This is a genomic window from Phytobacter sp. (genome assembly GCF_059074235.1).
Genome location: NZ_JCACPZ010000004.1, coordinates 336,554 through 451,469 on the forward strand (window position 1 = coordinate 336,554; position 114,916 = coordinate 451,469).

The window sequence follows — 114,916 nt, forward strand, 5'->3', positions numbered from 1 at the left end:
GTCCTCGGCGGCGCAAAAGAAGACAAAGATCGTATAACTGAAATTCTGCAGGAAACCTGGGAAAGCGCTGACGACTGGTTTATCCGGGATTAATTCATTCTCATTGTGTTGTGTTTGCCGGGTCGCCCCGGCTTTTTTGTCTTTTTTTGCGCTAAAATCTTATTGTCTTGCTAACCTGCATAAAAACAACGGCTAAGTACCCACACTTTTGTTCAAAAAAATCCATGCTGATGAAAATAATGTTGCAGAGTGTTATTTATTAGATCCGTTACGTTAAATATTGGTATACTGAAAAGGCTTCACAAAACATGCATTGAACCTCAGAAGTCGTTGTCCTTAAACACGCCATACGGGGGTTATGATGGAAAAAAATAATGAAGTCATCCAGACCCATCCGCTCGTAGGATGGGATATCAGCACAGTGGATAGCTATGACGCCCTGATGCTGCGCTTGCATTACCAGACCCCAAACAGACCCGCTTCCGGGGATACAGAAGTCGGTCAGACGTTGTGGTTAACGACAGATGTTGCCCGTCAGTTTATATCTATATTAGAAGCGGGCATTGCCAAAATAGAATCAGGCGAATACCAGGAAAATGAGTATCGTAGGCATTAGCAATAATGCACAATATTCACTCAACAGGCACCCATCGGGGTGCCTTATTTATTTCCAGCCTTGTATAACGCCTTTCTGTTATTTACCCTCCTGATTACGCATTCGCTGGAGAACAACATGAAATACGATCTGATCATCGTCGGTAGCGGTTCTGTCGGGGCTGCTGCTGGCTATTACGCATCACGCGCCGGACTCAAGGTGTTGATGACTGATGCGCATTTACCTCCTCATCAGGAAGGCAGTCACCATGGTGACACACGTTTAATTCGCCATGCTTACGGTGAAGGTGAGCGCTATGTTCCGATGGTGCTTCGCGCACAGCAACTCTGGGATCAACTTGCCACTGAGAGCGGCGAACCTGTTTTCGAACGTTCCGGCGTGATTAACCTCGGTCCTGCCCAGTCAGAATTCCTCGCCAATGTGGCCCAAAGTGCACAGAAGTGGAATCTGGCGGTCGAGAAACTGGACGCCGCCACGCTGAAGATACGCTGGCCAGAGATTAGCGTCCCGGATGATTACATCGGTCTGTTCGAGGCCGAATCCGGTTTTGTTCGTAGCGAACTGGCCATTAAAACCTGGATTCGCCTGGCGCAAGACGCCGGATGTGCACAGTTGTTTAACTGCCCTGTTACCGCCATTCATTCTGCAGACGATGGCGTGACCATTGAAACGCATGAAGGAACGTTCAGCGGTAAAAAGTTGTTGATCAGTGCGGGGACGTGGGTGTCAAAACTGGTGCCGAATTTACCTGTTCAGCCCGTTCGTAAAGTCTTTGCCTGGTTCCAGGCCGATGGTCGTTACAGCAAGAAGAATAACTTCCCGGCCTTTACCGGTGAAATGCCCGATGGTTCCCAGTATTACGGATTCCCGGCTGAAGAGAATGAGCTGAAGATAGGAAAACATAACGGTGGTCGGTTGATCAGCGATGCCAGTGAACGCGTTCCCTTTGGTAACGTAGCTTCTGATGGCTCTGAGTGCTTTGCTTTTTTACGCCAGTTTTTACCAGGTATTGGCGGCTGCCTTTATGGTGCGTCCTGTACCTACGATAACTCTCCGGATGAAGATTTTATTATCGACAGCGTTCCGGGCCAATCCAACATGTTAGTAGTGACGGGCCTGAGTGGTCACGGTTTCAAATTTGCTCCTGTATTAGGTGAAATTGCGACGCAATTTGCCCTGGGCGAACGCAGTAATTTTGATTTAACACCATTCTCTCTGGCACGGTTTGCAGGATAATCCTGAGGCGACCATTGGGTCGCCTTTCTTTTTCCATTAATCCGGAGAACCCATGCGTCGCTTATTGCATTTTGTGATCAATAATGTTCGTGAACACCTGATGTTATATATCGTTCTTTGGTCTGTTATTGCGTTAATTGACTTAGTTTATATCATTTGGGCAGAATGAAAATATTGACAATTACTGACATTAACTTAAGAAAAAACAATTTAAATACAAGTTTTTTGAATAACAAACCCAGCAAAAAACCGAGATAAACAAAGAGTTAAGCATCAATTAGCACGCTAAACTCTCGAATGAACTGAACATCCCTCGCAGAAGTAATTCAAAAAAAATGACAAATGATAAATATTATCATTGAATGTTATTTTTAAGTTGATTTATTGATTTCATCACGCCATTTTGAATTAACAACATCTCTTTTCATGGTTAACAAAATGCAATTGCGTAATTCGCCCTCTCGCTATGGCGCTATTTCTGTTGCCCTGCACTGGCTCGTTGCGCTGGTGGTATATGGCATGTTTGCCCTGGGATTATGGATGGTGACACTCAGTTATTATGATGGCTGGTATCATCAGGCGCCGGAAATACACAAAGGTATTGGTGTTCTGTTAATGCTGGGTCTGATTGTACGACTGATATGGCGCCGAATATCACCGCCTCCAGGTGCACTAAAAAACTATTCCCGTTTTACACGTATTAGCGCCGTGGTCGCCCATATCGCGCTCTACCTGCTGCTGTTTGGCATTCTGTTCAGCGGTTATCTGATTTCCACCGCCGACGGTAAACCCATTAGCGTCTTTGGTCTGTTTGAGGTTCCGGCCACTCTGGCGGATGCCGGGTCACAAGCGGATCTCGCCGGCGACATTCATCTTTGGTTAGCCTGGAGCGTCGTCATTCTGTCGGTGCTGCACGGGCTTGCCGCCTTTAAACACCATTTCATCGATAAAGACGACACCCTCAAGCGCATGCTGGGAAAATCGTCGCCTGACTCTGGAGCGTAAAAATGAAGAAAAGCCTGCTGGGATTAACCCTCTCTGCCCTACTGTTCACCACCGGTTCCGCGGTCGCTGCGGACTACAAAATCGATAAAGAGGGCCAGCATGCCTTCGTAAACTTCCGCATTCAGCATCTCGGCTACAGCTGGCTGTACGGCACCTTTAAAGATTTCGATGGCACCTTTAGTTTCGACGAAGCTAACCCGGCGTCAGATAAGGTCAGCGTCACCATTAACACCAACAGCCTGGACACGAACCATGCCGAGCGTGATAAACACTTGCGCAGCGGTGATTTCCTGAACGTGGCAAAATTCCCGCAGGCGACCTTTACCTCAACTGAGGTCAAAAAGGATGGTGACGGGCTTGATATTATCGGCAACCTGACCCTGAATGGCGTCACTAAGCCTGTGACCCTGGATGCGAAACTGATTGGACAGGGAGACGATCCCTGGGGTGGCAAACGCGCGGGCTTTGAAGCCAACGGCAAGATCAAGCTGAAAGATTTTGGCATCACCACCGATCTGGGGCCCGCATCTCAGGATGTTGAGCTGATTATCTCGGTTGAGGGTGTGCAGCAGAAATAAGTTTCAAGCTGGCCCGGGACCGGGCCAGCTTTCACCGTTATTCCGGGTCGGGGATACCCAGTTTGGTGTTCAGACTTCCACGCGATTTGTTAAAGATTTTATTGCCGTTCTCACGGCCCGCACGCAGGCGGCGCTGCTCTTCTTCCGGTAACGCGCTCTCTTCACTGCACTGCTCGCTACAGCAGCCATTGTATTTCTCAGCACAGGCCGGGCACTGAATAAACAGCAAATGGCAACCATCGTTACGGCAATTTGTGTGGCTGTCGCATGACGTACCGCACTGGTGGCAATGGGCAATCACATCATCAGAGATGCGCTCTCCCATACGTTCGTCGAACACAAAGTTCTTACCCACAAAACGCACCGGCAACCCCTGCTCACGGGCACGGCGGGCATACTCAATAATGCCGCCTTCAATGTGCGACACCTTGTTAAAACCGTTGTGTTTCATCCAGGCACTGGCTTTTTCACAGCGAATGCCACCGGTGCAGTACATAACGATATTTTTGTCTTTATGCTCCTGCATCATCTCAACGGCTTTAGGCAACTGCTCGCGGAAGGTGTCCGCTGGGATCTCAAGCGCCCCTTCGAAATGCCCCACTTCGTATTCATAGTGGTTACGCATATCAATAAACACCGCATCGGGATCGTCCAGCATCGCATTGACGTCTGCCGCCTGCAGGTAATCCCCCACATTGCTGGCATCGAAGGTTTCATCATCAATGCCGTCGGCAACAATACGGTCACGCACTTTCATGCGCAGCACCCAGAAGGATTTCCCGTCATCATCAATGGCAATGTTCAGACGCAAACCATTCAGCGCAGGGTCGAAGGCGTAAAGGCATTCGCGCAGTGCGGGCAGCTGGCTTTCAGGCACTGAAACCTGCGCGTTGATACCTTCGTGTGCAAGGTAGACACGGCCAAAAACATTCAGCTTAGTGAATGCCTGATAAAGCGCATCGCGGGTGCTTTGCGGATTCACAATGGTGAAATATTTGTAGAAAGAGACCGTCGTGCGCGGTTCTGTCTCCGCAAGCATGCGGGCTTTGAGCTCTTCGTTCGAAATTCGGTTATGTAACACTGGCATGGTGTACGTTTTTCCTGCAAAACAGTAGAGATTAAAAAACCGGCGCATCATAAAGCAATTACTGACAATTTACATCCACACAATTTGCGCTACATTTTCTTCATCTCAGACATTCGGGATATTAATAGTTCAAATAACATGCAACCCGTCGTTTATTTTGGTTAAGTCAAAATTAATGCGACACTATAGGGAATAGTTACGGAATACAGGACAGACATGACGCAATTACCCAAATTCTCCACTTCTCTGCTGCATCCACGCTATTGGCACCTTTGGTCAGGTATTGGTCTGTTGTGGCTCGTCGTTCAACTCCCCTATCCAGTGATTTATCGCCTGGGCTGCGCGCTTGGCCATCTGGCACGTAAGCTGATGCGCCGCCGCGAACACATCACCCGGCGCAATCTGGAACTCTGCTTTCCGCAGATGAGCGCGGCTGAGCGCGACCAGCATGTCAGTAAAAATTTTGAATCTGTGGGCATGGGGGTGATGGAAACCGGAATGGCATGGTTCTGGTCGGATAAACGAATCAAACGCTGGGTCGACGTCATTGGCATGGATAACACGCGCATGCATCACCAGCAGGGCCAGGGAATTCTGCTTATTGGCATCCACTTTTTGACGCTTGAGCTGGGTGCTCGCGTCTTCGGAATGAACATTCCGGGTATTGGCGTCTATCGCCCTAACGACAATCCGGTGCTCGACTGGCTACAAACCCGGGGACGTCTGCGTTCCAATAAGACCATGATTGACCGTAAGGATCTCAAAGGCATGGTGCGTGCGTTAAAAAACGGTGATGTCGTCTGGTATGCGCCAGATCATGATTACGGCCCGCGAGCCAGCGCATTTGTCCCCTTCTTTGCCGTTGAACAGGCCGCCACCACGACCGGGACCTGGATGCTGGCGCGCATGTCCAAAGCCTGCCTTGTCCCCTTTGTCCCACGCCGTAAACCTGATGGCAAAGGCTATGAACTCATCATGCTCGAAGGTGAAACCTCGCCGCCACTCGACAGTGCAGAAGAGACAGCAGCCTGGATGAACAAAGTCATTGAACGCTGCATTCTGATGGCACCGGATCAATACATGTGGATGCACCGCAGATTCAAAACTCGTCCGGAAGGCGTCCCTTCACGCTATTGATCAATGCGCGATCCCGGAGTGGATCGCTCTTTTGGTTCATTTTCAAACCGTATACACGTTGCAGCAACCATCACGCAGGCGCATAATTAGCAGGCTTATCAATTCCGATTGCCAATAATTCGCGCCTGATGCGCGTAACGTGAAGCGTAATGTCATCTTCTGCTCCCATAAACTGGAAACGTAATCTCACCGTTGCCTGGATAGGCTGTTTTCTGACGGGCGCGGCCTTCAGCCTGGTCATGCCTTTCCTGCCGCTTTACGTCGAACAGCTCGGCGTGACCGGCCACAGCGCACTCAACATGTGGTCCGGTCTGGTCTTCAGTATTACGTTTCTGTTCTCTGCTATCGCTTCCCCTTTCTGGGGTGGGCTTGCTGACCGTAAAGGGCGAAAAATCATGCTCCTGCGCTCGGCACTGGGCATGGCGTGCGTGATGGCGTTAATGGGGATTGCGCAAAACATCTGGCAATTACTGGTGCTCCGTGCCCTGCTGGGTCTGCTGGGCGGTTTTATTCCCAACGCCAATGCCTTGATTGCCACACAAATGCCACGCAATCGCAGCGGATGGGCGATGGGTACGCTTTCGACGGGGGGCGTAGCAGGCGCACTGCTTGGCCCGCTTGCGGGTGGGCTCCTGGCTGACACCTACGGGTTGCGAATGGTGTTCTTTATTACCGCCATTGTGTTGTTCCTCTGCTTTTTGCTCACGCTAATCTGCATCAGAGAAAATTTTGTGCCAGTGCCGAAAAAAGAGATGCTGCACGCCAGAGAGGTATTGGCTTCACTGAAAAACCCACGTCTGGTGCTGGGTTTATTCATCACCACGATGATCATTCAGGTTGCTACCGGTTCCATCGCCCCCATCTTAACGCTCTATGTTCGGGAGCTGGCGGGTAACGTTGGCAATATTGCGTTTATCAGCGGCATGATTGCCTCAGTTCCTGGCGTCGCGGCTTTGCTGAGCGCACCGCGACTGGGCCGGTTAGGCGATCGTATTGGGCCGGAGAAGATCCTTGTCGTTGCGCTGGTTATTTCCGTCTTGCTACTTATACCAATGGCATGGGTGCAAACGCCATGGCAGCTTGGCTTACTGCGCTTCCTGCTGGGCGCTGCTGACGGTGCACTGCTTCCGGCGGTGCAAACGCTGCTGGTCTACAACTCAACAAACCAGGTCGCCGGCCGCATTTTTAGTTACAACCAGTCCTTCCGTGACATCGGCAACGTAACCGGCCCGTTACTGGGCGCTGCGGTCTCCGCCAGCTATGGTTTCCGTACCGTATTTTTGGTCACCGCTGGCGTGGTCATGTTCAATGCTATTTACTCCTGGGCAAGCTGGCAGAGGCCCTCACGCACCAGAGCGCCAGACCCTGCGCTTAATCGGCAACCACCGCTTAACACTGACGACTGATTTTTCAGCTGGCTGACTTGCAAAATCCCATAATCAACTATTATTTCCCTGAACACCTCGTCAAACCACAGGGAAAAATCTATGACTATGTACGCTACGCTCGAAGAAGCCATTGATGCCGCTCGTGAAGAGTTTCTGGCTAATAACCCAGGCCTGAATGAAGAAGATGCCGATGTTCAGCAATTCAATATCCAGAAGTACGTTCTACAGGACGGGGATATCATGTGGCAGGCGGAATTCTTCGCCGATGAAGGGGATGATGGCGAGTGTCTGCCGATGCTGAGTGGCGAAGCGGCACAGAGCGTGTTTGACGACGATTTTGATGAAATCGAGCTACGTCAGGAGTGGATGGAAGAGAACACCCTGCACGAATGGGACGAAGGTGAATTCCAGCTTGAGCCCCCTCTCGACACCGAGGAAGGGCGCGCCGCCGCTGATGAGTGGGATGAGCGCTAATTACTCGTAGGGTCCGTGATTCGCATCAAGCGGCAGTAACAGCGTGTCGAACACCAGAGAAAACGGTAAATCGAGCACGGTGACGTAGCGCCACGCGGAGTCACGGACATCCCATTTCACGCCTGGGTAGTACTGGTTACCGTGGCCCTGACCTGGAATAGTCCGGCTGATAATACTGCCACACCCGCTCAACAGACACGCCATCACCACCACAACAATCATTCTCACAAAAAACCTCACCTGAATTCAGATAAAAAAATACCGGCACACTGGCCGGTATTTTCCATAATGTCGGCTTACTTCGCCTTCAGCGCCAGCGGATTCAGTTTCAAATCCTGGTAATAATTTACCCAGGAAAGATACCGTTCCGGCGATGCCCAGACGCGATAATGCAGACGTGCCATGGTCACGGGGTCGCTTAACAGCACAAGACGACGATCGCGATTAAGTTTATCAGGCGTTTCATTCAGCGCCTGCTCAACGTGGCGGTCACGGGCGATTTCCAGGATTGGACCTTTGCGGTGACGCGCAGTAGCCATCGCTGTGGCTAAGGCGTTGAACGACGGGTTGAACACCGCGTGCATAAAGCCCTGGTCCAGCGAACGGCTGCGGTTCAGCTCCAGATACTTCTCGGTATCCACCAGCACCTGCGGCGGTGAATACTCTTCCGGGATCAGGAACAGTTTCCAGCGTTTGGTGCGCATCCCCACTGTGGAGCGGCTGGAAATCACCGACACGAATGGCGACAGAATCAGCGAGAAGACAATCGGCGCAAGCCAGAACAGGAAACGCAAGTCCAGCCAGGCCATACCCACCGCCCACACCAGCCCCAACAGCAGTTGAGAACCATGGCGCATAAAGGCTTCACCCCACGGGGTGGAGTCATCATCACGCTGCGGCGAGTTCCAGACCACTTCCCAGCCCAGGAACGCGCTGACCACAAACACCGTGTGGAAGAGCATACGAACCGGTGCCAGCAGGACGGAGAACAGCACTTCCAGCAGCAGGGAGGCCGTCACGCGGAAGAATCCGCCGTACTCTTTTGGCCCTTTGCACCAGACCAGAATAATACTCAGCAGCTTCGGCAGGAACAGCAGCACCATGGTCGACGCAAACAGCGCAATCGCCAGTTCAGGACGCCACTGCGGCCAGACCGGGAAGAGCTGACGCGGTTGCAGGAAGTATTGCGGCTCAGTGAGCGCATGCACCACCTGCAATGCCGTGGAGAGAACCAGGAACATAAACCACAGCGGCGCGGACAGATAAGACATGACACCTGTCAGGAAGACCGCACGGTGAACCGGGTGCATCCCTTTGACCAGGAACAGACGGAAGTTCATCAGGTTACCGTGACACCAGCGACGGTCACGTTTCAGTTCATCCAGCAGGTTCGGCGGCAATTCTTCGTATGACCCCGGAAGGTCATAGGCAATCCACACGCCCCACCCAGCACGACGCATCAGAGCAGCTTCAACAAAGTCATGCGAGAGGATGGAACCGGCGAATGAACCTTCACCCGGCAGCGGTGCCAGCGCACAGTGCTCAATAAAAGGTTTCACACGAATTATCGCGTTATGACCCCAGTAGTGCGACTCACCCAACTGCCAGAAGTGCAGACCTGCGGTAAACAACGGACCGTACACGCGCGTCGCAAACTGCTGGCAGCGCGCATAGAGCGTATCCATACCGGATGCTTTTGGTGAGGACTGGATGATACCGGCATTCGGGTTGGCTTCCATCAGACGCACCAGCCCGGAGAGACAGTCACCGGTCATTACGGAGTCAGCATCAAGCACCACCATGTAGCTGTACTGGTTGCCCCAGCGGCGGCAGAAGTCATCGATGTTACCGCTTTTGCGCTTAACGCGACGACGGCGGCGACGATAGAAGATCTGCCCTTCGCCCTGCACTTCCGCAATCAGTTCCATCCAGGCTTTCTGCTCAGCAACGCAGATGTCCGGGTTGTAGCTGTCACTCAGGATGTAGACGTCAAAATGCTCACCGTTACCGGTGGCTTTGACGGACTCCCAGGTGGCACGCAGGCCCGCAAATACGCGATCAACGTCTTCGTTACAGATAGGCATGATAAGTGCGGTACGGTGCTCTGGATTGAGCGGCTCGTCCCCTACTGTTGATGCCGAAATACTGTATTTATCTCGCCCAATCAGTAGTTGCAGGAAGCCCATCAATGCTGTCCAGAAACCTGCCGAAACCCAACAGAACAGAATCGCGAACAGGATTAGGATCCCCGTTTGCAGCACGTACGGCAGAAGCTGCATAAAGGAAACCCAAATATTCTGCCCCAGCATATCCGCCGGATTAATCAGCGCCCAGCCCTGATAAGGGAGGATGGTTTTCATGTACCAGGTTGCGACCACGGTTTGCGCCAGTGTCAGCAGTAGCAAAATGTAACGGCGGATCGAACCCACCATACGCCATTTTTGCTCACTGGCCTGCTGATCTTTGGTTAACCGGGACATATAGCGCGGTTGAACATCGCGCCCACGCAGACGATCCCAGAAACGCCCAATGGGGTTTGTGCGCCAGGGATCAGGAAACATGGATGAACGCGTAGCTTTCGGCATAGCCTGCAGTTGATCGCGTCCTTCGTCATCTTTAATTAACTGACCTTCCGCAAGCGAATCCGGCCAACTGTGTTCAAGACGCTTTTTCACCGAACCCAGAGGCGTATCGTCTTCGCGCGTCCACTCTGAACGACCGCCGTCCAGGGCGTTGTGCACGGCAGCAATACTCTCGGTCGGCAACGCTGCCTTTTCCGTCTCCGGAAGCGGCAGCGCATCGATATACTCAGTTATCTTATTCATTGGCAGGTAGCTGATAGCTCCAGGTTTCACTCAGGGTCTGATCGGCATTAACGAGTGCAGCGCGCATATCCGTGGTTTTCTTCGGATCTTTCACTTTCACACGCAGCATCAGGCGCCAGCCTTGCGTCACAGGGTTATAGCGAACACTGTTTTCAACAATCTCACCGTTGTCACCAATGCTGGCCTGCGCGCTGATAGGGGTGTCCTGCGGCAGTTGTTTCATATCCTGGCCAGTAAAATCAACCACAAAGGCGATGGTGCCATCAGGCTGACGGATCAGGTTAGACTGCTTCACATCCCCCATTGAACGACGCGTCTGCGTAACCCATGCGTTATCAGGCGCGTGCAGTTTATCTTCGTCACGGCTGAAGGTGATGGTGTATTTGAAGTTCATTTCTTTACCGGCATCCGGCAGTTGATCCGGAGTCCAGTAGGCCACGATGTTATCGTTGGTTTCATCGTTGGTCGGAATTTCAACCAACTCAATTTTCCCTTTACCCCAATCGCCTTTCGGTGTGACCCAAGCGCTCGGACGCAGATCGTAGCGATCGTCGATGTCTTCAAAGCGTGCAAACTGACGGCCGCGCTGGAGAAGACCGAAGCCCTGTGGATTTTCCATCGCATAGCTGCTGACGGCCAGGTGTTTCGGGTTATTCAGCGGACGCCAAATCCATTCACCGTTACCTGCATGCATCGACAGCCCGTTGGAATCATGCAATTCAGGACGATAGTTGGTCGCCGGTGACGGCTGGGAAGGCCCGAACAGGAACATACTGGTCAGTGGTGCAACACCCAGTTTGCCGACTTTGTCACGCAGGTAAACTTTAGACTGCACATCAATAACCGTGTCACGTCCCGGAATGATCACAAAGCGGTAAGCTCCCGCCGCGCGAGGCGAATCCAGCAATGCGTAGATGGTCAGACGCTTATCGGTCGGTTTTGGACGCTCGATCCAAAATTCTTTGAAGTGTGGAAACTCTTCACCGGACGGTAATGCTGTATCAATAGCCAGGCCACGGGCAGAAAGACCGTAAACCTGACCTGCACCAATCACACGGAAGTAGCTGGCACCCAGCATGCTGACGATTTCATCGTTTTTATCTTTATTATTAATAGGGTAGAGAACTTTGAAACCGGCATAACCGAGGTCTTTAACCGTGTCTTTATCGTGCTGTACATTGCCGAAATTGAAATAATCCGGATTGTACTTAATCTTACGAACAGCAGTGGCGGTCACTTCGTTGAGGGTCACTGGCGTGTCGAAGTACATGCCCTGATGATAAAATTCAAGCTTAAACGGGGTGTTAGTGTTGTTCCACCAGGCCTTATCGTGGTTGAACTGAATCTGCTGGTAATCCGCGTATTTCATCTCACGGAATGCAGAAGGCAGGTTGCTCTTGGGTGCTTCATACCCTTTGCCTGCTAAGGATTGAGCCTGTTTTGCGACATCGTCAATAGAAAAAGCCCAGCCTGATGACGTATAAAGAGACAACAGAACTGCGGCACCCAACCAACGCATTTTCATCATTCGTAATTTAGGTTTCATAATAACTAAGCACTTCCCCCTTTGTGTGCTTAAATCGATCCGATCCATTTTAATGGAAATACAAGCAATCCGACAACTGAATCCCCTCTTTGTTCTCTATGCCGGCTCAGTGAATAAGCAATTGAAACTAACCCGTTATGGTTTTAGGTGCTTATCCTGGAGACTGTCTGTGGGACATAGTGTAGGGTTACTTTCGAATGTAATCATTATTTGTCTTATGGATAAGACGAAAAGTCTGAGATTCAATGGAGTTATATGAGCAACGTACCCGTACAGCGTGAATATTTTCTTGATTCCATCCGCGCATGGCTAATGCTGCTGGGGATCCCGTTTCACATATCCCTCATCTACTCCAGTCACATGTGGCACGTGAACAGTGCCTATCCGTCCTGGTGGCTGACGCTGTTCAATGACGCCATTCATGCGTTTCGTATGCAGGTGTTCTTTGTTATCTCGGGTTACTTTTCTTATATGCTATATCTGCGTTATCCGGTTAAACGCTGGTGGACGGTGCGTGTCGAACGTGTCGGCATACCCATGCTGACTGCAATACCCCTGCTGACGCTGCCACAATTTATTATGCTGCAGTATGTTAATGCACGTACTGAAACCTGGCACACCTTGTCAACGTATGACAAATTCAACACCCTGGTGTGGGAGCTGGTTTCTCACCTGTGGTTTTTGCTGGTACTGGTCGTACTCACCACCCTTAGCATGTGGCTGTTTCGCAAGATCAAAAATAATGCCGAGCAGCTTTTAAGTGACATTAGCTGGGCAAAGCTGTCGGTGGCGTTTTTACTCTTTGGCGTGGTGTATGCGGCGATTCGTCGACTGATTTTCATCATGTATCCGGATATTTTGCGCGACGCCTTGTTTAATTTCGCGGTCATGCAATCACTATTCTACATCCCCTTCTTTATGCTTGGCGCGCTGGCCTTTATTAACCCCCAACTTAAAGCCCTGTTCCTGAAACCCTCGCCAGCCTGCATGGTGGGTTCGCTGATTGCGTTTATCGCCTATCAGCTTAACCAATACTATGGCAGTGGTGATGCATGGATGTATGAAACAGAGTCGGTGATTACAATGCTGCTGGGCGTTTGGATGGTCAATGTAGTCTTCTCGCTGGGATATCGGTTACTCAATTTCCAGTCTTCACGCGTCAGTTATTTTGTTAATGCGTCACTGTTTATCTATCTGGTTCACCATCCGCTAACGCTGTTCTTCGGTGCCTGGATAACGCCACAAATTCATTCCAACCTGCTTGGCTTTTTGACAGGGTTGCTCTTTGTGAACGGCTGCGCATTGATTCTTTACGAAGCACATTTGCGTATACCCGTACTGAAGTTCCTCTTTTCCGGCAAACCGCAGAATAAAGGAAACAGTTCTCAGGTCACCGCCCGATAACCCGTAGAGTGGCAGCTGTAGATACTCAGAGCAGCCACTCTACGGGCAGCCAGTACGCCAGCTTGACCAAAAAACGCTGCCAGAACCGGGTTTGCGGCTCTTTGGTTAACACCACCTCTTTCCCTTCACGCGTCTCTACCCAGTTAATTCTGCCCCACTGATCAAGCCTCAACCGCCAGGCTGTAGCGCGCTGACTACGTATAAAGCGGTGATGAATCTGCCGGGCAAGCGTTTCACTGTCGATGACAAATCCCATTTCGGTATTCAGCATCGCTGAGCGTGGGTCAAAGTTAAACGAGCCAATAAACACTTTCTCGCCATCTATGCTGAAAGTTTTAGCATGCAAACTTGACCCCGAATTCCCGGTTAAGCCGCGGTCATGAAGCGGATGAATTCCCTCTCGAGTGGGTTTCAGTTCATAGAGTTCGATGCCATGACGCAGCAGCTTTTTGCGCCAGCGAGCATAGCCAGCATGCACCACACTCACATCATTCGCCGCCAGCGAGTTGGTCAGTACAGCAACCCGAACACATTTTCTGGCCAATTGCAACAACAGAGCTACACCTGCACGCCCGGGTACGAAATAGGCGGAAATAATGTCAATTTGTCGTTCGGGTTTGCCCATCACGTTGAGCAGTCGCTGAGGCAGTAAGGTGCGTTGGTGCGCTTTCCCTTGCCCTTTTTTGGGATCGTCACTGACCAGACGGGTCTTCGCCCAAATCAGGGGCAAATCCCCTCGTTCGAGCTGACTGGCAAACTGCGTTTTCTCAAGCGTACTGAGATAGCGTGCCGCCCTGGGATCCTGATACCACGAGTCTGGCATCTGGATCCGTCCCGGCGATATCTTCTTTCTCAATATCAAGTACGCGGTGCAACGGTGAGACGCAGGCCGATCGCCAGTAGCGCTCAAAATCCTGGCTTACATCGGCAACTACCGGGCCTATTGCCATCACGTCTAAATCCGTAAAGAGCGGCTCTTCGCCCGCCCCAAAATAGGCATCACCAATGTTGCGTCCACCCACAATGGTGACCACGCCGTCTGCCGTAAAACTCTTGTTGTGCATCCGTCGGTTGAGTCGGGCAAAGTCAGTTAGGTAACCGAGCGCCCTCAGTGTGCGAAATGAGAAAGGATTAAAGAGACGAACCTCAATGCGGGGATGCGCTTCAAGCTGGCGTAACGCATCATCCATACCCGAGGTGTTGTTGTCATCGAGCAGGATACGCACCTGTACGCCTCTGTCTGCCGCCGCCAGCAAGGCCAGAAACAGCAGACGCCCGGACATATCGTCATCCCAGATGTAATACTGCACATCCAGCGTGCATTGGGCCATTTCCGCCAGCCGATGACGGGCAACAAAGGCATCCATACTGTCATCAAGCGCCACCAGCCCACAAAGATTTTCATGGGAGGCGCAAAGTGGCACAACGGCGCGCCCCAGTCGGGTATCAGGCTGGACAGACGGCCTCTCATCAGGAAGGGGATTTTGAAGGTGTGCGGTTTTTTGTCTCATAAAAGCACAGTATATCCGCCCTTACGCCGTTAGGTTGGTAACAGAATCTGAAACATCAATCTGCTGCAGAACATCGCACATTAGCGTTCACGATAAATCAGGGTGCGGGCAGAAAACCATGTTGCGTCAGCAGACGTTGATAGAGTGCCGTATTTTCTTCATCAAAACAGACGAAAATAGCATGTTTGATATGCGAGTGCGTTGCCAGGTAACCCCAAACACTGTTCACCGCAATTTCCGCCGCGGCAGGTTTCGGATAACCGTAAACCCCGGTGCTGATAGCCGGAAACGCAATGGTTTCATAGCCGTTGGCCTCTGCCAGTTTAAGGCTATTACGATAAGCATCTTCCAGCACCCGCGCTTCGTTTTCGTCTCCGCCACGCCATACCGGACCGACGGTGTGGATCACGGCTTTTATCGGCAAATTTCCCGCGGTGGTGATCACTGCCTGGCCCGGTGAACACTCCCCTTCCTGTTGACGGACTTTTTTACAGGCTTCAAGCAATGCCGGTCCCGCCGCACGGTGGATGGCACCGTCAACGCCTCCGCCACCGAGTAACGATGCATTGGCTGCATTTACAATGACATCAACCTTCAGGGTGGTGATATCACCCTGCATAACCTGCAATCGTGGTTGCATAGCGGTACCTCTGAGCAAACATATCTTTTTACAGTGTATCGCAGGCAGTGGGCAGAAGTATGAAAAAAGAGACGGTGTGCCCGGATGAGCACACCGGGAAACATGTCTCTAATTGTAAACGATATCGATAATGGCGAGCGTCCGTGCGGGATTCATATAATTTATTTTCATGGTCGCAACGTTCTGCACGCCTTGCGGTTCCTGCGACAATTTGCTCAACGCAATCGTTCGTGTTTTGACTTGTCCTTCTCTGTCACACGCCATCATTACATTGTGTGAGTCGACGTTCACATCACAAGGTGACTCAACAATCATTCCTTCGAAATGGATAATGCCCCCTGTTGCCGCCCCGGCAACACTGCTGGCTGAACCTGCCAGGAGCAATAAACAGGAGATAAAAAGCTTTCGCGAAGCTGACATATTGACCCCAGGAATATGTTGTTATGCAGGCAGTGCAAATAGCACCGTCCCGACCTCTGAGAAGTGCAGAGCGTCAGCTTTATGTATACATCATTTAAACAATTTTAACACAAAATTAACCACGCTATTTTGGTCTTTATTCATTCATTAAATGAATGACTTAGGTTCTGTTTTGCGGTGACCACTGCTGAGACAAATGTAATGAGTGTCCATCAGTAACAGTGACCGTGATATTGACGTTATCCTGAGGAGAAATGTTCATGCTCAAGCGCATCAAGGAAGTGGGTTGATTTGCCGTGAATTCGATGGTTTTACGTTGCTGCGTCCTGCTTTGTCCCCCCTCCCCTTCACGTGTCGCCAAAATTTGTACCTGGCAGACGCAATTTTCACTAAGCACGACCCGTGGTGTGATCGTGTACATCTCTCCCTGTTGGGCAGTATCGAACGTTATCTGGCTGGAAAGTGCAGCAAGCAATATTAAGGTGTGCATAGAACCTCCCAAAAAGAAACAGGGCCTGGGCCCTGTTTCTCCGAACATGCTGTTGGCTAGTACTGATTAGCCGTCGCGTTGTTGCCAAAACCAACCTGATGAACGAGGACGCTGGAATCAGACGCTGTCTGATTAACCAGAGCACCGTTATGGCTACCAAACTGGCTAACAGTGATCTCAGAGTTACGACTGTTCCACTGATCGATGGTTGCGCTGTTACGGGAGCCATTTTGTGACAGAGAGATTTCGCTGTTATCAGAACCCTGACCAACATCAGCACCGTTGCTGGAACCATGCTGGCGAATAGTGGTTTCTGAATTGCGTGCATCAGATTGCAGCGCCAGTGCAGAGTTGCCGCTACCGGTCTGGTAAATACTCAATTCTGAGTTCGGACCGCTGCCACCATGGCCATGACCATATTGAGGAACAACGCCTGCGAAAGCACTGGCTGAAACTACGAGAGCTGCTACAACTGCCACTTTGAAAAGTTTCATGGTAAAACCCCCATCGGATTGAATTTAACGTCACTCAGCGTCAGCGTTGAATAACGCGAATCGACATTTGCGACTGTCTCTGCACTACAACTGCTGTTTTTTGCGTACCATACTGCTCAATACTCGCTCTGTTACCCGAGCCTTTTTGGATAATCATCGCGGTATTGCCATAAGCCCCTTGCGTAATACTCGCATCGTTGGAGTTACCCGTCTGATCGATATAGGCAAGGTTATAAGAACCTGACTGGTCTATTCTTGCGGAATTTCTTCCCCCATCCTGGGAAATTGCCGACAATAACTTTGAACCTTCCTGGTTAATTAGAGCGTTATTATTAGTTCCGGTTTGACCGATAATGGCGGCCTTATTGTATGAGGCTGCGCTTAACTCATTTACCGCCAGGTTATATTCAGAACTGGCTAAATCATAACTTGCTGCGGCTGTAAATCCAGGCGCACCCAGCATTGCTAACACCATAAATAACAGCTTGTTTTTCATGTTGTCACCCTGGACCTGGTTTTTGATTTGTCGAGAGAACTTATTTACTTAATTTGTTTCGTTGCATTAACATCTGAAAAATTTGTTAACGCTGCGTTACGAAAATCAGTATGGTCAGGCAAGCAATTTAAATATCTAATCCGCCAGTTGTATTTTAAAAAATAATATTCACACCAAAGTATTACTCGAAAAGAGTTTAAAAAAACAATATAAAGAAGCATTTTTCATCTTCACAAAATGACACACCCCCTCAAGAACACAGCTGCACCCAGGGTTATCTGCGAGCAAGATATGAGAGCAAGTTTGCAATTTCTCGTTGACAGTTGGTCACATCCTCCCATTTTCTAAACGAAATTTGGACGACAGTTCGCTACAGGATATTTTCTATAACGCATAAAAAATACATCTTTAGAGAAAAAACAAAAACCATACATGACAACAAGTTATGTATTTTTGTATGATTTTTAAAATGTATGCACTCTCTTCTCTATGTACAACTTACGTATGAATAAAAAACCTTTTCAAAATACAGATGTCATAAATTAATATTGATTTTTACATTCGCTTACATGTTTAACACTTGATTTAAGATTGCCTGAGACTAGATTGAAATTAGCAGCACTCATGTATTTTTATTATTTCCCCCTTAGTGGGCTGAGCTTTTATTACTACACACAGCAAAACAACATCTGTCAGTACTTCTGGTTTCCCTTTATTTTCAGAGGGAAAGCGATAGATGTAATTAAAGCGGGGTTTCATCATGTTTAGTGAAGTCCAGAGTATGAATAATCAGGCATTATTGTTAATAACTAAACCTTCTTTGCAGGCAACAGCTCTGTTGCAGCATCTCAAGCACTCTTTGTCATTGACAGGAAAACTACATAACATTCAACGTTCTCTGGAAGATATCTCCAGTGGCAGCGTCGTTTTGTTTGACATGATGGAAGCAGACAAAAAGATGATTCACTACTGGCAGGATATTTTATCCCGTAGAAACAATGATCTAAAACTATTGTTAATGAACACGCCAGATGAATATCCCTTCCGTGAGATTGAAAACTGGCCTCATATCAATGGTGTATTTTATGTCTCGGAAGATGAAACCTGCATGGTAGAAGGATTGCAGGGGATCCAACGTGGTGAATGTTACTTTTCGCAAAAACTGGCCAGCTATTTAATTACCCACTCGGGTAATTATCGTTACAACAGCTCTGAATCAGCGTTGCTGACGCATCGGGAAAAAGAGATTTTAAATAAGTTGCGGATTGGCGCATCGAATATTGAAATCGCCCGTTCACTATTCATCAGCGAAAATACGGTAAAAACGCATCTTTATAATCTTTTCAAAAAGATAGCTGTTAAAAACCGTACTCAGGCCGTCTCCTGGGCTAACGATAACCTCAGGCGATAACGCCATGAAACGCTATCTGAATTATCTTGCGGCTGCGAGTTTCTACTTTGCCGCCGGGAATCTGCATGCCGTCGAAGTGGAGATCCCCGGATTATTAACCGATCATACCGTCTCTTCAATCGGTCACGATTTTTATCGTGCATTTAGTGATAAATGGGAAAGTACCTGGACAGGGAATTTGACCATTAATGAACGACCTAGTGCTCGCTGGGGAAGTTGGATAACGATTGCAGTTAATCAGAATGTCGTTTACCAAACTTTTCTATTCCCCACTAAACGCGATTTCGATAAAAACGTTGATCTCGCGTTAGCACAGACACAGGAAGCACTCGACAATCTTCAAATAAACCAGGCTCTGCTCAGTACGGGTGATTTGGCGAAAGACGAGTTCTAAAGCACGATAACTATTCCCGGAGGCAAACATGCGTATCGCATCTGCCGTAACTTTGTTAATGCTAATCGCACCACTAAGCTGGGCCGGTAATATGACCTTCCAGTTCCGTAATCCTAACTTTGGTGGCAACCCTAATAACGGTGCATTTTTATTAAACAGCGCCCAGGCACAAAACTCATATAAAGACCCAAGTTATAAAAACGACCTGGGAATACAATCTACATCCGCGTTAGATAATTTCACTCAGTCAATACAGTCACAAATTTTGGGTGGGTTATTAACTAATATTAATACGGGTAAACCGGGCCGAATGGTCACCAACGATTATATCGTTGATATTGCCAACCAGGATGGGCAACTGCAATTAAATGTGACCGACAGAAAAACAGGCAAAACCTCAACCATTCAGGTTTCGGGTTTGCAATCCGGTTCAACCAATTTTTAAGGCATCGCCATTACAGGACAATAATCATGCAGCGCTTATTACTTATTTTGGCCGTATGTTTATTAAGCGGATGCTTAACTGCGCCGCCGAAACAGGCCGCTAAACCTACTTTATTACCTCGGGCTCAGAGTTATCAGGATTTAACCCATCTGCCGTTACCTACTGGCAAGATTTTTGTGTCGGTATATAACATTCAGGATGAAACCGGGCAGTTTAAACCGTATCCGGCCAGTAACTTCTCGACCGCCGTACCGCAAAGTGCGACAGCCATGCTGGTTACAGCGCTCAAAGATTCACGCTGGTTCGTCCCTCTGGAACGTCAGGGACTGCAAAACCTGCTTAATGAGCGCAAGATCATTCGTGCTGCGCAAGAAAACGGTACCGTCGCCGTCAACAACCGCTTCCCGCTACAGTCTCTGACGGCGGCAAACGTGATGGTGGAAGGTTCAATCATTGGCTATGAAAGCAATGTGAAATCAGGCGGAGCCGGGGCACGTTACTTTGGTATCGGGGCCGATACGCAGTATCAACTCGACCAGATCGCCGTCAACCTGCGTGTGGTCAATGTGAGTACCGGGGAAATTCTCTCTTCGGTCAACACCAGCAAAACGATCCTGTCGTATGAAGTGCAGGCCGGGGTATTCCGCTTTGTCGACTTCCAGCGTCTGCTTGAAGGTGAAGTGGGTTATACGGCCAATGAACCGGTTATGCTCTGTCTGATGTCAGCTATCGAAACCGGCGTCATTCTGCTTATCAACGACGGTATCGATCGCGGATTGTGGGATCTGCAGAATAAAGCAGAAACCAAAAATGAAGTGTTAGTGAAATACCGCGAAATGACCGTGCCGCCGGAATCCTGATGGCACTGGATAGAAAAAAGCGTGTCGGCTTACGCCGTCACGCTTTTTTTTGTTGTTCTGCCAGCAATGCCGTCCGACGTGAAGCCAGCCACAGGCCACTATTTTTCATGGCAAAGCCAAACAGCAATCCGACCACCAGTGACGGAACCACCAGGCGCCAGTCACCTTGTCCGGCAAATGTCGCACATGCCCCAATAAAAGTACCCGGCACAAACGACAGCAGCAGACTTTTTGCCTGCACGCACATCAAAAATGCCACCAGTCCGGTAACAATGTAGCCGAAAATTTCCAGATGTGGCGCCAGTGCACTACCGTGAATGATCACCTGGGCCCAGGCCGCACCGCTTAGCAGCGTGCACAGAGAGATAAGCAGGCCCTTTACGCCACCCTGCGGGCAGGCAAAATAGGCTGTACAACCGAGAAAACCCGCCCAGCTAATCAGTCCGAGAGAGACAGCAACCCAGCCCCAAAGACCGGAGAGCAGACCTGTTGTTAATGCGATTGAGATAAGTACGTTCATGCTGCGCATCTTACCAGATGCGCCGCCGTCAGGTGTGACTTGTACCACAATAAATGCAACACAATTACCATCGTTACATTCTCATTGTGATTTACATCACATTTTACTCTTCTTCTGTTTCCTGCAATTCATCCCACATGGCGGAGAGTGCTTCACGGGTGAGCAGTGCCAGAGTGCGCCAGAATGGCGTCGTGGCATGGGCTTCCACTTTGCCCAGGAAGGTGCCGCACCACGGCAGCAGATAATCTGAGAATAGCGTTTCCAGCGCTTCACTTTCATCTTCCGCTGACTGATCTTCCAGCCATGACGCAGCGAGCAACAATGTGCCAAAGTGATCTGCCGGTGATTGTGTTAACGGCATCCCACGCGAAGCGAGGAAAGCATGGACTTCGGTTTCGGTCCCCCCTTCCACCCACGCGCTGCGGTAAGGTGATACGCGGCACTCATCGCCCACAAACAGCGCGTTGTAATCTGCGGCCAGCGTCTGGGCGTCACAGTTTTTTTGCAGGCGGGTCAGCAGTTCATCCTGCTCAAGCGGCCAGTTATCAGCCAGTTTACCTTCGCGGATCAACGTGTAGAGCGGGACCAGAAGCGGGTCCTGAGGCTGACGGTAAAAAAGCGAGCCAAGTACGCGGCAGAGGATGGAAAATTCGTTCATGCAAGGTTCCAGTAAATAACAGATTAAAGTTCGGCGAATTCGCTGATCGGCTCCATGCCGCGAGATTCAAGGAAAGAAAGTAATCGACGCGGTGATACGTTCAGAATGCGATCTTCGGGGAAATTGACATCGTCGAGCACCTTACGGCACTCCGCAAAATCACCCAGTGTAAAGGCAGTGTGAGAATCCGAACCCAGCGCCACCCAGCCCCCGGCATCACGCACGGCAGCAGCAATAGCACGGCAGTTGGCTTCACTCCCTTTGCGCGAATGAAGGAAAGAGGAGTTGTTGATCTCCAGCGCCACGTTGTATTTGGCTGCAGCTTCAGCAATCGCTTTAATATCAACCGGGTACTTAGGATTGCCCGGATGGCTGATAATGTGCGCAATACCACCAGCCATGGTGGCAATCATTGCCTGGGTGTTGGTCGCTTCATCCTGCGGGGCAAACACAGGCTCATGGAAACCAGCGATAATCAGATCAAGCGACGGTAACATCGGCCCACTGCAATCAATTTCGCCTTCGGTATTTTTAATATTGGCTTCAATACCACGCAAAATGCCAACACCGTCCACCAGACGTGGCCAGATGCGCATATTGACGAAATGCCAATAATGCGGCGCATCGGCCATGTCCGGGCCGTGATCGGTTATCGCAAAAAGCTTAATCCCTTTGCGCTTTGCTTCAGAAATATAGTCCTGGAGGGTGCTATAGGCGTGGGTGCTGGCGACGGTATGCATATGCAGGTCAACGGGATACATGAAACTCTCCTGTAGTTGTTTCCGCAAGGATAGCAGTTATCGTCGCCATTTTTAATGAAAACCCTGTGAACCTTCAGGCGTGATCAATAGCCCCGCGTTCTGTCGACCCGCCCATTCGCCTTTTCCCCCCGTTCCACTTGTCCAATCGTTTTGGCAATATAGGCAATGGCTTCGGCCGGACGTGTTACGGCTGCCACATGTGGGGTGATCGCCACATGCGGATGTGCCCAAAGCGAGTTGTCTGCTGGTAGAGGTTCCTGCTGGAACACATCCAGCATCGCGGCTTTGACTTTGCCGTTATCCAGCGCTTGCAGTAGATCCTGTTCGACCACATGTGCCCCGCGCGCGATGTTCATAACATAGCTATTGTCCGCAAGCTGGTTCAGCAAAGACCGGTTGATGATACCTACCGTCTCAGGTGTATTGGGAAGCAGATTGATCAATACCCGCGTGTCGCGCAGAAAATCCCCCATCTCTTCACTTCCCGCAAAGCTGGTTACGCCGGGGACAGTTTTCCGGGAGCGACTCCAGCAACGCAACGGGAATCCCCATTCACGCAGACTCTCAGCAACCTGCAGACCCAGTACTCCGGCCCCCAGAATGCCGACAGTGAAATCGTCGCGGTGATACTCTTCAAGCTCCTGCCATTTTGCCTGCTGTTTCAACGCCTGATAGTCATCAAAACGGCGGAACCAGTGTAAGACCTGGCTTACGGCATATTCCCGCATTTGCAGCCCCATCCCCGTATCCTCAAGACGAAATAGCGGGATCTGGTCAGATAACATCTCAGGGTGCGCTTTCAGCTTCGTCAAAATGGCATCCACACCGGCTCCGAGGCTGAAGACCCCTTTAAGCTCGCGTCCACGTAGCATTTCAACGGGAGGATGCCACACCAGCGCGTAATCAGCCGGTGCATCATCACCGGGGCCCCAGGCACGCACGTTTGCACCTGGTATCGCTTCACCCAGTTCACGTATCCAGTAATCACTGTCAAATGAGGGGTGGTAAAAGATAATCTCCATCTCTGCTCCCGTTATGCTCTGTTGTATCCCATGCTTTTATTCTTTGCTCGTCGATGTAATAAGGTCATCAGCACGCACCACAACATAGCAAATATCCTTGATAACACCGTGAAAAAACCGCACTGCCGAGAAAAAAATCAATTTCAGAACGTTTATGAAGCATGTTGTTTGAAGTTTGTCTAAACGCGCTGATTATTTAAAAAAGATGATTGACGGAAGTAGCGGATTTCCCTACATTAGCGCCCGTTCCGGTAACACAGGAACGACAAAACGGTGAGGTGTCCGAGTGGCTGAAGGAGCACGCCTGGAAAGTGTGTATACGGCAACGTATCGAGGGTTCGAACCCCTCTCTCACCGCCACATTTTAAGAAGAGCTCGCATGAAAATGCGGGCTTTTTTTTCGTCTGTCGTATGCCGCATTATTCGCAAGACCCACGGTTTCTTTCCTTTATAGAGTCCGTATTGCTCACGGCTTAAGCGAACAATCATCATTCCCCAAAATATGCTTGACCGTTTTCATGCAACTCCCTATAGTAGCGCCCCGTTGCCCCCCAGTGGGGTGACGGTAAAAAATGTGGTGAGGTGTCCGAGTGGCTGAAGGAGCACGCCTGGAAAGTGTGTATACGGCAACGTATCGGGGGTTCGAATCCCCCCCTCACCGCCATCATTTTAAGAAGAGCTCGCATGAAAATGCGGGCTTTTTTTTCGCATGTAGCATTTCACTGGGGGGATGAGAATCCCCGACCGGGGTTCGACAACGGGCGTCAGCCCGTTGGACAGACAGAAAACTGTCAATCTATATCAGGACTAGTCACTGAGCATTACCACAAAAAATAAAGCCCGGTTTCCCGGGCTTTATCAAATGGATTGTGGCAAGTCGATTAGTCGTACGCTTTAAGCGTTCTCTGGCAGAGTGCGGAGCGGACGCAGTCGTCTTTGGTGAAACGCACCACCCCTACCATCTCATCTTCCTCAAAACGTGCCAGCGCATCGCTCAGGCCAGATTTTACGCTGGCGGGCAAGTCGCACTGGGTAATGTCACCGTTGACGATGACCGTCACGTTCTCCCCGAGGCGCGTCAAAAACATCTTCATTTGCGCAGCGGTCACGTTCTGAGCCTCGTCAAGAATGACGACCGCATTTTCAAAGGTACGTCCACGCATATAGGCGAACGGCGCGATTTCCACCTTACCAATCTCTGGTCGCAGGCAGTATTGCATAAAGGACGCGCCCAAGCGTTTAACGAGGATGTCGTAAACGGGTCGGAAATAAGGCGCGAACTTCTCCGAAATATCACCGGGTAAGAAGCCGAGATCTTCGTCGGCTTGCAGGACCGGTCGGGTCACAATAATCCTGTCCACATCCTTATGAATCAGGGCTTCCGCCGCTTTCGCTGCGCTGATCCATGTTTTACCGCAACCTGCTTCACCGGTTGCGAATATCAGTTGCTTGGTCTCAATAGCATTCAGGTAGTGCGCCTGAGCCTCGTTCCGCGCAGCAATTGGGGAATTATCACGGCTGTCCCGCGCCATGCCAATTGCTTCTACGCCACTCATCTGCACAAGCGAGTTGATCGATTCTTCTTCACGCTGTTTATGGCTGCGTGAATCCCGTCTCAGCACACGTTTTGCTTCACGACGAACTTTGATCACTGCTTTTTGTCTTCCCATGGATAGCACCTTGAGTTGTTGGTTTACATCACACGCGTCGGTACTGACGCGATTATGCGCACGAACGTCTGAGGGTTGGCTTCCTTTTAAGCCTTGGCTTGCCTTTGAAATCGACATTGCAGCACGACAGCCATCATCGTCTGTCATGTCGGTGGAAAGAGGGGGTGTTACAGTTGAAGGAAAATTTGGGGCGAGGAGGTCGCTGCCGGAGTTGTCTTCTCCGAGCCGGGTCTTACGAGAATTTTTGTCGTTATGTCCAATGTAGGACCTGACCATTCGCGATCTCCATAGTGAAGGCTTTCACTCACTGCCGGGAACTACCGCTATTGTTTAAGTACACCAGAAGGCACCAAAAATGCAACATTATTTTTACTTAAACATAACGAAATTTAACGTTACCGTGATGCTTAAGAGTGTCTGCTATGAATATTACAGAAAAATAACAGATACTTTCTCATACGAAAAATTGATGGTTTGATGGCAGAAAAAGTGTGAACGGATGCAACAGATAAGAGAATATCCTGCCCGGATTCGGGCAGGAGAGGTTTCAGGCCTGAAGTAATCCTTGCCCAATATACTGCGTAGCGTCTTTCACACCCGGTAACACGAAGAAATACCCCCCGCCAATCGGCTTGATGTACTCCTCCAGCGCTTCGCCGTTGAGGCGCTGCTGGACGGTAAGAAACCCTTTCTCCAGGTCGTGCTGATAGCAGACAAACAACAGTCCCATATCGAGCTGGCCCGAGTTGGTCACGCCCAGGGAATAACTGTAGCCACGACGCATCATCAGGCTGGACTCAGTTTCTGCGGTACGTGGGTTGGCCAGACGAATATGGCTGTCCAGGGCAATCACGTCCCCATCCGGATCGCTGGCATAATCAGGCACGTCATGTTCGTTCTTACCGCCCAACGGCGCGCCCGAATGCTTATCGCGACCAAAAATGGTCTGCTGCTCTTTTAATGGTGTGCGATCCCAGAACTCGACGTGGAACTGGATAATACGCACGGCCTGATAACTGCCGCCCACGGCCCATGCCGGCTCGCCCTGCTCCGCTGTCACCCATACTACGTTGTCCATTAATGTGCTGTTACTGCTATCCGGGTTGGCCGTGCCATCTTTAAAGCCCAGCAAGTTGACCGGCGTCTCCTTGCCTTTACTGCGCGCGGCATGGTCAGAGATAAACCCTTCCCTTTTCCAGCGCACGCTGAGCAGATCCGGCGTGTGCTTGATAAGGTCACGCAGCGCATGGATGACCGTATCCTGCGTGTTGGCACAAATCTGCAGCAACAAGTCACCATGGCAAAGCGCGGCATCCAGCGAGTCATTCGGAAAGCGCACCATTTTTTGCAGCTTTTTGGGCATCTGTGCCGCCAGGCCAAAACGCGCATCAAAGAGCGTTGCACCCAGTGATACCGTAATAGTCAGGTTATCTGGCGCAATAAAGGGGCCTAGAATACCGGAATCCATCGGAGGCAAACGCGGGTTCGGCGTATCAGGAGCCGGACCGCCCGTCGTCAGAAATGCAATACGTTGGGTTAACAGGCGAAACAAGCGCTCTAAATCCGTCTTGTCTGCCGCCAGCACATCAAAAGCAACCAGCATCATCGACGCCTGTTGAGGCGTCAAAATCCCTGCCTGATGCACACCGTAAAACGGCTGTTTTTCCATGCGTGCATCGGGGGAAAGCGTGCCTGGCGCACTTTGCGGTTTGGCCGCGTGCGCCACCGGACATCCTCCGGCAAGGGCAAGCGCGCCTCCCAGCGCGCCCATACTTTTTAATAAACGACGCCGTGAAGGTTCTCCAACGACATCATTTTCTTTTTTATCATTCATGATGCTTAGTCCAGACCCAGCACACCACGCAGTTGCGCCAGATCTTCAGCCAGCGTAGTAATTGGCCCTTTGAGCGCGTTACGATCCGTATCGGTCAGCTTGTCGTAAGTTTCATAGCCATCTTTGGTGCGGTACTTCGTCAGAATGGTGTCCACTTTCTTGAAGTTGGCATCCACTTTGGCCAGCAGCTCGGCGTTGTTTTTCTGCAACTGCGGACGCAGCAGGTCGACAATTTTCTGGGCGCCATCCACGTTTGCCTGGAAGTCCCACAGGTCAGTATGGCTGTAACGATCTTCTTCACCGCTGATTTTGGTCGCTGCCACTTCCTCAATCAGACCGGCTGCCCCACCCACCACTTTTGACGGCGGGAAGGCCAGTTCACTGATTCGCTTTTGCAGATCCTGCACGTCGGTGTAAAGCTGGTCAGCATAAGTATCCATGCCTTTTACTGAGTTATCGCCAAACAGCGCTTTCTCCAGACGGTGGAAACCGGTGAATTTAGGATCGGCCGCTTTCTGCTCATAATCATCTTCACGGGCATCAATGCTGCCATCAAGGTCGGAGAACAGTTCCGCAATCGGTTCGATGCGCTCGTAATGCTGGCGAGTGGACGCGTACAGGGATTTGGCTTTTTCGATATCGCCCGCTTTTACCGCATCGGTAAAGGCTTTGGTACCGGTGACCAGCGCAGCGGTTTCGGTGGTGACGTAAGTTTTATATTCAGTAATCGCACCGCCGAGGCTCAGCAGGGCTTCGCTCTTCGCCGCATCCGCCGTTGCCGCACCTTTTACTACCAGCTTGCCTTTCGGGTTGGTCAACAGACCACAGGTCATCTCATATTCGCCCGGCTGCAGGTTTGCCGTCAGCTTCTGGCTAAAGCCCGGCGCGATGTTTTCACGTTCTTCCACCACCATCACCCCTTTAAGGATCTCCCACTCCAGTGCTTTCTGGCTGTGGTTCAGGATGATGAACTGCGTTTTACCCGAGTTGACCGTCAGGTTCATGGGTTCACACTGTTTGTCCGTCACGGTAACTTTTACCTGCGGAATATCGGCCGCTTCGGCACCAAACGCGCAAGCGATTAACGCTGCGACACCAACCTGTAACGCACTACGACGAAAATGAATTGCCATGTCCCTTCCCTTAATAAGTATGTTGTAACTACATTAAACCCGGTCCAGATATTTAGCGCGATGCACTGGACGGTTGCACGCCCGCACGCGGTGGCATTACAAACAGCACCAGTGCAGGGATGAGATAGAGTAACCAGACGAATACTTCGCTGACGGTTGGCGTCTCCTGGTAACCGAAGATGCCTTCAAGCAGCGTGCCGGTTAAGGAGTGCGTCGTCAGAATATTACTCAGATCAAAAGCGACATCCTGGAAGTGGTTCCATAGCCCGGCCTCATGGAAAGCACGGATGGCCCCCGCCGCCAGACCTGCCGCCACCAGCAAAATGAACAGGCTGGTCCATTTGAAGAACGCGCCCAGGTTAAGCCGAATACCGCCCCAGTAAAGCAGGAAACCCAGCACCACTGCCGTGGCAAGGCCCAGCATGGCCCCAATTGGCGGCCAGATGCCCACATCCTGTTGAAAAGCCGCCAGCAGGAAGAACACCGATTCCAGACCCTCGCGTGCAACCGCAAAGAAGACCATCAAAATCAGCGCCCAGCCGTGGTTGTTACTGCGCGCCAGCGCGCTATCCACCGCCTGCTCCAGTTGCACTTTGACGTTACGTGACACCTTGCGCATCCAGAACACCATCCAGGTGAGGATCACCACCGCAATCACGGCAACAACACCTTCAAACAGTTCCTGCTCTTTTTGCGGAAACTCACCGGTGGTTTCGTTAATGATGATACCGAGCGTCAGACAAAGAGCAGCCGCCAGAAGCACGCCAATCCACATCACGCCTATCCAGCGTCCACGCTGGGTTCGTTTCAGATAACTGGCAATCAGGCTAACGATCAGCGCCGCTTCGAGGCCTTCACGTAGCATAATGAGAAATGGCACAAACATGAGAACGCCCCTGCGTCATATAAGGTCAATTGCTGAAAAGAAAAGTAAATTTCTTTGATAGTGATTATCATTACGAACTGCCGAAACTCAAGCGAAAAATGAACAGAATGATAACCGGATGTAAATGGCTAGCAGACTAACGATCGCCATCTCAGGCCTTATGCAGAAGTGGTTGAAATATGGAAAATTTTAAGCTTACAAAACTTTAACTTTCTGTTTACTGCTTTTCGGCACTATGGCTAAATAAGCGCCCATTTACCTGCAAATGTCCTCGATATGATTAACTTTTTACATTTTCTGCTGGCGCTGGTGGTGATCCTTGCGCTGGCCTGGCTGGTGAGTTTCGACCGCCGCACGCTCCGTTTCCGCTTTATTCTGCAACTGGTGGTGATTGAACTGGCGCTAGCCTGGTTCTTCCTGCATGCAGAAAGCGGCCTGACCCTCATCAAATATGTCTCTGGATTCTTCGAAGTTCTGCTGAAATATGCGGCTGAAGGCACCAACTTTGTATTTGGTGGAATGGGTGAAAAAGGGCTGGCCTTTATTTTCCTCGGCGTGCTCTGCCCGATTGTTTTTATTTCTGCACTGATCGGCATTTTACAGCACTGGCGTATTCTGCCGGTGTTCATCCGCGTGATTGGTACCCTGCTGTCAAAACTGAACGGCATGGGCAAACTGGAGTCTTTCAACGCTGTCAGCTCGCTGATCCTCGGCCAGTCGGAAAACTTTATTGCCTATAAAGGTATCCTGGGTGACCTCTCTTCCCGCCGTCTGTTCACCATGGCAGCCACGGCTATGTCCACGGTGTCGCTCTCTATCGTCGGCGCGTATATGACTATGCTGGATGCAAAGTATGTGGTCGCGGCCCTTGTGCTGAATATGTTCAGTACCTTTATTATCCTGACCATTATTAACCCGACGCGAGCCGACGCCGAAGCGGAGGTGAAGCTCGAGAAACTGCACGAGTCGCAGAGTTTCTTTGAGATGCTGGGCGAGTACATTCTGGCAGGCTTCAAAGTCGCGATGATTATTCTGGCAATGTTGATTGGCTTTATCGCGCTGATTAGCGCCGTCAACGCCCTCTTCTCTTCCCTGTTCGGCATCAGCTTCCAACAGATTCTGGGCTATGTTTTCTACCCGCTGGCCTGGCTTATCGGTATTCCGCTGAGTGACGCACTCAACGCGGGCAGCATCATGGCGACCAAGCTGGTCGCTAATGAATTTGTCGCGATGATCGAGTTGCAGAAAATTGCCGCACAGATGACACCGCGCGGCCTGGGGATTCTGTCGGTCTTCCTGGTCTCATTCGCCAACTTCGCCTCTATCGGCATTGTAGCGGGAGCTATTAAGGGACTGAATGAGAAGCAAGGAAATGTGGTTTCACGCTTTGGCCTGCGCCTCGTGTATGGCGCAACGCTGGTGAGTCTGCTCTCTGCCGCCTTCGCAGGCGTGGTCCTCTAAGATTGACGGCGGGCTAATCACCCGCCGTTTTTTATCAGAACTGCACGCAGACCGGCTGGTCAACGCGCATCACCGATTCCTGAGCGAAACGAGTTTTGTAGATACTGCGCAGTGTCTCAATATTGGTTTCACTGGTCGCGTCTTTGGCGTGGATCAGCATCAGCGCTTTGCTTGCTTCGCGAGCCACTTTGCCGTCATTCCCCAACCATTGCCCACGGGCATCAAATACCGTCAGACCATCGCGGAAACGCGGCGTCACATCACCATCAACGAATTGCTGCCACTCGGCTCCGGTTATCTCTTTGCCTGCCGGGCGATTCAAACCGAAATAGAGCGTGGTTTGCTGCATCTGGTTGTCCGCTTTACAGGTTTGCTCCGCAGTCGTGGATTTGTGCGCGGGTGCAACGCAACCCGTCAGTACTGTCGCCAGTATCAGTGCAGTGACCCCTGTCTTTAACTTCATTACGCTATCCTCATTGTTATTAGAACAGTGATAAGAGCGTAACGGCGCTGTTTTTTCAAGGGAAACCTAAAGACAGAGAACAGGACTGAAGGAATGTTCTTTCAGTGAAAATTGAACAGCCCTTGCGGCGCAATTATTCGTAGGCCATCACAAATTCGACGGCAGAATTTGCCGGTCCGGCGCTGACCTTGCCTGTTCGCACATAGCGAGCCTGCATGGGGATAACGTAACTGCCGCCAGTGGTCGTTTCGTAGCCCGAAAAAGCCGTTTTACTGTTGAAAGGCACCGGTGTCACCCCATCATCATAAAACATCTGTACGCCGATACCCCCGGCCTTCTGACTGCCTTTGAGCGTCAAATACTCGCTGCCAGCAGCCCCCTCCAGCGTGACACCTGAAGCCGGCTTGAAGGTGTAACTCACCGTCGCCAGGCCGGGATCGCATTCGTTTATCTGGAAATTGAAGGGCACGGGTGCACTGGTGGAACCTACGGAGGTGAAGCTATCAGCAGAATGTTTTCCAAGATTGACGCTGATATCCGGCGTTTTGCAGGAACCTGCTTTAAATTTAACCGTTCCATTTATCGAGAAATAGCCAGAAGTAGAACCAGCCCTATCACTGTCATTTACGTAGCCCTGGACGTAATAGCCACTCATCGATATATCCCCGGTCCCGACAGGGCCAATGGCATAAAATTCCAGAGTAAAATTTGATGAGGTTGCGTAAAGATCACAGTTGGTACAACCATAACCGTTATACCAGCTATACCATTTGTTTGCCGTCATACCAACAACAGCACCACCGGTAGATGACGTTAGTTTCATACCGACGCCATTAACACTTGTTTTATAGATTCCGGGATAGTCAGAAAGCGCCATGCCTCGAGAATATTGCTGATAGAAATAAAAATTCCTACCAGAACAGCCTACTCTGGAGAGATAGGATGAGTTTGGCCCTGTCCCCTGTAGAGCAATAGAGCCAATTAGCTCCCCGGGCGTTTTATTTTGCGCGACAGTAAAAGCCGTTACCGGAAAAGAAGCCGTTAAGTATCCATATTTTCCTACACTACAACCCGCCAGCGCGGTGCGACTCACGATTGCCAATGATAATATGACGATTACCTTTAATACCATTCTCCATAAATTCATATTCATTCCCTGAGATAATATAAAATTAGCCTTGATAAGAGGCTTCATGAGCGTGAAAACCGCCATCGTCATCAATGACTGAAAAGAAAACCTTTCCCGATGTTAAATTTGTCTTTCCCGGTAGCGTAAATATTGCACGTCCTCTTGCCGGACACATACCACGCTGTTGTATCTCTCCGGGCCGAGTAAGCGGCCTCAACTGAATATTATTCAGAGACACCGTAAAGGCGGTGGGGTTGGTGCATTCAAGCTGGGCCTCTTTCGTACCGGGTAGCATGCGCCAGGTCAGAAGAGAGGCCGCCTTCTCTGGTTTACCTGGCAGGCCATTGGGCCGGTAAAAAAGCTTCATCCTGGAGCGGACGGGAAAATGCATATAATTCGGCTTTTCCTCTCCTTTAGCGTGCGGAGTGGGGCTGACTTCCAGCACGTTTATCCAGTACACCGACTCCCTATCGGGGGGGACATCACCGCCGATAAAATGAATGCGTAACGTCTGACCTTTACCGGCGTCAAGGCGAAAAACAGGCGGCATAATGATAAAAGGAATGTCTTTCGTTTGCCCGTCATCATGCTCAATCCAGGACTGAATTAAGCGCGGGTCGCGAGCGTCATTGGTCAGCCCCAGGGTGGCTTCTTTTTTTCCGGCATGGTAAATCACGCGGGTACCGTTAAAAAACAGTCCCGCCCACGATGGCGGTATCGCAGTAAGCAATATAAACAGGTACAGCACACTGGCGACCATTCTGGTCATAGATTTCCCTCCCTGGAAAAGAACGCACAACTAAATCCATAGCGCCACACTTATAAAGGACGTAGTGGTCGCCGGGAGGATATTATTTCCTGAGAGTTTACAAAAATTGCATCCTGCGTTCGACCTGGCCTCAAGAAAAATGCCCGTCTGAAAACAGGCCAAATGAACGAACAAGGCCACGCTCTGCGCAATCGGATATATGAATAGCGCCGCGTCTGGTAACAATTTTAGTGATAATTAAGAATAAAGCGCAGAGTCATTGAGCAGAGCAGGATGGGGATCAATGATGTTCGTCACCTGTGTCTACAATCGAAATGACGACAGATGACTTCTTTGCACAGCCCCCTTCTTAAAGAAAAAGGGGGCTGAAAACTCACTTACTCAGCCTGCAAACGGCTCGGCGGTGCAGAGTGATAATGCGCATCCGCTTCGGCAAAACGTTTTTCCATCTCAGCAGACGGTGCTTTACCCAACAGGCTAAACACCACAATACCGATGCTGCCGAAGACGAAGCCAGGGATGATTTCGTACAGGCCCAGCCAGGCGAACTGTTTCCAGACGATGACCGTCACCGCGCCAATTACCATACCGGCCAGTGCGCCGTTACGGGTCATTTTCGACCAGGTCACTGAGAACAGCACCACCGGACCAAATGCTGCACCAAAACCTGCCCAGGCATAGCTTACAAGACCCAGCACGCGGTTTTCCGGGTTCGCCGCCAGTGCAATAGCGACCAGCGCCACCAGCAATACCATTACACGCCCTACCCAGACCAGTTCAGTCTGACCTGCGGTTTTACGGAAGAACGCTTTGTAGAAATCTTCCGTCAGTGCGCTGGAGCAGACCAGCAACTGGCAGCTCAGCGTGGACATCACCGCCGCCAGAATGGCCGACAGCAGGATCCCGGCAATCCACGGGTTAAACAGAATCTGCGCCAGCTCAATGAACACGCGCTCAGCGTTCTGATTGACGGCCCCTGCCTGCTCAGGATGGTTATTAAAGTAAGCAATACCGAAGAAGCCGACCGCTACCGCACCGGCCAGGCAGAGGATCATCCAGGTCATGCTGATGCGACGAGCATGCACAATGCTGTGGTGGGAATCTGCCGCCATAAAGCGCGCCAGAATGTGCGGCTGGCCGAAGTAACCCAGTCCCCAACCCATCAGCGAAATAATGGCAACAAAGTTCAGTCCTTTGAGCATATCGACGTTTTCTATGCTCTTCTGCTTGATCACTTCCATAGAGTCGGCAAAACCACCCACGGACATAATCACAATCACCGGGGTAAGAATCAAAGCGAAAATCATCAGGCTGGCCTGCACAGTGTCAGTCCAGCTCACCGCAAGGAAGCCACCAATGAAGGTGTAGATAATGGTCGCCGCCGCACCAGCCCACAATGCATGCTCGTACGTCATGCCAAAGGTGCTTTCAAACAGACGTGCGCCTGCCACAATGCCGGAAGCACAATAGATGGTGAAGAACACAAGAATAATGACCGCAGAGATAATGCGCAGCAGACGGCTTTTATCTTCAAAGCGTCCGGTAAAGTAGTCTGGCAGCGTCAGCGCGTTATTGTTGTGCTCGGTGTGAACACGTAAACGCCCCGCCACCAGCTTCCAGTTGACCCACGCACCCAGTGTCAGGCCAATGGCAATCCAGCTTTCGGAAATCCCGGAAATAAAAATCGCACCAGGTAGGCCCATTAATAACCAGCCGCTCATGTCGGATGCACCTGCAGAAAGCGCAGTCACCAATGGACCCAGGCTACGACCACCTAAAATATAATCGTCGAAGTTTTTCGTCGAACGCCAGGCAAAGAATCCGATAAGGATCATGCCAAAGATATAAATAAGAAATGTCACCAGCAGCGGTGTGCTAATTGCCATCAAAAAGTTCTCCAGGATTATTCTTCGGCAAACGCCATATTTGCCGCTTTTTTCCACCACCGGAACGAGGTGATGATGTGTTTGTTGTATAAGGCGCCCGTATCCTGCCGGAAGCCTCGCTTATTCACAATTGATTTAACACTGCATTTACATCAATTTCATCCCGTAAAGCCTGGGACTTTTTAAGAGGTTGCACTTAATCACACTTTCACTGGTTGCACCTTATAAAAGTGTTATCTGCCGCAAATATTAGATTCTAAAAACGTTAGAACAACGCCTAAATTAAGTAACATACAATTAACTTATTATTCGATTTAACTTTGGCAAAAAGGCGACATTTAACAAGGTTGCACAAAGTTGCAACATGATAGATAGTCTGCTCACCACGAATTCAAAGGAGAAAGGCATGGGCGCTACGACCATGGGGGTTAAGCTTGATGACGCAACGCGGGAACGCCTGAAAGCGGCAGCAGCAAAAATTGATCGCACACCGCACTGGCTGATTAAACAGGCCATCTTTAGTTATCTGGAAAAACTGGAAAACAATGAGATGATCCCGGAGTTGCCCGCCACCCATATCAGTGGCGCGGGTGAGTTTGATGACACCGACGCTACCGTCGACGAAAATCCTCAGCCCTTCCTCGATTTTGCGGAGAATATTCTGCCGCAGTCGGTGACCCGTGCCGCCATTACCGCCGCCTGGCGTCGCCCCGAAACTGACGCCGTGCCCATGCTGCTTGAGCAGGCTCGCCTTCCACAGCCCATTGCGGAGAAGTCGCAGCAACTGGCGTACCAGCTTGCCGAAAAACTCCGCAACCAGAAAACCGCTTCAGGCCGCGCCGGGATGGTCCAGAGCCTGTTGCAGGAGTTCTCCCTCTCCTCGCAGGAGGGTGTTGCCCTGATGTGCCTTGCGGAAGCGCTGCTGCGTATTCCGGACAAAGCCACCCGAGATGCCCTGATCCGCGACAAGATCAGTAATGGCAATTGGCAGTCACACATTGGCCGCAGCTCATCGCTGTTTGTGAATGCCGCTACCTGGGGTCTGTTGTTTACCGGCAAACTGGTGTCGACCCACAATGAAACCAGCCTCTCCCGCTCTCTGAACCGTATTATCGGTAAAAGTGGAGAGCCATTGATCCGTAAAGGGGTCGACATGGCGATGCGCCTGATGGGCGAGCAGTTCGTCACCGGCGAGACTATCTCCGAAGCGCTCGCCAATGCGCGTAAACTCGAAGAGACCGGTTTCCGTTACTCCTACGATATGTTGGGTGAAGCGGCACTGACCGCCGCCGATGCCCATGCCTATATGCTTTCGTACCAGCAGGCGATTCACGCGATTGGGAAAGCCTCTAACGGACGCGGGATCTATGAAGGTCCGGGCATTTCCATCAAGCTATCGGCGTTGCACCCGCGCTACAACCGCGCCCAGTACGACCGCATGATGGACGAACTCTATCCACGCCTGAAAGCCCTGACCCTGCTGGCACGCCAGTACGACATCGGTATTAATATTGACGCCGAAGAGGCCGACCGACTGGAGATCTCCCTCGACCTGCTGGAAAAACTTTGCTTCGAACCGGAGCTGGCAGGCTGGAACGGTATTGGTTTCGTCATTCAGGCCTATCAGAAACGCTGTCCGTTCGTGATTGATTACCTGGTCGATCTTGCCAGCCGCAGCCGTCGTCGCCTGATGATCCGCCTGGTGAAAGGGGCTTACTGGGACAGCGAAATCAAACGCGCCCAAATGGAAGGGCTGGAAGGCTATCCGGTCTATACCCGCAAGGTGTATACCGATGTCTCTTATATTGCCTGCGCCAAAAAGTTGCTGGCAGTGCCGAATCTTATCTACCCGCAGTTTGCCACCCATAACGCCCACACCCTGGCGGCCATTTACCAGTTGGCTGGTCAGAACTACTATCCGGGACAGTATGAGTTCCAGTGCCTGCACGGCATGGGCGAACCGCTGTACGAGCAGGTGGTCGGCAAAATCACCGACGGCAAGCTCAACCGACCGTGCCGTATTTATGCCCCGGTCGGTACTCACGAAACGCTGCTGGCTTATCTGGTGCGCCGCCTGCTGGAAAACGGGGCGAACACCTCGTTTGTCAACCGCATTGCTGACGCCACCCTGCCGCTGGATGAACTGGTGGCGGATCCGGTCAGCGCCGTCGAGAAAATGGCCCATCAGGAGGGCGGCGTTGGCTTACCGCATCCGAAGATCCCGCTGCCTCGTGAGCTTTACGGGCAGGACCGGATCAATTCGGCGGGGCTGGATATGGCGAACGAACATCGCCTGGCCTCCCTCTCCTCTTCACTACTCAACAGTGCGCTACATAAATGGCAGGCCAAACCGCTGCTCGAAGCACCGGTGGCCGACGGCGAGATGCAACCGGTAATTAACCCGGCAGAGCCGAAAGACATCGTCGGTTACGTCCGCGAAGCCACGGAAGAAGAAGTGACGCTCGCACTGGACAACGCCCTCAATCAGGCACCTATCTGGTTCGCCACGCCACCGCAGGAGCGCGCCGCGATCCTTGATCGCGCAGCGGTACTGATGGAAGACCAGATGCAACAGCTGATCGGCCTGCTGGTCCGCGAAGCGGGTAAAACCTTCAGTAATGCGATTGCCGAAGTCCGTGAGGCGGTCGACTTCCTGCGCTACTACGCAGGCCAGGTCCGCCACGATTTCGACAACATCACCCACCGCCCGCTGGGCCCGGTAGTTTGTATCAGCCCGTGGAACTTCCCGCTGGCAATCTTTACCGGACAGATTGCGGCGGCCCTGGCGGCGGGTAACACCGTGCTGGCAAAACCGGCGGAGCAGACACCGCTGATTGCCGCCCAGGGCATCGCCATTCTGCTGGAAGCCGGTGTTCCGGCGGGTGTCCTGCAGTTGCTGCCAGGACGTGGCGAAACCGTGGGCGCACAACTCACTGCTGACGAACGCGTGCGCGGCGTGATGTTTACTGGCTCCACCGAAGTCGCCACCTTGCTGCAACGCACGGTGGCGACACGTCTGGACGCTCAGGGCCGCCCGACGCCGCTGATTGCAGAAACCGGTGGAATGAATGCCATGATTGTCGATTCCTCCGCTCTGACCGAGCAGGTTGTTATTGACGTGCTGGCCTCAGCCTTTGATAGCGCCGGGCAACGCTGTTCAGCGCTGCGCGTACTCTGCCTGCAGGACGAGATTGCTGAGCACACGCTGAAAATGCTGCGTGGTGCGATGGCAGAATGCCGGATGGGGAACCCTGGCCGCCTGACCACCGACATCGGACCGGTGATTGACGCAGAAGCCAAAGAGAATATCGAGAAACACATCGCTGCCCTGCGCGCCAAAGGCCGCACCGTCTTCCAGGCCGTGCAGGAAAACGGCGTCGATGCCCGCGAATGGCGCACCGGTACTTTTGTCCCGCCGACACTGATTGAGCTTGAGAGCTTCGACGAACTCAAAAAAGAGGTCTTTGGCCCGGTACTGCACGTGGTGCGCTACAGCCGCAATAACCTGGATGCACTGGTCGGCCAGATTAACGCCTCCGGTTACGGGCTCACGCTGGGTGTACACACTCGCATCGACGAGACCATCGGCCAGGTCACCGGCAGCGCTCACGTGGGCAACCTCTACGTGAACCGCAATATGGTTGGTGCGGTGGTGGGCGTGCAGCCGTTTGGCGGTGAGGGTTTGTCCGGCACAGGGCCAAAAGCAGGCGGACCGCTCTATCTCTATCGTCTGCTGGCCAGCCGCCCGGAGGATGCGATACTGCGCACCCTGACACGTCAGGACGGCACTGCTGCAGCCGATAGCCAGATTAAAATCGCCCTCCTCCAGCCGTTAGATATCCTGACGCAATGGGCCGCCAGTAAACCGGAACTGCAGGCGCAGTGTCGCACCTTCGCCGAACTGGCGCAGGCGGGCACGCAGCGTATCCTGCCGGGCCCGACCGGCGAACGTAACACGCTGACGCTGCTGCCTCGAGAACGTGTGTTGTGTGTGGCGGATAATGCGCCGGACACCCTGGTGCAACTGGCTGCCGCACTGGCATCTGGCTGTAAAGTGTTGTGGCCGGAAGATGGCGTTCACCGCGATTTACACAAGCAACTCCCGGATGAACTTGCTGCATTCATCACGATGGCGCAGCCTGACGTGTTGATGTCACAAGCGTTTGACGCGGTCATTTACCACGGCGATTCCGATCAGTTGCGTGAACTGTGTGCCAGAGTGGCCGCCCGAGACGGCGCGATAGTTTCGGTGCAGGGCTTTGCCCGTGGTGAGAGCAATATTCTGCTGGAGCGTCTGTGGATTGAGCGCTCGCTGAGCGTCAACACGGCGGCGGCTGGCGGTAATGCCAGTTTAATGACCATCGGTTAAACTTACGTCGATTCCCCGGTAGCACACGGTTACCGGGGCGATGTGTAGACCAGGGAGAGAGAATGAAACGTATCCTGATTGCCGCCGCCACTCTGCTGGCAAGCGCGGGTGCGCTGGCGGATGAGTGCGATAACGCCACGACGCAGTCCGCACTGAACATGTGTACCGCTCAACAGGCGCAAGCCGCCGATAAAAAACTTAACCAGACCTGGCAGGACGCACTCAAAAGGGCCACGCCCGGGCAACGTGAATTGATGAAAAAAGCGCAGTTAACCTGGATTAACCTGCGTGATGCCGACTGTGCGTTTATCGCTTCCGGAACTGAAGGGGGCAGTGTCCAGCCCATGATCCATAATCAGTGCATTGCTGACAAAACTATTGAGCGTGAAGCCTGGCTCGCGTCGCTGCTACAGTGCGAAGAAGGTGATTTGAGCTGCCCGTTACCGCCGGCGAACTAACGTGGGCGAATGCCCTCAATGATCATGCGCTGTACGTTATCTACAGTGCTGTTAAAAAAGGCCTCATCCTGCAAAGTCTTGCCCGTCACAGCCTCCACCTGGGAGGCAAAATCGGCGTAGTGCTGGGTCGAGGCCCAAATCATAAAAATCAGATGATGCGGATCGACTGGGGCCAGTTTCCCGCTGGCAATCCATCCCGCGATAATCGCTGACTTTTCCTCCACCAGCCTTTTTAACGCACCACTGAGCTCTGCATTGAGCACCGGTGCGCCCTGCAGCATCTCCAGACAAAAGAGACGTGAAGCCTGAGGGTTATCGCGGGAGACTTCGAGTTTCAGGCGAATGTATTCACGAATAGCCACCAGCGGGGCGAGATCCTCCCGGAAGGCTTTCAACGGGGCCAGCCAGACATCGAGAATTTCCTGCAAGACGGCAAGATAGAGTGCTTCTTTCGACGGGTAGTAATAGAGCAGATTGGTTTTCGACACCCCTGCACGCTCAGCCACTTTCTCGATGCGTGTACCGTGAATACCATACAGAGAGAAGGTCTCCAGCGCAGCCGCAAGGATGATCCCGCGTTTTTCATTGACCGCCTGTATGCGTTTGCCCGTTTTCTTCGCCGTACCCTGCGCCATGGTCTTTCTCCTTGCTGATTTGCGCTCAGCATAGCAAATGCCTGAAGTCGACTCGACCCCTGCACAGCGATAGCGCAAAGATGCCTGTTTTTTGTGCACCAAATTTGACCATTTAGTCCACTTTTTCAATCGCTTCTTTAATAACTTTTATTTAACACACTGACAACATTGCACTTTTCAAACCTGGCATCTGCTTTGCAAAAGCTATTTCGTGAGGCGTAGAGAACCCGGCAACAAGCCGTGCCACGCCCCCCTTCACCTGACAACGCGAGGTACGAGATGAAAATTGGTGTTTTCGTTCCGATTGGTAATAACGGCTGGCTCATTTCCACCCATGCGCCACAGTACAAACCGACCTTCGAGCTAAACAAGGCTATCGTGCAAAAGGCGGAGCACTACCACTTCGACTTTGCTCTGTCGATGATCAAGCTGCGTGGCTTCGGTGGCAAAACCGAATTCTGGGATCACAACCTGGAGTCCTTCACCCTGATGGCGGGACTAGCCGCCGTGACCTCCCGCATTCAGATCTATGCCACGGCCGCCACGCTGACCTTGCCCCCGGCGATTGTTGCACGCATGGCCTCGACCATCGACTCCATCTCTGGTGGCCGTTTTGGGGTCAATCTGGTGACCGGCTGGCAAAAACCAGAATATGAGCAAATGGGCATGTGGCCCGGTGATGAGTATTTTTCCCGTCGCTATGATTACCTGACGGAATACGTACAGGTGCTGCGCGATTTATGGGGTACCGGCAAAAGCGATTTCAAAGGTGAGTTTTTCACCATGAATGACTGCCGTGTCAGCCCACAACCCTCCACACCGATGAAAGTGATCTGTGCCGGGCAGAGCGATGCAGGCATGGCCTTTTCCGCCCAGTATGCAGATTATAATTTCTGTTTTGGTAAGGGTGTGAATACCCCAACGGCGTTTGCACCGACTGCCCAGCGCATGTGTGAAGCGGCACAAAAAACCGGGCGTGACGTGGGCTCCTACGTACTGTTTATGGTCATCGCCGACGAAACCGATGAAGCCGCACGCGCCAAATGGGAGCACTATAAAGCTGGGGCCGACGATGAGGCACTGGCGTGGCTGACCGAGCAGAGCCAGAAAGATACCCGCTCCGGCAGCGACACCAACGTTCGCCAGATGGCGGATCCGACGTCAGCAGTCAACATCAACATGGGCACCCTGGTGGGCTCGTATACCACCGTAGCGCGTCTGCTGGATGAGGTGGCTACCGTGCCAGGTACCGATGGCGTACTGCTCACCTTTGATGATTTCCTGCAGGGTGTCGAAGATTTTGGCGAGCGCATTCAGCCCCTGATGCGGTGCCGAAATCATATTGCCGCCCCCACACGGGAGGTCGCGTGATGATAACGTTACAGGCTCGTCCGGAAGCCATTCCTTTCACTCCCGATCAGAGCGCACTGATTGTGGTGGACATGCAAAATGCTTACGCCACGCAGGGAGGTTACCTTGACCTTGCCGGTTTTGATGTTTCCGCTACCAAACCGGTGATTGCGAAGATCAAAACCGCCGTGACCGCCGCACGTGCTGCCGGCATACAGATTATCTGGTTCCAGAATGGCTGGGATGACCAGTATGTGGAAGCGGGTGGGACAGGCTCTCCCAACTGGCACAAATCCAACGCGCTGAAAACCATGCGCAAGCGCCCGGAATTGCAGGGAACCTTGCTGGCAAAAGGCACCTGGGATTATCAACTGGTGGATGAACTGGTGCCACAGGAGGGCGACATCGTACTGCCCAAACCGCGCTACAGTGGCTTTTTCAACACGCCACTGGACAGTATTTTGCGCAGCCGTGGCATCCGCCATCTGGTCTTTACCGGAATAGCCACCAACGTCTGCGTGGAGTCCACACTGCGCGATGGCTTCTTCCTTGAGTACTTCGGCATTGTGCTGGAAGACGCCACTCATCAGGCAGGTCCGGCGTTCGCGCAGCAGGCCGCGCTGTTTAATATCGAAACTTTCTTTGGCTGGGTCAGCGATGTCGACACGTTCTGCACCGCCCTCTCCCCGCAAAACCTTGTGAAAATCGCTTAGGAGCACGCTCATGCCAAAACAGGTCATTATTCCACCAGGCACCACCACGCCGATCGCCCCTTTTGTACCCGGCACGCTGGCAGATGGCGTGGTTTATGTTTCCGGCACCCTGCCGTTTGATAAAGACAACAATGTGGTGTATCCCGGCGACCCAAAGGCGCAAACGCGCCACGTGCTCGAGACAATTCGCCGCGTTATCGAGACGGCGGGCGGTACGATGGAGGATGTGACATTCAACAGCATCTTTATCACCGACTGGAAAAACTACGCCGCGATTAACGAAATCTATGCGGAGTTTTTCCCTGGCGACAAGCCTGCACGGTTCTGTATCCAGTGCGGACTGGTGAAACCAGAAGCGCTGGTGGAGATTGCCACCGTCGCTCATATCGGTCAGTGAGGTCGCTATGAGACTAGCTCTCTCACCGCCACCGTTTCCCGGCGCCCCCGTGGTCGTGATGATCTCCGGACTGGGCGGCACCGGTAGCTACTGGCTGGCACAAACGGCCGCGTTGTCGGCGCAGTTTCAGGTGGTCTGTTATGACCAGTGCGGAACGGGAAACAATCCGGCATCTCTGCCGGATAATTACCAGATAAGCGACATGGCCAGTGAGCTTCTCAGTGCATTGCAGCAGGCAGGAATCGATCGCTTTTGCGTGGTTGGCCATGCGCTGGGCGCACTGGTGGGGATGCAACTTGCGCTGGACTATCCGCAGGCGGTCAGAGCGCTGGTGCTGGTCAACGGCTGGCTATCGCTGGATGTTCATACCCGCCGCTGTTTCCATATTCGCGAACGTTTGCTGCTGGCGGGGGGAGCGCAGGCCTGGGTAGAAGCGCAGCCGCTGTTTCTCTATCCCGCAGACTGGCTTTCAGCTCATGCCCCGCGTATGGAAGCTGAGGAAGCCCTGGCCCTCGCCCATTTTCAAGGGGAACATAATCTCCATCGCCGTTTAGAGGCGCTGAAAAATGCCGATTTCAGTACGACAGCGAGCCAGATCAGCAGCCCGACGCTGCTTGTCTGCTCGCAGGATGACATGCTGGTGCCCTGGACCTGCTCACAAGGGCTGAAGAATGCCCTTCCGCATAGTCAGCTGGTTGTCATGGCCCACGGCGGTCACGCCTGCAACGTCACCGAAAGCGATGAATTTAACGGCCTGCTGCTCGACAGCCTGGCGACCCTGCTGCCTGCGACGGCACAGATGCAAAAGGAGTATTTATGAGTGAAGCCGTTAACCAAAGCGCGCTGAATAGCCTGTTTACCACCGCACGGACCCACAACGGCTGGCTGGCAAGATCGGTCAGCGATGACACGCTGCGTGAGATGTATGATTTGCTGAAGATGGGGCCGACGTCAGCTAACTGTAGTCCGGCACGCTTTGTGTTTATCCGTACCCCTGAAGGGAAAGAGAAACTGCGTCCGGCACTCTCGGGCGGAAATCTGGAAAAAACCCTGAGCGCCCCGGTCACCGCCATCGTCGCCTGGGATAATGCGTTCTACGATAAGCTCCCCGAACTGTTCCCGCACGGTGATGCCCGCAGTTGGTTTACCTCAAGCCCGGAGATGGCGCACGAGACGGCGTTTCGTAACAGCGCCATGCAGGCCGCGTATCTGCTGTTTGCCTGCCGCGCGCTGGGCCTCGACACCGGGCCAATGTCCGGATTCGATCGCAGCATTGTTGACGCCACCTTTTTTGCCGACAGCGGGTATCGCAGCACCTTGCTGGTGAATATTGGCTACGGTGATGAACGCAAACTCTTTGGACGTTTACCGCGTCTGGCGTTTGATGACGCCTGCCAGTTGCTTTAAGGGGGATGGATGGGAGTCAGCCAACAACATTTTCGCGATGCCATGTCCAGCGTGGGGGCAGCGGTCAATATTATCACCACCGATGGCCCTGCGGGTCGGGCAGGTTTTACCGCCAGCGCGGTGTGCAGCGTCACCGATTCGCCCCCGACGCTGCTGGTGTGTCTCAACCGCGCCGCATCGGTCTGGCCCGTGTTCAGTCAAAACCAGTCGCTGTGTGTCAACACGCTGGCGGCAGGTCAGGAGGGATTATCGACTCTGTTTGGTGGCAAAACCCCGATGGCAGAACGCTTCGGGGCGGCGCAGTGGCAAACCGGTGAAACCGGCTGCCCACGACTGGCAGGTGCGCTGGCCTCATTCGACTGCCGCATCAGCCAGGTGGTAAGCGTGGGCACACACGATATTCTGTTTTGCACGATTGAGGATATCGCCCATCATGCCGATCCGGGCGGTTTAATGTGGTTTAACCGACACTACCATACCCTGAGCCGCCCACACTCTCAGGGCTAAATCAGGACTCTTCCGGCGCTGCGTTCAGCGCCGCTTTCTTGCGTTTTTTCAGCTTTAGCTCACTCACCAGCACACCGGCGATAATAAACGCCCCACCGAGGATAGCCAGTGCAGGCAGACGTTCTCCTGCAAGTCGGCCAAAAATTCCTGCCCAGACCGGTTCACCCGTATAGATGACCGTGGCGCGAGTTGGCGACACACTGCGCTGCGCCCAGTTCATGGTGACCTGAATAATCGCACTGAAAATACCCAGCCCCGCCGCCACCATCAACAACGAAGGCGACAGTTCCGGTACTGACTCACCCGCAGGAACCATACAGGTAAAGGCCACCACAGAAGCGGTCAACAGCTGCACGACCGTCACCCGGCGCACATCCACTTTGCCTGCCCATGCGCTGATCAAAATAATCTCTGCGGCAATCGCCAGCGCACCCGCCAACGTAATCAGCTCACCCGCCCCTAACGCCAGCATGTTGCCCTCGGGCCCGGCCAGCAAAATCAAGCCAATAAAGGCCAGCACTATACCGACGCAGGACATCAGCCCAGGCAAACGCCCAAGACACAGCCACTGTAATAACGGGACCAGCGGAACATACATCGCGGTGATAAAAGCCGATTTGCTGCTGGAAATTGACTGCAGTCCCCAGGTTTGCAGGCTGTAGCCAAGTGCAATAGAGATGCCAATCGCAATCCCCGCTTTGACCTCAAGCCAGGTCATTCCTCGCAGCACATTGATGGACAAAAGCCCAACGGCCAAAGCCGCTGTCGCAAAACGCAGACCGACGAAAAAGAAAGGACCACTCAGCGTGACGGCATACTGGACAGCAAGAAAAGTGCCCCCCCAGAACATTGTGATGAGGATAAGGAGAGATTCCTGAGGGGAGATAGCGAACTTGAAACGAGAGGCGCGCATGCTACAAACCGGTTAACGTAAACCGCTAGTTTGCGATGTTGGGCACATTTGTTCAACTGCTGAGTCCATAAAAAAACCGCCGGTTTAACCCGGCGGCTGGCTGACGGCGCGAAAGAAGCTGACACCGTCACCACGGTGCGGCAACGCTAACTGTTGCGGCTGCTACCGTGGCTGCTTTTGCCCCCTTTCTTACCCGCTTCCGAGGCGCGCTGAGGGTCATTTTTGAAGTTACCCCCGCTGTGCTGGCCACCTTTACGACCTGCTTCTGATGCTCTTTCACGGTCTTCAGCGAAATTACCTGAACCACCACGATGGTTTGCCATTTCGAACCTCCGGTTGGGTGAAACATTAGTCATCATACTGCATTCAGTAAAAGAGGATTCTTTCACCGCGTGCCGCCATGGCCGGGCCATTTTGCGTCACGTGAATCTAAGCATAGTGAACACGGGCTAATCAGCCAGTAAACCGTAATATTCTGCAACAGGATATCAGGTGAAAAGGTGATTTTTAAAAATGAAAACTGATAAGCCACTCTTATGCATTAAGAAAACCACTGGCGTTAATGTGTGTCAATTTGCAACCACAGCGAAGACTTCATTAACGCTTTGATCATTAAAAGTCTGACTTGGTCAGTTTTGTTTCTCCCACAAAATGATTACCTCCATGTTACATAACGATTTCTTCTTCCCTCTATATCACAAAGACAATAAAAAGACTTGATCCAATCTAAAGCAAGAGTAATATTAAAACAAAAGACTTAAAAAAGATTAAATAAAGACACGCAAATGACATATTTACAGGCCGCTCCAGCGCCCCTTTTTCCGCAGAGTTTTTAATGAACACCTTAAAAGAGATAACCACCTTTCGCGCCATAAAGGATCTCATTCGCTATGACGCACAAACCGGCCGTGTGTTCTGGCTAGTGGACCGATCACGCACTGCAAAAGCGGGAAGTGAAATCGGTACAAAGAATAAAACCCATCGCGCGTTTAAATATCACGGACAGATCTACCAGACTCACCGCTTTATTTACTGGCTGGAAACGGGTGCCATGCCTGAGGTGGTTGCTCACCGGGACACCACTCTGAATGAACGCGGCGAAGTGGATAATCGATTTTCAAATCTGCAACGGATGGACTCAACCGACGTTGCGGCATAAATATTTGGAGGGGTATTAATGATGGTTAAATTTTTCTTCGTTTCAATCGCGGCAGGCCTTCTGCTGACGGGATGTCAATCTTCAGCGAATCGGATGTCGGAATGTGAAACACAAGGCATCTCCCGCGACATCTGCTATCAGGTTGAACAAGCACGTCAGCAAGGTATTAACGAGCAAGCGATGGCACAAGCGTACCGCAATGCTGCGGCTGTCGATTTGTCAGGGAATAAACACTCGCACCACAGCAAGAGCTAAGCGTCATGAAGATAAATGACAAAAAACTCAACATTGCTCTACTGGCCATGCTCGGTTTGACAGCATATGGCATTACTGTCATCGCAGATGCAGCAGCGCCTGTTCACGACGGCGTCCTCTTCTTCGCGCAGTCTGTTAAAACACGTACTCTGAAGGGATATGGTTTGACGGTGAAGATTACCGGCCAGCAGGTTTATGTTGATGGCAAGCCCGCCGCGCTGGAAGCTAACGAGGATGGTAACCTGACATACAGCCAGGGACTCAACACGTTAATTGTCTACAAATCAGGCAAAGTCGCCCTGGTGCAGTCAGGCCAATTTACAGGCTATCTGAAGTAATAAACACACCTGACCTCTCTTCAAGACCGCCAGCCTGGCGGTCTTCCATATCTCTGTACGTGGATGTTGACGGAAAAGAGTCTTTTTACGGACTAGAGCCACACTGACTGTTAATGCCCTGTTGACTTGTGCTGTGCTAGCATGGCCGAAGTAAACACAACAGGAAAACTATAAAATGGCTCACATCTTCCTCCAGATTACCGGTATTCGCCCGGGCGTTAATACACCAGCCGATCTCAGTACTGTCATTCGTGAAGATAACGACACAACCTTTTCTATCTCACAAACGGTTGTCGACTGGCTCAAAGGAACCTTAGATTTTGCCGCAGGTACCCCACTACCGAAATTGAAAAATTGCTGTTTTGCTCTTGCCGATGGTACTGAGTTCATCGAATTTGACGGGAAAGGTAGGCAGGTGACAGTCAACGAAAGACCTGACTGGTACCCAGAGCCTGGCCGCTTCCTGCGCGAACAGTGGCTCATCAACAACGAGATGTACGATCTCCCCATCGTCACCTTTATAAAAGAGTTCTTAGAGACATTCAGTGACGTAAAGGATCGCCGCACGCATTGCGATCTGCTCTTCGACTTACAACTGGATAAGGTCAAGGTCTACCCGACCCTTGAGGTTAAGCAGCACGCCAGCAAATTAGGCAACAAGAATCGCAAATCCACTGCACCGAAAATCGAAGACCTGCGCTCCTTTGAGCAGTTTCAGCAGTTTATCGATCGTATGGCAACAGCCGTGGCGAAAGACCAGTTCCCAACCATGAACGTGCTGACCGGCTACCCGGACATTGCCAAAGCCCCTGGAGCCCTCAAAGGTTCAGTCCGTACCTGGTTCAAAGCGGTTACGGGCGAGTTGCCACCGAACAACAAAAAAGTGGCAGCGGGTAATGCTGAAATTTTCTGCGCGCCTGTCCGTACCGCCCTGCAAGACGTCAGGGATTACGGCCTGGATGCATATTATCAGGAACTGTCTCAGGCCATTCATCATGCAGGAGATATTGACGTGGCTCGCTTCGTTTTTACGCCAGGACAATAACCACCGTTTGCGCCATTAATTTGTGCTGTTATTGACCACTTGACCGACGAAGCAAGAATTTTCGTTTGCTACACTCAATGGAGATCTCAACGCAACGAAGGACTGATAAATGGAAAGTTCAGAACATGGTACTGCAAAGATCCTGGTGCTTTATTATTCCATGTACGGGCATATCGAAACGATGGCCCATGCGATAGCGGAAGGTGCAAACAAAGTGGATAAGGTGGATGTGGTTATCAAGCGCGTGCCTGAGACCATGTCTCCCGAACTCTTCGCCAAAGCGGGCGGGAAAACACATACAGCGCCCGTTGCCACACCGCAAGAGCTGGCGGACTACGACGCCATTATTTTCGGTACGCCGACCCGTTTCGGTAATATGGCAGGTCAGATGCGAACCTTCCTCGATCAAACCGGTGGGCTTTGGGCCTCCGGTGCTCTCTACGGCAAACTTGCCAGCGTTTTCAGCTCCACCGGGACTGGCGGCGGTCAGGAGCACACGATCTCATCCACATGGACGACCCTTGCCCATCACGGAATGGTGATTGTACCCATTGGCTATGCAGCACAAGAGTTATTCGATGTTTCTCAGGTTCGTGGCGGCACGCCATACGGGGCGACCACTATCGCCGGTGCCGACGGTTCACGCCAGCCGAGTCAGGAAGAGCTGGCGATCGCCCGCTACCAGGGTGAGTACGTCGCAGGACTTGCCGTCAAACTCAAAGGCTAACCTTCCACAGGAGGATAGTAATGCCAACTCAAGAAGCAAAAGCTCACCACGTTGGGGAGTGGGCCAGTTTACGTAACACCTCACCTGAAATTGCAGAGGCCATTTTCGAAGTGGCGAAATATGATGAGGTGATTGCCGAGAAAATTTGGGAAGAAGGTAATGACGAAGTGTTAATGCGCGCCTTCGAGAAAACCGACAAAGACGCGCTGTTCTGGGGTGAACAAACCATCGAGCGTAAGAACGTCTGACCAACTACGCCCCCGCACAGTGCGGGGGCTTTTTTTATTTCGCCGCCGCATTTAACACCGCGTTAAATTTGTCGCGCGGGCAGAAACCATTCTCGTCAATCGGACAGCCTTTCAGGGCAAGCGTCACACGCTGTGCCGGTTTTTTCAGCGTCAACACATCGGCATTGCGCAATTGATCGCTGCTCTGATACACATACTCAATTTTCATCAGTTCACGTTTTGCTACCGGATCGTTCCAGCGCTGAAAGACAATTTTGCCGCCAATCGGTGTGCGCTCGTACTGTTCATGCAACTGGTAAGGGGCAAAATCCAGCGCCGTCAGCAGCGAGGCAATGTTTGAATCATGCCCGACCATCAAGGTAACTTTTGCCGCTTTCGCTGCGTCCGTGACCAGGGTTTTGTCGATGTATTTCACCAGTGGCTTGGCTACATTTTGCGCCACGGCCGGTGAGGTGAAGAGCGAGTCCTGGTAGCTGTTTTTCAGTTTAGACAGAACACGCCACTGCTGGTCAGACTTAATCTCACCCCACGCAACCTTGTCCGACGGGAAGCCCTCGTAGTACTGCAACGTGAATGCATCCACCAGCGAGTTACCCACTTTCAACGGGCCGGATACCCCCGGCTCCTGCTGCACTTTGGCACTGAAAGTATCTTTACCGCTAGCTAAGTCGCAGACCTGCTTCTCTTTGCAGGAAGGTGATTGATCAAACTGAGTGATTTTCTCCAGCAACTGGTAGCTTTCAGCGAGGTCATCTTGCCCACGCTGGGTCTCCATAGCCTTCACCGCTTGTTCACTAAACGCGGCGGAACCCTCGGTGATGACCGGGTTGAAGGTGGGGTCCATGGTGCCCATTTTTTCCTGATGATGGACCGGCACATCACAACCCGGGAAAGCCCCGGTAATGAAGAATTGCGCCGTGGCGACCGTGCGCTGCAAGCTGTTGGCATACGCATAAACCGCGCCGGGTGACGGACATTCGCCGGATGTCACCAGTTTGTTTTCAGCCAGCCACTCACGCATGTAGTGGCCCATGTACACTTCCAGAATGCCGCCCTTTGTCGTCAACTGCCCGCCGGGCACATCCCATTCAGGCCACTGTTTAGCCGTCGATTGCTCCAGCACGCTGCCATTGTTGGCAAGCGGTGCACGCAGATTGTGCCGGCTCATGATCAGCACCTGCTCGAGTTGATATCCCTGAGGTGGGGTTTGTGCCTGCGTACCCGCAGCAAAGGGCAACGTGGCGGCTATCGCGAAAGTCCATAGTGAATGCTTCATCCTGCCTTCCTCATCCTGATGTTGGTGAAAAGAAAGTGTGACACACTGGCGAACATTTGCAGCGAGCCGCTACGCATAAGTGACAGAGCGCACAGTTCACTTCCCTGAATCCCTCAGTGGTTTTATAATTAAACTATTAACCGGAGGATCCCAATGAAACGCACCCGCCTTGAAGCCAGTACCTGCCCCGTTGCCCGCTCTCTGGATATCATTGGCGACTGGTGGTCTTTACTGATCGTGCGTGATGCATTGCGCGGGTTGAAGCGTTTTGGGGAGTTTCAGAAAAGTCTCGGGATTGCCAAAAACATGCTCACCACTCGCTTAAAACTGCTGGTCGATGAAGGCATATTGCAGATGCAACCCGCGTCTGATGGCAGTGCGTGGCAAGAATATGTTTTAACGGAAAAAGGCCGGGCGCTGCAAACCGTGCTGGTTGCTCTCTCCCAATGGGGCAATGAACACCTTTATGCCAGCGATGAGTTGAGTACCGTCCTGGTGGATAGCCAGTCGCGCCGTCCCTTACAACCTCTGCAATTACGGGCTGAAGATGGCCGCATATTACAGTCCACAGAGGTCGTCCCTCGCCTTCCGGTTAAAGATAATTAATTGAATTAATGTCTTTAAACAGTTAATCGCACATTTTGCTGCGTCATTTGGTTGCATTATAAAACCAAATATTTCATGCTTAATTCGGTTTCATTATAAAACCTTTTTTTTAACTTCTCCTGACGCAATGAGGTATGACTATGGCTGCACCACGTTCAACTGCGCTGATTACTGGCGCCTCTTCCGGCATCGGCGCCGTGTATGCTGACAGGCTGGCCGCCCGGGGTTATGACCTCATTCTGGTGGCACGTCGCGCGGAAAAACTACATGCGCTGGCTGAGGCGCTCACACAACGCTATGGCACGGAGGTTACGGTGAAACACCTCCGATCTCAGCCGCTCTGAAGGGATCCAGAGCATCGAGGAGACTCTGCGTTCGAACACAACCATCACGCTGTTGGTGAACAACGCCGGTGCTGCCAGCCTCACCCCAATACTCGCCAGCGATGCCACTGCCCACGAAGCGATTAATACCCTCAACACCACGGCGCTGATGCGCTTAACCCTGGCGGTGTTACCGCGTTTTGTTGAGCAGAACCACGGCAACATTATTAACATTGCGTCCGTTGTGGCTTTCCATGCCCGTGCAGGCAGCGCAGTTTACAGCGCGACCAAAGCCTGGGTGCTCAATTTCACCCGGGGTTTACAGGAAGAGTTTGCCGACACGGGGATCCGCATTCAGGCGGTGCTGCCTGCGGCGACGGCGACGGAGATCTGGGGACATTCAAGCATCACGCTGGATATGCTGCCCGAAGGTTCGGTAATGACCACTGAAGATCTTGTAGATGCCGCGCTGGCAGGATGGGAAAGCGGTGAGCAGGTAACAATCCCCCCGGTAGAAAACCTGCAATTGTGGCAAAACTGGGAGGAAGCGCGGCTGGCGTTGTTCAGTGCATCACGTAACGGTAAACCGGCATCACGTTACGCACTCTGATTCTGATAACGGGTTCGACCCCTGCCGGGCCCGTTTCTCTATTTTCCCCTCGTGGTAAAGTGGCAACGCTCACCTCTTCTCATACCTCTTCACCGAAGGGCTTCCGCTCTTTCGTTACATTTCATAGTAAATAATCCCTCAACGTTATTTCCCTACTAATTCCAGGATTGAAGCCCCTACATAAAAACGATTATCATTATCATCGGAATTATAATGAATTACATTGAAACATATATTTTTACATTCGGAGTGAAAATGGATAGTCGTAAACTGGTCAGGGCGCTGGGATTCTGTACCTTTGCGTTAACAGCCTTCGGCAGCGTGAATGCCTTCGCGGAAGTGAAAACGCTGACTGATGTCATTGGTCGTGAAGTGAAGGTCGACCTGCCTGCAAAACGTGTGGTGCTGGGCTTCTATTTTGAAGATTTTATGGCCGTTGGCACCGAGAAAGCTTTTGACTCAGTAGTCGGTCTGTCACGTGAAGCCTGGGAAGGTTGGGTACCGGCAAACTGGGAAATGTACACCCAACATCGCCCGTCACTGAAAGCCATCCCGGACGTGGGCGAAGTCGAAGCGCAGACCTTCTCGGTCGAAAAAGTCCTCAGCCTGAAACCAGATCTGGTGATTCTGGCGGACTGGCAGTACAAAGCGCTGGGTCAGGACGCGAAACGCATTGAAGACCAGGGCATTCCAGTGGTGGTGGTGGATTACAACGAACAGACCGTTGCCCGTCATACCGCCTCAACACGTCTGCTTGGCACCCTGACCGGCCAGGAAAAACGCGCCAATGAGCTGGCTGATTTTTACGCTAATGCTCTGAAAGAAGTGGCAGAAGGCGTGGCGGCAGCGAAACAGCCAAAACCAAAAGTCTACGTTGAGTTTGGCAACAAAGGGCCTGGCGACTACTCCTTCACCTACGGCAAAAATATGTGGGGTGCGATGATCACCGCGGCCGGTGGCGATAACATCGCCACGCCGTTCGTCGAGTGGTGGGGTCCGATGAATCCGGAGCAGGTACTGGCCTCTAAACCTGATGCCATCTTTATTTCCGGGCGTGAAAACAACAAAACCGCCAGCGCTCTGCCGATGGGCCAGGGTGTGAACGCGGAAGAAGCACGCACAAAACTGGCTGCGTTTACCACCCGCCCGGGTTGGAATGCCTTGCCCGCCATTAAAAACCACCAGTTGTTTGGCCTTTACCAGGGGGCATCCCGTACCCTCTCTGACTTCGCCATGGTGCAATACATTGCTAAAGCGCTTTATCCGCAGCAGTTCAGCAAAATGGATCCCGTCGCAAATTATCTGAACTACTACGAAAAATACCTGCCGGTAAAACCGCAGGGCACCTTCGCGATTTCAGTGAAATAACCCTGCTGTTTTCTTTCACCTAACGGGAGCCCGGTGCTCCCGTTTTTTGGATATTGCTATGACTCTCCCTGTTACTGAGCACCAACAGGCCATTGCTCGTTTTCGTCTGCGCGAACGCCGTCGCTGGCAATGGCTGCTGTTTTTCCTGGTGCTGACCCTTGTCACTTTTGTTCTGGATGTGGCAACCGGTCCTTCCCTGCTCTCACCCGGCGAGGTGGTGCGTTCGCTGCTCAATTATGGCGATCGTGACTCCATGACCGACTCCATCGTGCGTGGTCTGCGTTTGCCCATCGCGTTGATGGCGCTCTCCGTCGGAGCCTCTCTCGGCGCTGGCGGCGCGCAAATGCAGACACTGCTCAACAACCCAATGGCGAGTCCCTATACGCTGGGGATGGCCGCGGCGGCAGGTTTTGGTGCTGCCGCCATGCTGGCCGTGGGAGGAATGGGTCTGAATGACATTATTGCCGTGCCGTTAGGCGCGTTCGTGTTTTCTATGGTTGCCGCCGCTTTCTTGTTTTTCCTTGCCTCCATGCGTCGCACCAATATTGAATCGATTATTCTCGGCGGCATCGCCCTGCTCTTTTTGTTCCAGTCGCTGATCTCACTGATTCAGTTCATTGCCTCTCCGGAACTGTCGCAGCAAATTCTCTTCTGGCTGTTCGGCAGCCTGACCAAAACCACCTGGCCAACGCTCGGCATCACCACTCTGGTGACGCTGGCCTGTTGTGTCCTTCTGTGGCTCGACTCCTGGAAACTGGCTGCGCTCAGGATGGGCGAGATGCGGGCGGCAAGCCTGGGGGTTAACGTTCGCCATCTGCGCATCAAAGTACTGGTAATTGTGGCGGTGATGACCGCGACGGCCACCAGCTTTGTCGGCGTAATTGGCTTTATTGGCCTGGTGGCTCCGCATCTGGCGCGCATCAGCGTGGGCGAAGATCAGCGCTTTTACCTGCCGATGTCGATGCTCAGCGGCGCGCTGATGCTCTCTGCCGCCTCGGTGTTATCAAAATCCATTATTCCCGGCGCACTGTTCCCGGTCGGGATCGTGACGGCCATCGTCGGCGTGCCCTTCCTGCTGTGGTTGATTTTCTCCCCCCGGAGGCGCGCACGATGATTACCCTGGACAACCTCAGTATCGCCCACGGCCCAAAAACCATTATGCAGGGAATCAGTACCACGCTCGCCAGTGGTCAGGTTCATGTGATTATCGGGCCAAACGGCACCGGAAAATCCACCCTGCTGCGCACTCTGTTTGCTGATTTACCGCTGCAGTCCGGGCAGATATCCTGGCAGGGAAAATCCCTGGAACCCGGGCATCATCGCTCCCGTTTTATGCAGCAATGGCGACACGATATCGCCTACATGCCGCAGGATACCGGGCTTGATGTCTCGCTGAGCGTGCTGGAAATTGTGGTGCTGGGCGGACTGGAAGCGCTGACGCTGCACATCGATCCCGCTTTGCTGGAACAGGCGATGAACTGCCTGCAGGCCGCAGGGATAGCGGAACTGGCACACCAGGATATCGGTAGCCTCAGCGGCGGTCAGCGTCAGATGGTGCTGTTCGCCCAGGTGCTGATGCGTAACGCCAGACTGATGTTGCTTGATGAACCGGTCAGTGCACTGGATTTGCACCATCAGATTGCGATGCTGGATCTGGTCCGTGAGCAGACCCACGCGCGCGATCTGGTCACCGTTATCGTGCTTCACGATCTGAATCTGGCCTGCCAGTACGCGGATAATCTGCTGGTATTTTCCCATGGCACGTTGCAGGCGAGCGGTGCACCTCAGGCAACCATTACGCCCGCGTTACTTTCACACACGTACGGTGTGTCGCTGGAGATTGTCTACGATAACGGTGGATTGCCGATGGTGCAGCCACTCAGCCGTCATCATCCCTTGAGAAGAAAGATGCTCGTCAGCTAAAAGGCCTCACCTGACAATGAGCCGTCCTCCGGAACCTGATTCGGAGGACGGCTAAACAGGCCAGTTACCCTGGTGAGGGTAGATATCACTCGCGTCATTACAGAGTCGATATATCCACCACCGTGCCATTAATCTCCAGCAAATTCAGATAAGTATTGATGCCGTGTTTCGCCGAAACGCTATTAATACAGCTATTTTCTGCTGGCAAAAACGTCTTTAAATACGGGAAGAGCAGAAAATACAGTCGGCCAACCTGACGTAAAGGCCAGTTGCGTCAGAATTTCAGATGCCTGCTCTTTCGTCAGCCCATTATCCATTGCGCGATTGAGATGATAAGGTACCTGAGCCACCTGGCCTGCGGTGACCAACGCACTCACGGTGATCAGACTTCGGTCTCTGGGAGCCAGTCCAGGACGAAGCCACAGGTCGCGAAATAATGCCTCCGTGGTGAATTTCACAGCACCCGCCGACACATCACCAAAGTTAGCCTCAACCATCGTCGCGCGGCGTTGTTCCGCCTCTTCATCGAGGGCCAGTAAGGTCACATTTGCTGCGGGGAGTTCCACCGTAGCAATATGGCGTTGTGTGAATTCACGTTGTACGACGACTGCCGCCGCAGAAGCATTAGGCCAGCCAGCATAAAACGCCAGGTGAGTTACCGTTTCTGAGATCTCTGCGGGCGTAACGCCATTGTCGAGGGCAACGTAAATATAGCCCGGCAGAAGCGTTTCATCGTTGCGGGTAATCAGCGAAGCAACGGTAACAAGGCTCCTGTCACGGCGCGATAAGCCTGGACGATTCCAGAGATCGTGCTCAATGAATCGCTCGGCATAGGCCGCCATCGCGGGGGCGACTTCACGTACGGCGCTCTGCACCGAAAGCGTGTTGGTCATGGTCATTTTTCTCCTGAGGGAATCATTACTGTTCATACAGCCTGCCAGAAAGAAAACGGAGGCCATCAGTGGTAGCGTTCTCTTTTTCATTGCACCTGCCCTGTATTGCACTGTTCAGTTTTAACAGAGGGTGCAAACTTATTTAATAGTCAATTCCGGGAAAGAATAATGAGGAAAACTCATTAATAAGTAGCTGATGTATTAGTTACTTAATCTCTTCGTGGCAGAAAGTTGGATTCTGTTATTCTAAGGAATAATACTATTGGCTGGTTAAAAGGAGTCGACGTGTGGCGCGGGAAAATCTTAATGATCTGACTTATTTTGTGATTGTTGCGCGAGAGAAAAGCTTTACTCGTGCCGCAGCGCAATTAGGCGTTTCGCAATCGGCACTCAGCCATAGTCTTCGCGCACTGGAAGCGCGTCTGGATATGAAACTGCTAACACGGACTACCCGCAGCGTTTCTTTGACCGATCCAGGCGAGACATTACTTGAAAATCTTGGTCCGTTCATCGACGGTATTCAGGATAAATTGCAGGCAGTTAAAGATCAGAATAACCACCCTTCCGGCACCATTCGAATTTCCACATCCGATTACGCGATTAATACGGTGATCTGGCCAAAAGTCGAAAAATTTCTGGTCGATTACCCGGACATCCAATTAGAACTCATTGATGATTATACACTGACGGATATTGTCTCTGGTCGCTTCGATGCAGGCACTCGTTTTGGAGAACAAATCACTAATGGAATGGTATCCGTTCGTATTGGCCCGGATGTCCAGTTCGCTGTAGTGGGATCCCCTGCTTATTTTTCAGCACATGAGCCACCGCAGCATCCGGGCGATCTTACAAAGCACAATTGTATTAATCTGCGCTTCCCTACCCACGGGAACCTTTACGTCTGGGAATTTGAAAAAGACGGCAAGAGCATGAATGTCAAAGTAGAAGGACAATTGGTTTTTAGCCGGATCTATCAGAATCTTGATGCCGCGCTAAAAGGCTATGGTTTAGCTTATGTTCCGCGGGATATCGCCCAACAGCATATTCAAAGCGGCAAGCTCATCAGCGTTCTTGATGACTGGTGCCCGTTCTGGGATGGCTATTATCTGTATTATCCTGAGCGCCGCCATTTATCGAAAGCATTCTCTCTGTTGCTCGACGCACTGCGCTACTATAAGTAAGTCAGCCCGGCCGGCCGGCCGAATAAATATCTGCGACGCGGGGGAGACATCACCCGTTATTATTTCCTGACAAGGTCTTACTCTGCCCTACGCACAGCAACAAACAAAATGTCATCAATACAGCGGCACATATCATTAATAATGCCCAGCCTCCCGAGTTCCACAACGTTCCGGCCAACGCGGAGCCCAGCGCACCACCAATAAAATTACAGGTCACATAAGCGGTATTGAGTCGACTGCGATTTTCAGCACTGAGTGAAAGCAAGCGCGTCTGATTAAGCACGCCCAGTGTCTGAATCGCAATATCCAGCAGTAATACGGACGCCAGAATAACCCCAATGTGGCTTGCACCGACATACGCTATGCCCAACGCCACGATCGTCAGCGCAATGGCAACGCCACTACCGGCAACCGAGTAGCCATTATCATGTAACCACCCTGCCCGCCGGGCAATGATCGCCCCTGCCAGGCCTACCAGCCCGACCAGGCCAATCTGGCTAAGCGAATATGAATACGGTGAAGAACTGAGCAGAAACGTCAGCCCGGTCCAGAAGAGGGTAAAAACGGCGAACGCGGAAAAACCGAGCAGTAATGTCACCTGCAACGTCCGGTGTTGCCGGATGAGTACAAAAATAGATGACAATAATGAAAGCCAGGACACCTTCGGTCGTGGCTCATCATCGGGTATATTCCGACTCAAAATGAAAGCCAGTGCAGCAGTGATCACAGCAGCACACAGGTAGATGGCGCGCCAGCCGAACCATTCCCCCAGAAAACCGCTAATTGTACGCGACAACAAAATCCCGATAAGCATGCCGGAGACTATTGTCCCGACAATTTTCCCGCGCTGATCCTGGCTGGCAAGGCTACTGGCTAACGGCGTGATAAGTTGCCCTGCAACCGTTGTTACGCCAACCAGGGCAAGCGACAACAACAACAGGATAAAATCAGACGCAACGGCACTGGCTGCCAGCGCGAGAGCAGACAGGAACATCAATCGGGGAATAAGCTTGCGGCGATTCAGGGCATCCCCAAGCGGAACAATAAAAAGGATCCCCAGCGCATAGCCGATCTGCGTACTGGTGATAAGAGCACTGGCGGTGCCTGTTGAAAGGTTAAATGCCGTGGCAATCACCGCCAGTAAGGGCTGCGCCCAGTACAAATTCCCTACCGCAATACCACTGGAAACGGCAAGTAGCATGACAAGAAAAGGCGTTAATTTTTCGCCTGCAGATACCGACATCTCACTGTTCCTCTGCGTAAAAGTGAAGCCTAACGAAAGGTATCCGTCATTTCTATGCCCGGGTTTTGATGATTAATATGAAGGGAATTCATTAATAAGGTCTGACTCACTCGGACACTGCCCGTTCCGTTAACAGCCCGGTGCTTTTCTTGCACCGGGGGAGGTAAAAGGGCAAGAGAGGTTAAAACGTGGTCCAGCCTTCCTCAGTGCTTGTGCTCACCCGGATATCAGATTCGGGTTTTGGCCTGGTACCATTCGATTTGACCACGGACGCTTTCACGCTGGTGCTCGCAGCATCTTTATCCAGACGGAACGTCGCTACCAGTTCCTCCAGCACACGCGCCTGCTCTTCCAGCGAACCTGCAGCGGTTGAAGATTCGCTCACCAGAGAGGCATTTTGTTGGGTGGTGCTGTCCAGCTCACTGACCGCCCGCGCTATCTGAGCAATTCCCCTGCTCTGCTCTTCAGACGCGGAGGAGATTTCCCCCATGATGTCATTGACGCGGGTAACAGACTGCACCACGTGATCGATAGTTTCCCCCGCTTTTGCCACCAGTTCACTGCCGACGCTGATGCGTGACACGGATTCACTGATTAACTGTTCGATATCTTTCGCCGCCTGCGAGCTACGCTGGGAAAGGTTGCGTACTTCACTGGCCACCACCGCAAAGCCGCGCCCCTGTTCCCCTGCGCGTGCTGCTTCCACTGCGGCGTTGAGCGCCAGAATATTGGTCTGGAAGGCAATGCTGTTAATCACCGCCGTAATATCGGCAATTTTGGTCGAGCTACTATGAATATCGCCCATTGTTGAAATGACATCGCGCATTACGCTGCCCCCTTCACTGGCGGTCTTCGATGCCTGAGCGGCGAGACTACTGGCATTACGCGCATTGTCGGCGTTGTTTTTCACCGTTGCGGTTAACTCTTCCATACTGGCAGCCGTTTCCACCACCGCCGCCGCCTGCTGCTCGGTACGGGATGAAAGGTCGGTATTACCTGATGCAATTTCAGACGCGGCGCGGGAAACCTGCGTCACACTGCTGCGCACTTCGTAGATGATGTCGCGTAATGTGTCATTCATTCGCCCCATCGCCCCGGTCAGTTGCCCCAGTTCATCGTGACTCCCGGCAATAATTCTGGAACTCAGATCGCCTGCTGCAATACGTTCCGCCAGCGCCAGATTGTGCACGATAGGCCGTGTGATCTGTCGAATGACCCACCACGAAACCAGTAAGCCGATCAGAATGGCAACCACCCCGATCAATGCCGCGAGGGTACTGGAGCTGTAGGCCAGATCGTCGTTTTTGGCTTTTACCAGTTTGACGATGGGCACAATCGAGCTGCTGCTGTTATCGCCGGCCTCTTTGACCTGACTTTCCGCTGTTTTTAGCGTCTGAGTGGCGGCGAAATATTTCAGACTTTGCGCCTGGAAGGTGGTGGTTTCATCCCAGAGAGATTGCAGCGCAGGCTGAGCACTGGAAGGGAGACGGGAAATCAGCGCGAGCACATTACTTTTCGTCTGATCAACGCGAGCAGTGAGCGCGTCCTGTGCTTCTTTCGTTGGGCTATAACGTAAAACCAATGCCGCATCGCGCACCCGGTTTATCGCCATCAGTTGTTCGGCGACCTGCGCCAGCAACGGGTCATCTTCGGCAGACTGGTGAATCAGCGCCACATAGCGTGCAGAGAGATCGTCAGCAGCCAGTTTATCTACGGACTCACGCACCCCGCTCAGTTCGCCCGCCGCCTTCTGCATCACGCTGATATTATTTTGAAAATCGTTGAGGTAGCCCGCGATGGTGCTGATCAGCCCCTTTTCCTGCGTATTCCAGGACATATTCCCGGCATCGGTTGCCAGTTCAGCGGCATTTCGGACGAGATAGGCCATATCTTTTCCGGCCTGATCGTCACCGTTAAGGAACTTAACGCGGGCAATTTTCGCCTGGTAAATTCGAGTGTTGATATTATAAATCAAGTTCGTTTTTTCATAGACATCACGAATTTCTTTAAACCGCAGCACGCTCAGAATAGTTGCGAAAGCGACTAAAAATAACACCACCCCAAATCCAACTGACAGCTTCCTACTAATTTTTATATTACTCAATCGTTGATTCAAAGACATCCCAGACTCCTTGTTGATAACGCCAACGTTAGCGCCAGACTGCGCATGAAATATATATCGGCATGGATAATAAGGAATTAATAGTTAAATATTGCTTATGAATTAAACAATGTCATTTATACCAACCATTGTGAAATCAGATAAAAATATAAGAGCCAAATTTCAATAATTTACCTTTAACCAACTGATTGTATTTATTTTATAAAAACACAAAAGCGACCACCTGCTGAGGTAGTCAGGCATAAAGAGTAAAGAAAATAAATGTAGAAGTGTGACAAGGCGAACACTTAAATATTAACAAAAGGACAAATTCGGGGGGTGGGGTGATATTTTTATATTGATTATTTAAATCAATATAAAACACAAGGGAGATGTGCTGGCGAGTATATTTCACGCCAGCAACAGATAGTTTTATTTTATTTGGCAGATAATGTTACTGAGGGTTGCTCTAATTCCGGACCGACATATCGACCGCGAGGACGAATGACCTTTCCGGTGTTAATTTGCTCCATCGCATGAGCCAGCAAACCGACACTTCGGGCGATAGAAAACAAGGCAAAAGCCGCATCACCCAAAAGGCGATAACGGGTCACTAACGCCGCCAGAACCACATCGATATTTGGCAAGAGACCGGTCAGCGTGATCACTTTTTCAATAAACTTCGCAATCTCCTCCGGTGGCTCAAACGTGGCAAGCAAAGCGACTGCGCGAGGATCACCATCCGGATAAAGGTGATGGCCAAACCCAGGGATCGGGATAGCAGAAGCGAGATAACGGTTGACTACCTGATCGGCATTTGAGCGCTCCACCTCATCAAACAATGCTTTGACACGCGGGGTGGCATCGCCATGCAGCGGCCCGGTGAAAGTGGCCAATCCGGTCAGCAGGCACGCCGGTAAGGATGCACCATTTGACGCGGCGATCCTGGCGGCAAAGGCCGAACTGGTTAATTCATGATCGGCTAGCAGCACCATCGCCCGGCGCAAAATATCCGCCACATCATCGTTGACTCCCCACCCCAGGGCGAGACGCTGGTGAATAAGCATTTCGGAATGATTTTCTGCACCGAAGGTAGAGGCCAGGTGACCAACCAGCGTCGCCGCTTCAGCATGCAAAACTTTGAGGGTTCGGGCATGTGTTGAATGGCCCGAGGCCGTTGCCGTGGCAAGCGCAACAAACGCATGGGACCGCTCCGGCGGCGACGGCGGGTAATTCCGGCTGGGGACAGAAAAGCCAACGAGCGTTTCCGCGTTCCACAGCAGACGTGCGGTGTCTTCGAGCGTTGCGTGCTCTGAAAACGTAATCACATCCTTCCCACGGTAATATAAATGGCCTTTAGCAAAGGTTGAAATGGCCGTGGGAATGCTCGGCTCAGTGCCAAACAGCGTGTTGACGGCAAGCGTCTCGCGCTTTCGTCCCTGCTGTTTTTTCTGCTTCAGGTTCTGAATATTCTCCGCACTGTACAGACTACACCGCGTGTTCTGCGGATCCGGGTGCGATGCAATCAATCCACGACTGACGTACGCATAGATAGTCTGAGCACGAACACCAAGAAATTCCTGAACTTCATCCAGCGTGAGCCAGGGTGCCAGCTTCGTCTTTGGTTGCATGATTAGCCTGTATACCTGTCAAATGAGATTGATGGCGTTAATCTTATTCAGCCACTCATCACCATTTTTCGCAACGAAGTCATGCTCGATTGGCGGCCTCATCACATTACGGAACGGTTCAGGATCAACCTCATTAACCTGTAATCCCGCATGCTTCATCTCGGCGAGGAAAGTGGCTTCGTTTTCATTAGAGAACTGGCGCGTTGCCACGGCTCCCGCATAGGACGCTTTGAGCACTATCTCTTGCTCTGCCGCATTCAAAGCGTTGAAGACGTCACGGTTGATAACCTGTATCAACGGCCCGTACATATGGCGCGTCAATGAAAGATACGTCTGCACTTCAAAGAACTTGCGCGCATAGATAACTGAAATGGGGTGTTCCTGACTGTTGATTTTACCTTCCTGAATAGCCGCATAGATAACGCCAGATGGCAGCGGCGTGGTTTCAAGACCCGCCTGTTGCCATAAGGTTTCATGGACCTGGTTACCCGGCATGGTGCGAATCTTCAACCCTTTAAGGTCATCAGGATGGTGGATGGGTTTAACGTTGTTGGTGAATGAGCGGATACCATTTTCCCAAAAACTCAGCCCCTTCATCCCTTTGCTGTCCAGTACATCAAGCATTTCGCGGCCGAATTCACTGTCCATAACCCGATAGGCTTGCTCTACATTTTCAAAGAGGTAGGGGATATCAAACACGTTAATTCGACTATCAAGGGCGGCGAAATACCCTGCCCCGCCCAGAAAAATATCGAGTTCACCTTGCTGGACCATCGCGACCATCTGCGGGCCGTTGCCAAGCTGAGCGGCAGGATAAAGCTCAAACTCAAAATGCCCCTTCGATAATTGGGCAGCAACCCGCACCATTTCCTGGATACCTACGCCCTGGGAACTCGTCATCGAGCCCTCAAACCCAATTCTGAACTGGCGCTTTTCGCTGCTGCCTGCGGACACTCTCGCGACGCTCGCGTCGGATGAAAATACCATTTCTGTACCCTCCTGCGTGTCATTGCCTGTTCGTAAGTGCAACAACACCCGTGGTGACGACAATTCCACGTCCATGTATTCAAGTCAGGGCGTGCATGTGAGATGAATCAAACGGGAAAACTCTACGTTTCTCGTTTTTTTCAATCAAGATTGATTAATTAAATCAACTGATAGCCAGATCGCAAAAATGCCGTTCAGAATTCAGACGTGTAATTTGGCTAGTGAGACATGCGTCAAATTTGCCATCCACGCGAATATTCAGCTTTTTCGACTACCTTTTGACCAACTCTGTCAACTAACAATGTCGATCTATCGCTACCACGTCACACTCCCACACAGACAATGCGCATATTAATATTGATTTTTTTAATCAAGATTGATCCCACGAATGCGTTATTTTACCGTCAGCCCATCAATCGTCACATGCAGTGAAGCCTGACAAATTGATGCTCATATAAGAATTGCGGAATAGCAGCAACAGGATCGACAGAAAAATAAAGGGTGTTTGCGCGAGTTTAACGACTCGTCAAGGAAACGCATTGGATTTTATTTGGCGAACCGTTGTTCACGAAAATCAATGGGCATTTGGGTCGAAGAGACACCTTACTAATAATGATTAACCCGCCAAACACCAGGGTTAACAAATATAACGTATACCTACAAATCCACGAAGGACGAAAAATATGAACCATATGCAACAACAAGAACTTACCGAGGCATCAATAGATGCCAGAGTGGTTCCCAAACAAAAGGCCACCCGTATTCGGTATTACATGCTGGCGCTGATCTTGTTTGCGACAATTATTAACTTTGTCGACAGATCGAGCCTGGGTATTCTGGCTCCTTTTATCAGTAAAGATCTGGCTCTGGATAAAGTACAGATGGGGCAGATATTTGCCGCATTTGGCCTGACCTACGCATTCGCACTTGTGCCTGGCGGCATTATTGCGGACGTTTTAGGTTCACGTATTGCCTACGCATTTTCACTGATAACCTGGTCCCTGGCTACCATGACACAAGGGGTCGCCAGCGGCTTTAACATGCTGTTCGGCTCTCGTCTGGCAATCGGCGCGCTTGAAGCCCCAGCTTTTCCCTCTAATGCCCGCGCGGTCACCATGTGGTTCCCGACCGGCGAACGTGGTTTCGCCACCAGCGTGTACGTTATGGGGCAATACATCGGCACGCCGCTGTTTACCGGGCTACTGCTGTGGATAGCAAACGGTTTTGGCTGGCGCTCCGCCTTTTATTTGACCGGTGGTGCTGGCGTGCTGTTCGGTATTTTGTGGTACATCTGGTATCGCGATCCGTTAAATCATCGTGCCGTTAACGAAGCGGAATTGAAGCATATTCAGGAAGGCGGCGGTCTTGTCGGTAAAAAAGAACGCGACCGCTTTGACTGGAAAAATGCCCTGAGACTGTTGAAACATCGTCAGATACTGGCTATTTGCCTGGGTAAATTCTGTAATAACGCCATCCTCGTATTCTTTACTACCTGGTTTATGACGTATCTGGTTGAAGAACGTCAAATGACGATGATTAAGGTCGGTATATTCCAGGCGTTGCCTTTCCTTGGCGCTACCGCAGGGATATTACTGGCAGGCTTTTTCTCCGATTTCTTTATTCGCCGTGGCTATTCCATGTCCGTTGCCAGGAAAGCACCGCTGATTATCGGCACGCTGTTAGGTTCATCTATTCTTCTGGTTAACTTTGTGACCTCCAATGAATTGATCATCGTTATTCTGACGATCTCTTTCTTTGCTCAGGGCGTGGGATCATCCTCCTGGGCGGCGGTATCAGAAATAGCCCCGCGACAATACATTGGATTAACCAGCAGTATTACCAGCCTTGCCGCCAATATTGCCGGTGTCACTACACCAATCATGATTGGTTATATTCTCCACGCCACCGGTCAGTTCTTCTGGGCGCTTAATATGATGGGGATTATGTGTTTAATCGGCGCATTTGCGTATTCATTCCTGCTGGGCCCTCTGTCCCGTATTGAAATGGATTAATGGAAATTGGCCAGAGTAGCAGAGTGCTACCTGGCCATTAACGAACATTGAGCAATGTTGATTTATCTGGCTTAAGCCGACACGACTGAGAGAGAGGTACATAAGTGTCTAAATATACATGGGATCATTTGCAGTTACGCAGCCCGGACCCTGAGCAGACCGCCGCCTGGTTCGAGCGTTGCCTGAATGCTGAAATCATTCGCAAGCCCGGTAAAGTGGATATCCGCCTGGCTGGAATCAACATCTTTATCGCCCCGGTGACGGAAGGTGATGGCGTTGCGCCTGCACCGCTTCCGCCCTACCAGGGACTTGATCATTTTGGCCTGACGGTCGATAACCTGGACGAAATTGTGGCCGAGTTAAAAAGTAGGGATGTGATATTTACCCAGGAACCGATCACTATTCGCCCTGGCGTGCGCGGCTGTTTTATTCGCGGGCCACAAAATATCTCTATTGAAATACTTGAGCGACGCCTGAGTTAACGCCACTCACTCGCGCACACCAGCATAAAAATTTTAGCTAGCCATTTATTGGCCGCCACTATGGACATAATGTTATGAAACCCAGCATCCTGCAGTTAAACCCGATTCTTATTCCCGCTATTAGTGAAAAATTAAATGCACTCTATACCGTGCACCGTTATTTCGAAATCGAAGACAAAGAGTCGTTTATCAAAGAGTTTGGCAACAGCATTCGTGGTGTCGTCTCTGGTGGCCACACGGGTATCAGCAATGCCCTGATGGAAAAACTACCGGCGCTGGAAGTCGTCGCGATCAACGGCGTGGGGGTGGATGCTGTTGACCTGGAATACGCGCGCAAACGCAAGATCCACGTCACGGCGACGCTTGGGGCACTGACAGAAGATGTTGCCGACCTGGCAATTGGCTTGCTGATTGCCACCTGCCGTGGCATTTGCTCGGGTGACCGCGTGGTGCGTAACGGTGAGTGGGCGAAAAACCCGCATCCTGGAGCCATCCCCCTCTCCCGCCGCTTTAGCGGCATGCGTGTTGGCATCGTAGGCATGGGGCGCGTTGGCCGCGCCATCGCCACGCGCGCTTCTGCTTTCGGCTGCCCGGTTGCCTATACCGATCTCCATGCTATGACCGATCTTGATTATCCCTTTATTGCCGATCTGCAGGAGCTGGCACGTCAGAGCGATGCCCTAATCCTTGCCGCATCCGCTGACAAAGCGGAAGGCATCGTCAATGCCGCAGTACTTGAAGCACTCGGCAAAAATGGTTTTCTCGTCAACATCGCCCGAGGAAAACTGGTCAATGAGCCAGATCTGGTCGACGCCCTGGTCGCCGGTCGCATTCAGGGTGCCGGATTAGATGTCTTCGTTGACGAGCCTAATGTGCCTGCCCCGCTGTTTGGGATGGACAACGTTGTCCTTCAGGCACACCGTGCCAGCGCCACCATTGAGACCCGTACCGCCATGGGCGAGATGGTGCTGGCAAGCCTTGCTCAGGCGCTGAGCGGGCAACGTCCGGAATGCAGCCTGACGGCTTAATTCCTTATTTTTAATACTATTTCCCATTTAAATTTGATGAAGCAGAAGGACGTAGCCATGTTCACTTCAAGTAAAATCGCCCTGGTCACAGGCGCAGGCAGTGGAATTGGCCGGGCGACAGCCATCGCATTGTCGCAGGCAGGTTATTTTGTTGTCCTGGTGGGACGCCGCCTCGAACCCTTACTGGAAACCGTTTCGTTACTGAAGGGCAGCGAGCAGTCTATGGTTGTCCCCACCGACGTCACCAGCCCGGAATCGGTAGCGGCACTCTTTATCCGCATTAAAGAAAAATGTGGTCATCTTGACGTGCTGTTCAACAATGCAGGTACCAACTTCCCGGGTATTCCGTTTGAAGAGTTGAGCTACGAAAAGTGGACCTCGGTGGTGAATGTCAACCTGACGGGGATGTTCCTTTGCGCGCAGGGCGCGTTCCGCCTGATGAAAGAACAGACTCCACAGGGTGGGCGCATCATCAACAATGGGTCTATTTCGGCCCATGCTCCGCGTCCTGATTCGGCGGCTTACACCGCGACCAAACATGGCGTTACCGGTCTGACCAAAAGCATTTCTCTTGATGGCCGTAAATATGGCATTGCCTGTGGCCAGATCGACATCGGCAACGCGCATACCGAACTTTCGCAACGCATGGCAAAAGGGGTCAAACAAGCGAACGGTGAGGTGGTGGTTGAAGCGATGATGGATGTGTCGCAAGTTGCAAACAGCGTGGTCTACATGGCGGGCGTGCCGCTCGACACCAACGTACAGTTCATTACCGTGATGGCGACAACCATGCCGTTCGTGGGACGTGGCTAAGCAGAAGAGAGTGGGCAGCATGTGCTGCCCATTTTAAGCCCGATCTCGCTATTACTGCATCGACCCTCTCGAGCCAGAGCAGACCAACTGGCGACGCTTGATATGGTACATCTCAATATCTGATTGCAGAAAGAAACCCATTTCCCAGGGGTTTTTGCGGATAAATTCTTCGCGGATGGTTTCATACAGTTCAGTTCCGGACGGAACCAGAAACGCTTCGCCTTCCACAATCGTGTAATTCCACTCAATCGCCCGCTCAAAGGTGTAGTGCGCGCGCTCATCCATCGCAAAGAAACAGTGCGGATTACGCTTAAGCAATTTCGATTTAAACATGGCGGGGAACGTGATGAGGAAAATGTCGTCATCTACCGTCGAAAGGAAGGCAAGCACGGTCGTGTGCGGTTGTTCATTAGCCATCGTGATCAGCACACCGACTTTGTTGACTGCATCTTTCGATTCCGGTGCGGGCATTGTTTTCAGTGTGGTAACTGGGACTTGCAGCTCGGGGCGGTCATCTTTCGGGAATTCATACCCTTCTTCGCGTATCTCAAGCACCACACTCATGCCGTGAATCAACTGGCATTCACGTGGCGCGATAACTACCCAGTCATCTTCCTCGCTGGTAATGCGGCCTTTATAGGAAGCACGATAAACGCTGATTTCAGCATCGAACTCATCAACACCGGAACGGTTATCCAGATGCAGGGTGACCAAATCCCCCACCGCCAGTGCGTGCCCTTTGGGGAAATACACTTTCAGGCTGTTATCTGCCCGAATAAAAACACCACAAACGTGAATGACCACATTGTCCTGCTGGTAGCCCGCCAGAATACCGAGCACTTGCTTGCCCAGATAAGTTGCCAGATTCATTTCCGTCTTCTCCCTGAAACACTGTTTTTGATCTGACAGTTATCGGCAACGTTTTGTTAAAGGATAATTTTTTTAACGTTGATGCGCACTAAAGGCTAGCGGGATGTCTCAGCATCAGGTTTTTGCACATTATCGTGCCCCACGCCACCAATAAACGGCAAGCGCAGACGTAACGGAGAGAAGCCCACACCCATATTTAACCCCAACACATTGAGCTCAACCCCTTCTTCAGCACCAATCGTAAAACCTGCCACACCCAGCAACGAAACCTGAACCCCTCGCCCGGACGGCGGTAATCCCACTGGATCAAGCAATGCACGGAAATCTTTTCCTACTGCATTGGCGGGCATATCCAGTTTCAGCGCGGGGACCTGGCGCCCGATGTGGGCGATAAAAGTATTGCTGTTGGGACCGGGCCATGCGCGATAGGTCTCAGGCCAGGGGTAAGAGGCGATTGCCGCTTCAATTTGCGGGATCATGGCTTCAGCCTCTGCACCTCGATGCTCCACCAGCAACCGTGGTTTTGCTCCGTACCAGTAGCCATCGGGTGAGTTTCGATTGCGACGTACTTTCTCGCCCGATCCCCAACTGATGACTTCGTAGCGGTTGTAATCCGTTTCCCCGGCACGTTTAAAGATAATCCACGGATGTACCGCCACCACGCCTTTCCATCCCCATGTCGGCGCCGCATAGACCTGAACAATCGCTTCGCTGGCATAGCGACGGGCATCGGGTGCCAGTCCGGCAGAGTCACGACGAGCTGTTGCCCACCCTTCCTGCGGCAGCGATTCCCGCTTGTGTACTGCCAGAGCAAGGCTTGCAAAAATGGTGAGCAAAATCAGGCAAAGAAAGCCCAGATAAACGGTTTTCATCAGAATCATTGCGGCCTGTTGTTAACGAAAGCACGGGAGTGTCAGGGGATTATAAAACGATTTTTGTTTGCTACGGGAGCATCAGGGGCGGAACTGAAAAGATGAGTTTGAACAGAACGAGACAGATGTCGAAAATTCTTGCATCAACCACTCTTATGCAAAATCATTTATGCCATCTCACCAATGATTTAATCATATTCATTAAAAAAATAGTACCCCATCTAAATATCCAAGGTGTCATTGAGCTAACTCAACCGGGGATCGTTGATATTGTAAGAGAGCACCACAAACACCTCTCACGGCCTGTCCACAATCATCAGTGTGTCTTGAATAATTCCATCCCTCAAACAAGATCCGACAGCCTACATGAAAAATGTGACGACAGGTTTATTGATGAACCACCTGCCAAGCGACATATAACTCTTAGCTGGTGACGCAAAGTCCATATAATAACCCTACCAGGAATGTAGCGTTTAACCGTGCACTCATCACCCTCTCGAGTGGAGAGGCCCTTGAAAGTGGTAAGGTAACAGTCGATCCGCTCATTAGCCTGTTGAAGCGTGCAGTACCAGTCGTGTTTGGCAAACTAACACACAAACCGACTGGTCGTAACCGCGCGAAGACCACACGGTTTAAGAACCACTGAAGCCCGGAATGACCAACCAATGCCAACACATCTCGACATAAATTACCTCACATAAACACTATTTTTAAACAAAAAACTATTCGATGTGAGTGAGCAACCCCCCGCTCCGTTAGACAGGGGGTTTAAGGGGATTATCTTTTGTGGAGATAAAGTTAAGGCATGGTAATCATTTTTATAGAACCTGATACATTAGCTCAACTCCTGCAATCTCAATATTGATTTACTCAAATTCACTCCACAAAGTGATCGAAAACCCAGGACAGTACAGTGCGCAGCAGGCAACAAAATCGACATATAGCATTTAATTTCCTCAGTCATTTTGATGGCACAATACTCGCCTCAGAAAAAATTGCCGAGGAAAATTCCAAATGTAAACAATGGCCCTGTCAACGCATTTTTAACCAACAAGCCCATTATCTATGGTGGCTTTTTTTATTTTTTTTGAACCTACTTTCATACATGGTGATTCTATTATTCTCCACGACACATAAGAAAATAAAAAAGCGATCGGTATAGCAGTAATTGTTATTATCCATGGTTTCATGTGGACTACATTATTCAAAAGTGAATATGCGATTTGTTGCGCAGGCCATCCATATAAATACATACCATAAGAATAATCATTTTTTAACTGAAGTCTTCTTTTTGCAAAACCAGAAGTTCCTAACCAAATTGAAAAAACTATAGCCAAACTAAAAATAGCCCCCTTATAAAACAGGGACCCCTTAAAAATTAAGACCGCAACCAGAAATACGATAACTATTGGTAAACCAACCTTAATCTTATCCTCAAGAAGGTAAAAAATCCCACCAATTAAGAAGACACATGAAAAAACAGGAAAGGAGTAATTTCCATAAGACAAGGCATCATCCCCAATCATTGGTACATATGATGGGTAAACCGCTATTGAAATTACCAGAATGACAAAAACTGCAACTCTATACTCTCTTGATTTAGCAAAAAAACCAGAAACATACATCACAGCCAGAAAAAGATACAATCTCACTTCTAAAGTAATTGACCATAACGAACCGTTAAGTGAATTAGTCCTATGGGCATCGTAAACCCCTGGAATCACATGAATATTCCAGACTGCAATAGAGTTACTCAGGAAGTAATTAAATGCCTCATTAGAGGTTATCATTTCAATAAAAGATGCACCTCCAAATACCCATGAGAAAAAATAAGAAGTTAAGAAGCAACAAACGATCAACGCCGGATATACTCGAAGTATTCTTTTTTTTAAATAATCAAATGCATTATCTGAAGAAAATAAACTCTTGGTCACAAGAGCACCACTCAGGAAGAAAAAAACTGCAACACTTATTTCTCCTGCATGAGTTACTCGGGTAATTTTAGAAATTAACTCAACATATTTATCTTCTGGAGCAATGGCGTAGCTATGAGAATAAATAACAACAACAGCAGCCACAAGCTTTATAAAATTAAAAGCATTATTTTTTCTATTAAAAATGCTCACATTATTTTCCTATAAGATTGTTATAAATACCACAGTGTGATTTTATGATTTTATCAAACAGAAGTCATCCTAATTTCACTACAACCAAGATACGCCTTGTGATATGAAGGTTAAGAGGGAAATCGTACCACCCCACTTGCACGCACTGTACTCATACCAAAAAAGTGATTTTGCGGAACAGATTTACCCAGAAAAACCGGGACAAATAACCCATTCTGGATTAACCCTTATAATAGCAAGATTATCATCCAGCCAGGAAAACAGTTCACTAACCTATTCATTTGCCGCTTTACCTCAATCTACTGCACCTTGGCACCTGGGAATTTGAAAATCAACCTTTATCATCAACACCAACCTTTGTTGTTCAACCTGAACTGCAAGTTGTTCTTGAGTTGGATGGGACACATCGAAGCCATACAAGCTTTACCAAAAACTGAGTTATTTTCCTGGTGCGGTGTTCGACTCCAGTATATTTTCGTATCTTCTTCCGAGAATAGAATGGCGCCAGTTGGCCAAGTGTGCTCACTGCAAGTTCCATCATCTTTACATGCGGATAGTGTGAATGAATTCTAAGATTGAGCATAATATGCTGTGGCCACATTAGTACCCTAATTGAAGTGCGATGGATTCAAAGCCCATCACCACTTGAGAAGGATGATACGGTCTCTCACTGGACTACCATACCAACTTGTACGTCTGGTATGCGGATGAAGTCTTTCTTAGAAAATAACCGTTTATTAAAATACTCATTGCAACCGCCACACCTGGCAGCAAGCTGGTCGATGCTCCAGTCGCTAACTGGGTATTTATCGCAACACCTTGTTTTGCTACATATTCAAAACCAAGCGCTGAAAGAGCCTCGACAAACACGATAGATCCATCGGTTTAATATCAGCAAACGGGTGTATCCAGCTAAGAAATAATTTCCAGGGCGTTTATATGCCAGGCAAAAGGCCATTCTTAGTCGTTAAGCACTTCACCACATGCAGACATACCCGTCATCGTCTGGCGAACCTGCATCATGGCTATCGTGTAGCCCAGTAAAGACAGACAAATTCGAACCGTTCGGGAAACCAACATTACCGTTAGCATCAGACATTATGTAAATGCCAACCGTTCCGGCACCATCAACACGCCGTTTCACCCAGCCAGGGCTCGAAGACTAAGGGAACCAAGCTCAGCATTGCACAGGGAAAATACGCGATACAAACATCTTCACAACCAGGAATCGTTACGAAGAAGAAAAGGCAAAGCATCATGACGTAATGGCCTTCGCCAAAGGTTCAAGTCAATATAAACAGCTTTTCAGTGGACACAAAACAGAGAGTCAGGTGCTGGTTTACGACAGAAAAATTAAAGTTTCACCGTCGCTGGATCTGCCATTTTTGAGTGATGCAGAGGAAGATTGAGGCTGGCGTGTCGGAAAATATACCAAGTGAATATACCAACACTTTACCAAGAGCCAGAAAAACAAAGGGCTTACCTAATGGTAAGCCCTTGTTTAATCTGGCGGAAGCGTAGAGATTCGAACTCTAGAACCCTTTCGGGTCGCCGGTTTTCAAGACCGGTGCCTTCAACCACTCGGCCACACTTCCGGAATGAGGCGCACTATAAACATCCCGATGACGTCTGTAAAGCCCGATATTCACTGTTTGCCTGAAAAACAGGCAAATGTGATTTAATTGCCTGAAATAACACCACATTGACCATTAAAACAGCATAATTCGCGTTCCATCAGCCCTCATGTTTTTTGATATACATATCTTTGGTGTAGTAATAACCCAGGTGATCGGGGGCAAATCCACCGACCCACGGTTTCACCAGGTGTGTACGGACATAGTGGTAAAGCGGAATCGCGGGAACGTCCTGCGCCAGAATATCTTCAGCCTGCTGGTAGTAATGACCACGCTGCGTCACGTCCTTCGCTTTGGCAGCATTTTGCAAAACTTCGTCATAGGCAGGATTGCTGTACTTCGAGGTATTTTCACTGTCGCCGGTGCGGAAATTGTTTAAGAACGTAGCCGCATCATCATAATCCGCAATCCATGCATAGCGTACCGCGTCGAAATTGCCGGTATGCATGGTATCTAGCATGGTCTTCCACTCTTGATTCTGCAGTTTCGCCTCAACACCCAGGTTTTTCTTCCACATTGAACTGACAGCAATCGCCAGGCGCTGATGGGTCTCCATTGTGTTGTAGAGCAAATTGAACGACAGCGGATGGGCATCATTGTACCCGGCCTCATTGAGCAGCTTTTTCGCTTCCTCAATACGTTTTTCGCGAGGCCATGAGGCGTATTCCGGTGCTTTTAAAGCCACGCCGCCAATTTCTGGCTGGCTGATTAACCAGGCCGGACGTTGTCCCTGCCCCATTACCTTCTCCGCAATGATGTCTTTGTCGAGTGCCATATTCAGCGCACGACGAACTCGGGCGTCATTAAACGGCGGTCTGGTGGTGTTCAGTTCGTAATAGTAAGTGGAGAGAAGTGGCAGGACGCTCACCTGGTCGCCCATCGTCTTTTTCAGCTGTGCAAACTGATTAACAGGAATGGTGTAGGAGACATCAATTTCACCCGCCTTATAACGGTTCACATCGGCAGTTTCTGAGCTGATAGGCAAGTAAGTCACTTTATTGATAACCGTGGCTTTATCATTCCAGTAGCGGGTATTACGCTGGGCGATGATTTTTTCATTCACGACCCAGTCGCTAAGCTTATACGCACCGCTGGTAACGATGTGCTCTGGCTTAGTCCACTTCTCGGCAAACCGATTAATCAGGATTTTGTCGACCGGAACCATAGAGGGGTGGGCAAGCATCGCCAGGAAAGCGGCGGTTGGCTGCGTCAGACGGACTTCAAGTGTGTTGTCATCCAGCGCTTTGACGCCAAGGGTGTCAGGAGATTTTTCACCCAGTGCGATCTCTCTGGCGTTCTCAATGTGCATATTTCCGGGATAGCTGGCATAAGGTGACGCCGTTTTTGGATCGACCAGACGCTGCCAGCTCCAGACAAAATCTTTCGCCGTAATGGCGGTTCCATCAGACCAGGTTGCTTTAGGGCGCAAATGGAAAATCCAGACAGTATTGTCTTTGTTTTCCCACGTTTGCGCGAGGCGTGGCTCAATTGTGCCATCATTTTTGACTGCAACAAGCCCATCGAATAAATCGCTGATAATTGTGAATTCAACGTCGCTTTCTACTTTATGCGGATCGAGTGAAGCAGGTTCACTTCCGTTATTGCGGACCAGTTCCTGTCGTGCGGCAAGCTCAGTGCCTTCAGGTACGTTGGCGGCAAATGACAATGGCGCAGCGCTTAAGCCGCTGATTGTTAACATACTCAGTGCAACACGCGTTAAATAGTGTGGTTTCATATCCTTCGCCCTGATGGTTTTCCTGATGACAATGACCATACAGTCTTAACGTTCAAAACAGGCCAGATCAATATTTTTCAGTCACATATAAGACACCGGTATGGTTATTTTTTACAAATGCGCACTGATACCAATTTTTATAAAAAACGCAGGATAAACAGCTTCATTGACAGGCTTGCATTTTGAGTAAAGATGGGTAAAACAGCTAGGTAAGGAAACGGGGATTTTCTATCCTCATCATTTATGACATCCGTTAAAAGAGAGTGCCTCATGGATCGTATTATTACCTCCTCGCGCGACCGTACATCGTTGCTTAGCACCCATAAGGTGCTGCGCAATACTTATTTCCTGCTGAGCCTGACGCTGGCGTTTTCCGCTATTACAGCAACCGCAAGCACCTTGCTGGCGCTGCCTTCTCCGGGCCTGATTCTGACGCTGGTGGGTATGTACGGTCTGATGTTCCTGACCTACAAAACCGCTAATCAGCCGATCGGTATTTTGTCTGCGTTCGCCTTTACCGGTTTTTTAGGTTACATCCTGGGTCCAATCCTCAACGCTTATCTTTCCGCAGGTATGGGTGACGTGATTGGTCTGGCATTGGGCGGTACGGCTCTGGTGTTCCTCAGCTGCTCGGCCTATGTTCTGACCACTCGCAAAGACATGTCTTTCCTCGGTGGCATGCTGATGGCAGGCATCGTAATTGTGGTTATCGGGATGGTGGCGAACATCTTCCTGCAACTGCCTGCTCTGCACCTGGCGATTAGCGCGGTGTTTATCCTGATTTCAACGGGTGCCATCCTGTATGAAACCAGTAACATCATTAACGGCGGTGAGACGAACTACATTCGTGCGACCGTGAGTTTGTATGTTTCTATCTACAACATCTTCGTCAGCCTGTTGAGCATTCTCGGCTTCGCCAGCCGCGACTAATCATCAGCCTGTAATGACCAAAGCCCCGCTTAAGCGGGGCTTTCTTTTTTGCTACACTGCCCGACAGTGAATGACTGACATTGCGATAAACCATGATTTTCGAAGGCAAAGAAATAGAAACTGATAGCGAAGGCTATCTGAAAGACACCGCGCTTTGGAGTGAAGAACTGGCTTCAGCTATCGCCGAAAAGGAGGGGATCACCCTTGCTGTTGAACACTGGGAAGTTGTGCGTTTTGTGCGCGATTTTTATCTGGAATTCAACACATCGCCCGCCATCCGCATGCTGGTGAAAGCAATGGCGAATAAATTTGGCGAAGAGAAAGGTAACAGCCGCTACCTGTATCGCCTGTTCCCCAAAGGTCCAGCCAAGCAGGCAACCAAAATCGCGGGCCTGCCAAAGCCGGTAAAATGTATTTAGTAGCGAATGCTAAAATTTGTCCACTCGCTGCCGGGGTGATGCGGCTCTGTAAGTACCCGCTCAACCCTGGCGCTACGAGGTCCACCCGCTTTTAACCACGCAATCAACTGTTCCACTTTTTGACTGTCGCCGCAGGCAACCACTTCAACACTGCCGTCGTCCATATTTCGGGCATAACCTGTGAGCCCTAAGCGTTGCGCTTCGTGTTGAGTGCTATAACGAAACCCCACGCCTTGTACCCGACCATGTACCCAGCAGATTGTGCAACTCGTTGATATGTCACTGCTCATAAATCCCCCTGACTGAACGTTTAGCGTTTGTTTTCGGCACCTGACAGATTAATTTTAGTAAAGTGTGCGCATGGGTACAAAAGTCATACTAAACTTCTGATTAGTGTAAAGATATTATTAAAATCCACACGCTTTTTACGTGCTGGTGTGACCATCCCCCCCCAGCACAATAATGGTTATCAGATGGAATGTTTTAGCCACATATCGTACAGGAAGATAAATGACTCAGGTTCGAATGATCGTAAGTGATATAAGCCAATGGCATGGCATTGAAGCCGATGTTCTGGATGCTTTGCTCATTGAAGCTTATCACTCCTTCTCCGGCATGGTGGGGTATGATCTTGAAAAGGATTTTCTTCTGACAAATGCCGACGAATCCACTTACCCCATGGTGTTTTCACCCCAATCGATCAGCAAAGACAACGATTATTATCGTGTCTGTTTGGATATCAAAGATCCAACAAACTGGGGAATGATTATTTACCAGATTACGCACATGTTTTGTCATGCGTATTGCCGCTGTGACAGAGCAAACGTGCACAAACATCACTGGTTTGAAGAAGCTATCTGTGAAGCTGCGGCGATGAGCCATCTCTACCACATTCAGAAGCACTGGGACGCATTGCCTCTGGCCAAATATCCAAAGATAAACGTAAGAAAAGAGCGCGTTTTCGCTTATCTGGAAGAGGTACTTAAGGATGTCCCACGCAATATTCCCACCTCCGCTATCCTCCAGTTTATTAATGACAACATTATGGTCCTGGAGGTCAAAAGTATTACTCGCATCTGGGATCAGGCCACCCTTCGAAATATCCACGGGGTTTCCCGTTATCTTTGTGAACAAGTTTTTTACCCGGATGTACGTCGCTGGAAAGCCGTAGGTTATTTGAATCTTTGGGATGCGTCCGAAGACAAAAACTTCATCAATTTCATCAAAAACTGGATTCATCATGGCGACAGTAATGTCAGGGCAGTGGCCAGTGCGCTCGGTGTAGTTATCGCAGAAACCGAAAATTCAGTTTGATACGCGCCACATTGCAATTGCGGCATGAACCCATGACAATAGCGCCCAATTTCCCCCGTTTAGCTGAATAATTGACTATGACTGCACGTTTAGTACTGACCAAAGGCCGTGAAAAATCACTGCTTCGCCGCCACCCTTGGGTTTTCTCCGGCGCTGTTGCCCGCATGGAAGGCAAAGCCAGCCTGGGTGAAACCGTTGACATCGTCGATTCTCAAGGCAAATGGCTGGCCCGCGGTGCGTTCTCCCCGGCATCACAAATTCGTGCCCGCGTCTGGACCTTTGATAAAGAAGAGGCGATTGATATCGACTTCTTTATCCGCCGCATTCAGCAAGCCCAGACCTGGCGTGACTGGCTGGCGCAACGCGATGGCCTGGATGGCTACCGCCTGATTGCCGGTGAATCTGATGGTTTACCCGGCATCACGATTGACCGCTTTGGCAATTTCCTGGTCCTGCAACTGCTGAGTGCCGGGGCGGAATACCAGCGCCCTGCGCTTTTATCGGCGTTGCAGACACTCTATCCGATCTGTTCCATCTACGATCGTAGTGATGTTGCGGTGCGTAAAAAAGAAGGAATGGAGCTGACACAAGGCCTGGTGGTCGGCGAAATGCCACCAGAACTGCTGCCTATCGAAGAAAATAGCATGAAGCTGTATGTCGATATTCAGACAGGTCATAAAACCGGTTATTACCTGGATCAGCGTGACAGTCGTCTCGCGACCCGCCGCTATGTTGAAGACAAACGCGTCCTCAACTGCTTCTCTTACACCGGTGGCTTTGCCATTTCAGCGTTAATGGGTAACTGCCGCCAGGTGGTGAGCGTTGACACGTCCCAGGAAGCACTGGATGTCGCCAAAAAGAACGTAGAACTGAATCAGTTGGACCTTAGCAAAGCAGAGTTTGTGCGTGACGACGTGTTTAAACTGCTGCGCAAATACCGCGACCAGGGCGAGAAATTTGATGTGATCGTGATGGACCCGCCGAAATTTGTGGAGAACAAAAGTCAGCTGATGGGCGCGTGTCGGGGCTATAAAGATATCAATATGCTGGCTATCCAGTTGCTTAACCCGGGTGGTGTGCTGATGACCTTCTCTTGCTCGGGGCTGATGACGACAGATTTATTCCAGAAAATTATTGCTGATGCCGCAATAGATGCAGGTCGTGATGTACAATTTATAGAGCAGTTCCGTCAGGCCGCCGATCACCCGGTGATCGCACCTTACCCGGAAGGGCTGTATCTGAAAGGGTTTGCCTGTCGCGTCATGTAACTTGATTTTTGGAACTTTGCCCGCATATCTGCGTAAGTAACAGTTTCCTGGAGGTGACTATGATAGCCAGCAAATTCGGTATCGGTCAGCAAGTTCGTCACTCGCTGTTAGGGTATCTGGGTGTCGTACTTGATATTGATGCAGAGTATTCTCTGGATGAACCGCCAGTCGATGAAATGGCGGTAAATGACGAGCTTCGTGCCGCGCCCTGGTACCATGTCATCATGGAAGGGGACGACGGCGAGCCGATTCATACTTATCTGGCAGAAGCGCAACTGATGCGCGAAATGGCGGATGAACACCCTGAGCAATCCTCTATGGATGAACTCTCACGTTCCATTCGCAAACAGCTGCAGGCTCCGCGCCTCCGACATTAACAACACCCCGCTAAGCGGGGTGTTTTTTTATTTGGCTAATCCCAGTCGAGGAATTTCAATGGCTGGACATCTGTCCATCACCACTTTCATTCCCGCTTCGCTGGCCAAGACTGCAGCCTGCTCGTTAATCACGCCCAGTTGCATCCACAGGGTTTTAGCCCCTATGGCAATGGCGTCCTGTGCTACGCCCCAGGCGGCTTCAGAATTACGAAACACATCCACCATATCCACTTTTTCAGGCACATCTGCGAGAGTCGCATAACCTTGCTGGCCCAGCAGGGTACTGCCTGCCACTTTCGGCGAAACGGGAATCACGTGATAACCCTGATCAAGAAGATATTTCATTACGCGGTAACTCGGCCTGTCAGGTTTATCACTCGCTCCCACTAACGCAATGGTACTTGTCGACTTAAGGATCTCAGCGATATCAGTCTCTTTCATGTTTCCTCCTGCGGTTTCTGAAAGTGTACGCCAAACATGCCATTGCAACCATGTATCCCATACAGAAGTATGAGAGCGTTTCGCTTAACGGTGACTATAAGTTAATAAATATAGACATAAGTCATGAGCCAGAATATCAGCCAGACGGAGTTCGACAGGAGCGCGTAATGAGAAGCGGCTTTGCGGTTGTGATAATGGCGTGTTTGTTACCCATTCAGGTTTTCGCCACGACCCTGAGGCTTTCTAACGATATTGATTTACTGGTTCTTGATGGCAAAAAAGTCTCCAGTTCGTTGCTTCGCGGTGCTGAAAGCATCGAACTGGAGAATGGCCTGCATCAGGTTGTCTTCCGCGTGGAGAAAACTGTCAACATCAGCCCCCATGAGTCGCGACTTTTTATCTCCGTTCCACTAATTGCCACTTTTAATACCCAGCGCATCGGCCAGGTCAATTTCTGTCTTCCTTCTCTGGAAACACAAAAGGATGCCGATCAGTTTAATACGACACCGCACATTGCTTTGCTTGATGGCAATGCTACCCCCATTCCTGTCAAGCTCGACATTCTCGACATCATCACGCACCCGAAAGGGGTTGATTTTGAAACGGATACCGAACGCTACAACAAAGCCGGGAAATACGCATCCTTGCCTCAATTCGCAACGATGATGGCCGACGACAGCACATTGTTGTCGGGAGTATCAGAGCTTGATATTCCACCAACACAATCGCAAACGCTTACTGAGCAGAGGTTAAAGTACTGGTATCAACAGGCCGATCCTGCGACCCGCGACCGTTTCATGCAGTGGGTGAAACAACAACCCTCATCCTGATAGTGCGCCAGTTAACATAACGCTCGCTATTGTGTTTTTTTTCACACCCTTCTCTTGCAGCATCAGGCGCTTCCAGTAATCTGTAGCGAAGCTAAATAACGGAATCAAACTATGGAACTCACTACACGCACTTTATCGGTGCGCAAGCACATTGCGCTGGTGGCACATGACCACTGCAAACAGATGTTGATGTCATGGGTCGAACGCCATCAGGCTCAACTGGCAAAACATGAGCTCTATGCGACGGGAACGACGGGGAATTTGATTCAACGCGCCACAGGCCTGAACGTGAATGCAATGTTAAGTGGCCCGATGGGTGGCGACCAACAGGTGGGTGCGCTGATTTCTGAAGGCAAAATTGATGTGCTTATTTTCTTCTGGGACCCGCTGAATGCGGTACCGCATGACCCCGATGTTAAAGCTCTGCTGCGTCTGGCAACCGTCTGGAACATTCCGGTTGCCACTAATCTGTCTACGGCTGATTTTATTATCCAGTCCCCCAACTTCAATGACAGCGTTGATATCCTGATCCCGGATTACCAACGCTACCTCGCTGAACGTCTGAAGTAAGCATTTACAGGCGGCAACACTGCCGCCTGGTTATCAAGGCTTACGGGCAACCGACACATTCAACCCTTTCAGGTCTTCCACGAATCGCGATGGGTTTTCTTTATTAAAGAGCACCCAGACCCGTTTTTTGGCTCGTGTCAGTGCGACATAGAGCAATCGTCGCTCTTCAGCATCAGGAAAATCTTCCGGTACGGGCAGCAATGCTTCTTCCATCAATGATTCGCGAGCGGGCGCGGGGAAACCGTCCTGGCCTTCATGAAGCCCCAGCACAATGACATATTCCGCCTGCTGCCCTTTGCTGGCATGCATCGTCATAAAATCGAGTTGCAGTTTGGGCCAGCGTGTTGCCGCTTTCTCTAAACTTGCCGGTTTGCCATGATGGTAACGCGCCAGTATCAGAATACGATCGTCTGGCGTCGCATACCCGCTGAGCTTATCGAGCAACGCATCCAGTTGATCGTCAGCCAGCAATGTCACTGCGTTCTTCTCTCCAGCCATCAGACTATTCAGAGGCTTATGCAGTTGATGAGGATTCTGCTGGACAAAACCATTCGCGACTTCCCCAATGCGGGTATTGAAACGATAAGTGGTATCCAGCGCGCAAAGATCGCCTTCACCGAAATAGTCATGAAAAGCGGTGGTCAGTGAAAGCTGAGCGCCGCTGAACCGATAGATAGCCTGCCAGTCATCCCCTACCGCAAACAGCGTCGTTTGTGAATTTTGCCGACGTAAGGCCGCCAGTAACGTCGCACGCTGTGGGGAAATATCCTGAAATTCATCCACCAGAATGTGTTTCCATGGACTCACAAACCGCCCTTTCTCCAGTACCGCAACGGCTTGATGAATGAGCCCCGAGAAATCAACCGCATTTTCGGCCTTCAGGGCCGCTTTCCAGGCTTTGAGCAAAGGTGCCATAAGCTTAATACGTTTACTGAACAGAGCCCGAATCTCTTCCGGCGCCCCCTCAATCATCTCTGCCTGACTACCGCCATGCATACGAATCAAACTGATCCATCGATCCAGCCTTGCGCTAATCCGCTTTAATATTTTCTTATCGTTCCAGAAGTCCCCTTCCGGCAGCGACCAGTCGAGTTCGTCATTGAGCCATTGCCGCCAGCCGTTGGCCTGTGATTTTTTCTCAGCACACTGCTGCTGCCATGTCTGCGTCAGAAGTGCTTGCCTTGCCGCCGTATCACTCTCCAGCTCACTGATGGCGGGGGCTTTCTTGCCGCCCTGCTGGATGATGTTCAGCGCGAGCGCATGGAAAGTCCGTGCGGTAATCTCTTCAGTGTGAAGCCGCTCGCGGATACGCTCATCCATCTCAAGGGCGGCTTTTCGGCCAAACGCCAGTAACAGAATTTGATCAGGCGATGCTTCGCCGCGTGCGAGCAACCAGCCAGCACGAGCCACCAGCACCGAGGTTTTTCCGCTACCGGCCCCCGCAAGCACCAACAGTGAATGTTCGCCATTAACCACGGCACGCGCCTGAGCCGGGTTCAAGGGGGAGGATTCGATATCCTTAAAGAACGGTGCGTACTGTGCAAGCATCTGTTCCGTCCAGGCCTGATTATGCTCAGCCCGACGTCCCTCGGTGTCGTGTAACCACGCCTGACACTGACGCCAGAGTTCGCGGCAATTCTCGAAGGTCTCAAGGCGACGCGGCGGAACGGGGAGCGCATTAAACGCATTGAGGAGTTGCTGTTTCAGACCGGATAGCTGGGAACGGGTCAGCCAGGCCGCATTATCAACCCGGCTCGCTATGGCATCCAGCTGCGCGGCAAGAACACCCGCAGCCACCTCGCTCATTTCCGCGCTCCAGTGCTGCCATCGTTCATTAAGATGCTGATAGAAACGCTGGGTTTCACCCCATTCAGTCCCGTGAAGGCGCACAACTTTGTTATCGACCAGAACAAATTCGAGTTCTCCCCACACCAGACCACGTTTACATTCGATGGTCAGTAACTGATTGAAGGGAATAAGATACTCATGTCGATCGCCAGAAACCTTTACCCCTGCATTGAGAAGGGCAATTCGGTCGTAGGGATGCTGTGCCAGACGTTTTCCTAATGAAGTTGCTTTTAGTTCCATCACACATCGTTTCTCAGCATATGACTGTGATTGTCAGTGTAACCGCCAGAGAAAACGTGCTCCAGTCTAAAAAATCATTACAATTGACCAAAACATTCACTGAATGGATTACAGCGAGGTGTTATGCGTACTGTTTTGAATATTCTTAACTTTGTTCTTGGCGGCTTTGCCACCACATTGGGTTGGCTAATCGCTACTGTCGCCAGCGTATTGCTGGTCGTAACGCTGCCTTTAACGCGTTCCTGCTGGGAAATCACCAAACTGTCATTAATCCCCTGGGGCAATGAAGCTATCCATGTGGATGAACTGGAGCCGGGTGCTAAAAATTCGTTGCTTAATGCCGGCGGTACGGTGCTGAACCTTGTCTGGTTCGTGCTGTTCGGCTGGTGGCTCTGCGTGATGCATATCGTTGCCGGTATTGCGCAATGCATTACCATCATCGGCATCCCTGTGGGGGTGGCAAATTTCAAGATTGCCGCCATTGCCTTATGGCCAGTAGGTCGCCGCGTCGTCCCGGTTGAGGTCGCACGCGCCGCTCGTGAAGCCAATGCCCGCAGACGCTTTCAGTAACAGGATGCAGAGCCGATGCTAAGTCCCCTGCTCCGTCGCTATACCTGGAATAGCGCCTGGCTGTACAACGTGCGCATTTTCATTGCCCTCAGTGGGACAGCAGCCCTGCCCTGGCTGTTGGGGGAAGTGAAGCTGACCATTCCGCTCACATTAGGTGTGGTCGCAGCCGCGCTGGCCGACCTTGATGATCGTCTCACTGGCCGACTGCGTAACCTTATCATCACGCTGATTTCCTTTTTTATCGCCTCGGCCTCGGTTGAGCTTTTATTCCCCTGGCCATGGCTGTTTGCACCAGGGCTTGTGCTATCGACTATCGGCTTTATCCTGCTGGGTGGACTGGGGCAGCGCTATGCGACTATCGCATTCGGTGCATTACTCATCGCTATCTACACCATGCTTGGCGCGTCCCTCTACAGCGTCTGGTATCAGCAACCACTGCTCCTTTTGGCGGGTGCGGTCTGGTTTAACCTGCTTACTCTGGCTGGCCATTTGGTCTTCCCCATTCGCCCGTTACAGGACAATCTGGCACGCTGCTACGAGCAGCTTTCGCATTATCTGGAACTCAAATCCCGCCTGTTTGACCCGGATATCGAAGATGAAAGTCAGGCTCCTTTGTACGAACTGGCGCTGGCAAACGGGCAACTGGTTACCACGCTTAATCAGACCAAAGCGTCTCTGTTGACACGTCTGCGTGGTGACCGGGGACAACGCGGCACGCGCAGAACCTTACATTACTACTTTGCAGCCCAGGACATTCATGAACGTGCCAGCTCATCGCACATCCAGTATCAAGCGCTACGCGAGCATTTTCGCTACAGTGATGTAATGTTTCGCTTCCAGCGTCTTATATCGCAACAGTCTCAGGCTTGTGCGCACCTCGCCCGGGCCATATTGCTGCGAACCCCTTATCAGCATGACAACCGTTTTGAGCGTGCTTTTATTCATCTTGATGCCGCACTGGACAGGATCCGGGCCAGCGGCACTACACCCGCCGCACAACTTAAAGCACTCGGTTTTCTGCTGGATAATCTGCGGGCTATCGATGCCCAGCTGGCCTCAATTGAATCCGGTCAGCCGCAAACCTCGTCGCTTAACGAAACGGAAAATATGTTGGCAGATGACAGCCTGCATGGAATGAGCGATATCTGGCTGCGTCTGCGCAATAACCTCACACCAGAATCCGCGCTTTTTCGTCATGCCGTGCGCATGTCTGTCGTGCTCTGTGTAGGGTATGCCGTCATTCAGGCGATGGGGTTGCATCATGGGTACTGGATTTTGCTCACCAGTCTTTTTGTCTGCCAGCCAAACTATAATGCCACGCGTCATCGCCTAACGTTGCGTATTGTCGGCACTCTGGCAGGCGTTGCCCTCGGTTTACCGGTACTTTATTTTGTCCCTTCACTCGAAGGACAACTGATTCTGATTGTCATCACGGGTGTGCTCTTTTTTGCCTTTCGCCTGGTGCAATATGCGCAGGCAACCATGTTTATTACGTTGCTCGTCCTGCTCTGCTTCAATTTGCTCGGTGAAGGGTTTGAAGTCGCCATCCCTCGTGTCATTGATACATTGATCGGCTGTGCTATCGCGTGGGCTGCGGTGAGTTTCATCTGGCCGGACTGGCGTTTTCGCAATCTCAAGCGTGTTACCGAACAGGCCGTTAATGCCAATTGCCGCTACCTGGATGCCATTCTTGAACAGTATCATCAGGGACGAGATAACCGACTGACGTATCGGATTGCGCGCAGAAATGCCTATAACCGCGATGCTGAGCTGGCCTCCGTGGTCTCCAATATGGCCTCGGAGCCAGGTACCTCCGTTGAACAGCGTGAAGTGGCCTTCCGGTTGCTGTGCCTGAACCATACTTTTACGAGTTATATTTCAGCTCTGGGTGCCCATCGCGAGCAGCTGACGCATCCGGCCATACTCCGGTTACTGGATGATGCCGTATGCTATGTCGATGACGCGCTACATCATCAGCCTGCCGATGAGGAGCGCGTGCAATTGACGCTGGCAGACTTGTCACGACGTATCAGACATCTTGAACCTCGCCCGGACAGTAAAGAGCCCCTTGTACTGCAGCAAATTGGGTTATTGATCGCCTTGCTGCCTGAGATGTGTCACTTACAACAACAGGTTGTTCAGTGATGCTCCCATGCCTTGCTGTCTAAAGCATTATACCAATCTATCAGCTCCTGACGTCTCTGCGTCGGGAGTGCTGCCTCATGTAAACCAAAAATTGCGCCTTCAAGAGCAAATAACACCTTTATTCCCAAATGCTTATTCATCTTTTTTATCCTTAGCCAGCAGTCTTTCGCCCCCAGCATACGCAGCATTTCAGCATCCCTGACACCAGCCTCACAAAGCAAAGTCTCCAGTTGAAACGTGAGATTCGGCAAATCCTTAAGTCGCAACATAGATTTACGGTGCTGTATTTCCGAACGTGCGGCATTGAGTGAATAGGATGAAAGTCGTACGAGCAAAGGAACATCCTGCCACAGGGACTCATCGACATAATAATAATTGAGCGACACATCCCGACCACGCTTCTTGTATGTCAACAACGGAGGCTGGCGTTTCACTGTATAAGGTGCACTTTCTTCACACACCCGCAAGTACAATTCTCCCTCCGACACCATTGCAAAGACGACGTCTTCAACCGCCAGACTGTAGCCGCCAAAGAGAGCACGGGACTGAACCTTTCCCAAAGAAGAGAGATATTCCTGCGATAAATAGATCCTTTGATAGGATAAGCTTTTCATGATTATTTCCTTTTAAATCATGGCTTAATACAGCATCTTTGTTAACGGATCCGTTAAGGAGGAACATAGGGAAGTGCACGACACTCAGCAAGAGAATTTTACTGCTGAAGATAATTAGGCTACAAAATTGCGAGGCTCTTTCAGAAAATGAGGTTGATCTTTGAACGCTACAGGGTTACTGTATAAACATACAGTAACCACTAGGGCTGGGTTGATCATGTACCATTCATTAAGCCGTGCAAATCGTTCAACACAATTTATTTCTGCGCCTCGTGCGCAAACCATCGATTCCCCGACAGGGCTTATCAGTGAGGTGGTTTATCGCGAAGACCAGCCCGGAATGACACAACTGCTGCTGCTACCCCTGCTCCAACAGCTGGGCCAGCAATCACGTTGGCAGCTATGGCTCACCCCCCAGCAAAAGTTGAGCCGAGAATGGGTTCAGTCTGCAGGTCTTCCTTTGGCCAAAGTGATGCAGATTAGCCAGCTTTCACCTGACCTCACGCTGGAGTCAATGATTAGGGCGCTGCGCACAGGGAATTACAGTGTGGTAATTGGCTGGCATGCCGACGAACTGACCGAAGACGAGCATCAACAATTGACTCTGGCAGCAGAAGAAGGGAATGCGATCGGATTTGTGATGCGTCCTGTTCGTCTCGATCAACAGGGAGCGAGACAGCATTCTGGGATAAAAATTCACTCAAATTTGTATCATTGAGTAAAATTAGGATAAATCCTGGGATTAATTTTACTTCTGGCCCACTCTCCAGAGGAATCAACTAAATACCGCGCCAGGTCATGTCTCCCGCGCCTCGCGGCGATTTCGGGCTGGCGATTCCTTGCACATATTTGTTAAATAATGTGTATACAAAGCCTTTTTTTTCATATGCCTGACGGAGTTCACACTTGTAAGTTTCCAACTACGTTGTAGACTTTACATCGCCAGGGGTGCTTGGTCTAAGCCAAAGATATCGTGAAGATATCTGCTGAGTAACAAGTGAGCAATGCCCCCGGTGAAGGATTTAACCGTGATTTCTCTTCCGAGATTTCCATGGCGATTTTTGGATGATAACGAGGCGCAAAAATGAAAAAGACAGCTATCGCGATTGCAGTGGCACTGGCTGGTTTCGCTACCGTAGCGCAGGCCGCTCCGAAAGATAATACCTGGTATGCAGGTGGTAAACTGGGCTGGTCTCAGTTCCATGATACCGGCTTCATTCCTAACGACGGCCCGACTCATGAAAGCCAGCTGGGTGCAGGTGCGTTCGGTGGCTATCAGGTTAACCCGTATGTTGGTTTTGAAATGGGTTACGACTGGTTAGGTCGTATGCCTTACAAAGGCGACACCGTAAACGGTGCGTTCAAAGCTCAGGGTGTTCAGCTGACCGCTAAACTGGGTTACCCAGTAACTGACGATCTGGATATCTACACCCGTCTGGGTGGTATGGTATGGCGTGCAGACGCTACAGCTAACGTCGCTGGCGATCGCTTCAAAGATCACGACACTGGTGTTTCCCCAGTATTCGCTGGTGGTGTTGAGTGGGCAGTTACCCGCGATATCGCTACCCGTCTGGAATACCAGTGGGTTAACAACATCGGTGATGCAAACACCGTTGGTACCCGTCCGGACAACGGCATGCTGAGCGTAGGTGTTTCCTACCGTTTCGGTCAGCAGGAAGAAGCTGCTCCGATCGTAGCTGCTCCGGCTCCAGCCCCAGCTCCAGAAGTACAGACCAAGCACTTCACTCTGAAGTCTGACGTTCTGTTCAACTTCAACAAAGCAACCCTGAAACCTGAAGGCCAGCAGGCGCTGGATCAGATGTACAGCCAGCTGAGCAACCTGGATCCGAAAGACGGTTCCGTAGTTGTTCTGGGCTTCACTGACCGCATCGGTTCTGACGCTTACAACCAGGGTCTGTCTGAGAAACGTGCTCAGTCCGTGGTTGACTACCTGATCTCCAAAGGTATCCCGGCTAACAAAATCTCCGCACGTGGCATGGGTGAATCCAACCCAGTTACTGGCACCACCTGTGACAACGTGAAAGCGCGTCCTGCGCTGATCGATTGCCTGGCGCCAGACCGTCGCGTAGAGATCGAAGTTAAAGGTATCAAAGACGTTGTAACTCAGCCGCAGGCTTAAGTTTCAGTCTTATAAAAAAACCCCGCATTGCGGGGTTTTTTATTGCCTGTAAAACAATCGTATTATTCTTTACCCAACAATGCCTGCAAATCCTGCTTCAAAAAGGTCATTGTGGTTGCGTATTTTTCTTTGTGTTCAGCATCTTCGATGAGCTGCACAACGGTCTCTGAGAGAGTTTTTCCCCGACGCTGAGCCAGGCCTGCAAGACGTTGCCAGACAACAAATTCGAGATCGATAGACTTCTTACGCGTGTGCTGGTGTTCAGCATTGAAATGACGCTTACGTCGTGCACGTATGGTCTGCTTCATCCGGTTGATCAGCATTGCATTCATATGCTTTTCAATCCAGGTGTTCACTTGAACCGGTTCATTCTCGAGGGTCAGCAATAAATCGACAGCCTCTTTTGCTGCGCTGGCTTCGATATATCGCGTGATAAGCTCACCCTCTCGGTGCTTTTTCACCAGATACTTCCACTTCCAGCCGCTTTCAAGATTTTCGAGTTGTTGATATTTCATTGCGCTCTCAACGTTACCGTGTAACTCTGTTCAGAATATCAGTTTTTTTCTTCTCTGCTGAAAAGAAATCATATTCTGCGCACGCCAGCGCCATTTCATCACCGTGAAAACGACTAATCCGTGTGTGCAGCCCGGACGTTTACGGTATAATCCCGCCCTTTACATCAGACTAAAAAAACGACTTTGACCATTACAAAACTTGAATGGAATGAACTGATTCCTGATATCGATAGTTATCAGGAGATCTTCGGGCAGTCCGTCTTAACCGACGAGTCGGCTTTCTTCCTGGGCGATACCCAACCCCGATTACAGTATGCGCTGGAGCAATTGCTTCATCCGTCCTCGACTTCACCTTTCATGTTAGCTAAAGCACCAGAGGAATCTGAGTATCTTACGCTTCTGGCAAACGCGGTGCAGGAGATCCTTCCGGAACAAGAACAGGTTTTTGGCGGCGACTATCAGGTAGCAGGATCGCACGTTACCTTCGGGCCAGCCAAGGATGCCGAGGCAAATTTTGCAGGAAAACACCAGGTCGTCATTGCCGACTGGGTCGAAGCCGAACAGTTATTTGGCTGTTTGCGTCAGTTCAATAACGAAGTGACATTACAGCCGGGTCTGGTGCACGAAGCAAACGGCGGCGTTCTGGTTATCTCATTGCGCACACTTATGGCTCAGCCCTTACTCTGGATGCGCCTTAAGACCATGGTGATGCGGCGTCGTTTTGACTGGGTGTCGTTCGATGAATCGCGTCCCCTGCCCGTCTCCGTGCCCTCAATGCCGCTTGACCTGAAAGTTATTCTGGTCGGTGAACGTGATTCATTGGCTGATTTTCAGGAGATGGAACCGGAGCTGGCTGCACAATCCATCTACAGTGAATATGAATCTACTCTGCAGATTACTGATGCAGCAGCCATGGCACTCTGGTGTCAGTGGGTCTTGTTGACGGCACAAGGCGCTGAACTTCCGGCCCCCGCAGCAGATGCCTGGACGGTAATGATGCATGAAGCCGTGCGTTTCACTGGCGATCAAGAAACGCTCCCGCTTTGTTTCCTATGGCTGACCCGTCAGCTACGTGAAGTTGCTGCTATCACAGATGACGCCAGTTTTAGTGGAGAGCAATTCACCACCATGCTCACACAACGTGAGTGGCGGGAAGGCTTCCTGGCAGAAAGAATGCAGGATGAAATCCTGCTCGAGCAGATCCTTGTTGAAACGGAAGGCGAGCGCGTAGGTCAGATTAACGCCCTTTCCGTTATTGAGTTCCCTGGCCATCCTCGTGCCTTTGGTGAACCCTCTCGCATCAGCTGTGTCGTCCATATCGGGGATGGTGAGTTCAATGATATTGAACGCAAAGCCGAGTTGGGCGGCAACATTCATGCTAAAGGCATGATGATCATGCAGGCATTCTTGATGTCGGAGTTGGATCTTGAGCAGCAAATTCCGTTCTCGGCCTCATTAACATTCGAGCAGTCTTACAGTGAAGTCGATGGTGACAGCGCCTCTATGGCAGAACTGTGTGCATTAATTAGTGCTCTTTCTGATGTCCCACTGACGCAGAGCATCGCGATGACAGGTTCAGTCGATCAGTTCGGTCGCTCTCAGCCTGTAGGCGGTCTCAACGAAAAAATTGAGGGCTTCTTTGCCATCTGTCAAAGCCGCGGTCTGGACGGCAAACAAGGGGTCATCATCCCTGTCGCTAACGTGCGCCACCTCTGCCTTAATCAGGAATTGATCGACGCCGTACAGGCAGGACAGTTCTCGGTGTGGGCGATTGAGGAAGTCATGGATGCCCTACCACTTCTGACGCAATTAGTGTGGGATGAGGAAGGACAGACTACGCTCAAACAGACAATCCTCGAACGTATTGCCCAGGCAACACAACCAGATGCACGCCATCGCTATCCGTGGCCGCTACGTTGGTTAAGTTGGTTCGGTCCAAACTGATCGGACTTGTTCAGCGTACACGTGTTAGCTATCCTGCGTCCGAAACTCACAATAAGGCTTACTGAGAACATGGTAGATAAACGCGAATCCTATACAAAAGAAGATCTTCTTGCCTCTGGTCGCGGAGAGCTGTTCGGCGCTAAAGGCCCGCAGTTGCCGGCTCCAAGCATGCTGATGATGGACCGTGTGGTCAAAATGACCGAGACCGGTGGCAATTTTGACAAGGGCTATGTCGAAGCTGAGCTGGATATCAATCCGGACCTGTGGTTCTTCGGTTGCCACTTTATTGGCGATCCGGTGATGCCTGGCTGCCTGGGCCTTGATGCTATGTGGCAGCTCGTTGGTTTCTATTTGGGCTGGCTGGGTGCCGAAGGTAAAGGTCGCGCTCTAGGCGTGGGCGAAGTGAAATTCACCGGTCAGGTTCTGCCAACTGCAAAAAAAGTTACCTACCGTATTCACTTTAAACGCGTGATTAACCGTCGTCTGGTAATGGGTCTGGCAGATGGTGAAGTACTGGTTGATGGCCGCGTCATCTATACCGCTTCTGATTTGAAAGTAGGCCTGTTCCAGGATACCTCTTCTTTCTGATTTCCAGTCTTCTGAATCGCGAAACCTCCGCAGTGCGGAGGTTTCTTTTTTAAAGAGACAGAATCAGGCAATTACGGCCCTGTCCCCCATGGCCTCTCGCCAGCCTCCAAGCCAATAGGACCTCTGATTCAGCGTCTGATAAGGACACATTTCTTTAGGCCGTCCCGATATACCGGCCTGATATCCACGTTGATGTGCCCGTTCCAGGCGATCACGTTTTTGTCTCTTCATGCCTCGTTTCCCTCATTTTTTTGGTCTGGTGGAAAAGAAAACAGTGGTCACAATTCGCGCAACCACAGGGTACGAATACCCTGAATGACGTTCGACGTCAATGCGCAAAATTCACGCCAGTGTCATAAATGTGACCCATAAAAGAGTTTATTTGTACAAAAAGTGTGAAGCAGTATAAGTAACCGGCTGAGGATAAAAACAAAAAAACCGCCACCTGAAAAAGCGTAACGGTTTGATTAAATCATTCATTTTAATTATGGCAGGCGCTTAAGTTCACTCGCGATGCTGACAGCTTCTTGTTGCCATGCCTGAGCCAGAACTTTGATCATCTCGTCATAGCCATCCTGCTGCTGTTTCAGCTCAATATGGAAGGGTCGCTTAATCAGCTGCCCATGGTGATTGAGAAGCCACTCACCACTCACGATCACCCGCCCGTCATAACGGCCATGGAATCCTGTCACTGTGACGTTAAGCGTGTCCTGCACGCTGCCAAGCGGTTGTGAAGCGACCACCCAGCCTGGCAACTGATTGCTGAGGTTTGCCACCAGAGTAGTTCTCAGTTGCTGATCCAGCGGGCTCGCCCACAAATTGTTGGTAGCAATCACGTATTTTACGTCAGACGTCTGATACACCACGCCATTTCCCGCGAGGTAATCTGGCACGTTGACCTGCTCAACCCACAGTAACCGCTGCCCACGCGTCTCTCCCGGGGTTGTCGCACTCATGTTGGGTGAAGGCAACTGGTAGTAACTTTTATTGTCACCGCCTGCGCTACAGGCGGTCAGCAGGACCGCCAGAAGTGCTACTGCTCCTTTCTTCATTCTTTCGCCCTCTTCGGCTGCGGATCGTCTTTACCCTTCGATTCAAATACCAGTGCGTTGCTCTTCTCATTCAGCGTCTTGAGCACCGGTTGCAGCTCACGCAACACCTGATCGAGGCGCTGCATATCGGCCACCATTTTGTTATAGGCCGCAGAGCCAGGCTGGAAGCCCTGCATGCTTCGGTTAAGCTCGCGCAACGTGCCCTGCATGTCCGCAGGCAGTTGCTGCATAGACTGGCTGGCTGTCAATTTATTGAGGTTGTCGAGCGTCGTCTGCAGACGGCGCATTGTTTGCTGGCTCTCACTCAATGTATTGGTCGCTTGCTCAATCATTGGGTTAAGCGGCAAATTGTTAATCTTATCGAGCGTGTCCATGAGTCGCTGCTGAATTTGCGCCAGACCACCGCTTACTGTCGGAATAATGCGATGCCCACCGAATTCCGGCATTTCGTTTATTGCCGGCGCTTTCGGGTAGAAATCGAGATCAACATACAACGCTCCCGTCACAATATTGCCGGTCTTCAGCGCCGCCCTCAGGCCACGTTTCATCAATTCGGTAAGATGCCCATCCACATCGGCATCACCCCCAAATTGGTTGGCAATACGCTCAGGCTCAATGCGGATCAGAATCGGGATGCGGTAATCATCATTCAGCTTCTGGCGCATCTCTGGCGTGAAGTATGGGACCTTCTCAACCGTACCCAGACGGATGCCACGGAACTCAACGGGTGCCCCGGGTTGAAGCCCGCGAATCGAATCTTTGAAGAACATCAGGTAGTCGATATGCTGGGTGTAGAGCGATTCCTGGATGCTGCGCTGGTCGTCAAACAGCATGAAGGCTGTTTTCTCAGCGACGGGCTCACCCAGTTCATTGCCCTCAGGCACATCGAAGCTGACACCGCCGCCAAACAGGGTGCTAAGAGAGCCCATTTCAACGCGCATGCCTGCAGAGGTGAGGTCTACAGCAATGCCGCTGTCTTTCCAGAAACGTACGTTGCTGGTCACCAGTCGGTCATTTGGCGCATTGATAAAGAGTTGATAGCTGATTGAGCGCTTTTCAGTATCAAAAGTGCTAGTTTCAACAGAGCCTACCCGGTAACCACGGAAAAGTACCGGATCGCCCGGTGAAAGCTGCCCCGCCTTTTTACTGTCGAGGATCACGCGGATCCCTTTGGCATCCGGTGGTGCAAGCGGTGGCGAATCCAGCAGTTTGTAATTATCCGGCTGACTCCCTTTCTTACCCGGCTGCAGTTCAATGTAGGCCCCGGACAATAATGTCCCAAGCCCGCTAATTCCTTCGCGGCCCACCTGAGGTTTGACGACCCAGAACACGGAATCATTATGGAGCAGTTTTTCCATGCCGGTATTGAGTCGTGCTTTGATCTCCACATGGGTTAAATCGTCCGTCAGCGTTGTGCTCTCCACAACCCCCACATCCACGCTACGGCTCTTTATGGTCGTTTTCCCGCCAACAATGCCTTCCGCATTAGTGGTGATAAGCGTAACCTCTGGCCCCTGGTGGCTGTAATGATAAAAGAGGATCCAGGCACCAATCAGGGCCGTCACGATTGGGAAAATCCATACTGGCGACCAGTTTTTTACTTTCTGCACTTTCGCCTCCCCACTGTTTTTCTCCATGTCCTACTGCTCCTCATGGCTTGATTCAGGATCTCTATCCCAGCTCAGACGTGGGTCGAACGTCATGGCCGCAAACATGGTGACAATCACCACTAACGCAAACATCAGTGCACCAATGGCCGGATAGATATTCATAAGCCCCCCCATCCGCACCAGTGCTGACAATACCGCAATAACAAACACATCGATCATCGACCAACGGCCAACAAACTCAACAATCTCATACACAAAATGCATCCGCTCGCTGTCACGGCGCCCGTGCCCTTTCGCATCCCAGCATAACCAGGCGATCGCGATCATCTTCAGCGTTGGCACCATAATACTGGCAATGAAAATCACCAGCGCGACGGGGTAAGAACCCTCACTCCAGAGCAGTACGACGCCTGCCAGAATAGTCGACGGCATTTGATCGCCCAGCAGGTCGGTAATCATGATCGGCAAAATATTAGCCGGGAGATACAGCATAATGGAGGTAATTAGCAGCGCCAGCGTCCACTGTAGACTGTTTCTGCGCCGGACAAATCCTTTAGTGTGGCAACGAGGGCAGATGGGATCATCCGCATCCACAATGGCCGTACAGCAAGGGCAACTACGCAAGCCCTGATGAATACCCGAGACACCAACACGCAGCGGCTTAGTGACAGGTGGCGTGGGTGCAATGTCATCCCATAACCAGTGTCGATCGACACACTGCACCGTTCTTAATTGCAGGATGCAAAACAGGCACCAGGGAATAAAACTGCTGCCAATGCCCACATCGCCATAGGCCATCAGTTTGACAAAACTGACCAGTACCCCGGCGAGAAAAATCTCCGCCATTCCCCAGGTTCTGAGCTGAAAAAGAATGCGGGCAAGGAAGACTTTCGTGCGTAACGACATAGACACACGGTTCACCAATAGCAAAATGGTGACCAGGCAAAACGCAGGAACAAATTGCACGAATAGCAGGAAGAAGGTACCGAGACTGGCGTAATCTTCCGAGAACATGACGCCAGGGATTTGCAGCAGGGTCACCTCACTGGTGACCCCGGCAACTTTCATATTCACGAAAGGGAACAGGTTCGAAAGTAGCAGCATGAACAGTGCCACCAGCGCGTAAGCTGTCGGACGTTGCCGGGGCTCATCCCATCGCGTGGTCAACGTGGTACCACAACGCGGACATGCCGCCTTATGCCCACGTTGCAACGCCGGCAATGCCACCAGCAGATCACATTGCGTACAAAGGATGTGACGGGCGGCATGATGATGTTCACACATACTGGCTCCCTGAATTATTCGCCGTTTTTAAGAGCCTCCAGGGACTCCCAGCGCTCAAACGCTTCTTCAAGCGCCTGTTCTGCTGAAGCCAGTTCGGCCAGGACTTTTTGCGTATGATCGTGAGGCTGGCTAAAGAAAGTACTGTCTGCCACCTGAGCCTGCAGCGCTTCCAGCTCTGCTTCCAGCTTTTCCAGTTTCTGCGGCAGTTGTTCCAGCTCACGTTGCAGGTTATAGCTTAGTTTGTTCGCACCGCGTTTGACAGTCTCAGATTTGGCAGCCACCTGCTCCGCCTCTTTCTTCACAGGCTGTGCTTTAAACGCCTGCGACGCAGATTGTTGCCCACGCGCATCGTGGTAGCCACCGACATACTGACCGATACGGCCGCCGCCTTCGAAGATCCAGCATTCGGTGACGGTATTATCGACGAACTGACGATCGTGGCTCACCAGCATGACAGTGCCCTGGTAGCCATCAATCAGCTCTTCGAGAAGTTCCAGCGTTTCGACATCCAGATCGTTGGTCGGTTCATCGAGAATCAACAGGTTACTGGGTTTCAGGAACAGACGCGCCAGCAACAGACGGTTGCGCTCCCCACCGGATAAAGCACGCACCGGCGTCATGGCGCGTTTAGGGTGGAACAGGAAGTCCTGCAGGTAACCCAGCACATGGCGCGGTTTACCGTTGACCATCACTTCCTGCTTACCTTCAGCCAGGTTATCCATCACGGTGCGGTCAGGATCAAGTTCCGCGCGATGCTGATCGAAGTAGGCCACTTCCAGCTTAGTACCGCAATGAACGCGACCGCTATCAGCCTGTAGCTGGCTCAACATCAGCTTCAGCAACGTGGTTTTACCACAGCCGTTCGGGCCAATCAGGGCAATTTTGTCGCCACGCTGTACCTGAGCAGAGAAGTCTTTGACCAGGACTTTGCCATCGACCTGGTAATTGACGTTCTCCATTTCGAAGACGATTTTGCCGGAACGGGACGCTTCTTCCACCTGCATCTTCGCACTGCCCATCACCTCGCGGCGCTGGCTACGTTCGTTACGCATCGCTTTCAGGGCACGTACGCGACCTTCGTTACGTGTACGACGCGCTTTAATGCCCTGGCGGATCCAGACCTCTTCCTGCGCCAGCTTGCGATCGAATTCCGCATTTTGCAGCTCTTCGACACGCAGGTTCTCTTCTTTTTCCAGCAGATAGGTATCGTAATCTCCCGGATAGGTGACCAGCTTGCCGCGATCGAGATCGACAATGCGCGTCGCCATATTGCGGATAAAGGAACGGTCATGGGAGATGAAAATGATCGTACCGCTGAAGGTTTTCAGGAATCCTTCCAGCCAGTCAATGGTTTCAATATCGAGGTGGTTCGTTGGTTCGTCAAGCAACAGCACACGCGGGCCGCTAACCAGAGCACGGCCCAGCGCCGCTTTACGCAACCAGCCGCCGGAGAGTGACGCCAGCGGCATATCCGCTTCCAGCCCCAGTTGCGCCAGCACTTCATTAATACGGCTCTCAAGCTGCCATAACCCGTGGTGATCAAGCAGGTCCTGCAGACGGGCCATTTCACTGAGATTTTTGTCGCTAGGATCGGTCATCACCAGATGAGAGATATCATGGTAACGCTTCAGGTATTCTGCCTGCTCTTCAATCCCTTCAGCCACAAAGTCGTAGACGCTGCCGCTGACGTTGCGTGGCGGATCCTGTTGCAAACGCGCAACAACCAGATCCTGTTCATACACGATGCGGCCATCATCCAGGCCTTGCTCGCGGTTGAGGATCTTCATCAGGGTCGATTTGCCGGCACCGTTACGCCCGACGAGACAGACACGTTCATTTTCTTCGATATGCAACTCTGCATTGTCGAGAAGGGGGGCATCGCTGAATGACAGCCATGCGCCATGCATACTGATTAATGACATCTATTTATCCTTTCAGGCTGAGGTAATCAGCCAGCAGTTATGGATTTGGCGATTACGGGCAAAATCTTGCGATTGCGTTTTCTGGGTGATTTCTTGTGCTTTCAACCCAAGCTCTGCCAGTCCGTCGAGGTCCATGCGGAAACCGCGTTTGTTGTTGGAGAACATGATCGTGCCGCCTTTACGCAGCATACGTTTGAGATCTTTCATCAACGCCAGATGATCGCGCTGAACATCAAACGACTCTTCCATACGTTTCGAGTTAGAGAACGTCGGGGGATCGATGAAGATCAGGTCGAACTGTTCGTCAGTATCACGTAACCAGCCCAGTACGTCCGCCTGCAACAAACGGTGTGCGCGGCCGCTCAGACCATTGAGGCGCAGGTTACGTTCCGCCCACTCCAGATAGGTACGGGACATATCCACCGTGGTGGTGCTCTTCGCACCGCCGAGACCCGCGTGAACGCTGGCAGTACCGGTGTAAGCAAACAGGTTCAGGAAGTCTTTGCCTTTGCTCATCTGGCCGAGCATACGGCGTGCAATACGGTGGTCCAGGAACAGACCGGTATCAAGATAATCCGTCAGGTTAACCCACAGGCGTGCGTTATATTCGCCAACCTCAAGGAACTCCCCTTTCTCGTTCATCTTCTGATACTGGTTGGTGCCTTTCTGCCGCTCACGGGTTTTGAGCACCAGTTTGTTCGGGGCAATCTCCAGCACTGCAATAGTGGCAGCGATAATATCGAACAGGCGCTGACGTGCTTTATTCGCATCAATAGTTTTAGGTGCTGCGTATTCCTGGACAACGACCCATTCACCGTAGCGGTCAACCGCCACATTGTAATCCGGCAGATCGGCGTCATACAGGCGATAGCATTCAATGCCTTCCTGACGCGCCCATTTCTCCAGCTTCTTCACGTTCTTACGCAGACGGTTAGCGTAATCATCCGCCATCGACGGGGCACGCACTTCACCGGTGTTTTCCGCCAGGTGATAGTTTTTCTGCACGCAATCCAGCGGACCGTTTTTAGCTTTGAACTGGCGGTCAGCACGTAATTGCAGGCAGTTGAGCAAATCAACGGAGGCACTGAACAGCGACAGATTCCAGCCGCCAAACTGCGATTTCACCGTTCGTCCGAGCAAGCTGTGCAGTGCAATCAACGCCGGTTCGCTCTCCAGACGCTCACCGTACGGTGGGTTGCTGATGATGGTGCCATAAGGTCCTTTTGGCAGCGGATTAGTAAGTTTCGCCGCATCTTTCACTTCAAAAGTCACCAGATCGGCAATACCCGCACGACGGGCGTTGCGCTGGGCGCGTTCAATCACGCGCGCATCGTTATCTGAGCCATAGAAATGGGACTGATAGTCAGCAAGGCCTTTACGCGCACGGGTCTGCGCATCGGCTTTCACTTCCTGCCACAGCGTTTCGTCATGCTGTGCCCAGCCGCTAAAACCCCAATGCCCGCGGTGCAGGCCTGGCGCACGGTCGGTCGCCCACATGGCGGCTTCGATCAGCAAGGTACCGGAGCCACACATCGGATCAAGCAACGGTGTACCTGACTGCCAGCCGGAACGCATAACGATCGCTGCCGCGAGGTTCTCTTTGATAGGTGCAATACCGGTACGATCGCGATAGCCGCGCAGGTGCAGACCTTCGCCACTCAGATCCAGGGAGATGTGCGCAGTCTCTTTATTCAGCCAGACGTTGATACGTAGATCGGGTTGTTCACGATCGACATTCGGGCGCGGCAAGTTTTTACGCGTAAAACTGTCGACGATCGCATCTTTTACTTTCAACGCACCATACTGGCTGTTACGGATCTCATCGTTCAGCCCGCTAAAGTGCACGGCGAAGGTCGCATCGGTGTTGAAAATCTCCGTCCAGTTAATCGCCTGCACGCCGAGGTAGAGATCAAGGTCGCTGTAAACCTTGCACTCGCCCAGCGGCATCATAATGCGCGAGGCCAGTCGGCTCCACATCAGGCTTGAATAGACCAGCCGGGTGTCGCCGTGGAAATGGACGCCCCCCTGAACCACCTGGCACTCTGAAGCACCGAGGTTTTCCAGTTCAGTTTTTAACAGCTCTTCCAGCCCACGGGCCGTACTGGCAAACAGAGAAATCATAAGGTCACTTAACTTTGAAGAAAATTGTTGCGCATTATAGCCAATCTGGCGTGCATGTCATAAAGTTGAGGGCTTATTTTCGTTCATTGAGGAAATGGCGTGGCTACGCTCTCGCGTCTTTTTATCCATCCTGTTAAATCCATGCGCGGTATTGGCCTGACACACGCCCTGGCAGACAGCAGCGGTTTGTCATTTGATCGTGTATTTATGGTCACGCAAAAGGATGGCACCTTTATTACCGCCCGCCAGTATCCGCAAATGGTTCGCTTTACTCCCTCACCACTGACTGACGGCCTCCATTTAACCGCGCCAGATGGCACCAGTGCTATCGTGCGTTTCGCTGACTTTGCCCCGCAGGGTGAACCGACTGAAGTCTGGGGCAACCATTTCACCGCTCTGATCGCACCTGAAACCATTAACCTCTGGCTGAGTGGCTTTTTCGGGCGTGAAGTCCAGTTGCGCTGGGTGGGTCCGCAACTGACACGCCGGGTGAAACGCTTTGATGATGTCCCCCTCTCCTTCGCTGACGGTTTTCCATTCTTATTAACCAACGAAGCATCACTGCGCGATTTACAAAACCGTTGCCCCGCCAGCGTTAAAATGGAGCAGTTTCGCCCTAACCTGGTCGTCACCGGTGTGCAAGCCTGGGAAGAGGATACGTGGAAAGTGATTCGCATTGGCGACGTGATGTTCGACGTGGTTAAACCCTGCAGCCGCTGTGTTTTCACGACCGTCAGTCCGGAACGCGGACAAAAACATCCCGCGGGTGAACCGCTCACCACATTAACCCGCTTTCGTACCGCACAGGACAACGGCGAGGTCGATTTCGGCCAGAATCTGATTGCCCGTAACAGCGGGGTGGTGCGTGTCGGCGACGAGGTAGTCGTGCTCAGCCGCGCACCGGCAAAACCCTACGGTGCGGGCAAGGTTGTTGAATCTGTCGAGCAGGAAGAACAAGCGGTTGGCGAAGTGGATATTGTCTGGGAAGGACAGCAATTTCGCGGGAATAATCAGCAAATCTTACTCGAACAACTGGAAAACCAGGGCATTCGCGTACCTTACTCATGCCGGGCAGGAATTTGTGGGTGCTGCCGTATCACACTTCTCGAAGGGGAAGTCAGTCCGTTAAAAAAATCGGCCATTTCTGCCGATGGTTCCATTCTGAGCTGCAGTTGCGTTCCCAAAACCTCATTACGGCTGGAGAGTTAAACGGCCTGTTCGAAACTGAAACTGTCAGCGTTAAGCTGCGGTTTCAGCCTGTCGTTCATCACCTTGATGGCATCACCTAACTGCATGGTGCGCCCGGCAATCACAACACCTGGCTGTGCCAGCAGACAAAGGGCTGCATTATCACCGGATTCCACCACCAGCAGACTCACCGATTCACCGGTATCACTCAGGGAAACGCTGGCAGCCATACCCGGCGCGGGGGACCACGGCGCATTGTGACTCATGAAATGCCAGCTTTTCGGCATTTGCGGTTTCAGGAAGCGAATCGCCACCAGCGCATTGAGTACCAGCTCCGCACGCTGCTCATTGCTGAGCGTCAAATCCCGACATTTCTCGTCGAAGGAGAAATAGAGAGCGGCGTCATCAACACAGAAGCCACTGGGGGAAAAAGCATCAGGCGTGAGCATTTTGCGAGCAAAACGTGAACGGAAAATCATGCCATTGGCCAAATCGAGCATCATACGATCATGCTCTTCATCGAAAAACCAACGCCAATTATCATCAGGTTTAATTCGCATGCTGTTCTCCCCTCCCCATATTCATCCCTTGACCCTTAAATCCTTATTTGCCGTTTCGCTTATTACCAGAATTAAGAAAAGACTAAAATGTACAAATTAGCAACAATGAGGGAATATAAATCAACCAGGGCTCGAAATAAAGCCCTGGTGCGGTAAATAGAGAGAAAAGATTAGATGTGGGTAACGATTTCTTTAATCAGCGGTGGACCTTTAAAAATAAAGCCAGAATAAATCTGAACCAGCGAGGCGCCAGCTTCCAGCTTCTCGCGTGCGGCAATGACAGAATCGATCCCACCGACGCCAATAATTGGCAGGCTTCCTTTTAATTCCGCAGAGAGACGACGAATAATTTCTGTACTCTTTAATTGCAATGGACGGCCACTTAACCCACCCGTTTCATTACAATGTTTCATTCCCTGAACCAGGGATCTTTCAAGCGTCGTATTGGTCGCAATGACGCCATCAATATTGTGGCGAACTAAACTGTCGGCCACCTGGATCAATTCTTCTTCAGAAAGATCCGGCGCGATCTTCACGGCGACTGGAACATATTTATGGTGGATCTGTTGAAGGGCCGATTGTTTATTTTTTATCGCACTTAACAGGTCATCCAGCGCTTCGCCATATTGTAATGAGCGAAGGCCCGGTGTATTTGGCGACGAGATATTAATGGCAATATAACCGGCATAAGCATAGATTTTTTCCATACAAATCAGATAGTCATCTTTACCTTGCTCAACGGGCGTGTCTTTATTTTTGCCAATGTTAATGCCTAATACGCCGTCAAAATGGGCTTTTTTCACATTCTCCACGAGATTATCAACACCGTGGTTATTAAAGCCCATTCGGTTGATCAAACCTTCCGCTTCCACCAGGCGGAAGATCCGCGGCTTGTCGTTACCCGGTTGCGGGCGAGGAGTGACAGTGCCAATCTCAATCGCACCAAAACCCATCGCGGCCAGGGCGTCAATGCATTCACCGTTTTTATCAAGTCCAGCCGCCAGACCCAGCGGGTTTTTGAACGTCAGGCCCATGCATTGCACTGGCTTCTCCGGCAGGCGCTGGCGCACAAGCGCTTCAAGCGGCGTCCCTGAGACACGGCGTAACTGCTGGAATGTAAATTCATGAGCGCGCTCTGGATCGAGCTGGAAAAGGGCTTTACGAACGAAGGGGTAGTACATGAACTCTCCTGGATTCCCGGTGTGCAAACCGGGGGCGTATTATCTGTGATTACCAGCAGAAATGGAATTGACCTGGGGCAAAAAAACGTCCATTGAACGCAATCGTTTTCTTATCAACCCATTTATATGCATTTTTCATCTGATTTACGCCAAATAAATTATTTAAAGGAATAAAAAAGCTCTGCCACACTGCACTTAATTGTTATCGATGATAGTAAAATGCTAACTACGGTTATAAGGAGCAATTATGCGAGTGGTTACTTTGGCGGGAAGCCCACGCTACCCATCACGTTCCAGCGCATTGCTGGAATATGCCCGTGAGCGCCTGAGTGCGTTGGATGTTGAAGTCTGTCACTGGCACCTGCATAACTTCGTCCCGGAAGATCTGTTGTATGCCCGTTTTGAAAGCCCTGCACTGCAAGCCCTGATTGAGCAACTGGCCGATGCTGATGGGCTAATTGTCGCCACACCCGTGTACAAGGCCTCTTTTTCAGGCGCGTTGAAAACGTTGCTGGATCTGCTTCCCGAGCGTGCGCTGGAGGGAAAAGTGGTCTTGCCTGTTGCCACCGGCGGTACCGTCGCCCATATGCTGGCGGTCGATTATGCACTCAAACCGGTGCTCAATGCCCTGAAAGCACAGGAGATTTTGCACGGTGTGTTTGCCGATGACAGTCAGATTATTGATTATCAGCATAAACCGAGCTTCACGCCTAATTTGCAGTCTCGTCTGGACGCGTCCCTTGAAACATTCTGGCAGGCGCTGCACCGCCGTGATTTTCAGGCACCGTCATACCACTACACTCAGGGCGCGGGGCAGAGACAACGGATTGAAGGGTAACAAAGAGGGGAAAAAGCCGGGAGGACAACACTGCCCCACCCGGCCTGAGCTTAGGCCAGCGCTTTGCTGACCTTTTCGAACAGATCACCGGAGAGGTTTTCCAGCCCCTTCAGCTGTTCCAGTGCCGAACGCATCAGCACCTGACGCTTAGCATCGTAGCGTTTCAGGCGAATCAGCGGCTCAATGAGTCGTGATGCCACCTGCGGGTTACGGCTATTCAACTCAGTGAGCATCTCCACCAGGAACTGGTAACCGCTGCCGTCTGCCGCATGGAATGCGGCCGGGTTGCTGCCAGCAAACGCGCCGATCAGCGAACGGATGCGGTTCGGATTACTGAGGCTGAACGAGCGGTGATTCAACAGATCGCGTACGGTTTCCAGCACATTGTCTGCCGGGCTGGTCGCTTGCAGAATCAACCACTTATCCATCACCAGTCCGTCATGATGCCACTTGTCGTCATACTCCTGCATCAATGCATCACGGCACGGCAGTTGCGCGGCCACGGCAGCAGAGAGTGCCGCGAGCGCATCGGTCATGTTATCCGCATTGTGATACTGCTGGCTGACTAACTTATCGGCCAGTTGCGCATCACCAAACGCGATGTAGCGCAAGCAGGTGTTACGCAGTGAACGCTTGCCAATATCCGCATGCTCAACGCGATAAGTCTCAAGCTTATTGGCGTTGTAAATCGCCAGCACTTCATCTGCCAGTTCAGTTGCCAGCGTGCGGGTCAGTGCTTCACGTACCGCAGAGATGGCAATCGGATCGATGACATCGAACAGCTCGGCAATCTCATTCGCCGACGGCAGGGTCAGGATTTCTGCAGCCAGCGCAGGATCGATTTTCTCATCCAGCAGAATGGCGCGGAAGGCATCGGCCACATGCAACGGTAATGACAGCGGTTGGCCCTGCTGCTGACGGGCAACGTTAAGTTTGATATGGGTTGCCAACAGGCTTTGCGCCGCATCCCAACGAGAGAAATCATTGCTGGCATGACGCATCAGGAACGTCAGTTGCTGATCGCTCCATTTATATTCCAGTTTTACCGGTGCTGAAAATTCGCGCAGCAGCGACGGTACCGGCTGGAAGTAGACGTTGTCGAAGACAAACGTCTGCTCCGGCTGGGTAACGTTCAGGACATGGTGTACCTGGTGGCCGTCTTTTTGCAGCGGAATCACTTTGCCTTCATTGTCGTAAAGCTCAATGTCGAACGGGATATGCAGCGGGTGTTTTTCCTGCTGCTCAGCCGTTGGCAGTGTGCGTTGACTGATGGTTAAGGTGTACTGCTCCGTTGCCGGGTTGTAGTCGTCATGCACGGTCACAATTGGCGTGCCGGCCTGGCTGTACCAGCGGCGGAAATGGGAGAGATCGACATTGGAGGCATCTTCCATCGCCTGCACGAAGTCGTCGCAGGTGGCGGCGCTGCCGTCATGACGCTCAAAATAGAGCTGCATCCCTTTCTGGAAGTTCTCTTCGCCCAGCAGGGTGTGGATCATACGGATAATTTCAGAACCCTTTTCATACACCGTCAGGGTGTAGAAGTTGTTCATCTCAATGACTTTATCCGGGCGAATCGGGTGCGCCATCGGACTGGCGTCTTCGGCAAACTGCAGGCCACGCATGGTTCGCACGTTGCTGATACGGTTTACCGCACGTGAACCCAGATCGGAACTGAACTCCTGATCGCGGAAAACGGTTAACCCCTCTTTCAGGCTCAGCTGGAACCAGTCGCGACAGGTGACGCGGTTACCGGTCCAGTTATGGAAATATTCATGGCCAATCACGCGCTCGATATCGAGGTAATCTTTGTCAGTTGCGGTATCGGTACGGGCCAGCACGTATTTGGAGTTAAAGACGTTAAGACCTTTATTCTCCATCGCTCCCATATTAAAGAAGTCGACGGCGACGATCATATAGATGTCGAGGTCATATTCGAGGCCAAAACGGGTTTCATCCCACTTCATGGAATTTTGCAGCGAGGTCATCGCCCACGGCGCGCGGTCAAGGTTGCCGCGGTCAACGTAGAGTTCCAGTGCCACCTCACGCCCGGAACGGGTGGTGAAGGTATCGCGCAGAACATCAAAATCACCGGCCACCAGGGCAAACAGGTAGCACGGTTTCGGGAACGGATCTTCCCACTTCATCCAGTGGCGACCGTTTTCCAGTTCGCCCTGATCGACACGGTTACCGTTAGAAAGCAGGAACGGATACTCTGCTTTATCAGCAATCAGCGTCGTGGTGAAGCGCGCCAGCACATCCGGACGATCAAGGTACCAGGTAATATGGCGGAAACCTTCAGCCTCACACTGAGTACACAATGCTTCTCCGGATTTATAGAGACCTTCCAGCGCCGTATTCGCCGCCGGGCTGATTTCATTCACGATACGCAGCGTAAAACGTTCCGGCAGATTGTCGATGACCAGTTGGTTATCTTCTTCTTTATAGTATGTCCACGGCTGGTCGTTAACATGAAGGGAGACCAGCGTCAGGTCTTCACCATCCAGACGCAGTGGCACGGCAGTGGCATTTTGACGAGTAATGGTACTCAGCGCCGTGACGACGGTTTTTGCGGCATCCAGGTCAAAGGTCAAGTCAATATCGCTAATCAGGTAATCCGGCGCACGGTAGTCGTGGCGGTATTTGGCTTGTGGCTGTTGTGTCATAAAAAACCTTTAGCATCTTCTGTTGGTTACGTCTCCAGTCTATTCCTGTTGCCAGAATCCCGCCACGCAGAATGTTTAACTTTTCAGATGGAAACGCTCTGTTTGCTACATTTTGCTAACATGCGGCACGAAATGCCCTCGACCCGTTTTGCGCTATATGGTGTGATCGGGGTTCAATAAATCAATAAACAAGGTATACTCCAGCGGTTTTCACCTGCTTTGTTTATTGTACTAAACGCTCCTGTGAGAGGATGCTACGGCGCACCATGACTCAATTTGCTCACCCTGTTCTGCAGACGCTGCTGGATACTGATGCCTACAAATTGCATATGCAGCAGGCGGTGTATCACCACTACTACGATGTGCATGTAACGGCGGAATTCCGCTGCCGTGGCGACGACCTGCTTGGTATTTATGCAGAAGCAATCCGGGAAGAAGTCGACGCTATGCAGCATCTGCGCCTTCAGGACGACGAGTATCAATGGCTTTCAGGGCTGCCGTTTTTTGAGAGCGATTATCTGAACTGGCTGCGCGATTTTCGCTACGATCCTCGCCAGGTTGTCGTGACCAACGACAACGGCAAGTTACACATTCGCCTCTCAGGCCCGTGGCGCGAAGTGATCATGTGGGAAGTTCCTCTGCTGGCGGTTATCAGTGAGCTGGTTCATCGCTATCGTTCACCAGAAGCGGGTGTACAGCAGGCTCTTCTGCATCTTGAAACAAAACTGGCGGATTTTGCTACCCGCACGGAAGGTCTGGATATGTCCGGCTTCCGTCTGATGGATTTTGGCACCCGCCGTCGTTTCTCACGCGACGTGCAGGATGCCATTGTCGCCCGTCTCAAGCAGGAACCCTGGTTTATCGGCACCAGCAATTACGATCTGGCCCGCCGCTTGTCATTAACGCCAATGGGAACCCAGGCACACGAGTGGTTCCAGGCGCATCAGCAAATCAGCCCGGATCTGGCAACCAGCCAACGTGCAGCCCTGGCAGCCTGGCTTGACGAATACCCAACGCAATTGGGGATTGCCCTGACCGACTGCATCACCATGGACGCCTTCCTGCGTGATTTCGGGCCGGAGTTTGCTGAACGCTATCAGGGCTTACGTCATGATTCCGGGGATCCGGTTGAGTGGGGCGAGAAAGCCATTGCCCACTATGAGAAACTCGGTATTGATCCGTTATCGAAGACGCTGATTTTCTCTGACAATCTGGACCTGAATAAAGCACTTGATCTGTACCGCCACTTTGCGGCGCGGGTAAACCTTGGCTTTGGTATTGGCACCCGCCTGACCTGCGACATTCCTGACGTTAAGCCGTTGAATATCGTTATCAAACTGGTGGAGTGTAACGGCAAGCCGGTCGCGAAATTATCCGACAGCCCGGGTAAAACCATTTGTCACGATAAAGCCTTCGTCCGCGCGCTACGTGAAGCCTTCGACCTGCCACAGATTAAAAAAGCCAGCTGATGCTGGCTTTTCTCTTTAGTGATTGTCGGTATGTCAGCCCCGCAGCAGAATGTTGCCCTTCTCGTCCGTCTCATCACCATTACCCAGGAAAACAAAACAGCCGGGAACCTATTGCAGGAAAGCACCAAAATCCTCCGAGATCATCATTTGTGCCACATTGCCATCCACATTCTCCTCACCCACCACGTTTTGTGCCGCTTTCAGGACTACCGGACGTAAGGGGCAGATACCCGCGTCCTGTAAAGTGGCAATGACTTCCAGTCCGGCCATCACGCCGTAATTGCTGTCATACAAGCCGCCTGTTCCAACCGTATCGATATACTACCCCATCATCACCATAGGAAGATCCTGCTCGCCCGCATAAATGCCGGTGACATTACCAATGGCATCGATACGAATGGCCAGGCCTAACGCTTTCATAGCAGTACCAAATAAATCCAAAACCCAGACGGTGTCTTCGTTGTGCCACCGGGTAACATCTTTATATTCTATTTTCCTAATGCTGTTTCGTTTTTGATGGCTGATATTCTCTTCATCGTTGCGCGTTGTCGCGTATTTTTTATTTAAGAGTTTTTATTCAGCGGGTATGTAGGGCACCCTTTATTTATTATTTCAGGCGTTACGTCCGAACCAGACGATATCTTCGTAGATATCCGGTGAGGTATCGCCTTCGGTGCTTATTAATAAAACATGCGAGTGAGCATTTAACATCAAGCGTTCTCTTAGCTCCTGATAACACGCCTGGCTCATCAACTCGTAAATTAATCCGGCACCAATAGCACCTGACTCACCGGCAATAAAGGCCGCGTCCGTTCCGGGGCGTGGTGCGGCCAAAATACGCATTCCGTTTGCTGCTATCTTGTCGTCAGCAGAAATAAAGCAGGCTGTATTATCACGAATAATCGGCCAACTGACCGTATTGGGCTCACCGCACGCCAACCCAGCCATCAGTGTCGACATATCGCCTCCGACCGCATGAGGCTCGCCGTCATTGACCACTGCCGAACGGTAGAGGCAATTGGCTTTATGCGGTTCAACGACAATCACCGTCGGGGCTTTCTCTTTCATTTTTTCGATGAGGTAGCCCATGATGCTGCCAGCAAAGGAGCCAACACCGGCCTGTAAAATCAGGTGAGTTGGAAGCTGACTTTCGCCGTCCGACAGCTGGTTATAGGCTTCTATCGCCAGCGTCATATAACCCTGCATTATCCAGGTGGGGATCTGCTCATAGCCCTTCCAGGCCGTATCCTGCAGCAGCACCCAGCCTTTCTCCTGCGCCAGAGAATCTGCAAGCCGCACTGTATCGTCATAGTTCAGTTCGGTAATCATGCACTCAGCACCGTGCTGACGGATATTTTTCGCCCGCACCGGCGAAGAGCCTTTAGGCATCAATACCACTGCTTTCAATCCGAGTTGCTCAGCCGCCCAGGCGACACCACGCCCATGATTGCCGTCTGTGGCTGTCACGAAGACAATATCCGCGATGCGCACTTTCAGCTCCGGCGCATTAAGATCCGCAAACGACAGAGACTGAATATCCCGTTCCAGTTTTTGCGCCAGATATTTCCCGACCGCATATGAACCGCCCAGACCTTTAAAAGCATTAAGACCAAAACGTGCAGACTCATCTTTAATATGTAAAGAACCCAGCCCCAGCCGTTGACTTAAATAAGGCAAATGGCGCAGCGGCGTCACTGAGTATTGAGAAAATTTCTGATGAAATGCCAGAACCTCTTCCCCAACATATTCATTAAGCACATTCAGGTCAGCACCTTGACCGTAGGGTTTCATTCTTTCATTAAATTTATATTCGATTATATTCACCATAGCAGACCTTATTTTTCACCTGTGCATAAATTGCTATTTTTTGTATAAGCACTCATGAAGACATTGTTCTGAACAAATACGCAATGACGATTGCGGGAAAAATAAAATGACGGGCTTACATCAACTCTCACGATGTTTATCCGTTGTTTATTCCACTGACTGAAATGGTACTATGCATAAACCAATTAAATGGTGCAAAATTGTTGGTGGATACGCAATTTTCACCCTGATTAGCTCAGCATACGCAACAAAATTGCGCGAAGCGATCGCTATCACACTTCAAGAGGCAGCAAAAATTCATGAAGCTCGATAACTGGGATAAAAAAATACTCACTCTGTTACAGCGCAACAATCGTCTTTCCCAACGCGAGATAGCCGATCAGGTGAGCCTTTCACCTTCTGCGGTCAACAGGCGAATTGCCGCACTTGAAGAGTCAGGATTTATCAGTGCCAATATCAGCGTGGTTAACGCCAGCATGGTGGGTCGCCCCATTACCATCATGGCTCAGGTGAAAATTAAAAATGAACGCCTCGATCTGCTTGAAGAGGCCAAACTGCGCTTCGTAAAATGCCTACAGGTGCAGCAGGTTTACTATGTGACCGGCAATTACGATTTTCTGCTGGTGATGAATGTCCGCGACATGGCCGAGTATGAGTCGCTAACCCGCGAGCTTTTTTTTGCCTCCGGGAACATTAAATCCTTCAACACCATTGTCTCTATGCAAAACGCCAAGCAACAAATGACCGTTATCATCGAATAAGTTGCTAAAAGGTACCCTGAACGGTCATGTCCATCATGTCAGGATGTGGAAATGGCCCTCTGTCTCGATTTATTTCCGAAATCTCTCCTTCCGCTGTTAATTCTGCTTGTCTGATGGCGCTCGCCAGGTAACATAGGTATCCCCCCTTTTCGGGCGGATAAATGATTATTTTTTCCAGACAATTAACAGAGAGAATATTATGAGCGTTGTGCCTGTAGCCGACGTCATCCATAGCCGCGTTGCCGTTGACCAAGAAGTCACCGTACGTGGATGGGTGCGCACCCGCCGAGATTCAAAAGCTGGCATCTCCTTCCTCGCCGTTTATGACGGTTCCTGCTTTGATCCTGTACAGGCCGTTATTAATAATTCTCTGCCCAATTATAATGAAGACGTGTTGCGACTGACTACCGGCTGCTCCGTCGTTGTCACCGGCAAAGTGGTTGAATCTCCGGGTGAAGGCCAGAGCTTTGAGATTCAGGCGACACACGTTGAAGTGACCGGCTGGGTTGAAGATCCTGATACCTATCCGATGGCAGCCAAACGTCACAGCATTGAATACCTGCGTGAAGTTGCGCACCTGCGTCCGCGTACCAACATGATTGGTGCCGTCGCACGTGTTCGTCACACGCTGGCGCAAGCGCTGCACCGCTTCTTCGATGAGCAAGGTTTCTTCTGGGTCTCTACCCCGTTGATTACCGCTTCTGACACCGAAGGTGCAGGCGAGATGTTCCGCGTATCGACTCTGGATCTGGAAAACCTGCCGCGTAACGATCAGGGCAAAGTCGATTACGACAAAGACTTCTTTGGGAAAGAGTCGTTCCTGACAGTTTCTGGTCAGCTTAATGGCGAAACCTATGCCTGTGCGTTGTCCAAAATTTACACCTTTGGCCCCACCTTCCGTGCAGAAAACTCCAACACTAGTCGCCATCTGGCAGAGTTCTGGATGCTGGAGCCGGAAGTAGCGTTTGCCGATCTGGAAGATAACGCCCGTCTGGCCGAAGCCATGCTGAAGTACGCCTTCAACGCCGTACTGACTGAACGTATGGACGACCTGAAGTTCTTCGCTGAACGTGTAGACAAAGATGCAATTGCGCGTCTGGAGCGTTTCGTTGCCGCAGACTTCGCGCAGGTGGACTACACCGATGCAGTCACCATTCTGGAAAACTGCGGTCAGACGTTCGAAAACCCTGTTTACTGGGGCGTCGATCTCTCTTCCGAGCACGAACGTTATCTCGCAGAGAAACACTTCAAAGCACCAGTCGTTGTGAAAAACTACCCGAAAGACATTAAGGCCTTCTATATGCGCCTTAACGATGACGGTAAAACCGTAGCGGCAATGGACGTTCTGGCGCCAGGCATTGGTGAAATCATCGGTGGCTCTCAGCGTGAAGAGCGTCTGGACGTGCTGGATGCGCGTATGGCTGAAATGGGTCTTAATAAAGAAGACTACTGGTGGTATCGCGACCTGCGTCGTTATGGCACCGTGCCGCACTCCGGTTTCGGACTCGGTTTCGAACGCCTGATCGCTTATGTCACCGGCGTGCAGAACGTTCGTGATGTGATCCCGTTCCCACGTACACCGCGCAGCGCAACTTTCTAAAATTAAATAAGGCCGGCAAATGCTGGCCTTTTTCTTTTATTGTCATATTTGCAACATCTGATGCTGGTATCTTCATCTCGCAGCCTGCCCTTTACCTTCTCTTACATTTCTTCCCTGAAATATCCCTGCATAAAAAAATTCACACACACTCCTTGCGGGTTAGTTTTTCCTCAACTGATAGCACATTTGGATAAAATTCACACAGCAATCCGGATGGCTAAATTGCACCATAAGCAAAAGCAGGATAAGAACGATTCCTGAATAAGGAACGCCTTTATCTCAATTAAATATAAGTAATTCATATAAATAGGATTGGATTGGTTGAATTTATCGCCGATTGGCTTCGAAGTTTGAGTTGGTTCACAAAGTTCCTCAGAATTCATAAATTCTTACACATAATTGCTTTTTGTTACTGCTTTACGACATTTGTAGCACTTTCAGGCTAGCGAAACGATTATATGAATGGAAAGATGCCTCTCAGACACAGAAAGACACCAAACTCTCATCAATAGTTCCGTAAATTTTTATTGACGGAATTTATTGAAGGCAGTGGCAGGTGTTCAAAAAAACCAATGAGGGTAATAAATAATGATGAAGCGCAATATCCTGGCAGTGGTTATCCCTGCCCTGCTGGTAGCTGGCACAGCTAACGCTGCCGAAATCTACAACAAAAACGGCAACAAAGTTGATCTGTATGGTAAAGCAGTTGGCCTGCATTACTTCTCTCAGAACAACGGTGACAACAGCTACGGCGGCAACGGCGACAAAACCTATGCTCGTCTGGGCTTCAAAGGCGAAACCAAAATCAACGATCAACTGACCGGTTACGGCCAGTGGGAATACAACTTCCAGGGTAACAACTCTGAAGGTTCTGATGCTCAGACTGGCAACAAAACCCGTCTGGCATTCGCTGGTCTGAAATTTGGCGACGCAGGCTCCTTCGACTACGGTCGTAACTACGGCCTGGTATACGATGCAATCGGCGTGACCGATATGCTGCCAGAGTTCGGTGGTGACACTGGTAACTCTGATAACTTCTTCTCTGGCCGTAACGGTGGTCTGGCGACTTACCGTAACAGCAACTTCTTCGGTCTGGTCGATGGCCTGAACTTCGGTGTTCAGTACCTCGGTAAAAACGAGCGTACCGACGCAACCCGTTCTAACGGCGACGGCTGGGCAGGTTCTGTAAGCTATGATTTCGAAGGCTTCGGCGTTGTTGGTGCTTATGGCGCGGCTGACCGCACCAATGCACAGCAGGCTCTGGCTCTGGGTCACGGCGATAAAGCTGAGCAGTGGGCAACTGGCCTGAAATACGATGCTAACAACATCTACCTGGCAGCACTGTACGGTGAAAGCCGTAACGCTACCCGTCTGAACAGCGGCTACCTGAACAAAACTCAGGACTTCTCTGTTGTTGCACAGTACCAGTTCGACTTCGGCCTGCGTCCGTCCGTCGCTTACTACAAATCTAAAGCGAAAGATGTTGAAGGTATCGGTAGCGAAGAGTACATCAACTACGTTGAAGTTGGCGCGACTTACTACTTCAACAAAAACATGTCTACCTATGTTGATTACATCATCAACCAGATCGACAAAGACAACAAACTGGGCGTAGCTTCCGACGACACCGTCGCTGTTGGTATCGTTTACCAGTTCTAATCAGTCATCCTCGACTGTTATATGCATATCAAACAGGGCCTTCGGCCCTGTTTTTTTATTTCTGACTGGTCAATAAATTCTATCCTGCAAAAAGGCGCACGCTTTTTATCGCAAACGGTTGGCAATCGAGGGTTCTACCGTTAACCTGATAGCGGACCTCCCTTCTGTCACCAAAATGGAACCTCGTCATGTTTGAGAATATTACCGCTGCCCCTGCAGACCCTATTCTGGGTTTAGCCGATCTGTTTCGCGCCGATGAACGTCCGACCAAAATCAACCTGGGTATTGGTGTCTACAAAGACGAAACCGGCAACACCCCTGTCCTGACCAGCGTAAAAAAAGCTGAACAATATTTGCTGGAAAATGAAACCACCAAGAACTACCTCGGTATCGACGGTATTCCTGCGTTTGGTCGTTGCACCCAGGAGCTGCTGTTCGGAAAGGGCAGCGCAATCATTAATGACAAGCGTGCACGTACTGCACAAACTCCGGGTGGCACGGGTGGCCTGCGTGTTGCAGCCGATTTCCTCTCCAACAACACCTCAGCCAAACGTATCTGGGTAAGTAATCCTAGCTGGCCAAACCATAAAGGCGTGTTCAATTCCGCTGGTCTGGAAGTGTGTGATTACACTTATTACGACGCTGAAAAGCATGCGCTGGATTTTGACGGGATGCTGGCGAGCCTTGAAGGTGCGGTAGCCGGTGACGTGGTATTGTTCCACGGCTGCTGCCATAACCCGACCGGTATCGATCCTACACTTGAGCAGTGGGAAACGCTGGCAAAACTTTCTGTTGAGAAAGGCTGGTTGCCGCTGTTTGACTTCGCCTATCAGGGCTTTGCCCGCGGTCTGGAAGAAGATGCTGAAGGCCTGCGCGCCTTTGCCGCTCTGCATGACGAGTTGATTGTCGCCAGTTCCTTCTCCAAGAACTTTGGCCTCTACAATGAGCGTGTAGGCGCATGTACGCTGGTCACCACGGATAGCGAAACCGCTGACCGCGCATTCAGTCAGATGAAAGCAACCATCCGTGCTAACTACTCTAACCCACCTGCGCACGGTGCTGCTGTCGTCGCCACCATTCTTGGCAACGATGCACTGCGTGCCATCTGGGAACAAGAACTGACGGATATGCGTCAACGCATTCAACGTATGCGTCTGCTGTTCGTCAACACGCTGCAGGATAAAGGCGCAAACCGTGACTTTAGCTTCATCACCAGACAGAACGGCATGTTCTCATTTAGCGGGCTGACTAAAGAGCAGGTGTTACGTCTTCGTGAGGAGTTCGGTGTTTATGCTGTCGCATCAGGTCGTGTTAACGTGGCGGGTATGACGCCAGATAACATGTCACCACTGTGCGAAGCGATTGTCGCTGTGCTGTAAAAGATGGCGAGATAAAAAAAGCCGCTTAATGCGGCTTTTTTTTATTTACCAGACAGGGAGTTCATCCTGCAGGAAGGGGTTGTGCAATCGTTCATTACCCAGGGTGGAAATCGGACCATGACCGGGAACGAAAGTCACATCATCACCAAGCGGCAATAATTTAGT

At 51.2% G+C, this 114,916-nt stretch carries 108 protein-coding genes, 3 tRNA genes and 4 pseudogenes (2 of these 115 cut by a window edge); 62 read left to right on the forward strand and 53 right to left on the reverse strand.

Going from position 1 to position 114,916, the window contains the following annotated elements; all coding sequences use genetic code 11:
- From dinI to AC5JPW_RS05670, 6 genes are all read left to right on the forward strand, one after another.
- Nucleotides 1-93: the 3' portion of a DNA damage-inducible protein I gene (dinI, locus tag AC5JPW_RS05645; RefSeq protein WP_494238785.1), read on the forward strand. It extends 153 nt beyond the left edge of the window; only the last 93 of its 246 coding nucleotides appear in the window; the start codon falls outside the window, past its left edge; its stop codon occupies nt 91-93.
- 268 nt (nt 94-361) lie between these two features.
- Nucleotides 362-616: a biofilm formation regulator BssS gene (gene bssS / locus AC5JPW_RS05650; RefSeq protein ID WP_494241142.1), complete on the forward strand. Its 255-nt coding sequence runs from the start codon at nt 362-364 to the stop codon at nt 614-616.
- Between the two features lie 117 nt (nt 617-733).
- Nucleotides 734-1,852: an N-methyl-L-tryptophan oxidase gene (gene solA, locus AC5JPW_RS05655; RefSeq protein WP_494238786.1), complete on the forward strand. Its 1,119-nt coding sequence runs from the start codon at nt 734-736 to the stop codon at nt 1,850-1,852.
- Nucleotides 1,853-1,904: 52 nt separating this feature from the next.
- Nucleotides 1,905-2,021, forward strand: coding sequence for a YceO family protein (locus AC5JPW_RS05660; protein ID WP_494238788.1), 117 nt, complete (start codon nt 1,905-1,907; stop codon nt 2,019-2,021).
- A gap of 269 nt (nt 2,022-2,290) precedes the next feature.
- Nucleotides 2,291-2,857, forward strand: coding sequence for a cytochrome b (locus AC5JPW_RS05665; RefSeq protein WP_494238789.1), 567 nt, complete (start codon nt 2,291-2,293; stop codon nt 2,855-2,857).
- A 2-nt stretch (nt 2,858-2,859) separates the two neighbouring features.
- Complete coding sequence (locus tag AC5JPW_RS05670) at nt 2,860-3,435, forward strand: YceI family protein (protein ID WP_494238790.1); 576 nt, start codon at nt 2,860-2,862, stop codon at nt 3,433-3,435.
- A 37-nt stretch (nt 3,436-3,472) separates the two neighbouring features.
- On the opposite strand, the gene trhO is transcribed toward AC5JPW_RS05670, so the two are convergent.
- The gene (gene trhO, locus AC5JPW_RS05675) at nt 3,473-4,522 is read right to left on the reverse strand and encodes an oxygen-dependent tRNA uridine(34) hydroxylase TrhO (RefSeq protein WP_494238792.1); all 1,050 of its coding nucleotides are present in this window, start codon (nt 4,520-4,522) and stop codon (nt 3,473-3,475) included.
- A 216-nt stretch (nt 4,523-4,738) separates the two neighbouring features.
- Between trhO and AC5JPW_RS05680 the strand changes: the two genes are divergently transcribed.
- From AC5JPW_RS05680 to AC5JPW_RS05690, 3 genes are all read left to right on the forward strand, one after another.
- On the forward strand, nt 4,739-5,659 hold the full coding sequence (locus tag AC5JPW_RS05680) for a Kdo(2)-lipid IV(A) acyltransferase (RefSeq protein WP_494238793.1): 921 nt from the start codon (nt 4,739-4,741) through the stop codon (nt 5,657-5,659).
- 149 nt (nt 5,660-5,808) lie between these two features.
- Nucleotides 5,809-7,065, forward strand: coding sequence for a multidrug efflux MFS transporter MdtG (gene mdtG / locus AC5JPW_RS05685; protein WP_494238795.1), 1,257 nt, complete (start codon nt 5,809-5,811; stop codon nt 7,063-7,065).
- Between the two features lie 81 nt (nt 7,066-7,146).
- Nucleotides 7,147-7,521, forward strand: coding sequence for a MysB family protein (locus tag AC5JPW_RS05690; RefSeq protein WP_494238797.1), 375 nt, complete (start codon nt 7,147-7,149; stop codon nt 7,519-7,521).
- Here the strand turns inward: AC5JPW_RS05690 and AC5JPW_RS05695 are convergent, their stop codons facing one another.
- The 3 genes from AC5JPW_RS05695 to mdoG all read right to left on the reverse strand — a co-directional run bounded on the left by AC5JPW_RS05695 (nt 7,522) and on the right by mdoG (nt 11,874).
- Entirely contained in the window at nt 7,522-7,749 is a 228-nt protein-coding gene (locus AC5JPW_RS05695; protein ID WP_494238799.1) for a YceK/YidQ family lipoprotein, read from the reverse strand.
- A gap of 68 nt (nt 7,750-7,817) precedes the next feature.
- On the reverse strand, nt 7,818-10,346 hold the full coding sequence (gene mdoH / locus AC5JPW_RS05700; protein WP_494238800.1) for a glucans biosynthesis glucosyltransferase MdoH: 2,529 nt from the start codon (nt 10,344-10,346) through the stop codon (nt 7,818-7,820).
- The gene (mdoG, locus tag AC5JPW_RS05705; RefSeq protein WP_494241143.1) at nt 10,339-11,874 is read right to left on the reverse strand and encodes a glucans biosynthesis protein MdoG; all 1,536 of its coding nucleotides are present in this window, start codon (nt 11,872-11,874) and stop codon (nt 10,339-10,341) included. The genes mdoH and mdoG overlap by 8 nt, the downstream gene beginning before the upstream one ends.
- Nucleotides 11,875-12,147: 273 nt before the next feature.
- Here mdoG and mdoC point away from each other — a divergent pair, with 273 nt between their 5' ends.
- Nucleotides 12,148-13,296 (forward strand): glucans biosynthesis protein MdoC, encoded by a 1,149-nt coding sequence (mdoC, locus tag AC5JPW_RS05710; RefSeq protein WP_494238801.1) that lies wholly within the window; start codon nt 12,148-12,150, stop codon nt 13,294-13,296.
- A gap of 25 nt (nt 13,297-13,321) precedes the next feature.
- On the opposite strand, the pseudogene AC5JPW_RS05715 reads toward mdoC, so the two are convergent.
- The 6 genes and pseudogenes from AC5JPW_RS05715 to csgB all read right to left on the reverse strand — a co-directional run bounded on the left by AC5JPW_RS05715 (nt 13,322) and on the right by csgB (nt 17,347).
- A pseudogene (locus AC5JPW_RS05715) lies at nt 13,322-14,807 on the reverse strand (phospholipase D family protein).
- 97 nt (nt 14,808-14,904) lie between these two features.
- Entirely contained in the window at nt 14,905-15,447 is a 543-nt protein-coding gene (ymdB, locus tag AC5JPW_RS05720; RefSeq protein WP_494238803.1) for an O-acetyl-ADP-ribose deacetylase, read from the reverse strand.
- Between the two features lie 108 nt (nt 15,448-15,555).
- Nucleotides 15,556-15,867 carry a YmdA family protein gene (locus AC5JPW_RS05725; RefSeq protein WP_494238804.1) on the reverse strand — a complete coding sequence of 104 codons (312 nt, stop codon included), beginning with the start codon at nt 15,865-15,867 and terminating at the stop codon, nt 15,556-15,558.
- A 160-nt stretch (nt 15,868-16,027) separates the two neighbouring features.
- Nucleotides 16,028-16,357, reverse strand: coding sequence for a curli assembly chaperone CsgC (gene csgC, locus AC5JPW_RS05730; protein WP_494238806.1), 330 nt, complete (start codon nt 16,355-16,357; stop codon nt 16,028-16,030).
- Between the two features lie 56 nt (nt 16,358-16,413).
- Nucleotides 16,414-16,851 (reverse strand): curli major subunit CsgA, encoded by a 438-nt coding sequence (csgA, locus tag AC5JPW_RS05735; RefSeq protein ID WP_494238807.1) that lies wholly within the window; start codon nt 16,849-16,851, stop codon nt 16,414-16,416.
- Between the two features lie 40 nt (nt 16,852-16,891).
- Nucleotides 16,892-17,347, reverse strand: a complete 456-nt coding sequence (gene csgB, locus AC5JPW_RS05740) for a curli minor subunit CsgB (protein WP_494238808.1) — start codon at nt 17,345-17,347, stop codon at nt 16,892-16,894.
- Nucleotides 17,348-18,107: 760 nt separating this feature from the next.
- On the opposite strand from csgB, the gene csgD reads away from it, so the two are divergent.
- The 4 genes from csgD to csgG are packed head-to-tail and all read left to right on the forward strand — an operon-like array spanning nt 18,108 to nt 20,457.
- Nucleotides 18,108-18,758: a biofilm master transcriptional regulator CsgD gene (gene csgD, locus AC5JPW_RS05745; RefSeq protein ID WP_494238809.1), complete on the forward strand. Its 651-nt coding sequence runs from the start codon at nt 18,108-18,110 to the stop codon at nt 18,756-18,758.
- Nucleotides 18,759-18,762: 4 nt separating this feature from the next.
- Complete coding sequence (csgE, locus tag AC5JPW_RS05750) at nt 18,763-19,152, forward strand: curli production assembly/transport protein CsgE (protein WP_494238810.1); 390 nt, start codon at nt 18,763-18,765, stop codon at nt 19,150-19,152.
- Nucleotides 19,153-19,180: 28 nt separating this feature from the next.
- Nucleotides 19,181-19,597, forward strand: a complete 417-nt coding sequence (csgF, locus tag AC5JPW_RS05755; RefSeq protein WP_494238812.1) for a curli production assembly/transport protein CsgF — start codon at nt 19,181-19,183, stop codon at nt 19,595-19,597.
- A gap of 26 nt (nt 19,598-19,623) precedes the next feature.
- The gene (csgG, locus tag AC5JPW_RS05760) at nt 19,624-20,457 is read left to right on the forward strand and encodes a curli production assembly/transport protein CsgG (protein ID WP_494238813.1); all 834 of its coding nucleotides are present in this window, start codon (nt 19,624-19,626) and stop codon (nt 20,455-20,457) included.
- Between the two features lie 37 nt (nt 20,458-20,494).
- Here csgG and AC5JPW_RS05765 read toward each other — a convergent pair whose 3' ends face one another.
- The 4 genes from AC5JPW_RS05765 to ghrA form a co-directional block, all read right to left on the reverse strand.
- Nucleotides 20,495-20,977 (reverse strand): DUF1097 domain-containing protein, encoded by a 483-nt coding sequence (locus tag AC5JPW_RS05765; protein WP_494238814.1) that lies wholly within the window; start codon nt 20,975-20,977, stop codon nt 20,495-20,497.
- A gap of 103 nt (nt 20,978-21,080) precedes the next feature.
- Nucleotides 21,081-21,635, reverse strand: coding sequence for a TorD/DmsD family molecular chaperone (locus AC5JPW_RS05770; protein WP_494238815.1), 555 nt, complete (start codon nt 21,633-21,635; stop codon nt 21,081-21,083).
- A 23-nt stretch (nt 21,636-21,658) separates the two neighbouring features.
- On the reverse strand, nt 21,659-22,396 hold the full coding sequence (locus AC5JPW_RS05775; protein WP_494238817.1) for a phosphatase: 738 nt from the start codon (nt 22,394-22,396) through the stop codon (nt 21,659-21,661).
- 83 nt (nt 22,397-22,479) lie between these two features.
- On the reverse strand, nt 22,480-23,418 hold the full coding sequence (gene ghrA / locus AC5JPW_RS05780) for a glyoxylate/hydroxypyruvate reductase GhrA (protein WP_494238818.1): 939 nt from the start codon (nt 23,416-23,418) through the stop codon (nt 22,480-22,482).
- 272 nt (nt 23,419-23,690) lie between these two features.
- Here ghrA and AC5JPW_RS05785 point away from each other — a divergent pair.
- Nucleotides 23,691-23,778: transfer RNA gene (locus AC5JPW_RS05785), tRNA-Ser, on the forward strand.
- Nucleotides 23,779-23,994: 216 nt separating this feature from the next.
- Nucleotides 23,995-24,082 (forward strand) — tRNA-Ser (locus AC5JPW_RS05790).
- A gap of 217 nt (nt 24,083-24,299) precedes the next feature.
- Here the strand turns inward: AC5JPW_RS05790 and phoH are convergent.
- The 4 genes from phoH to efeU form a co-directional block, all read right to left on the reverse strand.
- A complete protein-coding gene (gene phoH, locus AC5JPW_RS05795; protein WP_494238820.1) occupies nt 24,300-25,088 on the reverse strand; it encodes a phosphate starvation-inducible protein PhoH in 789 nt (262 codons plus the stop codon).
- A 547-nt stretch (nt 25,089-25,635) separates the two neighbouring features.
- A complete protein-coding gene (gene efeB / locus AC5JPW_RS05800) occupies nt 25,636-26,922 on the reverse strand; it encodes an iron uptake transporter deferrochelatase/peroxidase subunit (RefSeq protein ID WP_494238821.1) in 1,287 nt (428 codons plus the stop codon).
- A gap of 5 nt (nt 26,923-26,927) precedes the next feature.
- Complete coding sequence (efeO, locus tag AC5JPW_RS05805; RefSeq protein ID WP_494238822.1) at nt 26,928-28,055, reverse strand: iron uptake system protein EfeO; 1,128 nt, start codon at nt 28,053-28,055, stop codon at nt 26,928-26,930.
- A 52-nt stretch (nt 28,056-28,107) separates the two neighbouring features.
- Complete coding sequence (gene efeU / locus AC5JPW_RS05810; RefSeq protein WP_494238823.1) at nt 28,108-28,941, reverse strand: iron uptake transporter permease EfeU; 834 nt, start codon at nt 28,939-28,941, stop codon at nt 28,108-28,110.
- A gap of 276 nt (nt 28,942-29,217) precedes the next feature.
- Here efeU and AC5JPW_RS05815 point away from each other — a divergent pair, with 276 nt between their 5' ends.
- Entirely contained in the window at nt 29,218-30,402 is a 1,185-nt protein-coding gene (locus AC5JPW_RS05815; protein WP_494238824.1) for a NupC/NupG family nucleoside CNT transporter, read from the forward strand.
- A gap of 34 nt (nt 30,403-30,436) precedes the next feature.
- Here the strand turns inward: AC5JPW_RS05815 and AC5JPW_RS05820 are convergent, their stop codons facing one another.
- The 4 genes from AC5JPW_RS05820 to putP form a co-directional block, all read right to left on the reverse strand.
- Nucleotides 30,437-30,865 (reverse strand): DUF3574 domain-containing protein, encoded by a 429-nt coding sequence (locus tag AC5JPW_RS05820; protein WP_494238826.1) that lies wholly within the window; start codon nt 30,863-30,865, stop codon nt 30,437-30,439.
- A 133-nt stretch (nt 30,866-30,998) separates the two neighbouring features.
- Nucleotides 30,999-32,012: a fimbrial protein gene (locus tag AC5JPW_RS05825; protein WP_494238828.1), complete on the reverse strand. Its 1,014-nt coding sequence runs from the start codon at nt 32,010-32,012 to the stop codon at nt 30,999-31,001.
- A 25-nt stretch (nt 32,013-32,037) separates the two neighbouring features.
- Nucleotides 32,038-32,754, reverse strand: a complete 717-nt coding sequence (locus tag AC5JPW_RS05830) for a fimbrial biogenesis chaperone (RefSeq protein WP_494238829.1) — start codon at nt 32,752-32,754, stop codon at nt 32,038-32,040.
- A 386-nt stretch (nt 32,755-33,140) separates the two neighbouring features.
- On the reverse strand, nt 33,141-34,649 hold the full coding sequence (putP, locus tag AC5JPW_RS05835; RefSeq protein ID WP_494238830.1) for a sodium/proline symporter PutP: 1,509 nt from the start codon (nt 34,647-34,649) through the stop codon (nt 33,141-33,143).
- A gap of 406 nt (nt 34,650-35,055) precedes the next feature.
- Here putP and putA point away from each other — a divergent pair, with 406 nt between their 5' ends.
- Complete coding sequence (gene putA, locus AC5JPW_RS05840; protein ID WP_494238832.1) at nt 35,056-39,018, forward strand: trifunctional transcriptional regulator/proline dehydrogenase/L-glutamate gamma-semialdehyde dehydrogenase; 3,963 nt, start codon at nt 35,056-35,058, stop codon at nt 39,016-39,018.
- Between the two features lie 62 nt (nt 39,019-39,080).
- A complete protein-coding gene (locus AC5JPW_RS05845) occupies nt 39,081-39,476 on the forward strand; it encodes a lysozyme inhibitor LprI family protein (protein WP_494238834.1) in 396 nt (131 codons plus the stop codon).
- Here the strand turns inward: AC5JPW_RS05845 and rutR are convergent.
- A complete protein-coding gene (gene rutR / locus AC5JPW_RS05850; protein ID WP_494238836.1) occupies nt 39,473-40,111 on the reverse strand; it encodes an HTH-type transcriptional regulator RutR in 639 nt (212 codons plus the stop codon). The two genes, AC5JPW_RS05845 and rutR, sit on opposite strands and share 4 nt — an antisense overlap.
- Before the next feature lie 279 nt (nt 40,112-40,390).
- Here rutR and rutA point away from each other — a divergent pair, with 279 nt between their 5' ends.
- The 6 genes from rutA to rutF are packed head-to-tail and all read left to right on the forward strand — an operon-like array spanning nt 40,391 to nt 44,485.
- Nucleotides 40,391-41,482, forward strand: a complete 1,092-nt coding sequence (gene rutA / locus AC5JPW_RS05855) for a pyrimidine utilization protein A (protein WP_494238837.1) — start codon at nt 40,391-40,393, stop codon at nt 41,480-41,482.
- On the forward strand, nt 41,482-42,174 hold the full coding sequence (rutB, locus tag AC5JPW_RS05860) for a pyrimidine utilization protein B (RefSeq protein WP_494241144.1): 693 nt from the start codon (nt 41,482-41,484) through the stop codon (nt 42,172-42,174). The genes rutA and rutB overlap by 1 nt, the downstream gene beginning before the upstream one ends.
- 10 nt (nt 42,175-42,184) lie before the next feature.
- Nucleotides 42,185-42,571, forward strand: a complete 387-nt coding sequence (rutC, locus tag AC5JPW_RS05865) for a pyrimidine utilization protein C (protein ID WP_494238839.1) — start codon at nt 42,185-42,187, stop codon at nt 42,569-42,571.
- Between the two features lie 7 nt (nt 42,572-42,578).
- Nucleotides 42,579-43,391: a pyrimidine utilization protein D gene (gene rutD, locus AC5JPW_RS05870; protein ID WP_494238840.1), complete on the forward strand. Its 813-nt coding sequence runs from the start codon at nt 42,579-42,581 to the stop codon at nt 43,389-43,391.
- Complete coding sequence (locus tag AC5JPW_RS05875) at nt 43,388-43,978, forward strand: malonic semialdehyde reductase (protein ID WP_494238841.1); 591 nt, start codon at nt 43,388-43,390, stop codon at nt 43,976-43,978. Before rutD ends, AC5JPW_RS05875 begins: the two co-directional genes overlap by 4 nt.
- Nucleotides 43,979-43,987: 9 nt before the next feature.
- Nucleotides 43,988-44,485, forward strand: a complete 498-nt coding sequence (gene rutF, locus AC5JPW_RS05880) for an NADH-dependent FMN reductase RutF (RefSeq protein ID WP_494238843.1) — start codon at nt 43,988-43,990, stop codon at nt 44,483-44,485.
- A gap of 1 nt (nt 44,486) precedes the next feature.
- Here rutF and AC5JPW_RS05885 read toward each other — a convergent pair whose 3' ends face one another.
- Entirely contained in the window at nt 44,487-45,398 is a 912-nt protein-coding gene (locus AC5JPW_RS05885; protein WP_494238844.1) for a DMT family transporter, read from the reverse strand.
- 146 nt (nt 45,399-45,544) lie between these two features.
- Entirely contained in the window at nt 45,545-45,721 is a 177-nt protein-coding gene (locus tag AC5JPW_RS05890; protein ID WP_494238845.1) for a con-10 family general stress protein, read from the reverse strand.
- A gap of 512 nt (nt 45,722-46,233) precedes the next feature.
- Here AC5JPW_RS05890 and AC5JPW_RS05895 point away from each other — a divergent pair.
- The 6 genes from AC5JPW_RS05895 (at nt 46,234) to AC5JPW_RS05920 (ending at nt 49,170) form a co-directional block, all read left to right on the forward strand.
- The gene (locus tag AC5JPW_RS05895) at nt 46,234-46,557 is read left to right on the forward strand and encodes a hypothetical protein (RefSeq protein ID WP_494238846.1); all 324 of its coding nucleotides are present in this window, start codon (nt 46,234-46,236) and stop codon (nt 46,555-46,557) included.
- An 18-nt stretch (nt 46,558-46,575) separates the two neighbouring features.
- Nucleotides 46,576-46,812: a hypothetical protein gene (locus AC5JPW_RS05900; protein ID WP_494238847.1), complete on the forward strand. Its 237-nt coding sequence runs from the start codon at nt 46,576-46,578 to the stop codon at nt 46,810-46,812.
- A 5-nt stretch (nt 46,813-46,817) separates the two neighbouring features.
- A complete protein-coding gene (locus AC5JPW_RS05905) occupies nt 46,818-47,150 on the forward strand; it encodes a hypothetical protein (protein ID WP_494238849.1) in 333 nt (110 codons plus the stop codon).
- Nucleotides 47,151-47,325: 175 nt separating this feature from the next.
- A complete protein-coding gene (locus AC5JPW_RS05910) occupies nt 47,326-48,195 on the forward strand; it encodes a hypothetical protein (protein WP_494238850.1) in 870 nt (289 codons plus the stop codon).
- Nucleotides 48,196-48,304: 109 nt separating this feature from the next.
- Nucleotides 48,305-48,922: an NAD(P)H:quinone oxidoreductase gene (wrbA, locus tag AC5JPW_RS05915; protein ID WP_494238852.1), complete on the forward strand. Its 618-nt coding sequence runs from the start codon at nt 48,305-48,307 to the stop codon at nt 48,920-48,922.
- 20 nt (nt 48,923-48,942) lie between these two features.
- Nucleotides 48,943-49,170, forward strand: a complete 228-nt coding sequence (locus AC5JPW_RS05920) for a YccJ family protein (RefSeq protein WP_494238853.1) — start codon at nt 48,943-48,945, stop codon at nt 49,168-49,170.
- A 34-nt stretch (nt 49,171-49,204) separates the two neighbouring features.
- Here AC5JPW_RS05920 and agp read toward each other — a convergent pair whose 3' ends face one another.
- On the reverse strand, nt 49,205-50,446 hold the full coding sequence (agp, locus tag AC5JPW_RS05925; protein ID WP_494238854.1) for a bifunctional glucose-1-phosphatase/inositol phosphatase: 1,242 nt from the start codon (nt 50,444-50,446) through the stop codon (nt 49,205-49,207).
- Nucleotides 50,447-50,599: 153 nt separating this feature from the next.
- On the opposite strand from agp, the gene AC5JPW_RS05930 reads away from it, so the two are divergent.
- From AC5JPW_RS05930 to AC5JPW_RS05950, 5 genes and pseudogenes are all read left to right on the forward strand, one after another.
- Entirely contained in the window at nt 50,600-51,052 is a 453-nt protein-coding gene (locus AC5JPW_RS05930) for a winged helix-turn-helix transcriptional regulator (RefSeq protein WP_494238856.1), read from the forward strand.
- 140 nt (nt 51,053-51,192) lie between these two features.
- Nucleotides 51,193-51,985 (forward strand): annotated as a pseudogene (locus tag AC5JPW_RS05935) (SDR family NAD(P)-dependent oxidoreductase).
- Nucleotides 51,986-52,240: 255 nt separating this feature from the next.
- Nucleotides 52,241-53,353 carry an ABC transporter substrate-binding protein gene (locus AC5JPW_RS05940; protein ID WP_494238857.1) on the forward strand — a complete coding sequence of 371 codons (1,113 nt, stop codon included), beginning with the start codon at nt 52,241-52,243 and terminating at the stop codon, nt 53,351-53,353.
- Nucleotides 53,354-53,411: 58 nt separating this feature from the next.
- Nucleotides 53,412-54,467: a FecCD family ABC transporter permease gene (locus AC5JPW_RS05945; protein WP_494238859.1), complete on the forward strand. Its 1,056-nt coding sequence runs from the start codon at nt 53,412-53,414 to the stop codon at nt 54,465-54,467.
- Nucleotides 54,464-55,276: an ABC transporter ATP-binding protein gene (locus AC5JPW_RS05950; protein WP_494238861.1), complete on the forward strand. Its 813-nt coding sequence runs from the start codon at nt 54,464-54,466 to the stop codon at nt 55,274-55,276. The genes AC5JPW_RS05945 and AC5JPW_RS05950 overlap by 4 nt, the downstream gene beginning before the upstream one ends.
- A gap of 191 nt (nt 55,277-55,467) precedes the next feature.
- On the opposite strand, the gene AC5JPW_RS05955 is transcribed toward AC5JPW_RS05950, so the two are convergent.
- Nucleotides 55,468-56,259, reverse strand: a complete 792-nt coding sequence (locus tag AC5JPW_RS05955) for a carboxymuconolactone decarboxylase family protein (protein ID WP_494238862.1) — start codon at nt 56,257-56,259, stop codon at nt 55,468-55,470.
- A 197-nt stretch (nt 56,260-56,456) separates the two neighbouring features.
- Here AC5JPW_RS05955 and AC5JPW_RS05960 point away from each other — a divergent pair, with 197 nt between their 5' ends.
- On the forward strand, nt 56,457-57,350 hold the full coding sequence (locus AC5JPW_RS05960; RefSeq protein ID WP_494238863.1) for a LysR family transcriptional regulator: 894 nt from the start codon (nt 56,457-56,459) through the stop codon (nt 57,348-57,350).
- 49 nt (nt 57,351-57,399) lie between these two features.
- On the opposite strand, the gene AC5JPW_RS05965 is transcribed toward AC5JPW_RS05960, so the two are convergent.
- The 4 genes from AC5JPW_RS05965 to AC5JPW_RS05980 all read right to left on the reverse strand — a co-directional run bounded on the left by AC5JPW_RS05965 (nt 57,400) and on the right by AC5JPW_RS05980 (nt 63,312).
- Nucleotides 57,400-58,593 carry an MFS transporter gene (locus AC5JPW_RS05965; protein WP_494238865.1) on the reverse strand — a complete coding sequence of 398 codons (1,194 nt, stop codon included), beginning with the start codon at nt 58,591-58,593 and terminating at the stop codon, nt 57,400-57,402.
- A 181-nt stretch (nt 58,594-58,774) separates the two neighbouring features.
- The gene (locus AC5JPW_RS05970) at nt 58,775-60,715 is read right to left on the reverse strand and encodes a methyl-accepting chemotaxis protein (protein WP_494238867.1); all 1,941 of its coding nucleotides are present in this window, start codon (nt 60,713-60,715) and stop codon (nt 58,775-58,777) included.
- A 416-nt stretch (nt 60,716-61,131) separates the two neighbouring features.
- Nucleotides 61,132-62,325 carry a citrate synthase family protein gene (locus AC5JPW_RS05975; RefSeq protein WP_494238869.1) on the reverse strand — a complete coding sequence of 398 codons (1,194 nt, stop codon included), beginning with the start codon at nt 62,323-62,325 and terminating at the stop codon, nt 61,132-61,134.
- Between the two features lie 18 nt (nt 62,326-62,343).
- The gene (locus AC5JPW_RS05980) at nt 62,344-63,312 is read right to left on the reverse strand and encodes a DctP family TRAP transporter solute-binding subunit (RefSeq protein WP_494238870.1); all 969 of its coding nucleotides are present in this window, start codon (nt 63,310-63,312) and stop codon (nt 62,344-62,346) included.
- Between the two features lie 683 nt (nt 63,313-63,995).
- Here AC5JPW_RS05980 and AC5JPW_RS05985 point away from each other — a divergent pair.
- The 4 genes from AC5JPW_RS05985 to AC5JPW_RS06000 all read left to right on the forward strand — a co-directional run bounded on the left by AC5JPW_RS05985 (nt 63,996) and on the right by AC5JPW_RS06000 (nt 67,647).
- Nucleotides 63,996-65,324, forward strand: coding sequence for an MFS transporter (locus AC5JPW_RS05985; protein ID WP_494238872.1), 1,329 nt, complete (start codon nt 63,996-63,998; stop codon nt 65,322-65,324).
- Nucleotides 65,325-65,428: 104 nt separating this feature from the next.
- Entirely contained in the window at nt 65,429-65,806 is a 378-nt protein-coding gene (locus AC5JPW_RS05990) for a VOC family protein (RefSeq protein WP_494238873.1), read from the forward strand.
- A 74-nt stretch (nt 65,807-65,880) separates the two neighbouring features.
- Nucleotides 65,881-66,834: a 2-hydroxyacid dehydrogenase gene (locus AC5JPW_RS05995; protein ID WP_494238875.1), complete on the forward strand. Its 954-nt coding sequence runs from the start codon at nt 65,881-65,883 to the stop codon at nt 66,832-66,834.
- Between the two features lie 57 nt (nt 66,835-66,891).
- Nucleotides 66,892-67,647 carry an SDR family oxidoreductase gene (locus AC5JPW_RS06000; RefSeq protein WP_494238876.1) on the forward strand — a complete coding sequence of 252 codons (756 nt, stop codon included), beginning with the start codon at nt 66,892-66,894 and terminating at the stop codon, nt 67,645-67,647.
- 51 nt (nt 67,648-67,698) lie between these two features.
- Here AC5JPW_RS06000 and AC5JPW_RS06005 read toward each other — a convergent pair whose 3' ends face one another.
- The 3 genes from AC5JPW_RS06005 to AC5JPW_RS06015 form a co-directional block, all read right to left on the reverse strand.
- A complete protein-coding gene (locus AC5JPW_RS06005; RefSeq protein WP_494238877.1) occupies nt 67,699-68,517 on the reverse strand; it encodes a hypothetical protein in 819 nt (272 codons plus the stop codon).
- Between the two features lie 95 nt (nt 68,518-68,612).
- Nucleotides 68,613-69,398: a DUF3750 domain-containing protein gene (locus tag AC5JPW_RS06010; RefSeq protein ID WP_494238879.1), complete on the reverse strand. Its 786-nt coding sequence runs from the start codon at nt 69,396-69,398 to the stop codon at nt 68,613-68,615.
- Between the two features lie 1,034 nt (nt 69,399-70,432).
- Complete coding sequence (locus AC5JPW_RS06015) at nt 70,433-71,515, reverse strand: acyltransferase family protein (RefSeq protein ID WP_494238881.1); 1,083 nt, start codon at nt 71,513-71,515, stop codon at nt 70,433-70,435.
- Between the two features lie 1,277 nt (nt 71,516-72,792).
- On the opposite strand from AC5JPW_RS06015, the pseudogene AC5JPW_RS06020 reads away from it, so the two are divergent.
- Nucleotides 72,793-72,924 (forward strand): annotated as a pseudogene (locus AC5JPW_RS06020) (tyrosine-type recombinase/integrase); the annotation flags it as partial.
- A 98-nt stretch (nt 72,925-73,022) separates the two neighbouring features.
- Here the strand turns inward: AC5JPW_RS06020 and AC5JPW_RS06025 are convergent.
- Together AC5JPW_RS06025 and AC5JPW_RS06030 are read right to left on the reverse strand one after the other, a co-directional pair.
- Nucleotides 73,023-73,110 (reverse strand) — tRNA-Ser (locus tag AC5JPW_RS06025).
- Nucleotides 73,111-73,249: 139 nt separating this feature from the next.
- On the reverse strand, nt 73,250-74,884 hold the full coding sequence (locus tag AC5JPW_RS06030) for an ABC transporter substrate-binding protein (RefSeq protein ID WP_494238883.1): 1,635 nt from the start codon (nt 74,882-74,884) through the stop codon (nt 73,250-73,252).
- A 270-nt stretch (nt 74,885-75,154) separates the two neighbouring features.
- On the opposite strand from AC5JPW_RS06030, the gene yccA reads away from it, so the two are divergent.
- Together yccA and tusE are read left to right on the forward strand one after the other, a co-directional pair.
- Nucleotides 75,155-75,814 carry an FtsH protease modulator YccA gene (yccA, locus tag AC5JPW_RS06035; RefSeq protein WP_494238885.1) on the forward strand — a complete coding sequence of 220 codons (660 nt, stop codon included), beginning with the start codon at nt 75,155-75,157 and terminating at the stop codon, nt 75,812-75,814.
- Nucleotides 75,815-75,906: 92 nt separating this feature from the next.
- The gene (tusE, locus tag AC5JPW_RS06040; protein WP_494238887.1) at nt 75,907-76,233 is read left to right on the forward strand and encodes a sulfurtransferase TusE; all 327 of its coding nucleotides are present in this window, start codon (nt 75,907-75,909) and stop codon (nt 76,231-76,233) included.
- On the opposite strand, the gene yccX is transcribed toward tusE, so the two are convergent.
- Nucleotides 76,230-76,511 (reverse strand): acylphosphatase, encoded by a 282-nt coding sequence (gene yccX / locus AC5JPW_RS06045; RefSeq protein WP_494241145.1) that lies wholly within the window; start codon nt 76,509-76,511, stop codon nt 76,230-76,232. The two genes, tusE and yccX, sit on opposite strands and share 4 nt — an antisense overlap.
- Before the next feature lie 232 nt (nt 76,512-76,743).
- On the opposite strand from yccX, the gene AC5JPW_RS06050 reads away from it, so the two are divergent.
- From AC5JPW_RS06050 to hspQ, 3 genes are all read left to right on the forward strand, one after another.
- A complete protein-coding gene (locus AC5JPW_RS06050) occupies nt 76,744-77,547 on the forward strand; it encodes a hypothetical protein (protein ID WP_494238888.1) in 804 nt (267 codons plus the stop codon).
- 77 nt (nt 77,548-77,624) lie between these two features.
- Entirely contained in the window at nt 77,625-78,815 is a 1,191-nt protein-coding gene (gene rlmI, locus AC5JPW_RS06055) for a 23S rRNA (cytosine(1962)-C(5))-methyltransferase RlmI (RefSeq protein WP_494238890.1), read from the forward strand.
- Between the two features lie 59 nt (nt 78,816-78,874).
- Nucleotides 78,875-79,192 (forward strand): heat shock protein HspQ, encoded by a 318-nt coding sequence (hspQ, locus tag AC5JPW_RS06060; protein ID WP_494238892.1) that lies wholly within the window; start codon nt 78,875-78,877, stop codon nt 79,190-79,192.
- A 27-nt stretch (nt 79,193-79,219) separates the two neighbouring features.
- Here hspQ and AC5JPW_RS06065 read toward each other — a convergent pair whose 3' ends face one another.
- Nucleotides 79,220-79,633, reverse strand: a complete 414-nt coding sequence (locus AC5JPW_RS06065) for a CoA-binding protein (RefSeq protein ID WP_494238894.1) — start codon at nt 79,631-79,633, stop codon at nt 79,220-79,222.
- A gap of 167 nt (nt 79,634-79,800) precedes the next feature.
- Here AC5JPW_RS06065 and csgI point away from each other — a divergent pair, with 167 nt between their 5' ends.
- Both csgI and mgsA read left to right on the forward strand, forming a co-directional pair.
- On the forward strand, nt 79,801-80,463 hold the full coding sequence (gene csgI, locus AC5JPW_RS06070) for a curli synthesis inhibitor (RefSeq protein WP_494238895.1): 663 nt from the start codon (nt 79,801-79,803) through the stop codon (nt 80,461-80,463).
- Nucleotides 80,464-80,574: 111 nt separating this feature from the next.
- Nucleotides 80,575-81,033, forward strand: coding sequence for a methylglyoxal synthase (gene mgsA, locus AC5JPW_RS06075; protein WP_494238897.1), 459 nt, complete (start codon nt 80,575-80,577; stop codon nt 81,031-81,033).
- Nucleotides 81,034-81,066: 33 nt separating this feature from the next.
- Here the strand turns inward: mgsA and helD are convergent, their stop codons facing one another.
- On the reverse strand, nt 81,067-83,121 hold the full coding sequence (helD, locus tag AC5JPW_RS06080; protein ID WP_494238898.1) for a DNA helicase IV: 2,055 nt from the start codon (nt 83,119-83,121) through the stop codon (nt 81,067-81,069).
- Nucleotides 83,122-83,244: 123 nt separating this feature from the next.
- Between helD and AC5JPW_RS06085 the strand changes: the two genes are divergently transcribed.
- Together AC5JPW_RS06085 and yccS are read left to right on the forward strand one after the other, a co-directional pair.
- The gene (locus AC5JPW_RS06085) at nt 83,245-83,691 is read left to right on the forward strand and encodes a YccF domain-containing protein (protein ID WP_494238900.1); all 447 of its coding nucleotides are present in this window, start codon (nt 83,245-83,247) and stop codon (nt 83,689-83,691) included.
- 15 nt (nt 83,692-83,706) lie between these two features.
- Nucleotides 83,707-85,836, forward strand: a complete 2,130-nt coding sequence (gene yccS / locus AC5JPW_RS06090; RefSeq protein WP_494238901.1) for a YccS family putative transporter — start codon at nt 83,707-83,709, stop codon at nt 85,834-85,836.
- Here yccS and AC5JPW_RS06095 read toward each other — a convergent pair.
- Nucleotides 85,830-86,450, reverse strand: a complete 621-nt coding sequence (locus tag AC5JPW_RS06095) for a TfoX/Sxy family DNA transformation protein (protein ID WP_494238902.1) — start codon at nt 86,448-86,450, stop codon at nt 85,830-85,832. The two genes, yccS and AC5JPW_RS06095, sit on opposite strands and share 7 nt — an antisense overlap.
- 217 nt (nt 86,451-86,667) lie before the next feature.
- Between AC5JPW_RS06095 and sulA the strand changes: the two genes are divergently transcribed.
- Both sulA and ompA read left to right on the forward strand, forming a co-directional pair.
- Nucleotides 86,668-87,168 carry an SOS-induced cell division inhibitor SulA gene (gene sulA, locus AC5JPW_RS06100; protein ID WP_494238903.1) on the forward strand — a complete coding sequence of 167 codons (501 nt, stop codon included), beginning with the start codon at nt 86,668-86,670 and terminating at the stop codon, nt 87,166-87,168.
- A 366-nt stretch (nt 87,169-87,534) separates the two neighbouring features.
- Nucleotides 87,535-88,590 (forward strand): porin OmpA, encoded by a 1,056-nt coding sequence (gene ompA, locus AC5JPW_RS06105; RefSeq protein ID WP_494238905.1) that lies wholly within the window; start codon nt 87,535-87,537, stop codon nt 88,588-88,590.
- A gap of 62 nt (nt 88,591-88,652) precedes the next feature.
- Here ompA and matP read toward each other — a convergent pair whose 3' ends face one another.
- Entirely contained in the window at nt 88,653-89,105 is a 453-nt protein-coding gene (matP, locus tag AC5JPW_RS06110) for a macrodomain Ter protein MatP (RefSeq protein ID WP_494238906.1), read from the reverse strand.
- Nucleotides 89,106-89,288: 183 nt separating this feature from the next.
- On the opposite strand from matP, the gene AC5JPW_RS06115 reads away from it, so the two are divergent.
- Together AC5JPW_RS06115 and fabA are read left to right on the forward strand one after the other, a co-directional pair.
- Nucleotides 89,289-91,049 carry an AAA family ATPase gene (locus AC5JPW_RS06115; protein WP_494238908.1) on the forward strand — a complete coding sequence of 587 codons (1,761 nt, stop codon included), beginning with the start codon at nt 89,289-89,291 and terminating at the stop codon, nt 91,047-91,049.
- A gap of 69 nt (nt 91,050-91,118) precedes the next feature.
- Nucleotides 91,119-91,637, forward strand: a complete 519-nt coding sequence (fabA, locus tag AC5JPW_RS06120; protein WP_494238909.1) for a 3-hydroxyacyl-[acyl-carrier-protein] dehydratase FabA — start codon at nt 91,119-91,121, stop codon at nt 91,635-91,637.
- 63 nt (nt 91,638-91,700) lie between these two features.
- Here fabA and rmf read toward each other — a convergent pair whose 3' ends face one another.
- From rmf to rlmKL, 6 genes are all read right to left on the reverse strand, one after another.
- The gene (gene rmf / locus AC5JPW_RS06125) at nt 91,701-91,868 is read right to left on the reverse strand and encodes a ribosome modulation factor (RefSeq protein ID WP_458043617.1); all 168 of its coding nucleotides are present in this window, start codon (nt 91,866-91,868) and stop codon (nt 91,701-91,703) included.
- Between the two features lie 254 nt (nt 91,869-92,122).
- Nucleotides 92,123-92,689 (reverse strand): membrane integrity-associated transporter subunit PqiC, encoded by a 567-nt coding sequence (pqiC, locus tag AC5JPW_RS06130; protein WP_494238910.1) that lies wholly within the window; start codon nt 92,687-92,689, stop codon nt 92,123-92,125.
- Nucleotides 92,686-94,326 carry an intermembrane transport protein PqiB gene (pqiB, locus tag AC5JPW_RS06135; RefSeq protein ID WP_494238912.1) on the reverse strand — a complete coding sequence of 547 codons (1,641 nt, stop codon included), beginning with the start codon at nt 94,324-94,326 and terminating at the stop codon, nt 92,686-92,688. Before pqiB ends, pqiC begins: the two co-directional genes overlap by 4 nt.
- Nucleotides 94,327-94,329: 3 nt before the next feature.
- Nucleotides 94,330-95,583 (reverse strand): membrane integrity-associated transporter subunit PqiA, encoded by a 1,254-nt coding sequence (pqiA, locus tag AC5JPW_RS06140; protein WP_494238914.1) that lies wholly within the window; start codon nt 95,581-95,583, stop codon nt 94,330-94,332.
- A gap of 14 nt (nt 95,584-95,597) precedes the next feature.
- A complete protein-coding gene (locus AC5JPW_RS06145; RefSeq protein WP_494238916.1) occupies nt 95,598-97,505 on the reverse strand; it encodes an ABC transporter ATP-binding protein in 1,908 nt (635 codons plus the stop codon).
- Between the two features lie 12 nt (nt 97,506-97,517).
- Nucleotides 97,518-99,626: a bifunctional 23S rRNA (guanine(2069)-N(7))-methyltransferase RlmK/23S rRNA (guanine(2445)-N(2))-methyltransferase RlmL gene (gene rlmKL / locus AC5JPW_RS06150; protein ID WP_494238917.1), complete on the reverse strand. Its 2,109-nt coding sequence runs from the start codon at nt 99,624-99,626 to the stop codon at nt 97,518-97,520.
- 99 nt (nt 99,627-99,725) lie between these two features.
- On the opposite strand from rlmKL, the gene AC5JPW_RS06155 reads away from it, so the two are divergent.
- Complete coding sequence (locus tag AC5JPW_RS06155; RefSeq protein ID WP_494238919.1) at nt 99,726-100,835, forward strand: YcbX family protein; 1,110 nt, start codon at nt 99,726-99,728, stop codon at nt 100,833-100,835.
- Here the strand turns inward: AC5JPW_RS06155 and zapC are convergent.
- Together zapC and pyrD are read right to left on the reverse strand one after the other, a co-directional pair.
- Nucleotides 100,832-101,374, reverse strand: a complete 543-nt coding sequence (gene zapC / locus AC5JPW_RS06160; RefSeq protein ID WP_494238920.1) for a cell division protein ZapC — start codon at nt 101,372-101,374, stop codon at nt 100,832-100,834. The genes AC5JPW_RS06155 and zapC overlap by 4 nt on opposite strands.
- Before the next feature lie 170 nt (nt 101,375-101,544).
- Nucleotides 101,545-102,555: a quinone-dependent dihydroorotate dehydrogenase gene (gene pyrD, locus AC5JPW_RS06165; protein WP_494238922.1), complete on the reverse strand. Its 1,011-nt coding sequence runs from the start codon at nt 102,553-102,555 to the stop codon at nt 101,545-101,547.
- A gap of 247 nt (nt 102,556-102,802) precedes the next feature.
- Between pyrD and ssuE the strand changes: the two genes are divergently transcribed.
- The gene (ssuE, locus tag AC5JPW_RS06170; protein WP_494238923.1) at nt 102,803-103,393 is read left to right on the forward strand and encodes an NADPH-dependent FMN reductase; all 591 of its coding nucleotides are present in this window, start codon (nt 102,803-102,805) and stop codon (nt 103,391-103,393) included.
- 50 nt (nt 103,394-103,443) lie between these two features.
- On the opposite strand, the gene pepN is transcribed toward ssuE, so the two are convergent.
- Complete coding sequence (gene pepN / locus AC5JPW_RS06175; protein ID WP_494238925.1) at nt 103,444-106,056, reverse strand: aminopeptidase N; 2,613 nt, start codon at nt 106,054-106,056, stop codon at nt 103,444-103,446.
- Nucleotides 106,057-106,322: 266 nt separating this feature from the next.
- Here pepN and pncB point away from each other — a divergent pair, with 266 nt between their 5' ends.
- Nucleotides 106,323-107,525 (forward strand): nicotinate phosphoribosyltransferase, encoded by a 1,203-nt coding sequence (pncB, locus tag AC5JPW_RS06180; RefSeq protein ID WP_494238926.1) that lies wholly within the window; start codon nt 106,323-106,325, stop codon nt 107,523-107,525.
- 111 nt (nt 107,526-107,636) lie between these two features.
- Here pncB and AC5JPW_RS06185 read toward each other — a convergent pair.
- Together AC5JPW_RS06185 and dpaL are read right to left on the reverse strand one after the other, a co-directional pair.
- Nucleotides 107,637-107,735, reverse strand: a pseudogene (locus AC5JPW_RS06185) (hypothetical protein); the annotation flags it as partial.
- A gap of 402 nt (nt 107,736-108,137) precedes the next feature.
- Nucleotides 108,138-109,352, reverse strand: a complete 1,215-nt coding sequence (gene dpaL / locus AC5JPW_RS06190; RefSeq protein WP_494238928.1) for a diaminopropionate ammonia-lyase — start codon at nt 109,350-109,352, stop codon at nt 108,138-108,140.
- A 299-nt stretch (nt 109,353-109,651) separates the two neighbouring features.
- Between dpaL and AC5JPW_RS06195 the strand changes: the two genes are divergently transcribed.
- The 4 genes from AC5JPW_RS06195 (at nt 109,652) to AC5JPW_RS06210 (ending at nt 114,751) form a co-directional block, all read left to right on the forward strand.
- A complete protein-coding gene (locus AC5JPW_RS06195; protein WP_494238929.1) occupies nt 109,652-110,113 on the forward strand; it encodes an Lrp/AsnC family transcriptional regulator in 462 nt (153 codons plus the stop codon).
- A gap of 199 nt (nt 110,114-110,312) precedes the next feature.
- Entirely contained in the window at nt 110,313-111,713 is a 1,401-nt protein-coding gene (asnS, locus tag AC5JPW_RS06200) for an asparagine--tRNA ligase (RefSeq protein WP_494238930.1), read from the forward strand.
- Nucleotides 111,714-112,301: 588 nt separating this feature from the next.
- Complete coding sequence (ompF, locus tag AC5JPW_RS06205; protein WP_494238932.1) at nt 112,302-113,372, forward strand: porin OmpF; 1,071 nt, start codon at nt 112,302-112,304, stop codon at nt 113,370-113,372.
- 188 nt (nt 113,373-113,560) lie between these two features.
- Nucleotides 113,561-114,751, forward strand: a complete 1,191-nt coding sequence (locus AC5JPW_RS06210) for an amino acid aminotransferase (RefSeq protein ID WP_494238933.1) — start codon at nt 113,561-113,563, stop codon at nt 114,749-114,751.
- Nucleotides 114,752-114,796: 45 nt separating this feature from the next.
- On the opposite strand, the gene AC5JPW_RS06215 is transcribed toward AC5JPW_RS06210, so the two are convergent.
- On the reverse strand, nt 114,797-114,916 hold the 3' end of the coding sequence (locus AC5JPW_RS06215) for an MBL fold metallo-hydrolase (protein WP_494238934.1). 528 nt of this gene lie beyond the right edge of the window; only the last 120 of its 648 coding nucleotides appear in the window; its start codon lies beyond the right edge, outside the window; its stop codon occupies nt 114,797-114,799.

Excerpts from the sequence above, each read along its gene's own strand:
- bssS (WP_494241142.1), top strand. The coding sequence starts at position 362 with ATGGAAAAAAATAATGAAGTCATCCAGACCCATCCGCTCGTAGGATGG.
- solA (WP_494238786.1), top strand. The coding sequence starts at position 734 with ATGAAATACGATCTGATCATCGTCGGTAGCGGTTCTGTCGGGGCTGCT.
- AC5JPW_RS05660 (WP_494238788.1), top strand. The coding sequence starts at position 1,905 with ATGCGTCGCTTATTGCATTTTGTGATCAATAATGTTCGTGAACACCTG.
- AC5JPW_RS05665 (WP_494238789.1), top strand. The coding sequence starts at position 2,291 with ATGCAATTGCGTAATTCGCCCTCTCGCTATGGCGCTATTTCTGTTGCC.
- AC5JPW_RS05670 (WP_494238790.1), top strand. The coding sequence starts at position 2,860 with ATGAAGAAAAGCCTGCTGGGATTAACCCTCTCTGCCCTACTGTTCACC.
- trhO (WP_494238792.1), bottom strand. The coding sequence starts at position 4,522 with ATGCCAGTGTTACATAACCGAATTTCGAACGAAGAGCTCAAAGCCCGC.
- AC5JPW_RS05680 (WP_494238793.1), top strand. The coding sequence starts at position 4,739 with ATGACGCAATTACCCAAATTCTCCACTTCTCTGCTGCATCCACGCTAT.
- mdtG (WP_494238795.1), top strand. The coding sequence starts at position 5,809 with ATGTCATCTTCTGCTCCCATAAACTGGAAACGTAATCTCACCGTTGCC.
- AC5JPW_RS05690 (WP_494238797.1), top strand. The coding sequence starts at position 7,147 with ATGACTATGTACGCTACGCTCGAAGAAGCCATTGATGCCGCTCGTGAA.
- mdoH (WP_494238800.1), bottom strand. The coding sequence starts at position 10,346 with ATGAATAAGATAACTGAGTATATCGATGCGCTGCCGCTTCCGGAGACG.
- mdoG (WP_494241143.1), bottom strand. The coding sequence starts at position 11,874 with ATGATGAAAATGCGTTGGTTGGGTGCCGCAGTTCTGTTGTCTCTTTAT.
- mdoC (WP_494238801.1), top strand. The coding sequence starts at position 12,148 with ATGAGCAACGTACCCGTACAGCGTGAATATTTTCTTGATTCCATCCGC.
- ymdB (WP_494238803.1), bottom strand. The coding sequence starts at position 15,447 with ATGCAACCACGATTGCAGGTTATGCAGGGTGATATCACCACCCTGAAG.
- AC5JPW_RS05725 (WP_494238804.1), bottom strand. The coding sequence starts at position 15,867 with ATGTCAGCTTCGCGAAAGCTTTTTATCTCCTGTTTATTGCTCCTGGCA.
- csgC (WP_494238806.1), bottom strand. The coding sequence starts at position 16,357 with ATGCACACCTTAATATTGCTTGCTGCACTTTCCAGCCAGATAACGTTC.
- csgA (WP_494238807.1), bottom strand. The coding sequence starts at position 16,851 with ATGAAACTTTTCAAAGTGGCAGTTGTAGCAGCTCTCGTAGTTTCAGCC.
- csgB (WP_494238808.1), bottom strand. The coding sequence starts at position 17,347 with ATGAAAAACAAGCTGTTATTTATGGTGTTAGCAATGCTGGGTGCGCCT.
- csgD (WP_494238809.1), top strand. The coding sequence starts at position 18,108 with ATGTTTAGTGAAGTCCAGAGTATGAATAATCAGGCATTATTGTTAATA.
- csgE (WP_494238810.1), top strand. The coding sequence starts at position 18,763 with ATGAAACGCTATCTGAATTATCTTGCGGCTGCGAGTTTCTACTTTGCC.
- csgF (WP_494238812.1), top strand. The coding sequence starts at position 19,181 with ATGCGTATCGCATCTGCCGTAACTTTGTTAATGCTAATCGCACCACTA.
- csgG (WP_494238813.1), top strand. The coding sequence starts at position 19,624 with ATGCAGCGCTTATTACTTATTTTGGCCGTATGTTTATTAAGCGGATGC.
- AC5JPW_RS05765 (WP_494238814.1), bottom strand. The coding sequence starts at position 20,977 with ATGAACGTACTTATCTCAATCGCATTAACAACAGGTCTGCTCTCCGGT.
- AC5JPW_RS05770 (WP_494238815.1), bottom strand. The coding sequence starts at position 21,635 with ATGAACGAATTTTCCATCCTCTGCCGCGTACTTGGCTCGCTTTTTTAC.
- AC5JPW_RS05775 (WP_494238817.1), bottom strand. The coding sequence starts at position 22,396 with ATGTATCCCGTTGACCTGCATATGCATACCGTCGCCAGCACCCACGCC.
- ghrA (WP_494238818.1), bottom strand. The coding sequence starts at position 23,418 with ATGGAGATTATCTTTTACCACCCCTCATTTGACAGTGATTACTGGATA.
- phoH (WP_494238820.1), bottom strand. The coding sequence starts at position 25,088 with ATGGGAAGACAAAAAGCAGTGATCAAAGTTCGTCGTGAAGCAAAACGT.
- efeB (WP_494238821.1), bottom strand. The coding sequence starts at position 26,922 with ATGAATGATAAAAAAGAAAATGATGTCGTTGGAGAACCTTCACGGCGT.
- efeO (WP_494238822.1), bottom strand. The coding sequence starts at position 28,055 with ATGGCAATTCATTTTCGTCGTAGTGCGTTACAGGTTGGTGTCGCAGCG.
- efeU (WP_494238823.1), bottom strand. The coding sequence starts at position 28,941 with ATGTTTGTGCCATTTCTCATTATGCTACGTGAAGGCCTCGAAGCGGCG.
- AC5JPW_RS05815 (WP_494238824.1), top strand. The coding sequence starts at position 29,218 with ATGATTAACTTTTTACATTTTCTGCTGGCGCTGGTGGTGATCCTTGCG.
- AC5JPW_RS05820 (WP_494238826.1), bottom strand. The coding sequence starts at position 30,865 with ATGAAGTTAAAGACAGGGGTCACTGCACTGATACTGGCGACAGTACTG.
- AC5JPW_RS05825 (WP_494238828.1), bottom strand. The coding sequence starts at position 32,012 with ATGAATTTATGGAGAATGGTATTAAAGGTAATCGTCATATTATCATTG.
- AC5JPW_RS05830 (WP_494238829.1), bottom strand. The coding sequence starts at position 32,754 with ATGGTCGCCAGTGTGCTGTACCTGTTTATATTGCTTACTGCGATACCG.
- putP (WP_494238830.1), bottom strand. The coding sequence starts at position 34,649 with ATGGCAATTAGCACACCGCTGCTGGTGACATTTCTTATTTATATCTTT.
- putA (WP_494238832.1), top strand. The coding sequence starts at position 35,056 with ATGGGCGCTACGACCATGGGGGTTAAGCTTGATGACGCAACGCGGGAA.
- AC5JPW_RS05845 (WP_494238834.1), top strand. The coding sequence starts at position 39,081 with ATGAAACGTATCCTGATTGCCGCCGCCACTCTGCTGGCAAGCGCGGGT.
- rutR (WP_494238836.1), bottom strand. The coding sequence starts at position 40,111 with ATGGCGCAGGGTACGGCGAAGAAAACGGGCAAACGCATACAGGCGGTC.
- rutA (WP_494238837.1), top strand. The coding sequence starts at position 40,391 with ATGAAAATTGGTGTTTTCGTTCCGATTGGTAATAACGGCTGGCTCATT.
- rutB (WP_494241144.1), top strand. The coding sequence starts at position 41,482 with ATGATAACGTTACAGGCTCGTCCGGAAGCCATTCCTTTCACTCCCGAT.
- rutC (WP_494238839.1), top strand. The coding sequence starts at position 42,185 with ATGCCAAAACAGGTCATTATTCCACCAGGCACCACCACGCCGATCGCC.
- rutD (WP_494238840.1), top strand. The coding sequence starts at position 42,579 with ATGAGACTAGCTCTCTCACCGCCACCGTTTCCCGGCGCCCCCGTGGTC.
- AC5JPW_RS05875 (WP_494238841.1), top strand. The coding sequence starts at position 43,388 with ATGAGTGAAGCCGTTAACCAAAGCGCGCTGAATAGCCTGTTTACCACC.
- rutF (WP_494238843.1), top strand. The coding sequence starts at position 43,988 with ATGGGAGTCAGCCAACAACATTTTCGCGATGCCATGTCCAGCGTGGGG.
- AC5JPW_RS05885 (WP_494238844.1), bottom strand. The coding sequence starts at position 45,398 with ATGCGCGCCTCTCGTTTCAAGTTCGCTATCTCCCCTCAGGAATCTCTC.
- AC5JPW_RS05890 (WP_494238845.1), bottom strand. The coding sequence starts at position 45,721 with ATGGCAAACCATCGTGGTGGTTCAGGTAATTTCGCTGAAGACCGTGAA.
- AC5JPW_RS05895 (WP_494238846.1), top strand. The coding sequence starts at position 46,234 with ATGAACACCTTAAAAGAGATAACCACCTTTCGCGCCATAAAGGATCTC.
- AC5JPW_RS05900 (WP_494238847.1), top strand. The coding sequence starts at position 46,576 with ATGATGGTTAAATTTTTCTTCGTTTCAATCGCGGCAGGCCTTCTGCTG.
- AC5JPW_RS05905 (WP_494238849.1), top strand. The coding sequence starts at position 46,818 with ATGAAGATAAATGACAAAAAACTCAACATTGCTCTACTGGCCATGCTC.
- AC5JPW_RS05910 (WP_494238850.1), top strand. The coding sequence starts at position 47,326 with ATGGCTCACATCTTCCTCCAGATTACCGGTATTCGCCCGGGCGTTAAT.
- wrbA (WP_494238852.1), top strand. The coding sequence starts at position 48,305 with ATGGAAAGTTCAGAACATGGTACTGCAAAGATCCTGGTGCTTTATTAT.
- AC5JPW_RS05920 (WP_494238853.1), top strand. The coding sequence starts at position 48,943 with ATGCCAACTCAAGAAGCAAAAGCTCACCACGTTGGGGAGTGGGCCAGT.
- agp (WP_494238854.1), bottom strand. The coding sequence starts at position 50,446 with ATGAAGCATTCACTATGGACTTTCGCGATAGCCGCCACGTTGCCCTTT.
- AC5JPW_RS05930 (WP_494238856.1), top strand. The coding sequence starts at position 50,600 with ATGAAACGCACCCGCCTTGAAGCCAGTACCTGCCCCGTTGCCCGCTCT.
- AC5JPW_RS05940 (WP_494238857.1), top strand. The coding sequence starts at position 52,241 with ATGGATAGTCGTAAACTGGTCAGGGCGCTGGGATTCTGTACCTTTGCG.
- AC5JPW_RS05945 (WP_494238859.1), top strand. The coding sequence starts at position 53,412 with ATGACTCTCCCTGTTACTGAGCACCAACAGGCCATTGCTCGTTTTCGT.
- AC5JPW_RS05950 (WP_494238861.1), top strand. The coding sequence starts at position 54,464 with ATGATTACCCTGGACAACCTCAGTATCGCCCACGGCCCAAAAACCATT.
- AC5JPW_RS05955 (WP_494238862.1), bottom strand. The coding sequence starts at position 56,259 with ATGAAAAAGAGAACGCTACCACTGATGGCCTCCGTTTTCTTTCTGGCA.
- AC5JPW_RS05965 (WP_494238865.1), bottom strand. The coding sequence starts at position 58,593 with ATGTCGGTATCTGCAGGCGAAAAATTAACGCCTTTTCTTGTCATGCTA.
- AC5JPW_RS05970 (WP_494238867.1), bottom strand. The coding sequence starts at position 60,715 with ATGTCTTTGAATCAACGATTGAGTAATATAAAAATTAGTAGGAAGCTG.
- AC5JPW_RS05975 (WP_494238869.1), bottom strand. The coding sequence starts at position 62,325 with ATGCAACCAAAGACGAAGCTGGCACCCTGGCTCACGCTGGATGAAGTT.
- AC5JPW_RS05980 (WP_494238870.1), bottom strand. The coding sequence starts at position 63,312 with ATGGTATTTTCATCCGACGCGAGCGTCGCGAGAGTGTCCGCAGGCAGC.
- AC5JPW_RS05985 (WP_494238872.1), top strand. The coding sequence starts at position 63,996 with ATGAACCATATGCAACAACAAGAACTTACCGAGGCATCAATAGATGCC.
- AC5JPW_RS05995 (WP_494238875.1), top strand. The coding sequence starts at position 65,881 with ATGAAACCCAGCATCCTGCAGTTAAACCCGATTCTTATTCCCGCTATT.
- AC5JPW_RS06000 (WP_494238876.1), top strand. The coding sequence starts at position 66,892 with ATGTTCACTTCAAGTAAAATCGCCCTGGTCACAGGCGCAGGCAGTGGA.
- AC5JPW_RS06005 (WP_494238877.1), bottom strand. The coding sequence starts at position 68,517 with ATGAATCTGGCAACTTATCTGGGCAAGCAAGTGCTCGGTATTCTGGCG.
- AC5JPW_RS06010 (WP_494238879.1), bottom strand. The coding sequence starts at position 69,398 with ATGATTCTGATGAAAACCGTTTATCTGGGCTTTCTTTGCCTGATTTTG.
- AC5JPW_RS06030 (WP_494238883.1), bottom strand. The coding sequence starts at position 74,884 with ATGAAACCACACTATTTAACGCGTGTTGCACTGAGTATGTTAACAATC.
- yccA (WP_494238885.1), top strand. The coding sequence starts at position 75,155 with ATGGATCGTATTATTACCTCCTCGCGCGACCGTACATCGTTGCTTAGC.
- tusE (WP_494238887.1), top strand. The coding sequence starts at position 75,907 with ATGATTTTCGAAGGCAAAGAAATAGAAACTGATAGCGAAGGCTATCTG.
- AC5JPW_RS06050 (WP_494238888.1), top strand. The coding sequence starts at position 76,744 with ATGACTCAGGTTCGAATGATCGTAAGTGATATAAGCCAATGGCATGGC.
- rlmI (WP_494238890.1), top strand. The coding sequence starts at position 77,625 with ATGACTGCACGTTTAGTACTGACCAAAGGCCGTGAAAAATCACTGCTT.
- hspQ (WP_494238892.1), top strand. The coding sequence starts at position 78,875 with ATGATAGCCAGCAAATTCGGTATCGGTCAGCAAGTTCGTCACTCGCTG.
- AC5JPW_RS06065 (WP_494238894.1), bottom strand. The coding sequence starts at position 79,633 with ATGAAAGAGACTGATATCGCTGAGATCCTTAAGTCGACAAGTACCATT.
- csgI (WP_494238895.1), top strand. The coding sequence starts at position 79,801 with ATGAGAAGCGGCTTTGCGGTTGTGATAATGGCGTGTTTGTTACCCATT.
- mgsA (WP_494238897.1), top strand. The coding sequence starts at position 80,575 with ATGGAACTCACTACACGCACTTTATCGGTGCGCAAGCACATTGCGCTG.
- helD (WP_494238898.1), bottom strand. The coding sequence starts at position 83,121 with ATGGAACTAAAAGCAACTTCATTAGGAAAACGTCTGGCACAGCATCCC.
- AC5JPW_RS06085 (WP_494238900.1), top strand. The coding sequence starts at position 83,245 with ATGCGTACTGTTTTGAATATTCTTAACTTTGTTCTTGGCGGCTTTGCC.
- yccS (WP_494238901.1), top strand. The coding sequence starts at position 83,707 with ATGCTAAGTCCCCTGCTCCGTCGCTATACCTGGAATAGCGCCTGGCTG.
- AC5JPW_RS06095 (WP_494238902.1), bottom strand. The coding sequence starts at position 86,450 with ATGAAAAGCTTATCCTATCAAAGGATCTATTTATCGCAGGAATATCTC.
- sulA (WP_494238903.1), top strand. The coding sequence starts at position 86,668 with ATGTACCATTCATTAAGCCGTGCAAATCGTTCAACACAATTTATTTCT.
- ompA (WP_494238905.1), top strand. The coding sequence starts at position 87,535 with ATGAAAAAGACAGCTATCGCGATTGCAGTGGCACTGGCTGGTTTCGCT.
- matP (WP_494238906.1), bottom strand. The coding sequence starts at position 89,105 with ATGAAATATCAACAACTCGAAAATCTTGAAAGCGGCTGGAAGTGGAAG.
- fabA (WP_494238909.1), top strand. The coding sequence starts at position 91,119 with ATGGTAGATAAACGCGAATCCTATACAAAAGAAGATCTTCTTGCCTCT.
- rmf (WP_458043617.1), bottom strand. The coding sequence starts at position 91,868 with ATGAAGAGACAAAAACGTGATCGCCTGGAACGGGCACATCAACGTGGA.
- pqiC (WP_494238910.1), bottom strand. The coding sequence starts at position 92,689 with ATGAAGAAAGGAGCAGTAGCACTTCTGGCGGTCCTGCTGACCGCCTGT.
- pqiB (WP_494238912.1), bottom strand. The coding sequence starts at position 94,326 with ATGGAGAAAAACAGTGGGGAGGCGAAAGTGCAGAAAGTAAAAAACTGG.
- pqiA (WP_494238914.1), bottom strand. The coding sequence starts at position 95,583 with ATGTGTGAACATCATCATGCCGCCCGTCACATCCTTTGTACGCAATGT.
- AC5JPW_RS06145 (WP_494238916.1), bottom strand. The coding sequence starts at position 97,505 with ATGTCATTAATCAGTATGCATGGCGCATGGCTGTCATTCAGCGATGCC.
- rlmKL (WP_494238917.1), bottom strand. The coding sequence starts at position 99,626 with ATGATTTCTCTGTTTGCCAGTACGGCCCGTGGGCTGGAAGAGCTGTTA.
- zapC (WP_494238920.1), bottom strand. The coding sequence starts at position 101,374 with ATGCGAATTAAACCTGATGATAATTGGCGTTGGTTTTTCGATGAAGAG.
- pyrD (WP_494238922.1), bottom strand. The coding sequence starts at position 102,555 with ATGTACTACCCCTTCGTTCGTAAAGCCCTTTTCCAGCTCGATCCAGAG.
- ssuE (WP_494238923.1), top strand. The coding sequence starts at position 102,803 with ATGCGAGTGGTTACTTTGGCGGGAAGCCCACGCTACCCATCACGTTCC.
- pepN (WP_494238925.1), bottom strand. The coding sequence starts at position 106,056 with ATGACACAACAGCCACAAGCCAAATACCGCCACGACTACCGTGCGCCG.
- pncB (WP_494238926.1), top strand. The coding sequence starts at position 106,323 with ATGACTCAATTTGCTCACCCTGTTCTGCAGACGCTGCTGGATACTGAT.
- dpaL (WP_494238928.1), bottom strand. The coding sequence starts at position 109,352 with ATGGTGAATATAATCGAATATAAATTTAATGAAAGAATGAAACCCTAC.
- AC5JPW_RS06195 (WP_494238929.1), top strand. The coding sequence starts at position 109,652 with ATGAAGCTCGATAACTGGGATAAAAAAATACTCACTCTGTTACAGCGC.
- asnS (WP_494238930.1), top strand. The coding sequence starts at position 110,313 with ATGAGCGTTGTGCCTGTAGCCGACGTCATCCATAGCCGCGTTGCCGTT.
- ompF (WP_494238932.1), top strand. The coding sequence starts at position 112,302 with ATGATGAAGCGCAATATCCTGGCAGTGGTTATCCCTGCCCTGCTGGTA.
- AC5JPW_RS06210 (WP_494238933.1), top strand. The coding sequence starts at position 113,561 with ATGTTTGAGAATATTACCGCTGCCCCTGCAGACCCTATTCTGGGTTTA.